The 113,186-nt window shown below is 67.9% G+C and carries 112 protein-coding genes (2 of these 112 running past the window's edge); 47 read left to right on the top strand and 65 right to left on the bottom strand.

What is annotated here, in order from left to right; all coding sequences use genetic code 11:
* The 5 genes from P5G52_RS08545 to P5G52_RS08525 all read right to left on the bottom strand — a co-directional run.
* Positions 1-330, bottom strand: the beginning of a protein-coding gene (locus tag P5G52_RS08545) for an ABC transporter permease (protein WP_301226491.1). 417 nt of this gene lie to the left of the window's left edge; 330 of the gene's 747 nt are visible here — the first part of the coding sequence; the start codon lies at positions 328-330; its stop codon lies off the left edge, out of view.
* Positions 330-1,025 (bottom strand): ABC transporter permease, encoded by a 696-nt coding sequence (locus tag P5G52_RS08540; RefSeq protein ID WP_301226489.1) that lies wholly within the window; start codon positions 1,023-1,025, stop codon positions 330-332. Before P5G52_RS08540 ends, P5G52_RS08545 begins: the two co-directional genes overlap by 1 nt.
* Before the next feature lie 2 nt (positions 1,026-1,027).
* The gene (locus tag P5G52_RS08535; RefSeq protein WP_301228725.1) at positions 1,028-2,146 is read right to left on the bottom strand and encodes an ABC transporter ATP-binding protein; all 1,119 of its coding nucleotides are present in this window, start codon (positions 2,144-2,146) and stop codon (positions 1,028-1,030) included.
* A 320-nt stretch (positions 2,147-2,466) separates the two neighbouring features.
* On the bottom strand, positions 2,467-3,456 hold the full coding sequence (locus P5G52_RS08530; RefSeq protein ID WP_301226487.1) for an N-acetylglucosamine kinase: 990 nt from the start codon (positions 3,454-3,456) through the stop codon (positions 2,467-2,469).
* A 57-nt stretch (positions 3,457-3,513) separates the two neighbouring features.
* Positions 3,514-4,755, bottom strand: coding sequence for an MFS transporter (locus P5G52_RS08525; RefSeq protein ID WP_301226485.1), 1,242 nt, complete (start codon positions 4,753-4,755; stop codon positions 3,514-3,516).
* Between the two features lie 157 nt (positions 4,756-4,912).
* Here P5G52_RS08525 and P5G52_RS08520 point away from each other — a divergent pair, with 157 nt between their 5' ends.
* Entirely contained in the window at positions 4,913-5,395 is a 483-nt protein-coding gene (locus tag P5G52_RS08520) for an Lrp/AsnC family transcriptional regulator (protein ID WP_301228723.1), read from the top strand.
* 84 nt (positions 5,396-5,479) lie between these two features.
* Positions 5,480-6,352, top strand: coding sequence for an alanyl-tRNA editing protein (locus P5G52_RS08515; RefSeq protein WP_301226483.1), 873 nt, complete (start codon positions 5,480-5,482; stop codon positions 6,350-6,352).
* 61 nt (positions 6,353-6,413) lie between these two features.
* Here the strand turns inward: P5G52_RS08515 and P5G52_RS08510 are convergent, their stop codons facing one another.
* From P5G52_RS08510 to galU, 4 genes are all read right to left on the bottom strand, one after another.
* Entirely contained in the window at positions 6,414-7,697 is a 1,284-nt protein-coding gene (locus P5G52_RS08510; protein WP_301226481.1) for an aminoglycoside phosphotransferase family protein, read from the bottom strand.
* A gap of 60 nt (positions 7,698-7,757) precedes the next feature.
* The gene (locus P5G52_RS08505; protein ID WP_301226479.1) at positions 7,758-8,597 is read right to left on the bottom strand and encodes a hypothetical protein; all 840 of its coding nucleotides are present in this window, start codon (positions 8,595-8,597) and stop codon (positions 7,758-7,760) included.
* Between the two features lie 245 nt (positions 8,598-8,842).
* Entirely contained in the window at positions 8,843-9,472 is a 630-nt protein-coding gene (locus P5G52_RS08500) for a GNAT family N-acetyltransferase (protein WP_301226477.1), read from the bottom strand.
* 6 nt (positions 9,473-9,478) lie between these two features.
* Positions 9,479-10,381 carry a UTP--glucose-1-phosphate uridylyltransferase GalU gene (galU, locus tag P5G52_RS08495; protein WP_301226475.1) on the bottom strand — a complete coding sequence of 301 codons (903 nt, stop codon included), beginning with the start codon at positions 10,379-10,381 and terminating at the stop codon, positions 9,479-9,481.
* A 56-nt stretch (positions 10,382-10,437) separates the two neighbouring features.
* On the opposite strand from galU, the gene P5G52_RS08490 reads away from it, so the two are divergent.
* From P5G52_RS08490 to P5G52_RS08480, 3 genes are all read left to right on the top strand, one after another.
* Complete coding sequence (locus P5G52_RS08490) at positions 10,438-11,091, top strand: 5-formyltetrahydrofolate cyclo-ligase (protein ID WP_301226473.1); 654 nt, start codon at positions 10,438-10,440, stop codon at positions 11,089-11,091.
* Positions 11,092-11,176: 85 nt separating this feature from the next.
* A complete protein-coding gene (locus P5G52_RS08485; protein WP_301226471.1) occupies positions 11,177-11,470 on the top strand; it encodes an FmdB family zinc ribbon protein in 294 nt (97 codons plus the stop codon).
* 123 nt (positions 11,471-11,593) lie between these two features.
* Positions 11,594-12,265 (top strand): RcpC/CpaB family pilus assembly protein, encoded by a 672-nt coding sequence (locus tag P5G52_RS08480; protein WP_301226469.1) that lies wholly within the window; start codon positions 11,594-11,596, stop codon positions 12,263-12,265.
* A gap of 37 nt (positions 12,266-12,302) precedes the next feature.
* Here the strand turns inward: P5G52_RS08480 and P5G52_RS08475 are convergent, their stop codons facing one another.
* From P5G52_RS08475 to P5G52_RS08440, 8 genes are all read right to left on the bottom strand, one after another.
* Positions 12,303-16,364 (bottom strand): DUF4011 domain-containing protein, encoded by a 4,062-nt coding sequence (locus tag P5G52_RS08475; RefSeq protein WP_301226467.1) that lies wholly within the window; start codon positions 16,362-16,364, stop codon positions 12,303-12,305.
* A gap of 93 nt (positions 16,365-16,457) precedes the next feature.
* Positions 16,458-18,044, bottom strand: a complete 1,587-nt coding sequence (gene guaA, locus P5G52_RS08470; protein WP_301226465.1) for a glutamine-hydrolyzing GMP synthase — start codon at positions 18,042-18,044, stop codon at positions 16,458-16,460.
* Positions 18,045-18,111: 67 nt separating this feature from the next.
* A complete protein-coding gene (locus P5G52_RS08465; protein ID WP_435868658.1) occupies positions 18,112-18,615 on the bottom strand; it encodes a DUF3817 domain-containing protein in 504 nt (167 codons plus the stop codon).
* On the bottom strand, positions 18,590-19,459 hold the full coding sequence (locus tag P5G52_RS08460; protein WP_301226461.1) for an SURF1 family protein: 870 nt from the start codon (positions 19,457-19,459) through the stop codon (positions 18,590-18,592). The genes P5G52_RS08465 and P5G52_RS08460 overlap by 26 nt, the downstream gene beginning before the upstream one ends.
* Before the next feature lie 114 nt (positions 19,460-19,573).
* Positions 19,574-20,065: a PTS sugar transporter subunit IIA gene (locus tag P5G52_RS08455; RefSeq protein ID WP_301226459.1), complete on the bottom strand. Its 492-nt coding sequence runs from the start codon at positions 20,063-20,065 to the stop codon at positions 19,574-19,576.
* Between the two features lie 95 nt (positions 20,066-20,160).
* Positions 20,161-21,885, bottom strand: a complete 1,725-nt coding sequence (locus tag P5G52_RS08450) for a glycerol-3-phosphate dehydrogenase/oxidase (RefSeq protein ID WP_301226457.1) — start codon at positions 21,883-21,885, stop codon at positions 20,161-20,163.
* A 60-nt stretch (positions 21,886-21,945) separates the two neighbouring features.
* Positions 21,946-23,085: a GuaB3 family IMP dehydrogenase-related protein gene (locus P5G52_RS08445; protein WP_301226455.1), complete on the bottom strand. Its 1,140-nt coding sequence runs from the start codon at positions 23,083-23,085 to the stop codon at positions 21,946-21,948.
* A 70-nt stretch (positions 23,086-23,155) separates the two neighbouring features.
* Positions 23,156-23,605 carry a hypothetical protein gene (locus P5G52_RS08440; protein ID WP_301226453.1) on the bottom strand — a complete coding sequence of 150 codons (450 nt, stop codon included), beginning with the start codon at positions 23,603-23,605 and terminating at the stop codon, positions 23,156-23,158.
* A gap of 292 nt (positions 23,606-23,897) precedes the next feature.
* Here P5G52_RS08440 and P5G52_RS08435 point away from each other — a divergent pair, with 292 nt between their 5' ends.
* On the top strand, positions 23,898-24,269 hold the full coding sequence (locus tag P5G52_RS08435; protein WP_301226451.1) for a VOC family protein: 372 nt from the start codon (positions 23,898-23,900) through the stop codon (positions 24,267-24,269).
* A 374-nt stretch (positions 24,270-24,643) separates the two neighbouring features.
* Positions 24,644-25,063 (top strand): Asd/ArgC dimerization domain-containing protein, encoded by a 420-nt coding sequence (locus P5G52_RS08430; RefSeq protein WP_301226449.1) that lies wholly within the window; start codon positions 24,644-24,646, stop codon positions 25,061-25,063.
* 100 nt (positions 25,064-25,163) lie between these two features.
* Here the strand turns inward: P5G52_RS08430 and P5G52_RS08425 are convergent, their stop codons facing one another.
* Positions 25,164-25,781 (bottom strand): DinB family protein, encoded by a 618-nt coding sequence (locus tag P5G52_RS08425; RefSeq protein ID WP_301226447.1) that lies wholly within the window; start codon positions 25,779-25,781, stop codon positions 25,164-25,166.
* Positions 25,782-26,325: 544 nt separating this feature from the next.
* On the opposite strand from P5G52_RS08425, the gene P5G52_RS08420 reads away from it, so the two are divergent.
* Both P5G52_RS08420 and P5G52_RS08415 read left to right on the top strand, forming a co-directional pair.
* On the top strand, positions 26,326-26,862 hold the full coding sequence (locus P5G52_RS08420) for a GNAT family N-acetyltransferase (protein ID WP_301226445.1): 537 nt from the start codon (positions 26,326-26,328) through the stop codon (positions 26,860-26,862).
* 273 nt (positions 26,863-27,135) lie between these two features.
* Positions 27,136-28,017, top strand: coding sequence for a DUF427 domain-containing protein (locus P5G52_RS08415; protein ID WP_301226443.1), 882 nt, complete (start codon positions 27,136-27,138; stop codon positions 28,015-28,017).
* Positions 28,018-28,159: 142 nt separating this feature from the next.
* Here the strand turns inward: P5G52_RS08415 and P5G52_RS08410 are convergent, their stop codons facing one another.
* Positions 28,160-28,453 (bottom strand): hypothetical protein, encoded by a 294-nt coding sequence (locus tag P5G52_RS08410; RefSeq protein ID WP_301226441.1) that lies wholly within the window; start codon positions 28,451-28,453, stop codon positions 28,160-28,162.
* A gap of 544 nt (positions 28,454-28,997) precedes the next feature.
* Between P5G52_RS08410 and P5G52_RS08405 the strand changes: the two genes are divergently transcribed.
* Complete coding sequence (locus P5G52_RS08405) at positions 28,998-29,183, top strand: hypothetical protein (protein ID WP_301226439.1); 186 nt, start codon at positions 28,998-29,000, stop codon at positions 29,181-29,183.
* Between the two features lie 23 nt (positions 29,184-29,206).
* Here P5G52_RS08405 and P5G52_RS08400 read toward each other — a convergent pair whose 3' ends face one another.
* Positions 29,207-29,701: a DUF4188 domain-containing protein gene (locus P5G52_RS08400; RefSeq protein WP_301226437.1), complete on the bottom strand. Its 495-nt coding sequence runs from the start codon at positions 29,699-29,701 to the stop codon at positions 29,207-29,209.
* 75 nt (positions 29,702-29,776) lie between these two features.
* On the opposite strand from P5G52_RS08400, the gene P5G52_RS08395 reads away from it, so the two are divergent.
* From P5G52_RS08395 to P5G52_RS08385, 3 genes are all read left to right on the top strand, one after another.
* Complete coding sequence (locus P5G52_RS08395; RefSeq protein ID WP_301226435.1) at positions 29,777-30,352, top strand: TetR/AcrR family transcriptional regulator; 576 nt, start codon at positions 29,777-29,779, stop codon at positions 30,350-30,352.
* Positions 30,345-30,689, top strand: a complete 345-nt coding sequence (locus P5G52_RS08390) for a cupin domain-containing protein (protein WP_301228721.1) — start codon at positions 30,345-30,347, stop codon at positions 30,687-30,689. Before P5G52_RS08395 ends, P5G52_RS08390 begins: the two co-directional genes overlap by 8 nt.
* Positions 30,690-30,998: 309 nt before the next feature.
* On the top strand, positions 30,999-31,373 hold the full coding sequence (locus P5G52_RS08385) for a cupin domain-containing protein (protein WP_301226433.1): 375 nt from the start codon (positions 30,999-31,001) through the stop codon (positions 31,371-31,373).
* Positions 31,374-31,433: 60 nt separating this feature from the next.
* On the opposite strand, the gene P5G52_RS08380 is transcribed toward P5G52_RS08385, so the two are convergent.
* The 6 genes from P5G52_RS08380 to P5G52_RS08355 all read right to left on the bottom strand — a co-directional run bounded on the left by P5G52_RS08380 (position 31,434) and on the right by P5G52_RS08355 (position 34,810).
* The gene (locus tag P5G52_RS08380; protein ID WP_301226431.1) at positions 31,434-31,955 is read right to left on the bottom strand and encodes a DUF1697 domain-containing protein; all 522 of its coding nucleotides are present in this window, start codon (positions 31,953-31,955) and stop codon (positions 31,434-31,436) included.
* A gap of 82 nt (positions 31,956-32,037) precedes the next feature.
* Positions 32,038-32,601 (bottom strand): dihydrofolate reductase family protein, encoded by a 564-nt coding sequence (locus P5G52_RS08375; protein ID WP_301226429.1) that lies wholly within the window; start codon positions 32,599-32,601, stop codon positions 32,038-32,040.
* Positions 32,602-32,735: 134 nt separating this feature from the next.
* Entirely contained in the window at positions 32,736-33,275 is a 540-nt protein-coding gene (locus P5G52_RS08370; RefSeq protein WP_301226427.1) for a hypothetical protein, read from the bottom strand.
* Between the two features lie 37 nt (positions 33,276-33,312).
* Entirely contained in the window at positions 33,313-33,663 is a 351-nt protein-coding gene (locus P5G52_RS08365) for a histone-like nucleoid-structuring protein Lsr2 (RefSeq protein WP_301226425.1), read from the bottom strand.
* A 199-nt stretch (positions 33,664-33,862) separates the two neighbouring features.
* On the bottom strand, positions 33,863-34,123 hold the full coding sequence (locus P5G52_RS08360) for a hypothetical protein (RefSeq protein WP_301226423.1): 261 nt from the start codon (positions 34,121-34,123) through the stop codon (positions 33,863-33,865).
* Positions 34,124-34,438: 315 nt separating this feature from the next.
* Positions 34,439-34,810 (bottom strand): hypothetical protein, encoded by a 372-nt coding sequence (locus tag P5G52_RS08355; RefSeq protein ID WP_301226421.1) that lies wholly within the window; start codon positions 34,808-34,810, stop codon positions 34,439-34,441.
* A gap of 557 nt (positions 34,811-35,367) precedes the next feature.
* On the opposite strand from P5G52_RS08355, the gene P5G52_RS08350 reads away from it, so the two are divergent.
* The 3 genes from P5G52_RS08350 to P5G52_RS08340 all read left to right on the top strand — a co-directional run bounded on the left by P5G52_RS08350 (position 35,368) and on the right by P5G52_RS08340 (position 39,231).
* Positions 35,368-35,847 (top strand): hypothetical protein, encoded by a 480-nt coding sequence (locus P5G52_RS08350; RefSeq protein ID WP_301226419.1) that lies wholly within the window; start codon positions 35,368-35,370, stop codon positions 35,845-35,847.
* Between the two features lie 743 nt (positions 35,848-36,590).
* On the top strand, positions 36,591-38,474 hold the full coding sequence (locus P5G52_RS08345; protein ID WP_301226417.1) for a beta strand repeat-containing protein: 1,884 nt from the start codon (positions 36,591-36,593) through the stop codon (positions 38,472-38,474).
* 217 nt (positions 38,475-38,691) lie between these two features.
* Positions 38,692-39,231 (top strand): M23 family metallopeptidase, encoded by a 540-nt coding sequence (locus tag P5G52_RS08340; RefSeq protein ID WP_301226415.1) that lies wholly within the window; start codon positions 38,692-38,694, stop codon positions 39,229-39,231.
* Between the two features lie 131 nt (positions 39,232-39,362).
* Here P5G52_RS08340 and P5G52_RS08335 read toward each other — a convergent pair whose 3' ends face one another.
* Positions 39,363-40,583 (bottom strand): beta-ketoacyl-[acyl-carrier-protein] synthase family protein, encoded by a 1,221-nt coding sequence (locus P5G52_RS08335; protein ID WP_301226413.1) that lies wholly within the window; start codon positions 40,581-40,583, stop codon positions 39,363-39,365.
* Positions 40,584-40,771: 188 nt separating this feature from the next.
* Here P5G52_RS08335 and P5G52_RS08330 point away from each other — a divergent pair, with 188 nt between their 5' ends.
* A complete protein-coding gene (locus P5G52_RS08330; protein WP_301226411.1) occupies positions 40,772-41,554 on the top strand; it encodes an amidohydrolase family protein in 783 nt (260 codons plus the stop codon).
* Positions 41,555-41,680: 126 nt separating this feature from the next.
* Here the strand turns inward: P5G52_RS08330 and P5G52_RS08325 are convergent, their stop codons facing one another.
* From P5G52_RS08325 to P5G52_RS08305, 5 genes are all read right to left on the bottom strand, one after another.
* Positions 41,681-42,589, bottom strand: coding sequence for an ATP-binding cassette domain-containing protein (locus P5G52_RS08325; protein ID WP_301226409.1), 909 nt, complete (start codon positions 42,587-42,589; stop codon positions 41,681-41,683).
* Between the two features lie 16 nt (positions 42,590-42,605).
* A complete protein-coding gene (locus P5G52_RS08320; RefSeq protein ID WP_301226407.1) occupies positions 42,606-43,646 on the bottom strand; it encodes an ABC transporter permease in 1,041 nt (346 codons plus the stop codon).
* Positions 43,647-43,710: 64 nt separating this feature from the next.
* Positions 43,711-44,712 (bottom strand): substrate-binding domain-containing protein, encoded by a 1,002-nt coding sequence (locus P5G52_RS08315; RefSeq protein WP_301226405.1) that lies wholly within the window; start codon positions 44,710-44,712, stop codon positions 43,711-43,713.
* Between the two features lie 555 nt (positions 44,713-45,267).
* Positions 45,268-46,620, bottom strand: coding sequence for a DUF2254 domain-containing protein (locus tag P5G52_RS08310; RefSeq protein WP_301226403.1), 1,353 nt, complete (start codon positions 46,618-46,620; stop codon positions 45,268-45,270).
* 130 nt (positions 46,621-46,750) lie between these two features.
* Complete coding sequence (locus tag P5G52_RS08305; protein WP_301226401.1) at positions 46,751-48,211, bottom strand: aminotransferase class I/II-fold pyridoxal phosphate-dependent enzyme; 1,461 nt, start codon at positions 48,209-48,211, stop codon at positions 46,751-46,753.
* Between the two features lie 180 nt (positions 48,212-48,391).
* Between P5G52_RS08305 and P5G52_RS08300 the strand changes: the two genes are divergently transcribed.
* A complete protein-coding gene (locus P5G52_RS08300; protein ID WP_301226399.1) occupies positions 48,392-49,657 on the top strand; it encodes a cytochrome P450 in 1,266 nt (421 codons plus the stop codon).
* Between the two features lie 14 nt (positions 49,658-49,671).
* Positions 49,672-50,700 (top strand): nitronate monooxygenase, encoded by a 1,029-nt coding sequence (locus P5G52_RS08295; RefSeq protein ID WP_301226397.1) that lies wholly within the window; start codon positions 49,672-49,674, stop codon positions 50,698-50,700.
* 81 nt (positions 50,701-50,781) lie between these two features.
* On the opposite strand, the gene P5G52_RS08290 is transcribed toward P5G52_RS08295, so the two are convergent.
* The 3 genes from P5G52_RS08290 to guaB all read right to left on the bottom strand — a co-directional run bounded on the left by P5G52_RS08290 (position 50,782) and on the right by guaB (position 54,779).
* Positions 50,782-51,246 (bottom strand): hypothetical protein, encoded by a 465-nt coding sequence (locus P5G52_RS08290; RefSeq protein WP_301226395.1) that lies wholly within the window; start codon positions 51,244-51,246, stop codon positions 50,782-50,784.
* A gap of 128 nt (positions 51,247-51,374) precedes the next feature.
* A complete protein-coding gene (locus tag P5G52_RS08285; protein WP_301226393.1) occupies positions 51,375-53,204 on the bottom strand; it encodes an ABC transporter ATP-binding protein in 1,830 nt (609 codons plus the stop codon).
* Positions 53,205-53,252: 48 nt separating this feature from the next.
* The gene (gene guaB / locus P5G52_RS08280; RefSeq protein WP_301226392.1) at positions 53,253-54,779 is read right to left on the bottom strand and encodes an IMP dehydrogenase; all 1,527 of its coding nucleotides are present in this window, start codon (positions 54,777-54,779) and stop codon (positions 53,253-53,255) included.
* 441 nt (positions 54,780-55,220) lie between these two features.
* On the opposite strand from guaB, the gene P5G52_RS08275 reads away from it, so the two are divergent.
* Positions 55,221-56,855 carry a ribonuclease J gene (locus P5G52_RS08275; RefSeq protein WP_301228719.1) on the top strand — a complete coding sequence of 545 codons (1,635 nt, stop codon included), beginning with the start codon at positions 55,221-55,223 and terminating at the stop codon, positions 56,853-56,855.
* A gap of 108 nt (positions 56,856-56,963) precedes the next feature.
* Here the strand turns inward: P5G52_RS08275 and P5G52_RS08270 are convergent, their stop codons facing one another.
* The 3 genes from P5G52_RS08270 to groES all read right to left on the bottom strand — a co-directional run bounded on the left by P5G52_RS08270 (position 56,964) and on the right by groES (position 59,943).
* Complete coding sequence (locus tag P5G52_RS08270; protein ID WP_301226391.1) at positions 56,964-57,821, bottom strand: VanW family protein; 858 nt, start codon at positions 57,819-57,821, stop codon at positions 56,964-56,966.
* 138 nt (positions 57,822-57,959) lie between these two features.
* A complete protein-coding gene (gene groL, locus P5G52_RS08265) occupies positions 57,960-59,573 on the bottom strand; it encodes a chaperonin GroEL (RefSeq protein ID WP_087076692.1) in 1,614 nt (537 codons plus the stop codon).
* 73 nt (positions 59,574-59,646) lie between these two features.
* Positions 59,647-59,943 carry a co-chaperone GroES gene (groES, locus tag P5G52_RS08260; RefSeq protein ID WP_087076694.1) on the bottom strand — a complete coding sequence of 99 codons (297 nt, stop codon included), beginning with the start codon at positions 59,941-59,943 and terminating at the stop codon, positions 59,647-59,649.
* A 324-nt stretch (positions 59,944-60,267) separates the two neighbouring features.
* On the opposite strand from groES, the gene P5G52_RS08255 reads away from it, so the two are divergent.
* The 6 genes from P5G52_RS08255 to P5G52_RS08230 all read left to right on the top strand — a co-directional run bounded on the left by P5G52_RS08255 (position 60,268) and on the right by P5G52_RS08230 (position 66,062).
* Positions 60,268-61,212 carry a siderophore ABC transporter substrate-binding protein gene (locus tag P5G52_RS08255; RefSeq protein WP_301226387.1) on the top strand — a complete coding sequence of 315 codons (945 nt, stop codon included), beginning with the start codon at positions 60,268-60,270 and terminating at the stop codon, positions 61,210-61,212.
* A gap of 32 nt (positions 61,213-61,244) precedes the next feature.
* Entirely contained in the window at positions 61,245-62,255 is a 1,011-nt protein-coding gene (locus tag P5G52_RS08250) for an ABC transporter permease (protein ID WP_301226385.1), read from the top strand.
* Positions 62,245-63,258, top strand: a complete 1,014-nt coding sequence (locus tag P5G52_RS08245; RefSeq protein WP_301226383.1) for an iron chelate uptake ABC transporter family permease subunit — start codon at positions 62,245-62,247, stop codon at positions 63,256-63,258. Before P5G52_RS08250 ends, P5G52_RS08245 begins: the two co-directional genes overlap by 11 nt.
* Complete coding sequence (locus P5G52_RS08240; RefSeq protein ID WP_301226381.1) at positions 63,255-64,013, top strand: iron ABC transporter ATP-binding protein; 759 nt, start codon at positions 63,255-63,257, stop codon at positions 64,011-64,013. Before P5G52_RS08245 ends, P5G52_RS08240 begins: the two co-directional genes overlap by 4 nt.
* A 9-nt stretch (positions 64,014-64,022) precedes the next feature.
* Complete coding sequence (locus tag P5G52_RS08235) at positions 64,023-65,237, top strand: class I SAM-dependent methyltransferase (RefSeq protein ID WP_301226379.1); 1,215 nt, start codon at positions 64,023-64,025, stop codon at positions 65,235-65,237.
* 114 nt (positions 65,238-65,351) lie between these two features.
* Positions 65,352-66,062 carry an HAD family hydrolase gene (locus tag P5G52_RS08230; RefSeq protein WP_301226377.1) on the top strand — a complete coding sequence of 237 codons (711 nt, stop codon included), beginning with the start codon at positions 65,352-65,354 and terminating at the stop codon, positions 66,060-66,062.
* A 19-nt stretch (positions 66,063-66,081) separates the two neighbouring features.
* Here the strand turns inward: P5G52_RS08230 and P5G52_RS08225 are convergent, their stop codons facing one another.
* Positions 66,082-66,375, bottom strand: coding sequence for a DUF503 domain-containing protein (locus P5G52_RS08225; RefSeq protein ID WP_087076704.1), 294 nt, complete (start codon positions 66,373-66,375; stop codon positions 66,082-66,084).
* Positions 66,376-66,977: 602 nt separating this feature from the next.
* On the opposite strand from P5G52_RS08225, the gene P5G52_RS08220 reads away from it, so the two are divergent.
* The 3 genes from P5G52_RS08220 to P5G52_RS08210 all read left to right on the top strand — a co-directional run bounded on the left by P5G52_RS08220 (position 66,978) and on the right by P5G52_RS08210 (position 68,942).
* Complete coding sequence (locus tag P5G52_RS08220; RefSeq protein WP_301226375.1) at positions 66,978-67,355, top strand: hypothetical protein; 378 nt, start codon at positions 66,978-66,980, stop codon at positions 67,353-67,355.
* A gap of 17 nt (positions 67,356-67,372) precedes the next feature.
* On the top strand, positions 67,373-67,867 hold the full coding sequence (gene ybaK, locus P5G52_RS08215; protein WP_301226373.1) for a Cys-tRNA(Pro) deacylase: 495 nt from the start codon (positions 67,373-67,375) through the stop codon (positions 67,865-67,867).
* 115 nt (positions 67,868-67,982) lie between these two features.
* Positions 67,983-68,942 (top strand): IS481 family transposase, encoded by a 960-nt coding sequence (locus tag P5G52_RS08210; RefSeq protein ID WP_301226372.1) that lies wholly within the window; start codon positions 67,983-67,985, stop codon positions 68,940-68,942.
* A 10-nt stretch (positions 68,943-68,952) separates the two neighbouring features.
* Here the strand turns inward: P5G52_RS08210 and P5G52_RS08205 are convergent, their stop codons facing one another.
* The gene (locus P5G52_RS08205; RefSeq protein ID WP_301226370.1) at positions 68,953-69,789 is read right to left on the bottom strand and encodes a PhzF family phenazine biosynthesis protein; all 837 of its coding nucleotides are present in this window, start codon (positions 69,787-69,789) and stop codon (positions 68,953-68,955) included.
* 32 nt (positions 69,790-69,821) lie between these two features.
* Positions 69,822-71,276: an APC family permease gene (locus tag P5G52_RS08200; RefSeq protein ID WP_301226368.1), complete on the bottom strand. Its 1,455-nt coding sequence runs from the start codon at positions 71,274-71,276 to the stop codon at positions 69,822-69,824.
* Between the two features lie 164 nt (positions 71,277-71,440).
* Between P5G52_RS08200 and P5G52_RS08195 the strand changes: the two genes are divergently transcribed.
* Positions 71,441-71,887, top strand: a complete 447-nt coding sequence (locus P5G52_RS08195) for a VOC family protein (RefSeq protein WP_301226366.1) — start codon at positions 71,441-71,443, stop codon at positions 71,885-71,887.
* Between the two features lie 109 nt (positions 71,888-71,996).
* On the top strand, positions 71,997-72,767 hold the full coding sequence (locus P5G52_RS08190; protein ID WP_301226364.1) for a type 1 glutamine amidotransferase domain-containing protein: 771 nt from the start codon (positions 71,997-71,999) through the stop codon (positions 72,765-72,767).
* A 190-nt stretch (positions 72,768-72,957) separates the two neighbouring features.
* On the opposite strand, the gene P5G52_RS08185 is transcribed toward P5G52_RS08190, so the two are convergent.
* The gene (locus tag P5G52_RS08185) at positions 72,958-73,818 is read right to left on the bottom strand and encodes a S1 family peptidase (RefSeq protein ID WP_301226362.1); all 861 of its coding nucleotides are present in this window, start codon (positions 73,816-73,818) and stop codon (positions 72,958-72,960) included.
* A 136-nt stretch (positions 73,819-73,954) separates the two neighbouring features.
* Here P5G52_RS08185 and P5G52_RS08180 point away from each other — a divergent pair, with 136 nt between their 5' ends.
* Entirely contained in the window at positions 73,955-75,853 is a 1,899-nt protein-coding gene (locus P5G52_RS08180) for an amylosucrase (protein WP_301226360.1), read from the top strand.
* A gap of 24 nt (positions 75,854-75,877) precedes the next feature.
* On the opposite strand, the gene P5G52_RS08175 is transcribed toward P5G52_RS08180, so the two are convergent.
* Positions 75,878-76,696, bottom strand: a complete 819-nt coding sequence (locus tag P5G52_RS08175) for a shikimate 5-dehydrogenase (protein WP_301226358.1) — start codon at positions 76,694-76,696, stop codon at positions 75,878-75,880.
* A 145-nt stretch (positions 76,697-76,841) separates the two neighbouring features.
* Between P5G52_RS08175 and P5G52_RS08170 the strand changes: the two genes are divergently transcribed.
* Both P5G52_RS08170 and P5G52_RS08165 read left to right on the top strand, forming a co-directional pair.
* A complete protein-coding gene (locus tag P5G52_RS08170) occupies positions 76,842-77,981 on the top strand; it encodes a glutamate--cysteine ligase (RefSeq protein WP_301226356.1) in 1,140 nt (379 codons plus the stop codon).
* A 157-nt stretch (positions 77,982-78,138) separates the two neighbouring features.
* Positions 78,139-78,408, top strand: a complete 270-nt coding sequence (locus P5G52_RS08165) for a hypothetical protein (RefSeq protein ID WP_301226354.1) — start codon at positions 78,139-78,141, stop codon at positions 78,406-78,408.
* Between the two features lie 46 nt (positions 78,409-78,454).
* Here the strand turns inward: P5G52_RS08165 and P5G52_RS08160 are convergent, their stop codons facing one another.
* The 6 genes from P5G52_RS08160 to P5G52_RS08135 all read right to left on the bottom strand — a co-directional run bounded on the left by P5G52_RS08160 (position 78,455) and on the right by P5G52_RS08135 (position 84,696).
* Complete coding sequence (locus tag P5G52_RS08160; RefSeq protein WP_301226352.1) at positions 78,455-78,700, bottom strand: hypothetical protein; 246 nt, start codon at positions 78,698-78,700, stop codon at positions 78,455-78,457.
* Positions 78,701-78,829: 129 nt separating this feature from the next.
* Positions 78,830-80,806 (bottom strand): beta-galactosidase, encoded by a 1,977-nt coding sequence (locus tag P5G52_RS08155; RefSeq protein ID WP_301226350.1) that lies wholly within the window; start codon positions 80,804-80,806, stop codon positions 78,830-78,832.
* 51 nt (positions 80,807-80,857) lie between these two features.
* Positions 80,858-81,487: a hypothetical protein gene (locus P5G52_RS08150; protein ID WP_301226348.1), complete on the bottom strand. Its 630-nt coding sequence runs from the start codon at positions 81,485-81,487 to the stop codon at positions 80,858-80,860.
* The gene (locus tag P5G52_RS08145) at positions 81,484-82,404 is read right to left on the bottom strand and encodes a carbohydrate ABC transporter permease (RefSeq protein ID WP_435868657.1); all 921 of its coding nucleotides are present in this window, start codon (positions 82,402-82,404) and stop codon (positions 81,484-81,486) included. The genes P5G52_RS08150 and P5G52_RS08145 overlap by 4 nt, the downstream gene beginning before the upstream one ends.
* Positions 82,401-83,267 (bottom strand): carbohydrate ABC transporter permease, encoded by an 867-nt coding sequence (locus P5G52_RS08140; RefSeq protein WP_301228715.1) that lies wholly within the window; start codon positions 83,265-83,267, stop codon positions 82,401-82,403. Before P5G52_RS08140 ends, P5G52_RS08145 begins: the two co-directional genes overlap by 4 nt.
* Before the next feature lie 136 nt (positions 83,268-83,403).
* Positions 83,404-84,696, bottom strand: a complete 1,293-nt coding sequence (locus P5G52_RS08135) for an ABC transporter substrate-binding protein (protein ID WP_301226346.1) — start codon at positions 84,694-84,696, stop codon at positions 83,404-83,406.
* A 162-nt stretch (positions 84,697-84,858) separates the two neighbouring features.
* Between P5G52_RS08135 and P5G52_RS08130 the strand changes: the two genes are divergently transcribed.
* Positions 84,859-85,842 carry an acetylxylan esterase gene (locus tag P5G52_RS08130; RefSeq protein WP_301226344.1) on the top strand — a complete coding sequence of 328 codons (984 nt, stop codon included), beginning with the start codon at positions 84,859-84,861 and terminating at the stop codon, positions 85,840-85,842.
* 90 nt (positions 85,843-85,932) lie between these two features.
* Here P5G52_RS08130 and P5G52_RS08125 read toward each other — a convergent pair whose 3' ends face one another.
* The 5 genes from P5G52_RS08125 to P5G52_RS08105 form a co-directional block, all read right to left on the bottom strand.
* The gene (locus P5G52_RS08125; protein ID WP_301226342.1) at positions 85,933-86,382 is read right to left on the bottom strand and encodes a BLUF domain-containing protein; all 450 of its coding nucleotides are present in this window, start codon (positions 86,380-86,382) and stop codon (positions 85,933-85,935) included.
* Positions 86,383-86,617: 235 nt separating this feature from the next.
* Positions 86,618-89,188, bottom strand: a complete 2,571-nt coding sequence (locus tag P5G52_RS08120) for a rhamnogalacturonan lyase (RefSeq protein WP_301226340.1) — start codon at positions 89,186-89,188, stop codon at positions 86,618-86,620.
* 148 nt (positions 89,189-89,336) lie between these two features.
* Positions 89,337-90,500, bottom strand: coding sequence for a mannitol-1-phosphate 5-dehydrogenase (locus tag P5G52_RS08115; protein ID WP_301226338.1), 1,164 nt, complete (start codon positions 90,498-90,500; stop codon positions 89,337-89,339).
* Positions 90,500-92,473, bottom strand: coding sequence for a PTS mannitol transporter subunit IICBA (locus tag P5G52_RS08110; protein ID WP_301226336.1), 1,974 nt, complete (start codon positions 92,471-92,473; stop codon positions 90,500-90,502). The genes P5G52_RS08115 and P5G52_RS08110 overlap by 1 nt, the downstream gene beginning before the upstream one ends.
* Before the next feature lie 61 nt (positions 92,474-92,534).
* Positions 92,535-93,263: a TetR/AcrR family transcriptional regulator gene (locus tag P5G52_RS08105; protein WP_301226335.1), complete on the bottom strand. Its 729-nt coding sequence runs from the start codon at positions 93,261-93,263 to the stop codon at positions 92,535-92,537.
* A 116-nt stretch (positions 93,264-93,379) separates the two neighbouring features.
* Here P5G52_RS08105 and ptsP point away from each other — a divergent pair, with 116 nt between their 5' ends.
* Entirely contained in the window at positions 93,380-95,062 is a 1,683-nt protein-coding gene (gene ptsP, locus P5G52_RS08100; protein ID WP_301226333.1) for a phosphoenolpyruvate--protein phosphotransferase, read from the top strand.
* 135 nt (positions 95,063-95,197) lie between these two features.
* Here ptsP and P5G52_RS08095 read toward each other — a convergent pair whose 3' ends face one another.
* Both P5G52_RS08095 and P5G52_RS08090 read right to left on the bottom strand, forming a co-directional pair.
* Positions 95,198-96,109, bottom strand: coding sequence for a DUF6807 family protein (locus tag P5G52_RS08095; protein WP_301226331.1), 912 nt, complete (start codon positions 96,107-96,109; stop codon positions 95,198-95,200).
* The gene (locus tag P5G52_RS08090; protein WP_301226329.1) at positions 96,106-97,251 is read right to left on the bottom strand and encodes a Gfo/Idh/MocA family protein; all 1,146 of its coding nucleotides are present in this window, start codon (positions 97,249-97,251) and stop codon (positions 96,106-96,108) included. The genes P5G52_RS08095 and P5G52_RS08090 overlap by 4 nt, the downstream gene beginning before the upstream one ends.
* 170 nt (positions 97,252-97,421) lie before the next feature.
* Here P5G52_RS08090 and P5G52_RS08085 point away from each other — a divergent pair, with 170 nt between their 5' ends.
* Positions 97,422-98,468 (top strand): LacI family DNA-binding transcriptional regulator, encoded by a 1,047-nt coding sequence (locus tag P5G52_RS08085; RefSeq protein ID WP_301226327.1) that lies wholly within the window; start codon positions 97,422-97,424, stop codon positions 98,466-98,468.
* A gap of 8 nt (positions 98,469-98,476) precedes the next feature.
* On the opposite strand, the gene P5G52_RS08080 is transcribed toward P5G52_RS08085, so the two are convergent.
* A complete protein-coding gene (locus P5G52_RS08080) occupies positions 98,477-98,701 on the bottom strand; it encodes a hypothetical protein (protein ID WP_301226325.1) in 225 nt (74 codons plus the stop codon).
* 342 nt (positions 98,702-99,043) lie between these two features.
* Here P5G52_RS08080 and P5G52_RS08075 point away from each other — a divergent pair, with 342 nt between their 5' ends.
* From P5G52_RS08075 to P5G52_RS08035, 9 genes are all read left to right on the top strand, one after another.
* Positions 99,044-99,772, top strand: a complete 729-nt coding sequence (locus tag P5G52_RS08075; protein ID WP_301226323.1) for a GAF and ANTAR domain-containing protein — start codon at positions 99,044-99,046, stop codon at positions 99,770-99,772.
* Positions 99,769-100,059 (top strand): hypothetical protein, encoded by a 291-nt coding sequence (locus tag P5G52_RS08070; protein ID WP_301226321.1) that lies wholly within the window; start codon positions 99,769-99,771, stop codon positions 100,057-100,059. Before P5G52_RS08075 ends, P5G52_RS08070 begins: the two co-directional genes overlap by 4 nt.
* A gap of 76 nt (positions 100,060-100,135) precedes the next feature.
* A complete protein-coding gene (locus P5G52_RS08065) occupies positions 100,136-100,429 on the top strand; it encodes a hypothetical protein (RefSeq protein ID WP_301226319.1) in 294 nt (97 codons plus the stop codon).
* A 167-nt stretch (positions 100,430-100,596) separates the two neighbouring features.
* Positions 100,597-100,893 (top strand): hypothetical protein, encoded by a 297-nt coding sequence (locus P5G52_RS08060; RefSeq protein ID WP_301226317.1) that lies wholly within the window; start codon positions 100,597-100,599, stop codon positions 100,891-100,893.
* Between the two features lie 88 nt (positions 100,894-100,981).
* Complete coding sequence (locus P5G52_RS08055) at positions 100,982-102,169, top strand: Gfo/Idh/MocA family protein (RefSeq protein ID WP_301226315.1); 1,188 nt, start codon at positions 100,982-100,984, stop codon at positions 102,167-102,169.
* The gene (locus P5G52_RS08050) at positions 102,166-103,320 is read left to right on the top strand and encodes a dihydrodipicolinate synthase family protein (RefSeq protein ID WP_301226313.1); all 1,155 of its coding nucleotides are present in this window, start codon (positions 102,166-102,168) and stop codon (positions 103,318-103,320) included. The genes P5G52_RS08055 and P5G52_RS08050 overlap by 4 nt, the downstream gene beginning before the upstream one ends.
* Complete coding sequence (locus P5G52_RS08045) at positions 103,317-104,204, top strand: sugar phosphate isomerase/epimerase family protein (protein WP_301226311.1); 888 nt, start codon at positions 103,317-103,319, stop codon at positions 104,202-104,204. Before P5G52_RS08050 ends, P5G52_RS08045 begins: the two co-directional genes overlap by 4 nt.
* Before the next feature lie 21 nt (positions 104,205-104,225).
* A complete protein-coding gene (locus P5G52_RS08040) occupies positions 104,226-104,615 on the top strand; it encodes a nuclear transport factor 2 family protein (protein WP_301226309.1) in 390 nt (129 codons plus the stop codon).
* A gap of 206 nt (positions 104,616-104,821) precedes the next feature.
* Positions 104,822-105,649 (top strand): SRPBCC family protein, encoded by an 828-nt coding sequence (locus P5G52_RS08035; protein ID WP_301226307.1) that lies wholly within the window; start codon positions 104,822-104,824, stop codon positions 105,647-105,649.
* Between the two features lie 173 nt (positions 105,650-105,822).
* On the opposite strand, the gene P5G52_RS08030 is transcribed toward P5G52_RS08035, so the two are convergent.
* The 7 genes from P5G52_RS08030 to alr all read right to left on the bottom strand — a co-directional run bounded on the left by P5G52_RS08030 (position 105,823) and on the right by alr (position 111,604).
* Entirely contained in the window at positions 105,823-106,119 is a 297-nt protein-coding gene (locus P5G52_RS08030) for an ArsR/SmtB family transcription factor (RefSeq protein WP_363321905.1), read from the bottom strand.
* A gap of 140 nt (positions 106,120-106,259) precedes the next feature.
* A complete protein-coding gene (locus tag P5G52_RS08025) occupies positions 106,260-107,495 on the bottom strand; it encodes an MFS transporter (RefSeq protein WP_301226305.1) in 1,236 nt (411 codons plus the stop codon).
* Between the two features lie 87 nt (positions 107,496-107,582).
* Positions 107,583-108,704, bottom strand: a complete 1,122-nt coding sequence (gene tsaD / locus P5G52_RS08020; RefSeq protein ID WP_301226303.1) for a tRNA (adenosine(37)-N6)-threonylcarbamoyltransferase complex transferase subunit TsaD — start codon at positions 108,702-108,704, stop codon at positions 107,583-107,585.
* Positions 108,701-109,183 (bottom strand): ribosomal protein S18-alanine N-acetyltransferase, encoded by a 483-nt coding sequence (gene rimI, locus P5G52_RS08015; RefSeq protein ID WP_301226301.1) that lies wholly within the window; start codon positions 109,181-109,183, stop codon positions 108,701-108,703. Before rimI ends, tsaD begins: the two co-directional genes overlap by 4 nt.
* On the bottom strand, positions 109,180-109,881 hold the full coding sequence (gene tsaB, locus P5G52_RS08010) for a tRNA (adenosine(37)-N6)-threonylcarbamoyltransferase complex dimerization subunit type 1 TsaB (protein ID WP_301226299.1): 702 nt from the start codon (positions 109,879-109,881) through the stop codon (positions 109,180-109,182). The genes rimI and tsaB overlap by 4 nt, the downstream gene beginning before the upstream one ends.
* 9 nt (positions 109,882-109,890) lie before the next feature.
* Entirely contained in the window at positions 109,891-110,433 is a 543-nt protein-coding gene (tsaE, locus tag P5G52_RS08005) for a tRNA (adenosine(37)-N6)-threonylcarbamoyltransferase complex ATPase subunit type 1 TsaE (protein ID WP_301226297.1), read from the bottom strand.
* Entirely contained in the window at positions 110,417-111,604 is a 1,188-nt protein-coding gene (gene alr, locus P5G52_RS08000; RefSeq protein WP_301226295.1) for an alanine racemase, read from the bottom strand. The genes tsaE and alr overlap by 17 nt, the downstream gene beginning before the upstream one ends.
* Before the next feature lie 107 nt (positions 111,605-111,711).
* On the opposite strand from alr, the gene P5G52_RS07995 reads away from it, so the two are divergent.
* Positions 111,712-112,290, top strand: a complete 579-nt coding sequence (locus tag P5G52_RS07995; protein ID WP_301226293.1) for a GIY-YIG nuclease family protein — start codon at positions 111,712-111,714, stop codon at positions 112,288-112,290.
* Positions 112,291-112,312: 22 nt separating this feature from the next.
* Here the strand turns inward: P5G52_RS07995 and P5G52_RS07990 are convergent, their stop codons facing one another.
* Positions 112,313-113,186, bottom strand: the 3' portion of a protein-coding gene (locus P5G52_RS07990) for a PfkB family carbohydrate kinase (RefSeq protein ID WP_301226291.1). 260 nt of this gene lie beyond the right edge of the window; the window shows 874 of its 1,134 coding nt (coding positions 261-1,134); its start codon lies off the right edge, out of view; the stop codon is at positions 112,313-112,315.

Genomic DNA, 113,186 nt, shown 5'->3' with positions numbered 1-113,186 from the left:
CAGCAGCGGAGGGACGGCGAGGAGCACGAGCGCCCAGATGGGCGGCATGAGCCCGAGGCCCGCGAGGAGCACGAACAGGAACACCATGCCGAGCGTCGGCAGGGCGCGGAGGATCCCCACGCCGGAGACGATCACGATGCGGCCGCGACCGGTGTGCCCCACGTAGAGCCCGATCGGGACCGCGATCGCCAGGGCGATCAGCATGGTCAGCCCGGTGTAGCCCAGGTGCTCGACGACGCGCGTGGGGATGCCGCGGTCGCCCTCCCAGTTGGCAGGAGCGGTCAGCCACTCCGCCATCTGCACCAGGAGGTTGCTGCTCGAGTAGTCCATCAGGCGCCCGCCACCTTCGCCTCGAGTGCGACGATCTCCTCCGCCGGCCTGCCACCGGCGGGGACCCTGCGCGTCCACGGGGTCAGCAGGCGTTCCGTGAGGACGAGGAGGAGGTCCAGGACGAGCGCCAGCAGCAGGATGATGCCGATCCCGACGGCGATCTCGGTCGGGAAGGACCGGAACAGCCCGTCCGTGAACAGCGTCCCGAGGCTGGGGACCCCGATGAGCGCGCCCACGCTGACGAGCGAGATGTTGGTGACCGAGACCACGCGCAGCCCGGCGAACAGCACGGGCAACGACAGCGGGAGGTCCACGGTCAGGAACCGGCGGACGGGCGTGTAGCCCATCGCGACGGCGGCCTGGCGCACGCCGTCGTCGATGGAGTTCAGCGCGTCGAGCGTGGACCGGACGAGGAGGGAGAAGGCGTAGATCGCCAGCGCCACGATGACGTTGACGGGGTCGATCACCTTGGTGCCGAGGACCACGGGGAGGAACACGAACATGGCGAGAGACGGGATCGTGTAGAGGATGGACGAGCCGGTCAGCAGGACGGATCCCACCACGGGATTCCGGCGGGCGAGCTGGGCCATCGGCACGGCGGCGAGGACGCCGAGGAGCAGCGGCACGATCGCCTGGAACAGGTGGAGGCGCGTGTGCAGCCAGACGAAATCAAGATTGGCGAGGAACCAGTCCATGGCTAGACCGCCGTGTTGTGCTCGGCGCGGCCACGGTCCAGCCGCGCGGATTCGATGAGTTCGAAGACCTCGGCGGCGTGGACGACGCCGATCGCCCGTCCGTCGTCGTCGACGGCCACACCCAGGCCCGACGGCGAGGACAGGGCGGCGTCGAGCGCCCGCCGCAGGGTGTCCCCCCGCCGGTACAGGGACCCGCCGGGGACCGCGTCCGCCTGCCGGGTGATACTGCCGCGGGTGGCCTGCGGGACCCATCCATGGGGACGGCCGCCGGCATCCACCAGCAGGGTCCACGGCGAGCGCACCGAGACGGTGGGGTCCGCGAGGCGGTCCACCTCGATCGTCTCGACGGGGTGGATGACCACATTGCCGCCCTCCTGGAAGGAGAGGTGGCGGAAGCCCCGGTCCCGTCCGACGAATCCCGCCACGAAATCGTCCACGGGTGCGCGGAGGATCTCCTCGGGCGCTGCGTACTGAGCGAGGCGGCCGCCGACGGCGAACACGGCCACCTTGTCGCCGAGGATCGTCGCCTCGTCGATGTCGTGGGTCACGAACACGATGGTCTTCGCGAGGTCCCGCTGCAGGCGCAGCAGTTCCTCCTGCAGTTCGGCGCGGACCACGGGGTCCACCGCGCTGAAGGGCTCGTCCATGAGCAGGACGGGCGGATCGGCCGCGAGGGCGCGTGCCACTCCGACGCGCTGCTGCTGCCCGCCGGACAGCTGCCCGGGATAGCGGCCGCCCAGGTCCGAGGACAGGCCGACGACGTCGAGCAGTTCCTGTGCGCGCCTGCGGGCGTCGGCTTTCCCGACCCCGTTGAGACGTGGCACCGTCGCGATGTTGTCGAGCACGGAGCGGTGCGGCAGGAGGCCCGAGGACTGCATGACGTACCCCATGGAGCGCCGCAGTTCCGCGGCCTTCCCCTGCGATACGTCCTGGCCTTCGAGGAGGATCCGGCCGGAGGTGGGCTCGACCATCCTGTTGATCATGCGCAGCGAGGTGGTCTTGCCGCAGCCGGACGGTCCGACGAACACGGTGATCCTGCCGCGGTCGATGTCCATGGTGAGGTCGTCCACGGCCGGGCGTCCGCCGTCGTAGATCTTGGTGACGTTGCGGAACTCGATCATGGGGCGCTGGCCGGAAGCCTGGTCGGAGGATGTCATGGCAGCTGTGCCTTTCGTGGCAGGAGCTTCTCGGCCGGGCTGCACCCGCGGGCCGCACGAGGCGGTTCCGGCTTGCCGTCTGGATTTCTGCTGGCCCGGGGGCGCAGCGGTCAGTTCAAGCTGTCGGAGGTTCTGAGTCTAACCATGAGTTCGCAGCAGGCAAGGGCGTGTATGGGTCCCGGCTGCATTCCGCGGTCGGCTCCAGTGCGCCCGGCCCGCCCGGAACCCCTCGGGCCGGCGCCGGAGCCGGTCCAACTGAACACCCGTCCTACCGAGCACCCGTCCTACCGGGCACCGGTGACGAGGAACCGGACGCCCATCACCGGGTCCTCATCGAGGAACACGACCTCTGTGATGCCCTCCGCAGCGAGACGGGCGCGGAGGCGGTCCTGCAGATCCGGCTGGTGCATCGCGAGGCCCCCACCCAGGACCACCGGTCCCTGCACGCCGATCACGCTCGCGACGTCGAGGACGAGCCGGGTGAGGTCCGTAGCCGCACGGTCGATGATGTCCGCCGCATCGGGGTGGCCGTCGCGCGCCGCATCGAAGACGGCCCTGGACTGCGCGGCCCAGTAGGTCCGTCCGGCCCCGGAATGGAAGAGCCCGATCAGCTCCGTCGGGGTCCCCACAGCGTTGAGGGCGAGGACGGCCTCGTCGAGCGCGTCCGGAAGCATGCCGAGGTCGTTGCGGTGCAGTGTCCGCCGCACGGCTTCGCGCGCCACCCAGTAGCCGCTGCCCTCGTCGCCGAGGAGGTAGCCCCACCCGCCGGAGCGCGCTTCCCTGCCGTCCTCCCCGACGCCCCAGGCGACGGACCCGGTACCGGCGATGACGGCGATGCCCACCTGTGCGCCTCCGGCGGCCAGGATCAGCCGCGTGTCGTGGACGACGTCGATCCCGGCTCCCGGCGCGTGCGGAGCGATCAGGGCTCGGAGGCGCTCGGCGTCCGCAGCCGTGTCCACTCCCCCGGACCCGGCAACGACGCGGTCGATCCCGCCGGCCTGCCCCTCCGGCACGAGCTCGCGGAAGAGCCGGCTGAGGCTTCGGGCTGCTTCATCCTGCGTCACGTTCTGGACGTTCGCGCTTCCTGCCTTGGCCTCCGCGGCGAGCGTTCCGTTGCGCCACAGCACTCCATGGGTCTTGGAACCTCCGATATCGAGGCCGACGACGACGCCGGGCGCGCTACCCGCGGCACCATCGGCGGCACCATCAGCGGGGCTGTCCGGACGGGGACCGGAGGATGGGCTCGGAGGCTGCGGCGCGGCGGTGTTCGACATGCCTACAGCCTACAAACAGGACTGTCCGCCCTGGACCGCAGGCGACCGGGCGGATGCCTACCGCGAGGCGCGGGTCCGGGAGACCAGTGATGCTGCAGCGAGCAGCGCGCACACTCCGCAGATGGCGAGTGCGAAGACCGTGACCGAGGCGTTCAGTCCCCAGATGCCGGCGGCCGCGCCGAGTCCGAGTACGGGTACGGCGCTCCCGAGGTAGGTGAGGACGTACACGGCACTCACCGTCTGGGCGTGGAGGGCCGGATCGACCTTCAACGACACCTCGTTGAAGACGACGCGGAAAGCCATGCCCTGTCCGAAGCCCGCCACGAGGCATGCTCCGACCAGCAGCGGCAGGCTGCCCGTGGCCTCGGCGAGCGGCAGGAGCCCTATTCCCAGCGCCATGCCGCCGAGGCCCACCGGAACCACGAACCGGCCCCGGGGGGACAGCACCTGGCTGACGGCCGACGATCCGAGGACGAGCGCGGCGAGGAGGCCGATCAGTGGTCGGGAGGAGGTGCCCGCGATCCCCGCGAACCAGGTGGGGGCCAGGCTCAACGTGAAGCCGAAGACGGCGAAGCTGAGGAAACCGACGGCCGAGGCGGTCCAGAAGGACCGGCGCGCATCCCGTGACACCGCCGGTCTGCGGGGACGCAGGGCTGCGAGCGGGCGGTCGGCAGCCGCGGGCCGGATCGCGGGCCGGGCGCGGAGCAGCAGGAGCGGTACCAGGAGGCTGGTAAGCACCACGAGGTAGATGACGAACGGCGTGCGGGTCGGGGCCGGGAGGAGCGAGAGGAGACCGCCGATCACGGGACCGGCCGCGACGCCCCCGGCCGAGGCCATCAGCGTGAATCTCGAGGCCCAGTCCGGCCGCGTCGGCAGGAGGTCGCGGAGGGCAGCGGCGCTCGCACCCGTGGCCAGCGCGACCGCGCCTCCCTGCAGCGCGCGTCCCGCCGCCAGCAGCGGCAGCGAGGTCGCGACGGCGAACAGTGCGGCGCCGAGCAGCCCCAGGACGATGGCGAGGACCAGCGCCGCGCGCCGTCCGATGTGGTCCGACCAGTGGCCTGCCAGGACGAGCCCGCCGATCAGCGCCACGACGTAGGACGAGAAGGCGACGGTGACGGCGAAGGGTGTCAGTCCGAGGCCGGCCTGGATGAGCGGATAGATCGGCGTGGCGAGGTTGGCCCCGATCAGGAGGGTGGAGATCACCGTCACGGCGAGCGCGAGGCGGGCGGCCAGGGATGCATCCCAGCTGCGGCGCTCGGTCGCTGCCGGCCTCATCCGGAGTTCGTTGAGAACGCTCATCCCACTTCTTCCTGCTCGTACGTAGGCGCTCACCGGGGCGCGATTCGCCGCGGACCTCTATAGGATGAGCTGGATCGACCGCCCTGCAACGATCCGGGGTGCCCTTTTGAGCGTCCTGCGCAACACAGGCGGAGCCGACTGACGGGAAGTGAGCTTTGTGAGCAAGCTGGACAACCTCGACCTGCGCCTGCTGCTCGAGCTGGTGCGGGATCCCCGGGCCCAGGTGAGTGAGTTGAGCGAGGTCCTCGGTGTCGCCCGCAACACGGCGCAGAGCCGGATCCGCCGGCTCCTGCGCACCGGGGTGCTGCGTCGCAGCGGCCGCGAGCTCGACCTCGAGGCCCTCGGCTACGACGTCGTCGCTTTCGTCACCATCGAGGTCTCACACCGCGAGCTCGACGGCGTCATCGCCGGGCTGCGTACCCTCAACCAGGTGCTGGAAGTGCACGAGATCTCCGGCCGGGGTGATGTCTGGTGCCGCGTCGCCGCAACCGACACGCACCATCTGCAGGCGGCACTGCGGTCGGTCCTGAAGATCAAGGGCGTGATCCGCACCGAGACCGTCCTCGCCCTCCACGAGCACATCCCCTACCGCACCGAGCCCCTGCTCGAGCGGTTGACGCACCTGCCCGACGACACCTGAATCGCGCTGCCCAACCGCCAACACCCTGCCGCACCAGCATCGACCACCAGCAACACCGCCAGCAACGACCACCCGAGGAGCACCATGGCCCTGCCGAGGACCGACACGCGCGTCACCTATCCCCAGGGGGCCGTCGAATCGGCTTCCCGCGTCCTCCACGTCGAGGCCCGCGACGACGGCCGGTGCGCGGTCCTGCTGGACACCACGGCCTTCCATCCGGTGGACTCCGCCTGGCCGGACCAGGGACCGGATCGCGGCGAACTCCAGGCCGGGTCGCGCACGTGGCCCGTGGCCGACTGCGTGGTAGGAGCCACCGACGGGACCACCCTGTACCTGGGCAATGAGGCGCCGGTGCGCAAGGGCGCGGAGGGCTGGGCCTTCGTCGTCGTGCACCTGATCTACGGTGAGGGACCGGCCGAGGGCGACGACGTCGTCGTGCGGGTCGACAGCGCGCATCGCGCGGCCGTGTCCGCCGGGCACACCGGATGCCACCTCGCCTCGCTGGCCCTGAACCGGGCCCTGGTTGGCCGGTGGAAGAAGGACGTGGCTCCGGACGCGCTCGGCGCACCGAACTTCGACGCACTGGCGATCGACACGACGGTCATCGGGGAGCTCGGCTCCTCGGACAGGTACCGCCTGGGCAAGTCCCTGCGGAGGAAGGGCTTCAGCGGAGAGGACCTGGACACGGATGCCACCGCCGCGGCGGTGAACGCGACGCTCGCCGCGTGGACGGCGACTGGAGCACCGATCGGCATCGAGGCGGACGGACCGGGCCTCACCGACCGTCGCCGGTGGATCTGCGGGCTCCCGGATGGACGGGCGGAGATCCCCTGCGGCGGTACGCACCTGACCTCGCTCGCCGGGGTCGACGTCGCGGTGCAGCTCGAACTCTCGGACGCGGACGGCACGCCGGTCCTGCGGATGGACACGCGGGTCCGCCCGCCGGCAACGGCCTGAGGACGGTTCGTCCCGGCGCCGTGCGGGACGGACGGGAGGAGGCCACGCGTCCCTCCTGTTCCTAGCCGCTGCGGCGCTCCCGCTGGGAGCCCAGGGTCCAGGCCTCGGCGAGGAACTGCTCGGCGATCTCCAGCCGGGACAGCGCCTCGCCGGCCCCGTCCGTGTCGGCAGCCCCCCGCCGTGCTCCCGCGATGAGGGTCAGGCTCACCGCCGCGGCGCGGCTCCGGAGGGCAACGGGATCGACATGACGGTCGAAAGCCCGCAGGAATTGCAGCAGCGCGGAGGGTACGTACGCGTAGCCGGCATGCAATCCGGGCAGGACGGCGATATGGCCGAGGAAGCAGGCCAGGTCGTCGACGAGGTGTCCCGGGCCGAGCATATCGACGTCCAGGAGCCCGGACACCGCGCCGTCCGTGATGAGAAGGTTTCCTTCGTAGAAATCACCGTGGGTCGGCACAAGCGGGCCTGCATCGCTTGAACGGACGAGGTCGTCGATCGCTGCGGCCAGCCGCCTGATCCGAAGGGCCTCTGCCGGCAGGGCGGCAACCGCGCCTTCGGCGTAGTCCCGAACCCGGGCCGACCAGGGCTGCCGCGCCGGCAGTCCGAGGATGGCGGGAGGCAGTGAGGTGAGGACCCGCACCAACGCGGAGGGATCGACGTCGGACGCGCCGTCGCGCATGAGGAGCTCGGCGAGCGGTGTCCCCGGGGCGGGATGCATGGCGACGACGTCCTGCACGGGCTCACGGGTCAGCGCGGGCGCAGGAACACCTGCAGCGCGCAGCATGCGGTGCCGTTCCGCGAGCGGCCCCGACTCGTGGCGGCGGAGCACCTTCAGGTAGCGGCGGTCGTCCCCGTTCCGGACCAGGACCACAGCGCGCCGCAGCGGCCGGTAGCTCCTGGTCTCGATCATGGTTTCGGAGGGGTCGTGCTCCGAGCCGAACGCGAAGGGGGTGACGCGCAGGGGGTCGAGTGCCAGCGGGAGGCCCGGCAACAGCGGATCGGCGGGATGCACCCAGACCGAGAGGGGGTCCGCACCCCGGCGGTGGAACACCTCGACGCGGGTGGCGGGATGAGCGATGGAGCAGGACGTGATGCAGGCGTGCGTCGGCACCGGCACCGGCACCGGTTCCTTCCGGCCGTCCCTGTCGGACGACCTGCGCACCTCGAGGGAGAAGATCCCCGTCACTCCGGCACCGGGCCGGTGGTGCAGCGGTCCCGGCTGCCAGGAGACCAGCTCCCATCCGGCGGTGGCGAGCGCGGAGCGCAGGAGCTCCGACGGCGCGTCCGATTCGAGGAGCACGATCGTCTCCTGCTCCCGGATGACGCGTGCCTCCCTCGCCCTCACGCTGCGCCTACGCGGGGACTGCGCACGGCATCGGGGGCCGGCCCTGGCATTGCGGAGGTGTCAGGCGCGACGGCGCTGCAACACGTCGTCCAGGTTGATGCGTCCGGTGGCGGGATCGGAGCCCACCGACGCGTCCGCGGAGTCGGCGCTTTCCGCTGCAGTGTCGGCTGCTGCGGCGACCCGGGCAGCTGCTTCGGATGTCTTGATGGGTGTCCTGGTCGACGGCTTCGGCGCCTCGGGGAGGCCCAGGGGGGCCGGCGCCTGGCGTTCGGCCTTCGCCGCATCGACGTAGGTGGGGCGGGGTACCTCGACCGGAGCCCACGCCGTCGCCCCGGTCGGCTGTGCCGCTTCGGGGACTTCGGTAGTTTCGGTCGGCACGCCCTGGTCGCGGACATCCACGACGGACGAGCCCGCCGCAGCGAGCGCCGCCGTCCGCCGTTCCATGGCGGTGAGTGGCCTTTCAGCGGTCTCTTCGGCGTTGAACAGGGTGGTCGGGCGTTTCGGTGCAGAGTGAACCGCCGGAGCGACGTCGGTGCGTTCCGGGGCGGGTGCCCGCACGGGTGCCATGGCATCGGCGAAGGCACGATTGACGCGCGCCTCCCGGCTACGGACGGCGAGCAGCCTCAGGACCGCGACGGCCACCGCGGCGACGCCAACGCAGGCGAGGGGAACGAGGAGGGAGACGACGCCTACGGCTCCGAGGACGAGCGTCACGAGGGCGGCGCAGAGCGCGAGAAGTCCTACCAGCGCTACGGCGATGCGTCCCCACCGCGGCGTGAAGGGCCTGGGCGCGGGACCCGCCTGCGCAGCGGATGGCGACGGGGACGCCGTCGCGGAGGGCGGATCCAGGGTCTCCCCCGGTTGTGCGGCATCGTCCTGCGGCGCGGTCATTGTCATCATGCTCCCTCCAGGACTGCCCGTCCTGGTCTTCGGCGATCGGCGTCTGTTGCCGGCGGCTGCCGGCACGGTCTTTCGAAGGACGAACGGCGCTACCCACACCAGCCACAATCCGACGATTGCGGCGAGCACCAACGAGCTATCCAGGGAGAAGACCACACCTAGAACCGTAGGAGCAGTTGCTCCCCTGTTCCCGCATTGATTCCGGTGTGTCGGCTCGTCGTATTCCCCGAGGGGCATTCGAGCGATCAGTCGGAGCGCGCCTGCCGGCCCTCGAGCCACGGCGTCAGCAGGCCGCGCGGAACCTCCTCGGCGGTCAGGGCGAAGCTCCTGTGGTCGGCCCACTGTCCCGCGATGTGGAGGTAGCGCGGTCGGAGCCCCTCGTCGCGGAAGGAGAGTTTCTCCACCACCCGGAGGCTCGCGCGGTTCTCGGGGCGGATGTTGATCTCCATCCGGTGCAGCCCGAGATCCCCGAAGCAGTAGTCCGTGGCAAGGGCTACCGCGGTGGGCGCGATTCCGTGCCCGGCCCGATCGGAGTCCACCCAGTAGCCGAGCGTCGCCGTCATGGCGGATCCCCAGGTGATGCCGGAGACCGTCAGTTGGCCCACCAGCCGATCCTCCCGCGAGCCGGGCTCCTGCTCCGTGATCAGGAACGGCAAGGCCGATCCTGCCCGGGCCTGTGCCGACAGGGAGCGCACCATCTGGTGGTAGGTGGGCAGGAACCCTTCTGGATCCGGGTTGGAGGCCTCCCAGGGCGCGAGCCACTGGGCGTTGCGGTGACGCAACGCGGTCCAGGCCGCCTTGTCCCTGTGGCGGATCGGCCTCAGGGACAAGGCGCCTGTCCTCAGGGTCACGGGCCAGCTGCTCGCCGACCACATGGCGTGCTAGACCGAGATGTCTTTGCTGAAGTCCTTGATCCAGGCGCGGAGGTCCGGACCGAGGTCCTCGCGCTCCGACGCCAGCGTCACAACGGCCTTCAGGTAGCTCAGCTTGTCACCGGTGTCGTAGCGGCGGCCGCGGAAGACGACGCCGTACACGCCGGATCCCTCGCCATCGGCAGCGGCAAGGGTCTGCAGCGCGTCCGTCAGCTGGATCTCGTCACCGCGGCCCGGCTTCGTGGTCTCGAGGACCTCGAACACGCGGGGGTGGAGCACGTAACGCCCGATCACGGCGAGGTTCGACGGCGCGTCCGCGACGGAGGGCTTCTCCACGAGCTGGTTGACGCGGACGTGGTTCTCGCCGTCGATCTCGGTGATGTCGGCGCAGCCGTAGGCACTGATCTGTTCGGGATCCACCTCGATGAGGGCGATCACGGAGCCGCCCGTCTTGGCCTGGACGTCGATCATGGTCTCGAGCAGGGCATCCCGCTCGTCGATCAGGTCGTCACCGAGCAGGACGGCGAACGGCTCGTTGCCGACGTGCAGCTTGGCACGGAGGACGGCGTGCCCCAGCCCCTTCGGATCGCCCTGGCGCAGGTAGTGGATGTCCCCGAGCTCGGACGGACGGCGTACCGCGGCGAGCTTGTCGTGGTCGCCCTTGGCTTCGAGGGTCTGCTCGATGAAGGGGACGCGGTCGAAGTGGTCCTCGAGCGCGCGCTTGTTCCGCCCCGTGATCATCAGGACGTCGGACAGGCCCGCATCGACGGCCTCCTGGACGACGTACTGGATGGCCGGCTTGTCGACGACGGGCAGCATTTCCTTCGGCATCGCCTTGGTGGCGGGAAGGAAACGGGTCCCGAGGCCGGCCGCTGGGATAACGGCCTTCGTCACACGTGATTGCAAAGTCATGATGACCACACTACATAACGGCCGCAGGATTCCCGGGTCGTTGCCACAATGGTGACATGACTCCTTCCACTCGTGATACAGAGAAGGCCCACTTGCGCGCCTCGCTCCGCACTGCCCGTGCAGCCCTGGACCCTGCGGACCGGCAGGACCAGTCACGGGCACTGGCCGGAGCCGTGGTGGAGCACCTCCGCAGTCTCCCCTCCGCCCCGAGCGGCACCCCGCGGCACGGGCCGACCGTCGCCGTCTACCTCGGCGTCGACCCGGAGCCGGATACCGCGCCGCTGCTCCAGGAACTGCACGATCTCGGCTTCGGCGTCGTCGTTCCCATCTGCGAGCCGGAGTACCAGTTGTCCTGGGCCTCCTGGTTCCCCGGGGTTCCCCTGCAGCGGTCGGTGCGCGCGCCCGTCCTGGAACCGACAGGCAAGCGTTTCTCCTTCGACGAGGTGCCCGATGTGGCCGTAATCCTCGTACCGGCGCTGGGCGTGGACGGATCGGGCCACCGCGTCGGCCAGGGCGGGGGCTACTACGACCGCTTCCTGGCACGCTATCCGCTCGGCGCACCGGGAGCGGTCCCACGGATGGGCGTGGTGTACCGGTCCGAGGTCCTCCCGGCAGGCACCATCCCGTCCGAGCCCTACGACCAGCCGCTGGGCGGGGTCTTCACCCCGGACGGACTGCTCCGCTTCGGGACGGCCGGCTCGTCGGTGTAGACTGGCACTCGACCCCGGAGAGTGCCAACAGCAGTCGTCCGAAAGAGCCATCCGGGGACCGTGAAGTTCGTCCAGGAGGATTTCCATGCCCATGTACGCCTATGCCTGCAAGGACTGCGGCCACGCCTTCGACATCCAGCAGTCGTTTTCCGACGACTCCCTGACCCTGTGCCCCGAATGCGGCGGATCGCTCCGCAAGAAGTTCAACAGCGTCGGAGTCGTCTTCAAGGGCTCGGGCTTCTACCGCACCGACTCGCGCGACACGAAGTCGAGCACCGATGCCGGGTCGTCCTCGAGCACCAAGGCTCCGAGCACGACGACATCCTCCCCGTCCCCCGCCGCGGCGTCCCCGTCGGGCAAGGCTGTCGCGTCGTCCTGAGGCGCCCGCGCCGTCCTGCACCACCCGGCGCAAGCTGAGCTCGTACGCAGGTTCCATGGGTCCGTTGTCCACATAGCCCGGCCACCGGAGCAGCCTGCGGGTCCTGCCGCCTAGGGTCGGTCCATGACGCCGTCCAGCCGCCTGCTGAGGGCCCCGTTCCGGTACCGGCTCCGCAGACTTGTTCATCGCCACAAGCGGCTCCTCGCCTGCCTGCTCCTGAGCGCGGCGGCCGGGGTCGCCGTCGAGGCTGCGGTAGGCGATGACTACCCGACGACGGCGGTGGTCAGCGCGTCGCACGACCTCGCGGTCGGGACGGTCCTGACGGAGGCCGACATCGCCATCGTCCAGCTCCCCGAAGAGGCCCTCACCAGGGACACCTTCAGCCTGCCCGAGCAGGTGCTGGGCCAGCAGCTGGCCGCTCCCCTGTCACGGGGGTCACCCCTGGCTTCGACCGCCCTCGTAGGGGACGGACTGCTGACCGGCACCGCACCCGGCACCGTCGCGGTCCCTCTCCGGCCGGCCGATCCCGCCACCGTCCAGCTGCTCGCCCCGGGCCAGCTCGTCGACGTGATCCTCAGCACGGGCAACGGCTACGACGTCGCTGCGGAGTCCACCGTCCTGGCCCGCTCCGTCGCCGTGCTCTGGACGTCCCCGGGCGGTACCGGCAGCACCTGGCCCGGCGCCGGGGACGCGGGCGGGCTGGTGGTCGTCGCCGCGCGCGCGGCGGACGCCGAGGCCCTCGCCGGGTCCTCCAGTTCGGGCGACGTCCACCTCGTCCTGACCACCGGACCCTGAAGGGCGCCTAGGGACATGCATGGACACCGACAGACGATCAGCCCCAGTGCGGCGGACGCTGCTCCTTGAGCCACTCGTCGTGGTTGCTCTCGGCGTCTCCCCAGGACCGGGGATCGTCCTCGCCCGCGGTCCTCGGGATGATGGGCGACGAATCGCCGGCCCTGTCGGTCCCGCCGGCGGCCGTCCCGGCCTCGGGGTGCTGCTCGTCCTTCCGCATGCCAGCGGGGTCCTTTCGTGTCCGTGGCTGGTCCGGGGTCTCGCGCGGCGGCAGCCCGATGAGGGCAGACGCACGCTCCGCGCAACCCTCCGGATCCGTGAAGACCTCGATGGTCCAGAGCGGCATGTACCGCCAGCCCATGCGCTCGAGGACCTGGGGGCGCAGGCGGCTGCGCTCCCGCACCGACATCGACCCGTAGCGGCCGGTGCCGTCCGATTCGATGGCCAATGGAGCAGGGCGCTCGTCCTGCACTGCGGCGGCGCTCCCGTCCGCGCGGAGGTCCGCCGGCCGTACCGCGACGATGTCCAGGACACCGGCGTAGTGGTCCCACACCTCGGCGCCGCGGTGCCGCAGCCGGTCCACGAGGTCCGCCACCAGCGGATCCTCGTTCCCGCCGGATGCGGCAGGGCTTCGCCCTGCGTCACTGCCGAGTTCCCGCTGGAGCAGCTCGAAGAAGTCCAGGGCGCCCGTGGTCAGCCGGTCCGGATCCAGGTCGGACGGCTCGAAGCACGTCAGCACATGCTGCAGGCGCCGGGCCCGCGTCATCGCCATGACGAAGTTGCGACGGCCGTCCGGGCCCGACAGCGGACCGAACGTGTGCAGTGCCCGTCCGTGCGGAGTCCGGCCGTACCCGAGCGAGAAGATGATGTCGTCGCGGACGAGGCCGCCCGCGCGCTCGACGGGGACGACGCGGAAAGCCTCCCTGCCCGGGGTGAAGAAGCCGGCGGCCCACGGGAATTCCGCCATCTGCATGCGGATGGCTTCCCCCACCCGGGCCGCGTGCCGGGCACTGGCCGTCACGACGGCCAGTGAGAGGTTCGGGCGGCGGCGGATGTGCTCGAAGACGAGTTCGACGACCCGGTTCACCTCGACGGCGACGCTCTCCACGCCGTCGTGCTCGGAGCTGGGCATCCCGGTGCCGTTCGGCAGGTATTCGACCACCAGGCCGCGTCCCTCCCCCGTCACCTCGGAGGCCTGCGGAAGCCGGGAGAGCTTCCCGCCGTAGAACGATTCGCTGAGATAGGTGTCCAGGGCCCGGTCGACACCGCGGTAGATCTCGGTGAGTCCGCGGACGGGCAGGACTTCGCGCAGGGAGTCGAAGGCACTGGGCAGGGGCTCGAGCGTGGACGCGCGGTCGGCGGACTGCACCTCGATGCTGAAGCGGGTGGGGCCGGCGAGGCGGTCGTCGCCGAACACCAGGACCTGGGAGGCCCGCGCCACGCAGGGCACCGCACTCTGCAGCGACATCGACTCCCCATCGAGGATGACGGCGGTGTCGAAGGTGTACCCCTCCGGCACGGCGCCCCTGATAGTGAGCGGGCTGACCGCCCAGACGGGCAGCAGCGCAGCCACGAGGTCCCGGTGCAGGGCCGCGAAGACCTCGAGGGTGAGCGTGCCTTCCTTGAGTTCCTGCCGCAGGCGTGCGGCGTCCTCCGGGTGGGCCTCCACCGCGGCGCGCCAGCGCTCGGCGAGCGTCCACCGGATGCGGGCCGGCCCGGAAGCGACATGGGCGTTGTCCGCGAGGCGGTATTCGGCTTCCAGCCTACGGAGGCTGTCACCGTCCGACATGGCGAGGTAGTCGTCACCGCTGATCATCGCCTCGAGGGCGGACTGCCACCAGGCGAGTTCGAGTTCGGGCCCCACGCGCTCGGCGGGGACCTCCCGCGCGGCGAGGTCGGCGAGCAGTTCGCCGAGCCCCTGCTCGCGCATCTCGTCGAGCAGCAGAGTGCGCTCCGGCAGCGTCTCCAGGGTGTCCTTGTCCAGCGCGAGGTCACGCAGGAGGGCTTCGAGGCCGTCCAGGTCGAGCGCGGCGAGGTCAGGGCTGCCCGCGGTGGGACGCAGGATCGTGGTCAGCTCCGCGAGGAGGACCTCGACGGAGCGGTAGGACGCATGGATCTCCGCCAGGCCCGTCGGAACCGACGGGTGCCGTTCGGTGAGGGCGTAGCGGGTCCACAGCGTGCGCTGCTGCTGCACCTCCAGCAGGGAGGTGTGCAGGTCGGAGATGTGCACGCCCGGACGGATGTACTCCTTGGCCACGCGCCGCAGCCTCGACCTCGTCATCGAGCTCATCTCGATGTCGCGTTCCTTGCGCCACGACGACGGCGCCGTGGCGGAGATCAGGTCGGTGACGGGACGGTCGAAGATGTCCGACGTGAACTTGTCGAGGCTCTCCCGCACCGCGACGAGGAGCTCGAGCTGCTCGCCCCACTCCTTGAACGTTCCGCCGAGCGTGATGTGCGAATGCTCGGCGACGCGCTGCACCTTGCCCCGGAGCTCGGGGATCTCGGTGGACAGCTGCTCCGCGAGGCCGTGCGCGTGCTCGGTCTCCTTGCGGTTGAGCAGTTGCGCGCCGTACCAGGGGCTCTCGGTCGAGGCCTTGCTGAAGCTGCCCAGCTCGGCGGCCCGCTGGAGCCGCTCGGTCAGGTCCCTGCGGTCGGCGATGGAGTCGAGCACGCTGCGCTTGAGCCGCACCGTCGTGGACGGCGAGGGGTCGAGTGCGGTGAGTCCGGCGAGGGACTGCATGGCCTGGTAGGGCGAGCACCCCCAGCGGCTGCGGACGTTGTGGAGGCTCCGGACGTGCTCCATGAGTTGGTGGCGGTGTCCGGTCAGCGTGGCGTGCAGCGTTTCGAGCTGCGGCTCGGCAGCCTTCTCGTTGCGGACGAGGGCACGGATGACGGCCTCGCGCAGCTGAACCGGACCTGTCTGGCTGCCGACCTGGAGCACGAGGGACCCGAGGTTCAGACCGTCGAGGTCCTGCACGAATTCGTTGAGGCTGCCACGGCGCTCCGCCGCGACGACGACGCGGCTGCCGGCTGCCGCCGACCTGGCGGCCACGTTCAGGGCGGTCTGGGTCTGCCCCGTGCCCGGAGGTGTGGCGACGGCGACGCTGACGCCGGCGGAGGCGAGGTCGAGCACATCCTGCTGCGCCCGGTCCGCGTCGAGGATCAGGAGTTCCTCGGCCGGGTCCCGCTCGTCGGCGGGAGGGAAGGACAGTTCGTCCGCGCTCCCCGACAGGGCCGAGGCGGCTGCGGCGTCGCCTCTGGCCGAGGCCATGAGGGCGGCGAGGACCGGGTGGTCGGGGCGCAGGGCCGGATCTCCCTTGACGCCGGCGAGGTCGGCGAAGGTCGACACCAGGATCCGGTGTTCGACGGACATCCCGCGGACGTCGGCGCTCAGCGCCCGCATGCGCTCCAGGACCGGGTGCGGATCGAAGCGTGCGGTGCCGTAGGCCAGCCGGGCGATGGCGGGAGGGTCCACCTGGAGGCCCTGGTGGTGGCGCAGGTGGCGCACGAGCGCCGGATTCATCCGGGCCTGCTCAGTGATTTGCAGCTCGTAGTCGTCCTGCGACGGGTGCACCGTCAGTGAGACCGCCGTGAGGAGGATCGGTGCGTTCAGGGTCTCGGAGCGTCCGGAGTCGTCCACCGATCGCCACGACGCCGTGCCAGCCGCGAGGTACCCGACGTCGATGCCGCGCTCGGTGCCGAGTTCGAAGATCTTCGCGCGCAGGGCACGGGCAGCGGCTTTCGCGGCGCTGTACTGGACGGGATCGCGCAGGAGCGTCGACAGGCGCGTGCGGCGCCCGGCGAGGAGCTGCGCGAGTCCCGAGGGGTGCGCGTGGGTCAGGTCGATGCTCGTCCCGGCCGAGGGCCGGAAATGCAGCAGCGTATCCCCCGTCGCCTGCGGTCCGAGGCCCTCGAGCCACGGCAGGAGGAAGTCCTGGGCGGCATCATCGGACGGTGCCGGACGCTGCTCCGACCGGGCGCCCTGGCGGTCCGCGTGCGGCTGATCCGCCGGCGTCCTTCCCGCATCCCGCTGGTCCTGCTCCGGCACGACCGCCTTCTTTCCTGCATTGTCACGTGCTGATCTCGACCAGATGGGCATGTCTTCCAAGCTATCCGAAAAGCGATCGGACCCCGCGGATAGCAACGCGGCCCGTGCGGACCGGAGTGGGTTCGATCCCGCTCCGGAGTCCGCCTACTCCCATTCGATGGTTCCCGGCGGCTTGCTCGTCACGTCGAGCACCACGCGGTTGACGCCGTCCACCTCGTTAGTGATCCGGTTGGAGATCCGGGCCAGGAGGTCGTACGGCAGGCGCGACCAGTCGGCCGTCATGGCATCCTCGCTCGACACCGGACGCAGCACGATCGGGTGGCCGTACGTGCGTCCGTCACCCTGGACACCGACGCTGCGCACGTCGGCGAGCAGGACGACCGGCATCTGCCACACCTCGTTGTCGAGCCCTGCCGCCGTGAGCTCGGCGCGGGCGATCGCGTCAGCCTTGCGCAGGAGTTCGAGGCGCTCCTCGGTCACGTCGCCGACGATGCGGATGCCGAGCCCGGGGCCGGGGAACGGCTGGCGTCCCACGATCTCCGCGGGCAGGCCGAGCTGGGCCCCGACGGCACGCACCTCGTCCTTGAAGAGCGTCCGGAGCGGTTCCACGAGCTCGAACTGCAGGTCCTCGGGCAGGCCTCCCACATTGTGGTGGCTCTTGATGTTGGCGGCGCCTTCACCTCCGCCCGATTCGACGACGTCGGGGTAGAGGGTGCCCTGCACCAGGAAGCGGATGGGCTCGCCCTCGGCTTCCGCCTCGCGCATGATGGCGCGTTCGGCTTCCTCGAACGCACGGATGAACTCGCGCCCGATGATCTTGCGCTTGGTCTCCGGGTCCGAGACGCCGGCGAGCGCGTCGAGGAAGCGCTTCTGCTCGTTGGCGACATAGAGCTTCACGCCCGTCGCTGCGACGAAGTCGCGCTCCACCTGCTCGGCCTCGCCCTCGCGGAGGAGTCCGTGGTCCACGAAGACGCAGGTGAGCTGGTCGCCGACCGCACGCTGCACGAGCGCGGCGGCGACGGCGGAGTCGACGCCTCCGGACAGTCCGCAGATCACGCGGGAGTCGCCGATCTGCTCGCGGATGCGCTCCACCTGTTCCTCGAGGATGTTCCGCGTGGTCCAGTTCGGGTCGAGCCGCGCACCCCGGAACAGGAAGTTCTCGATCACGGCCTGGCCGTGCTGGGAATGCTTGACCTCCGGGTGCCACTGCACGCCGTAGAGGCTCTTCTCCTCGTTCGCGAACGCGGCCACCGGGGCGCCTGCGGTGCTGGCGAGGACGTCGAAGCCCTCCGGAGCTGACTGGACGCTGTCGCCGTGGCTCATCCAGGCGTTCTGGTGTTCGGGGGTGCCGCTGAGGATGGACCGGGCTTCGCCGTCGGACTGGACGTCCGTGGAGCCGTATTCCCGCAGGCCCGTCTTCGCAACGGTGCCCCCGAGGGCGTTGGCCATGGCCTGGAAGCCGTAGCAGATCCCGAGGACGGGCACGCCGGCGTCGAACAGGTCGGCGTCTACCCGGGGCGCACCTTCGGCGTACACGCTGGAAGGACCACCCGAGAGGATGATGGCCGCGGGGTTCTTCGCGAGGATCTGCTCCGTGCTGAGCGTGTGCGGCACGATCTCGGAATACACGTCGGCCTCGCGGACGCGGCGTGCGATCAGCTGGGCGTACTGTGCGCCGTAGTCCACGACGAGGACAGGGCGGTGTTCAGAGCCGTTCTCGGGGGTAGTCACCCATCAACAATAGTCCGCGGGAACCGGCGCCGCACATTGATGAAGGGGCGGCGGAGCAGGTGCGGCCTCAGTAACGGGGCGCGGCCTCGGGGTGCGCCGCGAGGTCGTCCTCGGCCTGGCGGTGGATCCGCTTCTCGACGATGAACGACAGCAGCGGCACCACGCCGCCGAGCGCGATGAGGACGAAGCGGCTGAACGGCCAGCGCATGAACTGCCAGAGCCGGAAATCGGCGATGAGGTAGACCACGTACAGCCACCCGTGCACGATCAGCACCGCCGTCGACAGGTTGAGGCCGCCGGCCGTCTCCGCAACCACCTCGGGCAGGAACTGGAGGGGGGCACCGCCGCCCGCGACGATCTCCGAGTCAAAGCCGTACTTCGCGACCATCTCGACGACGACGAGCAGCAGCATGATGCCGGTGGCGTACGCGAGCACCTTGTAGAACGTCAGTGCCGACCGGATCTGCGCATGGGTGCCGCCGAACCGCCGCTTCGGCTTCCCCTTCGACGGCGTGCGGCCGGTTCCGGCAGGGTCAAGGGCTGGCTCAGTCACGGTGGGCACCGCTTTCATGGTCGGATACGGGGGGAGAGAGAACGACGGCGGGCTCGACGGCTCCGGGAGGGGAGGGGCGAGCCTCCTCGGCCGCGTCGGCCTCGTCCTCGAGCGTGCGGCGGTAGTCGTCGGCGACGAGGCGCCACCAGAGGAAGAACGCGAAGCCGGCGAAGACCACCCACTCCACGGCGTAGAAGATGTTCAGCCAGTTGACGGGCGTCTCCTGCGGCTGGGGTCCGACGACGACCGGTTCCAGTCCGGCCGCGAACGGGACCTCCACGCCGTCGACCGCCACGTCGGACGCCACGACGAAGGCCGCGTACGAGGACCGGTCCCACAGGTTGGACAGCTCGGCCGTCGACAGGGTGGGGACCTGTCCTGCCACGGGACGCTGCACCTCGGGAGCCTCGGGCGGCAGCAGGCGTCCGACGACGGTGGCCGCACCCTGCCGCTCCGGCACCGACGCGGCATCGCCGGCATCGGGCACCCAGCCGAGGACCACGGGGATGACCGATGCTCCGTCCGTGCCCGCCGGGACTCCGGACCCGCCGACCTCGAAGGCCTGGAGGACCCAGAGACCCTCCTCGTCACCGAGCAGCCGGTCCTGTACCAGGACGCGGGTATCGGCCAGGAAGACGCCCTCGAACGAGACCATCTGGTCGGCGTTCGCAGCGGACAGCGGCGTCCCTGGCTGGAGGACACCGGTCAGGGGGCGGACGTTCTCCGTGGCACTCGGGGCGGGCGGCGGCGCCTCCCTCGAGGAGTTGAACTGCCACTGGCTGAGGAGCACGAAGACCGCGGCGATCGTCATCGCGAGGATCAGCGTGAGGATCCATCGAGGCTTGAGGGCGGTCTTCAACACCCCTTAAAGGTACTTCGTGCCGCTGTAGAACAACGAATGCTCTCGGCGCCCGACCCTGCGGTCAGGCGGCCATCCAGAGGCCGAAACCCACGGGCAGCGCGGAACGCCCGAGACCTAGTGGTCGAAGAACACCAGCGACGAGTTGATCAGCTCGGCGATGACCTCGGCGTCGTGCGCGCGGCGCAGGGACTCGCGGAAGTTCTCCTTGAAGAGGCTCCGCGCGATCGTGGCGAGGACCTCGAGGTGCTCGGAGAAGGACTGGGCCGGCGTCGCCATCAGGAGCACGAGCGTTGCCGGGCCGTCCACCGCGCCGAAGTCGAGGCTGTACCCGAACCGCGTGACGCCCACGGCGATCGAGGTCTGGTTGACGTATTCGCTGCGGGCGTGCGGGAGTCCGACCCCTCCCGGGAGCCCTGTGGCCATCTGGTGCTCGCGCGAGTTGACCTGGTCGAGAAACGCCTGGAGGTCGGAGATGCGTCCTGCCGCGTGCATCCGACCGGCGAGCTGCGCCGCGGCGTCCTCCTTCGAGGCAGCCTCCATCTCCAGGATCACGAGGTCGGGGGTGGTGAGTACGGCGTCGTGCAGCTCAAGGGACAGGTCGCTCACTGGATGCCTTTCGAAGTTCCCGCCAGCATCGGAGGTCCGGGAACCGGCCGCCGCGCACCGGGTGCGGCTGCCGATTGCGGCTTCCCCCGACCCTTCTAGCTTAGCGGGACGATGTCGTGCACACCCATGCGGGCGCTGTCGGCGGAGATGTCGTCGGGCTGTTCCTGGCTGAGCCGCTCGGCAGCCACACGGGCCTGGTAGTGCTTCACCTCGCGGTCCACCTGCTGGTCGCTCCAGCCGAGGAACGGCGCCATAAGGTCGGCCACCACCGGCGCGGCGGAGACCCCCCGGTCCCAGGACTCGATGGAGATCCGCGTGCGGCGCGTGAGGATGTCGTCCACGTGCCGGGCGCCCTCGTGCGTGACGGCGAACACGACTTCGGCGCGCAGGTAGTCGTCCGCCCCCGGTAGCGGCTGCCCCAGTCCGGGATCCTGGCGGATGAGGTCGAGCACATCGGTGGCCTGGGTGCCGAACCGCTGCAGGAGGTGCTCGACGCGCGCGACGTGCACGCCGGCGTCGTCGGCGAGCCGGGCCCGCATGTTCCACGCAGCCCGGTACCCCTCGGCGCCCAGCAGCGGCACGGTCTCCGTGCAGCTCTCGGGCACCTTCTCGTCGAGCGCGCGGGTGGCTTCGTCGACGGCGTCCTTGGCCATGACGCGGTAGGTGGTCCACTTTCCGCCGGCGACGACCACCAGCCCGGGGACGGGGTGCGCGACGACGTGCTCACGGGACAACTTGGCCGTCGAATCGTTCTCGCCGGCGAGCAGCGGACGCAGGCCCGCGTACACGCCCTCGACGTCCTCACGCGTCAGGGGGCGTTTCAGCACCCGGTTCACGTGTTCCAGCACGTAGTCGATGTCCTTCGAGGACGCTGCGGGGTGGGCCTTGTCGAGGTTCCAGTCCGTGTCGGTGGTGCCGATGATCCAGTGGCGGCCCCACGGGATGACGAACAGCACGGACTTCTCGGTGCGGAGGATCAGCCCCACCGTGGACTGGAAGCGGTCGCGCGGCACCACGAGGTGGATGCCCTTGGAGGCCCGCACCTTCAGCTGCCCGCGGTCGGTCACCATGGCCTGGGTCTCGTCGGTCCAGACACCCGTGGCGTTGACCACCTGCTTGGCACGGATGGCGAACTCGTCGCCACTCTCCTGGTCCCGGACCCGCGCGCCGACGACGCGCTCGCCCTCGCGGAGGAAGTCCACCACGCTGACGCGGTTCGCCGCCCGCGCACCGTAGTGCTGGGCGGTGCGGACCATGTTGACCACGTACCGCGCGTCGTCGACCTGCGCGTCGTAGTAGCGGATGGAGCCCACCATCGCGTCGTCCTTGAGGCTCGGCGCCGCGCGCAGCGTGGCCTTCCGGCTCAGGTGCTTGTGGAACGGGACCCCGCGCGAGTTGCCGCCGCTCATGCTCATCGCGTCGTAGAGGGCGATCCCGGCGCCGACGTAGGGACGCTCCACGAACCGTCTGGTCAGCGGGTACAGGAACGGGACCGGCTTCACGAGGTGCGGCGCGATGCGCTGGATCAGCAGCCCGCGTTCCTTGAGCGCTTCCTGGACCAGGGCGAAGTCCAGCATCTCCAGGTAGCGCAGGCCGCCGTGAATCAGCTTGGAGGAGCGCGACGACGTCCCGGACGCCCAATCGCGGGCCTCGACGATGCCGATGGAAAGACCGCGCGTGACGGCGTCGAGCGCGGCTCCGACGCCCACCACGCCTCCCCCGACGATCAGCAGGTCGAGTTCCTGCCCTGGCTCGGAGGTCGCCCTCAGCGCCCGGAGCGCGTCGTCACGGTTCTGCGGACTGAGTGCGCCGGATGCCATGGCCAGACCCTTCATTGGGAGGTTGAGCGCCCCTGGGGAGCTAGGCCAACTCTAATCCCATCAGTCGTTGGAGATATAGGGCGAGAGCACCACTTCGACCCGCTGGAACTCCTTGAGGTCCGAGTAGCCGGTGGTCGCCATGGCCCGGCGCAGCGCTCCGATCAGGTTCGACGTCCCGTCCGTGTGGTGGGACGGCCCCCACAGCACTTCCTGGAGGGGGCCGACGGTCCCGATGTTGACCCTGTCGCCGCGTGGGAGTTCGTGGTGGTGCGCTTCCTGGCCCCAGTGCCAGCCCTTGCCCGGAGCCTCCTCCGCGCGGGCGAGCGCGGAACCGAGCATGACGGCGTCAGCACCCATGGCGATGGCCTTCACGATGTCGCCGCTCGCGCCCATCCCGCCGTCGGCGATGACGTGCACGTACCGGCCGCCGGACTCGTCCATGTAGTCGCGGCGGGCACCGGCGACGTCGGCGATGGCCGAGGCAAGCGGCGAATGGATGCCGAGGGCCCTGCGCGTCGTCGTCGTCGCTCCTCCGCCGAAGCCCACGAGCACCCCGGCGGCACCCGTACGCATGAGGTGGAGGGCAGGCGTGTAGCCGGCGGCGCCGCCGACGATGACCGGGACGTCGAGTTCGTAGATGAACTTCTTGAGGTCGAGTGGCTGCTCGTTCTTGGACACGTGCTCGGCGGACACCGTGGTGCCGCGGATGACGAAGATGTCGACGCCGGCCGCGAGGACCGTCTTGTAGAACTGCTGCGTCCGCTGCGGCGTGAGCGACCCGGCGACCGTCACGCCGGCCTCACGGATCTCGGCCAGGCGGCTGGTGATGAGTTCGGCCTGGATGGGCGCGTCGTACAGCTCCTGCATGCGCCGGGTGGCGGCGGGGCTGAAGCTCTCGGTACTGAGCCCGGCGATCTCGTCGAGGACCGGCTGGGGGTCCTCGTACCGGGTCCAGAGCCCTTCGAGGTTGAGGACGCCAAGGCCGCCGAGCCGGCCCATCGCGATAGCCGTGGCCGGCGACATGGCCGAGTCCATCGGCGCCGCGACAACGGGCATCTCGAACTGGTAGGCGTCGATCTGCCAGCTCACGGAGACGTCGAGCGGATCACGGGTCCGCCGGGACGGCACCACCGCCACATCGTCCAGCGAATATGCCCTGCGTCCGCGCTTGCCTCGGCCAATCTCGATCTCGTAAGTCACTGCTCTAGGTTAGCTGAGCGTCCCGGGGGTATCGCCGTCACTTCCTGATCCGGCCGGTCGCACGTCGTGGCTAGGTGCCAACGACGGAGTAGTCGCCCTTCAACTCGCCGGCTAAGCGTTCGATGTCCCAGGTGGTTGGCTGCCCAGTCGCCACACCAGTCACGTCTACGACCATCCAGTTACTGCCGCGGACGAGTTGCACCTCCCCCTGATGAGAACCGCTCCAAATCTCAAAGCCCTTCGCGAGAGCGGCCTCATCCGGGTACAGGTCGATCTGGACGTTCTCTGCGCACAGTCTCTGCTCGGACGTCAGGGCAGCTCCATCCGCAGGAACGATCGGTTCCCCACCAGGTTCGGCTTCGCACGCGAGCACCCCATCGACCGCAGCGTAAGCCTCCTCTATCGAGCTGAAAGCGGATAGGGCATCGTTGTTCGACGGCTCTGGCGCGCTGCAGCCGGCGAGCAGGCCGGCGGCGAGAAGTGCTGCACCTGCCGCACCGAGAGAACTTCTTCGTTCCATAACTTCTACCCCCACGTAGCTATGAGTGGCACTCTTCCAGACACGCGCCGCTAAAAGAAGGCTCGGGACTAATCGCGGGAGTCATCGCGACGACGCGGTGAATGATCCCTGCACCGCGCATCTGAGAGGAGTCCTTCCGGCTTTGTATCTTCAAAGATGGGGACGAAGACTGTCAGGGTGAAGCTGGTGATCACGGCGACGCCGAGAACAACTGCTAGAAGCAGCCCTACGTGAGGTGGCCGACCCGCCTGTGGGGCTGGTAGTGGTTGAGGTGTCGTGGAACACTGGGCGCATGATCGATGCAGCGAAGGCATTCAGCAGTTTCTCCGTGCGGCAGATCCCGGAAGCGAAGGCGTTCTACGAGGGCGTACTGGGGCTGCCTGTCACGGAAGAGCACGGAATGCTGTGGATCGATCTGGGCGGCGATCACCGCGTCCTCGTCTATGCCAAGGACGCCACACATGAACCGGCGTCGTTCACGGTCTTGAACTTCCCGGTGGCGGATGTCGACACCGCGGTCGATGAACTCAGTGCGAAGGGCGTGGAGTTCCTCCACTACGACGGTGTGACAGACAGTAAGGGCGTGAACCGGAACGGTGGGCCGCTCATTGCCTGGTTCACCGACCCAGCAGGCAATATCCTGAGCGTCCTGGCCGCGACCTGACACCGAAGACAGGCGCGCGGGGACTTGCACCCGCTGAACGTATGCAAGGCAGGTCGGCAAATTGATTTCATGCAACTGCCGGACGGGCGCGTTCGCTGCATATCCCCTTCGATGGCGTGGGCTACAGATTCGTCGGCTACCCCTTCGAGAAGCGTCCGCAAGCCGGTCGCCGCTGGATCCGCGGCTCTCCAGGAGTGGTTCCACCGCTCAGCCGACTGAGCGGTGGTTAATCGCTCAGGGGACATTCGGGACCTCGAGAATGGACAGCTGACAGCAACTCCGGTCAGCCTCCTGCCACAGAAGGTTGGATGAGGGCCCTGACCCTGCCGGACCGGTTATGGTGGGGACGGCATGCATTCCAAGAGGGTTGAAGCGTGTCCTTCCAGCTTCCTGTCGAGTCGCGTGGATCCCAAGCGACGGTGGACGAAAGCCGGAAAATCCTCGAGCTTCCCGATCTGCTCGTCAGCGGCACCTGCACCCGCGTGCCTGTCTTCACCGGGCACTCGCTTTCCGTCAGCGCCGAATCCGCCAGACCACTCGCCGTTGCACGGGCCATCGAACTCCTCAGCGATGCTCCCGGCGTCGTCCTCACCGACATCCCGACACCACCGTTGAAAGCTACCGGGATCGACGTATCGCTCGTCGGCCGGATGCGCGCTGACGAGGGAGCACCAGAAGGGAAGGGACTGGCGATGTTCATCAGCGGCGACACCCTCCGTGAAGGCGCGGCCCTCAATGCCCTTCAGATCGCGGAACTAGTCGCCATGTCGACGCTGACCGCGCAGACCGCCTAGAGAAGGCGGAACGAAGACCTTCACCGCGGGACACATCCACGGCATCTGCCGACTTCGTAGACACTCCGCCACCTGCGCTGTGCGCTGGGTGCGCTCGTCGCTACTGAGGGTGGTGGACGTAGAGGTCACGGAGCAGCGCGATCTCGGCTCCGTGGTGCAGTATCTCCTGGTTCTCCCACCACACGATCGTCGGAAACGTCTCCTCGGCATCGCTTCCGTACGGGTAGCTGCTCAACCCGGTCCGGTCGTAGTCGGACTCGTCGACACTGAGGAGTACCCGGCGCCAGTCGGCGGCGGCCTGGCGAAACCTCTCGATGGCGCCGGCTGCGTCTGGTCGTGATTCGTAGGTCGCCCGATCGAACGTCCGGTCGCCCCCGAGGTGGTTGGCGCGGCCTAACAGCGTCTCCGAGATGTGGTCCAACCGCCAGGCGATCGTCGTGAACGGCGGAGGCCACGGACTTTCGGGGGCGCCGTCCCGCCCCCACTCCCCCGCGCCGATGAGCTTGATGGCACCCGGTCCGGGCCCATCGGCTCGCCTGCGTACCGACCAGCACGCGTGAACTGGTTCCCACAGGTACTCGGCGTCCGTCAGTGCCGGTACGTCGACGTCGCTGCCATCACCCGAGTTGCTGGTGGGCCCAGCGAGGCGAGTGAGGAGTCGTCCCGTCGCCCAGTCGTACTGCTCGAGCAGCGGCTCGAGGCGCTGATTGGTCATCATGGCAAGAGCCTAGACTCCACGACGGGCGGTCAGGCGCCCAGGCGCGACCAACGCGTTCGTCCGAGGGGCATCTGCTGGATGCCCGAGACCAAGCACGCGCTCAAGGATTGTTCTTCACCCTGTTGACTTGGATCACACGCGGGGTCTTACCGGTCCTTCTCGGAGCGGCGACGTATATTCAGCAAGGTCGCCACACCTATGACCAATCCAATGACGGATCCGGATACCCCGGAGCGGACAACGCCGGCGGAAGCGCGGAGTGCCGATAGGTCGAGGACGAAAGCCATTCCAGCGAACGCCGCTCCCATGAGCAGCGGGAGCGCGATCAGGAGTAGAGCGAGAACCACAGGCGACCTGTAGGAAGTATCAGTTTGCTCCTACTTCCGAGATGCGCAGGCCAGTTATCCGCCACCATAAACCTTCACGCTGATTGAATGCCCACCGCAGCCTTAACCACCTCGCAGGACACCCCTGAGCGAACCCCACAGATCCTCTATTGATGCGCCGTCCGAGACACACCGTTCGATCTGCGAAAGTTGAGGATATGGCTTCCCGGATTCGTGTCGTTGTACCTAGTGACGATGAAGAGCTGACGGAGTTGCAGGTACGCAATCGAGACTTCTTGGCACCGTGGGATCCGCTTCGAGAAGATGACTACTTCACGGTGGCGGGCCAGCGGGCCGACATTGAAGGAGCACTTGCCCGTCATGTCCGTGGCGAGGCAATGCCATGGGTTGTTATGGACGATGACGGTGCGATTGCTGGCCGATTGACGCTCACCGGCATCGTCCGTGGTCCGTTCCAGTCATGCAGCATGGGGTACTGGCTCGCAGAGGATCAGACACGTAAGGGTTTAGCCACCGACGCTGTCCGGGCAGCGGTCGGGTTCGCTTTCAATCAGCTGAAGCTTCACCGGGTGCAGGCAGAAACCTTGGTCGATAACGTTGCTTCTCAAAGGGTCCTGACCAAGACCGACTTTGAACAGTACGGACGCGCGCCGAGATATTTGAGAATTGCGGGCCGCTGGCAGGATCACCTGATGTTCCAGCGCTTGAATGACAGCGTCCAGTCTCCCTCTTGATGACGGCTTAGACGGCCTCATTCGCTTCGTGCAGAGCGATCTTCAAGATTTCATTGCCGAAAGCCGATTTGGCTGGGGACAGCTTCCTGGCAGCCCAGACCTTCCGTAGCCCGCCACGATCTGCCCGATAGTCGATCTTCGGGAGGCCAGCAGACCCGTGAGTAAACACTTCCTGGGACGCTGTACGGGGAAGGGCAGTTCGCGCGTCGCGGCGACGACTGCACGGCATCCACCCTCTATCCCGTCGTGGCGGCGCGGGTCTACCGTGAGTGCATGTCAAGCCCTTCAGAAGACCCACTCGACTTCGATGCCGATACGACCGGGGTGCGCATGCGGGATGTGATGGGGCAGTTGCTCCAGAAGCTGAGATACGAGCCGACGGTAAAGCGCATCCGCGCCACGCTCGGCGGGCAGACCGTCGTTGACACAACGCGCGCAATGCTCGTGTGGGAGCCGCGCCGGGTTGTGCCCGGGTACGCCGTCCCAATTGAAGACATTCGCGCCGAAATCTCGACTCGCACGTCAGCGCCACTCCAGAAGGGTGCGGTCGGATTCATGCTTCCCGACCTGTCGAAGGTCCCCGTGTTCGACCCGCGCATCCCGTTCGATGTGCGCATGACGCCGGGAGAGCCGGTCGAGGTGCGTGTTGGGGGAACGGAGACTGCAGCAGCTGGATTCCGCGCTCGCGACCCCGGTCTCGCCAATTACGTGATCCTCGCTTTCGCCGACTTCGACAGCTGGTTCGAGGAAGACGACGAAATCATCAGCCATCCACATGACCCGTACGGTCGCATCGATATTCGAGGCACCTCCCGGCATGTACAGCTGATGCTCGACGGCCACATCCTCGCCGACACCACCCGAGCGCGGATGCTGTTCGAGACGACCCTGCCTGCGCGGTACTACCTTCCAATCGAGGACGTCGTAGCACCGCTCGAGCCCAGCTCGACAAGGTCCATGTGCTCATACAAAGGTCATGCAACCTGGTACTCCGCGATCGTCGGAGACAGGAAAGTTGATGACATCGCATGGCAGTATGAACACCCGCTGAGCGACGCAGCCGACGTGCAGGACTACGTCGCGTTCCTCGACGAGCGACTCGACCTCGTCATCGACGGCGAGCAGCAGAAGCGCTCGGTCACTCCGTGGTCGTGACCTCCGTGTCCTCGTAACACGGCGCCGCCCTGACATCGGCCTGATCCCGCACCGCCGGTGTCAGCGATACGGGATCCGCTCCATCGCTCGTCAGGACTCTTCTGGCCGCACCTCTCGTCCGTATCGACTTTCCCCGAGCCAGTCAGGCACTCCAGCCAAGGACGGTGCCACCGACCACCATCGCGCCGAACCACGTGGCCACCGCCACGACAGGCACGAGTAGCAGCCAATAGGACCTTCGTGTCGCCAACTTCACGCCGACATAGCTCAGCGCCAACCACCACAGAAGGAACAATGTCAGAGCCCAGAGCGGGGCGACGAGACCGCTGGTCAAATAGAGATATCCCGCCACGAGCTGTGCAGCTGCGGCAAGAACAGCAGCCACCACGTACAGCGCGAGGCCCCCATGGTTGAGCGCGGGCTCGGGAGAGTGCACACCCGCAGTCTAGTCGGGCCCTTGGCGGTACGACCGTTGCGTGGAGCCCATACATCGCCACCTAGAACCCCATCAAGAGCAGCACTTGAACCCGTCGGCTTACGGACCACCACTCGGCGTGAGTTCGGATAGTGGAGCGCGCCAAACTGGCAACCGAGCGGCGCCTTGCCACCTCGTCCAGGCAACCAGTCGTCGTTCGTTCGGACGCGTTCCAGGACGTTCAGTTCAGCCCAATGGCTCGGTTCGACCTTCGTGCAGGGAAAGTAACGACCATCGGTGAAAGCAATACCAAAAGGCCGTGGGTGGCCATGGCGGATGCCGCCGCCCTCGTTGCGACAGGCGCACGAGAAACCGACCCACCGCGAATGGTCGAGTTCGACGGCGCGATCACATTGTGGCCCAGTCGAGACACATCCTCGCCCGTCCTGTGATCGGCGGGTCGGACACTGGGAGCATGGCACTCAGGGGGAATCAAGCAGGACGGAAAGTGCGACGGTTCAGGGACAATATGGGGGCCCTACCGTCGATTGCGGCGCTACTTGCCGTGGCTGTGTTGTGGGTCGTCGGAGTAGTGAACGGTATCGGTTTTCTGGTCGACGCGGGCTCGCCGATGGTGATGCTGACCGGGCTCTACGTCATGCTCGCGGGCGTCGCCGTATCGATCATCGTCACCACGCTGGCGCTCAACGATCTCCTGAGCCGCCACTCCCGGTCGCGCACTCGTCACTAGATCGGGGCGTCGCCCTCTCGGCATCAAGGCAGTCTTCCGGCGAGCCGGCCCATTCGCTGCCTGGCAGTATGGGTCCCCGCTCCTACCTGCATGTGGGAAGTAGCCTTTGCCAAACCGAAAAGCGGCATCCCGTTGTAGATGGTTTCGATCCCGGTGGATGGCACCTGGTAGGTCTCATGCCAGACACCCACGTCCCCCTTTCCGGCGGTCTCCTTCATGAATCGGCGCCAGGGCTGAAGATGAGGAGACTCCCGGTCAGCGGCGAACTTGCGGAGGTGTTCCGGGCTCTTCCAGTAGCTGAGGAGCAGGGTAGTGCGGCCGAACCACTGCTCACACCCGAGCATTCCCGACGCAGGGTCCTCGGCCAGGTACTGAAGCATCCGAGGCATGGCGCTTGCCACCTTGCCAACCGCCCGCACCTTCCACCACCGGTTTGCACGCATGCCGATCAGGAAGACCGTCACTGATTCCAGCCCGGGATCGGCGGTATATCGACCCGGAAAGACAACCTGCACCATGGGATCTCCTTGCTAGCGATGGACAGAGAATCTCGTAACATTGTTACAAAACAAGGTTATGGAACAATGGACCCTATGGCAAGACCTGTGATTCACAACGATTCCCTGCGGCAGGAGCTGCTGGCGGTCACGGCCGAGCTCGTTGATCGCGAGGGGCCCGCGCGGGTGACCGTGCGAGACGTGGCCTCGGCCGCCCATACCTCCACCACCGCCGTCTACTCACTGTTCGGTGGGAAGTCGCAGCTGCTGACCGCCGTAGTGGACGACGGGTTCCGGTCCTTCCGGGAATCACAGGTAGCCGCTGCCCCGGCGGGGCTGCAGGGGTTGGGTGTGGCCTACCGGGCCTGGGCGCTGGAGCACCGCGCACTGTATCGGCTGATGTTCGGCGGCGCCATGGCTGCTTTTGTGGACTGCCAGCCCAGTCCGGAGGCGGCCGGCGGTGCCATAAAACCTCTCGAAGAAGCGGTCGCGGCTGCGCAGGCGTCCGGGGCCCTGCTTTCGGCACCCGTCGAGATGGTGGCCGTGGCAATCTGGGGCCAGGTGCACGGATTGGTGAGCCTCGAGCTGGCACAGATGGGCCCGCCGGGCGCCGACTGGGGTGCGGCCTTCAACTCCGCGCTGGACGCAATAGCCCGCGGTTGGGCTGCCTGAACCGCCGGGGTTCGGGCCACCCCTGCACATACACCACGATGCGGCGGAGGTGTTCTATGTCCTGGCCGGTGAGTATCGGATCTTCGTCAACGGCGAGGAACGGGTCTGCCCGGAAGGTTCCTTCGTCTATATCCCAGCTGGAGTAGTTCACGGGTTCCGGGTGGGGGACAAGCCCAGCCGGAAGCTGAACATTTATAGCCCCGCTGCCATGGTGGGCTACTTCGACGAGTTGAGCGCAGCCCTTGCCCAGGGGAACGACGACCCAGACCGGGTTACGAACATCGCGGCAAAATACTCGATGGAAGTCGTCGGCCCCGTTCCCGAGAACTACGTCTAGCGAGGGCGTCAGCACTTGCGCCCCGAGCACTCGCGGACCAAACCCGCTCCTCGTCGGACTCGTGAAGCGGCCCGGCAAATCAGCCCACTCATCGTCCAGCGACGGTCCCTTCCTGGACCGAACGGCGGTCATTGCAGGGCGGTTTACCTCCGTTGACATACGCCGGGGCTGGGAGCACGCTGTTAGCCTCACTCTCAAGTGTTCGGGCCTGACCGGGTGCCTCCACCGGCGCCCGCCGAACCTCATTCCCGGAGCGCGTGGTCTCTTCTCCGGTTCAACGGTTACAAGCAACCCACCGAGGAGGACAAGATGCCCGCCATAACTGTCAATGCGCTTGAAACTAAATCGTTCAACGAACCCGATGAGAAGCGTCGTCCACCCAAGACCGAAGTAGACGTCGTCAACCTCGGGAACGCCACACTGGGCAGATTCACTTTTGAGCCCGGCTGGCGATGGTCCGAGACCGTCAAGACCGTGGTCCACACCGAGAGCTGCCAAAACAACCATCTAGGGGTCTGCGCCGCTGGAACTCTTGCAGTGGAGATGGAAGACGGAACCCGCACCACGATCCACGCCGGTGACGCTTATTCGATCCCCGCGGGCCATGATGCCTGGGTCGAGAATGATGAGACGTTCGTGGCGTACGAGATCATGAGCGCGGCGGAGTATGCCAAACCTGCCTAGTTCTCGCCGATGAGGGCGTGAGGCGGAATCACTTCGGTGGCCGATCCGGTACCCGTCGTGTCAGGCGGTGAGCAGAATGAGCTTCGCGACGGTATTGGCGTTGCGGGCGGTGCCGACAACACCGAGTCGTTTCTCGAACCACGTGGACTGGAGCTTTGAACCCGCCACGCCAGAGGCATAGCGGATGAAGACCTCGGAACCGTCCACAGCGAAAATGTTCGGTGCTCCTGCGGCAGGATCCAAGCTGGTCTCTGAATGCGGTGCTTGATCAAGGAACACCGTCATGACCCAGCGACCTTCCTGCGATCCGATGAACGGGTTGCGCAGCTCGGCATCGACCAGTTGTTCGTGTGAGCGGATGATGACGGGGAGATCATGGCTGAACCGCTCGCGCACGGTGTGCCTGATGAGGGTGGTGCAGGCCGCCGTAGAGCGTTCGCCCGGGTCAAAGATGATGTTGCCCGCTACCTGCAAGGTCGCTACACCTTCGAGTCCCCTGTCCTTCAGGGCTGAACGCAGCTCCGCCATTCTCATGGCAGTGGGCCCTCCCACGCCTCGGATCAAAGCGGCCGACCTTGGCATGATGAAAGCCTAACCAGCGCAGCCCGCAAGTTGAACGCAGCGCCATGGATCCCTGGGTGCGCGTTGATCCAACGTCGGTCGCTCAGCGCCTTGTCTCGTACCTGGTCAGGACGATACCGCCGGGAAACGTCCGCGTCTCCAGCAGGCTCAGGTCCACCCCGTTGTCCAGGGCGGTGAAGAACGGCGTGCCGCCGCCCACCAGGACGGGATGGCTGACGATCGCGTACTCGTCGATCAGCCCGGCCCGCATGGCCGCCGCTGCAAGTGTGGCACCGCCGATGTCCATGGAGCCGCCGTCACCGGCCTTGAGCCGGGTGATCTCGCTGACGGCGTCGCCGGAGGCGAGGCGGGTGTTCCAGTCGACCGTTCTGGTCGTCGAGGAGAACACCACCTTCGGCATGTTCCGCCAGCGGCGAGCGTAGTCGATCTGGGCCGGCGTGGCGCCCGGCTGCTGGTCGGCGGTCGGCCAGTGGGAGCTCATCGTCTCCCACAGTTTGCGCCCGTACAGAGCCAGGCCCGTCGCCGCCACCCGGTCGGACCACCATTGGAACAGTTCGTCGCTCGGTACGCTCCAGCCGAGGTCGTCGCCGGGCGCGGCGATGTAGCCGTCCACGCTCAGGTTCATGGCGAAGGTCAAATTGCGCACGGCGTCAGTCTCCCGTGAGTCGGTATTCGTTGTACAGGCCAGCAGGGCCGGAAGAGCCATCGATCAGATCCCACCGAGGGCCAGCCGACCACCACGCCAAGCAGTCGCTCTGTGCGGAAAGGATCCAGGCCGAGCTAACGCACCTGATCGAGTTCGCGGAGCATGGCGTCCGGGTCGGCGACGTCGAAAAAGCTGATGCCTTGTTCCTGCCCCACGTTGAAGAAGTCCATGCCGGTGTTTTGATAGGCGGTACGGCGACCGCCACCGAAGATGACGCTGGCATGCCGGCCGTCGCGAGAACGATCGGTTCGAACGGCGACGTCACGGACCCTGGTGTCATGAAAGGATCGTTCGCTCGTCGAGACGATCGCTCGGGTGTCGGTGAGCCCGTAAACGGTGCGGGAATTCCGTCGTGCCTTATAAATGAAGCGGCCGAAGATGAAGTACAAGCCGATAAGGACGAAGGGAATCCCCCAGAGCGCAAAGAACCCGGCGTGATCGCTGGTGAGTACCTGGACTTCCCAGAAAGTGGCGAACCCTCCCCACATGAGGCTTATGGGAATAAGGTATGCGTCTGCGGGTGTGAAGCGTACCTTCGGGTCAGGCCTCCCTGCCCAGCGGAGCTGTTCTCCCGGTCGCAGGGCAGGCTGGAGCCTGTTCCTTTCATCATTCATGGGCCCACGCTTTTCCGGACCTGCATGTATCAGCGCCTCAGCGGGCTTTGTTGTAGGCGTCGACGATGGACTGGGAAATGCGCCCGCGCGAGCTGGGGTTGTATCCGTTGTCCTGCGCCCACTTACGGATTTGCTGGGCTTGCTCGCGCTGGATCCCACTCGTCGGAGCCGAACTCGACGAGGACCGCCGGCCGCCCTGACCCCGCTTGCCACCGGTGGATTTCCGGCCCTTCTCCACGTACTCCGACAGGATCGAACGCAGCTTGTCCGCGTTACCCGTTGTCAGATCGATCTCGTATCCGGCTCCATCGACTCCGAAACGCACTGTCTCCTGAGCTTCCTCACCGTTGAGGTCGTCGACCAATTCCACCCGTACGCGCTGCGCCATTCTTCTACTCCTGAAGTATTCGTCACGAATCAATGAACCCAACCATCGACCCTACTGCGCACGGCAAGTGCTTTCGGGGGCCATGGAGGGCTTCCACCCATGTTCTGAAGGAATCGGGGTGGGACGCCATTGCAGGTGTCCCACCCCCCATACCGCGTTCTCCCGCTCGCTGGATGCGGCGGTGCGCTGTGCTGGTGAGCTAGCCGATGAACCTGAGGACGGTGAAGATCAGCGCGATGACGCCGAAGATAGTGCAGATGTAGCCGAGCACTTTTCCTGCTGTCGCCCGTTCTCCCAGCCGTTCCGCTTTGTTGGCCTGCATGATGGCCAGCGGTCCGAGGATGATGCCCAGAATGAACAAGCCGACGATGCCGAGTACCAGGCTGGTTGTCTTGGCCTTGCTGGCTTCGGGTGAGATGCCCCTGATGCCCTGCGTGTTCTGATATGGCTGCTGAGTCAAAATAGTCCCCTTGGTCGCAAACGTGAAGTAGAGCAAAGAAAGAGGACGGAATACGAGCCGCTGCACGTATCCGGAATAAGTCCCCTGTCGTGACTGTACCGACGCATCGCCCGGAAACCGCACAAGCGCGCGACGATCTAAGTAAGCAATGTGAGGACATGAGTACGCTTCACGGAGATCTAGGTAAGCAACGCGGTTCTGGCGACCGCATTTTCGACCACTCCCCGTACATGTTTGCACCCAACGCGCCCCAGAGAGCGCTCAATGAAGAATCCCCCCGTCGGGTGCTCGGGCGGGAGGAATATCAGCTGGCACTCACGTTTCAACCCAAAGTGACTCGACGACTCCGGCGATGCCGATCAGAACCAGACTGCCGAACACGATTAGCGAGAATATGCTCGCAACCTTTGAGGTTCTTCCCAGCCTGCGAAGATCATCGTCCTTTCGGAAGGCAAACCACACGGAGGAAGCAGCCATCATTGCCAGCACCGGCATTGAGAAGATGAGTGCGAGAAAGAATCCCAGTCCGTCCCATCCGCCGGCGTTCTCCGACAGGAACCACAGAGAAATGCCGACAACGAACGGCAACACAGCCAGGATGAACGCACGGTACCTGATCCACTCCCACATGACCGTCCCCCTTGAGGAGTGGTGGGAAGCCGGAACCAGCCTCCCAAGATGCCCCATAACTCCTACTGCCATGCCGCTGGCACAAAGATTCCCGCCATCGCAGTAGTGACGAGCAACGCCGTATAGCCAAGGCGCGGACCCACGTCCCTCTGCGCACCCACCCCCATTGTCTCCAGGTAGAAAGCGAGCAGGCAGCCGAGCGTAACAAGGACGCCGGTGGTGCTGAGGACAATACAACCCCGACGCCCGGACCTCAGTACTGCACGGCCAAGCCTCCTTCGGTCCTTCTTCGGGCTTACTTCGCTCTTTCCTCCAAATTCCCTTAGGGAGAGGTGCCAAGGTGGGTTCAATCAGTCATGCGGCAGGGGAAGCAGGACCGATTGACGGCACGCGCGGCGCAGCTTTCTGCTCGCTCGGACAGGACGTCCGACGATGCCGAGGCTGCATCCTCGAAGCCCAGTACCAGCGACTGATTCATCCGCACCATCGTCATAGCCTGTTGTGCTCTCATCAGGTGTTCATCCCGGCAGTCCCGCTCAGGGGGCGAGCTCCTTCTGTTGTCTCATCGATACAGGTCTCGCATAAGCTTCCGGTCTCATTCAAGGAGCTTCATCATGACCACCTCACGGACACGCACTCACCGCAAGAAGAAAATCACCGCTGTCACCGCTCTTCTCGTCGTGGGAGGTAGCGGTGCGTTCGCGTTCTGGTCCTCGATGGGCGCCGGTACCGGAAGTGTCAGTACCGGCACGAGCACTCCCTTCACGGTCACCTCAGGCACTGCGACCGGGGGCGCACTGACTCCCGGGGGGCCGGCTCAGACCGTGCCGTTCACCGTCACGAACCCTGGCACAGGATCACAGAACCTCGCGGCGGTCACGGTTACGGTCGCCGGGCCTGGCGGCACGACCTGGACGGAGGTTTCAGGGTGCTCGGCGTCGGATTACACGGTGGGCACGCCGACTATCACTGCCGGTCAGATCGCCTCCGGCGCCAGCGTGTCGGGAACAGTCACCGTCACCATGATCAACCTCACCACCAATCAGGACGCCTGCAAGAACGCGACCGTCCCGCTGTACTTCAGCGCCCGCTGATCACGTCGGGTGGGGCGCATGCCGACGGCCCACCCGATGAGGCAGGTCAGTGAGCCAAACAGCACCATCGGTGCGCCTCCACCTGAACCAGTGAGTGTGCGATGGTGACACCAAGTCAGCAACCTCCTACAGCGTGAAAACGACGAGCCCCCATGAATGCCAGGACTGATTTATCCGCCGCTCCGAACAGGTGGTGGTCGCGTCGGGAGTCCTCACGCCCGCTATTCGCCCCACCGGTCGCCGTCGTACTGGCATTCATCATCAGCGCCGCAGCTTTCCTCCCCTTCATGGTCGCCGCTCCCCCGGCAGCCCACGCGGCCTACACCAGTGCCGGAACCGGAACAGGAAGCGCCACGACCGGATTACTGGCCGCACCGACCAGCGTCACCGTCCCGTCGACCACCACCGGAGCTGTCCCTGTCTCCTGGACCGCGCCCGCCGGCGCCCTGACACCGGTCGCGTATTACGTGGTCCGCACTACCAATGGCGTCCGATCCCCTGCATGCGGAACGACGCCGGGCAGCACCATCACGGCCACCAGCTGCACAGATTCTCCCTCGACTGCGGGGCCCCATACCTACACAGTGACGGCAGTCCACAAATCCTGGACGTCTACGAGCAGTCCCAGCGGCAGCATCACGCTCACGGCCGGAAAACTGGCATTCACCGTTCAGCCCAGTGATGTCCCGGCGAACGGAACGATCGCTCCTTCTGTGCAGGTGTCATTGCAATCCACGCAAGGCGTGCCCGTCCGGACAGGGAATCAGCCCATCACCCTGGCGATCGGCGCGAACCCCGGCGGAAGCAACCTCACCGGCACCCTCACGGCCATGACCAACACCGATGGCGCCGCGACTTTCAGCGATCTACGCCTCGACAAGCTGGGCACCGGATACACGCTCGCCGCCACCAGCAGCGGGATCCCCGCAGCTACCAGTACGGGCTTCAGCGTGACCTCGTCGGTGTTCGTGTTCACCACCGCCGCGACGAACGGCATCGCATCAGCAACCGCAGGGCAGGGCCCCATCACGGTTCAGCGCGTCAACTCCGCGGGCACACCCGTTACCAATACGACAGGTGGACTGAGCCTCACCCTCGCGTCAAGCACCGCCGGAAGTGCGTCCTTCGCTGCCGGCCCCAACGGGCAACCCACCACGACCATCACCACTCCCGCCGGAGCCTCGAGCGCTACGTTCTACTACGGCGACACCCGGACGGGTTCCCCCGTAATCCGGGTGAGCGCCAACGGTGTGACCGCAGGGTCCCAGACACAAACCGTCACCGCCGCTCCAGCCTCGAAACTGGCCTACACCACACAGCCCATCTCCGGGACGACCTCCACCAGGGCGGATCTGGGGCCCCTCACCGTCCAGCTCCTGGATCCTTTCAACAACGCGGTGGTGGCGCCGGCTGCGGGAGTCCCTGTCGGCCTCGCCTCCACCACCACCGGAACCGCAGTGTTCTCCCCCACGCAGGGAGCGGCAGCTACCGCACCCACTGCCACCATCCCGTCAGGGTCCTCCACCCTCACCTTCTACTACGGTGATACACGAGCCGGTACCGCCACCATCAGCGCAACAGCCGGCGGTCTCCTGGCCGCGTCCCAGGCAATCACCCTGACCAGCCCGGTTGCCACACAACTGGCGATCACCAGTCCGACTGCCACAGGTACCGCGACGGCAACCACAACCCTGGGCCCCATCACCGTCCAGCTACGGGACGCTGCAGGGCTGCCCGTCACGGCACTCGGCCAAGGTACGACGCTGACCGTCGCTTCCACCTCTACAGGCGCCACCAGGGTTTCCTCCACCCAGGGCGCGACGACCGCGGGCACCATCACCGTTCCTCCCGGCGCCAACAGCACCACGTTCTACTACAGCGACACACTGGCCGGCACACCGACGGTCACCGTCGCCGCGCCGGGTCTGACAAGTGCAAGTCAGCAGGTCACCGTTCGCGCAGCCGCCCCGGCACGTCTGATGTACCTCACCGCACCCGCCAGAGGACAAGCATCGAGCACCACGAATGTAGGACCGATGACGGTGCAACTCGAGGACATCTTCGGCAACCCTTCCCCTGCCCCCGCCGGTGGAACACTGCTCAACCTCACCTCGAACTCCAACGGCACGAGGATCTTCTCCACCACGCGCGGAACAACCACCAACACCCCGACCATCACCATCCCGGGAGCAGCAACGAACACCACCGTGTACTACGCCGATACGCTCGCAGGAACACCCACCCTCACCGTCACGGGCGCGAACCTCACCTCCGCCGCACAGCAGCAGTCCATCACCGCCGCCGCACCAGCCCAGGTTCAGTTCCTGCAGAACCCCACCAACGTGCGCAAGGGTGCCTTCTTCTCCCCCACCATCACCGCAACCATCGTGGACCAGTACGGCAACAGGACGACAAGTACCGCTGCCACGACCCTCGAGCTCAGGACCAGCACAGGCGCAACGGGAGCTCGAGGCAACCTCAGCGGAAGCACCACTGTGAACGCCGTCAACGGCATCGCCACCTTCAGTGGACTCACCATCGGGGGCCCGGCATCCGGCCCCTACACGCTGCTGGTCACCAGCAGTCTCCTCACCAGTGGACTCAGTTCCGTCTTCACTGTGGGCTGACCAGCTACTGCTACGTGTTCACCAGCCAGGAAATCAGTTCCTGAGCCGCGGGAGTTCATGAGCGGTCTGGCTTTCAAGAGGTGAGCGCAGAACAATGAAGCGCATGGTTTCCCCTCCGCCACACCGCGGGACGGTCCTGTTGAAGTACCCGCTCAAGGGTAGGTTCCGGGCACGGAACAGCCCCGCGCGAAGAGTGCCGAGTCACGGGACGGACCTGATGGGAACGGCCTTCGCCATCGACTTCATCCCCGTGGATTCCTACGGGCGGTCAGCGCCCTGGAATTGGCGGGTGGTTGTGGCGACGGAACGACCGGAAGGATTTTTCGGGTTCGGCGCGACCGTCGTGGCTCCCGGCGGGGGCGCCGTCGTCATCGTCCATGACGGCGAAGACGACCACGAGGCCCGACGCTCACAACTCACGCTCATCTCCTACATGGCGGGACAGGCACAGCGTATCCAGCGGGGTGCGAGCGCGATAGCCGGCAATCACGTGGTGATCGCCCTGGGTGATGGCGGGCCCTTCGTGCTGATCGCTCACCTGCGGAAGGATTCGGTCCGCGTCGGTGTCGGCGACGTGGTCGAAGCCGGTCAGGTGCTTGGCCAGGTAGGAAACTCAGGGAACAGCACACAACCGCATGTGCATGTGCAGGTCACCGACAGCACTCAGTGGTCCGGGGCGCAGGCCGTGCCCATCGCCTTCGAGACACCGGATGGCATCGAGTTACCCGGCGAGTCACAGATCATCTACGTGTCCTGAGGAAGGCATCTGCACACTGGGGAATTCCATTCCGAAATCTATGGCGAGCAACAGGGCCTCTCCGAAGCCCGCCCGGGTGCTCCTGCACCGCAGGGCGTTACGAAACCGCGGGGCTGTTCCGGCAGTGGTTTTCACGCTGCAGCGATGACGAGGGCGGTGCTGTGACCGCCGAAGCCGAAGGCGTTGGTGATGGCGGTTTTCGAGCCGGCGCATTCGGTCGTGGTCTTGATGACGTTGAGGTTGATCTCCGGGTCCTGGTTCTCGAGATTGAGTGTGCCTGGCAGTAGTCCCGTCCGGAGGGCCTGGATGGTCACGATGGCACCGAGCGTCCCGGCTCCGCCCAGCAAGTGTCCTGTCATGGACTTGGTGGAGGTGACAGGAACGTCCTTCCCCACGACAGCAGCGATGGCTCCTGCCTCCAGGAGGTCACCGACAGGAGTCGATGTAGCGTGCGCATGGACGAAGCCGACGTCGGATCCGGAAAGTCCTGCCGCTGTAAGGGCTTTCTGCATGACGCGGTGCTGTATCGCCTGGTCGGCTGCAACGATGTCGCCGGCGTCGGACGTGACCGCGGCCCCGGCGATCCGCCCGAGAATCTCGGCTCCACGCGCCCGGGCGAAATCCTCCCGCTCGAGGACGATGATGCCGGCGCCCTCGGCCATCACGAACCCGTTCCGGTCCCGGTCGAAAGGCCGAGAAGCCCCCGTCGGATCATCATTGCTCGTGGAGAGCGCCCGGAGCTGAGCAAAACCGCTGATCGCCAGCTCGTTCACACAAGCATCGACTCCCCCAGCGACGACGACATCCACGGCACCCGAGGAGATCATTTCGACACCCTGAGCGATCGCTTCAGCTCCGGAGGCGCAGGCACTCACTGGAGTGCGGGCCCCTCCCTGGGCGCCGATATCGATGGACACCCACGCAGAAGGACCATTGACCATCATGTGCGTCAACGTATGGGGGGAGACCCGGCGTGGACCGCCGGTATCCAGGTTCCGGACCTGTGACACCACCGTGCCCAGACCTCCGTAGCCGGATCCGATCACCACCGCGAGGCGGTCGGGATCAACGCCCGGCCGCCCGGCCTGGGCCCATGCCTCACGGGATGCCACGAGTGCCAGATGCCCGCAGCGATCCATCCGCCGGTATTCCTTGGTGGACAGAGAAGTAGCGGGATCCGCAGCGACGAGCCCGGCTACGCGCACCGGCAGCTCCTGCGCCCATGGTTGGTCCAGGACCGTGATGCCCGACCGGCCCTCCACAAGCTCGTTCCACGTCTGGGCGACCGTACCCCCGACAGGAGTCATGGCACCCATACCGGTCACCACCACCCCAACCGCCTTCGCAACCACAGGAACCCGTCCTCCTACTGTTCAGAAAAAAGACCGCCCGTTGCCGAAACGATCTCCGTCGTCCCCCATCATCGCAGGGTGGGCCCGCGGCGGCACCCGCCGAGGGTGGGGGCAACCGTGAGCGCGAACGGCACAGCGCGGACGGGTTCGAACAGACAGGTGAACCAGTGAAGGAGTAGCAATAAGGCATGACGCACGCCATATTCGACAGCCACTTCCACATCATCGACCCCAGGTTTCCGCTGATACCCAATGATGGATACCTCCCTCCTGAGTTCACCCTGGATCACTACCGCTCCCACATGAAGACTCTCGGGATATCCGGCGGCGTCGTCGTATCGGGGTCCTTCCAGGGCTTCGACCAGATGTACCTGATGAATGCCCTCAGGGAGCTCGGGCCGGAATTTGTGGGTGTGGCGAATCTTCCTGCGGATATTCCTGATTCCGGGATAGAGGAACTGGCTTCTGCCGGTGTTCGAGCTGTGCGCTTCAACCTCTACCGTGGCGGGTCCGAGGGCATCGGCAAACTCCTACGGTTGAGCACCCGGGTTGCGGCGGTCGCTGGAATGCATACCGAGCTCTATGTCGATGCAACCGATCTGGACGCACTCGAACCGACGCTGGCGCAGCTGCCCCGGGTCAGCATCGATCACCTGGGAATGAGTGCAGCGAACCGACAGGTTCTGCTCCGACTGGTGGAGAGAGGCATGCGTGTGAAGGCGACGGGTTTCGGGCGGGTCACCCTGGACGTCGTCGAGGCCCTGCGCGCGATTCACACTGCCAACCCGACCGCTCTCATGTTCGGTTCCGACCTGCCTTCCACCCGGGCCAGGCGACCCTTCGCCGCCACCGATATCTCCCTCATAGCCGAGGCTCTCGGCGAGGCGGCTCTGCCGGCGGTGCTTCACGAGAACGGTCGATCCTTCTACCGCATGGGATCAGACGCGACCCCGGCACTCGGGTCGTGGTGACAGGACTCGGACGCTATCTCGAGTACCTCAGCGAGGAGGGCCGGGTGGTGCAATCGAGGTACGGCGGAGTGGGCCGACCGGAACGCCGCTATCACCGGAGAATCCCGAGCGAGTAGGACACGACCGCTATTCGGGCCGCCGGCTGCCCGTTCCCGCTACGTCGGCCTGGACTTCCCGGACGACGTCGCTGTGGCCGCCCAATTCCGCCAGCTCGTGGGCCAACTCCTGCAGCTCTGCGCCACCGGCCATCAAACGTGTGAGTTCATCGAGTTCGATGTCCTTCTTGTCGTAGCACCCGATGCTTCTTCCGCGTTTGAGGAGCAGGAACCTGTCTCCGACCGGGTAGGCGTGGTGCGGGTTGTGGGTGATGAAGATGACGCCGAGGCCCCGGTCACGCGCCTGCAGGATATAGCGGAGGACGACGCCGGACTGTTTCACACCCAGTGCCGCCGTCGGCTCGTCCAGGATCAGTGCCTTGGCACCGAAGTAGACCGCACGCGCAATGGCCACGCACTGCCGCTCGCCACCGGAGAGCTGACCGATGGGCTGGTTGACGTCGCGAAGGTCGATGCCCATGTCCGCCAGTTCCTTCTTGGTGACCGTCTTCATCCGCTTGACGTCCAGCCGCTTGAACGGACCTTTGCCGACGGTCAGTTCCGAACCCAGGAAGAAGTTGCGCCAGATGGGCATGAGCGGCACAACAGCAAGGTCCTGGTAGACCGAGGCGATGCCGGCATCGAGGGCCTCACGGGGGCTGGTGAGCCTGCGCTCCTGGCCCAGAATCCTGAACGTCCCCTCGTCGTGCTGGTGCAGCCCGGCGATGATCTTGATCAACGTGGACTTACCGGCGCCATTGTCACCGAGCACGCAAGTCACCCGCCCTTGATCGACGGTCATCGTGACATCGCTCAGGGCGATGATGTTGCCGTAGTGCTTGCCCACGCCGTCCAGTTCCAGAAGGTGGACCGGGGCGGGAGCCGGCGGATTCTGTTCATTCTGCAGCAGGGGTTGCTGATTGATCTGCCCGGTGCTCATAGCGGCCGCGCCCTTCCTATTTCAGTTCCGCACGGCGTTTGACGATCAGGTTCACGATGGTGGCCAGCAGCAGCATCAGGCCCAGGAAGAACTTGAACCAGTCGGGGTTCCATTCTGCGTAGACGATTCCTTTGTTGGCCATGCCGAAGATGAATGCTCCGATGGCCCCTCCGATCGCCGAACCGTAGCCGCCTGTGAGCAGGCAACCGCCGATGACCGCCGCGATGATGTAGAGGAATTCATTGCCGATACCCTCGCCGGACTGGACGGCGTCGAAAGCGAAGAGGTTGTGCATGCCGAGCAGCCAGCCGCAGAAGCCGACGCCCATGAAAAGCCCGATCTTGGTAGCCCTGACGGGTACGCCCACGGCGCGAGCCGCGTTCTCGTCTCCGCCCACGGCGAAGATCCAGTTGCCTATTTTCGTGCGCAGCAGCAACCAGGACGCAATCGCCACGAGGACGATCCAGATGAGGATCGGACTTTTCAGGTCCATGCCGCCGACGGTGAAGCTGTTCGCGAAGACGGCCCGGGCGGATTGGAAACCATCCATCGAGGCGATCGACGGCGTAGCCACGCTGCCGCCGATCAGCCTGGTCAGCGCCAGATTCAGCCCTGTCAGCATGAGGAATGTTGCGAGGGTGACGATGAAGCTCGGCAGCTTCGTCTTCATCAGGATCCAGCCGTTGACGAAACCGATCAGCAGGGAGACGATCAGAGCCAGGCCGACGCCCACCCAGAGGTTCATGGAGAAATACCAGCTGAACAAGGATGCAGTCAGGGCCGAACTGATCACGGCGACACCGGCGGAAAGATCGAACTCCCCACCGATCATCAGCAGTGACACGGCCACTGCCATGATGCCGAAGGTCGAGGAGCCGTAGAGCACCGTGGCGAAGGAGTTCGGCTGCAGGAAGACAGGAGCTGCGGCCGAGAAGAAGATGAAGAGGACGATGGCGCCCACCAGGGCGCCGACTTCCGGACGGCCCAGCAGATTCTGGACTACGCCGCGCCTGCCGACCCGTTCATCCATCGTGGGAACGTCTACCAGTGTTGCCATGTGATTCTCCTCATCGGGCTGCTGCCGGGGACGGCCAGAGCTACCCGGGCGTCCTTACGCGTGCTCAGCGGATGCCGTCCTTCGCGAACTGGAGCACCGATTCGGCGTTGGACTTGTCGACGATCGCCGGCCCGGTCAGGACCGGCTGCCCGCCACCGATCTGGAAGCCGCCGCGGCTGGCCTCCCAAAGAGCATCTACAGAACCATAGCCCTGCAGCCACGGCTGCTGGTCGACAGTGAACAGGACCTTGCCGTCGATGATGTTCTGGGCCAGCTCCCCATTCAGGTCGAAGGAAGCGACCTTCACCTCGTCCTGCAGGTCGAGTGATTCCACGGCCTGAAGGATGGTCTGGGTGAAGGGTGCCCCCAGCCCGATGATGGCATCGACATCAGAGGAAGCCTGCAGCTTTGCGGTCACCGTCGAGGAGACCTGGGTCATGTCCGTTCCCGTGACATAGACGATCTCACTCCCGGCAACCTTCGATTTCACGCCCGCGCAGCGGGCCTCCTGTGCGACGTTGCCCTGCTCATGGATCACACAGATCGGGTGGGTGCTACCCTCTGCAGCCAGTTCGGCGCCCACTGTCGCGCCGGCCAGGGCTTCGTCCGAACCGAAGTGGGTGAAGGCTCCCATCTCGGCGGACACGTCTGCTCCCGAGTTGATGCTGACGATCGGAATGCCGGCGTCGGAGGCCCTCTTCAGCGCATCCCTGAGCGCATCGGGCTTGGCCAGGGTGACGACGATTCCGTCGACGCCCTGATCGACGGCCTGCTGGACCAGCTGTGCCTGCCGTCCGCCTTCGGGATCCGAGGTGTACAGCAGATCGACGTTGTCCTTTGCGGCAGCCTCCTCGGCCCCCTTACGCACGATGTCCCAGAAAGTATCGCCGGGACCGGCGTGGGTGATCATGGCAACCTTGATCTCCGGGGTGTCCGCGACCTGCCCGCCGCCATCCGCCTTACCGGGGTCCGGATCCCGTCCGCCCTGCGACGAGCAGGCGCTCAGAGCCAGCACAGGGACGACCATCGCGGTCAGAACGCGTGCCCGCCAGGAAAACTTCTTCACTACCGATCTCCTTCTGATGTACATGCCAGGTCGAAGCGTGATGCTCCGATCCGTGACCCGAAACCTCGCCCCACTCGCGGTCTCCGACGGGACACCGTTGCCGCCCTCTGCCCACTGTCAGGCTTGGTGCCGCTGCCCACAAGCCCGCGAGGCCTGATCGCATCGGCGTGGTTGGACCTCAACGCTTCGTGGTCTGTGCGGACACCTCGTTTCCCGCGTCGCTGGAGCCTCACCTGGAAGACCGAAGACTGCGTCAGATGCGCTGTCGGGAAGGGGTTGCGATGGTGCCCGGAACCGCACCCGCGACGACACCAACTGCCCAATGCCATCTGAAATAAACGCTAACAACGGCGACCGACGCGACGCAGGCCCAAAGAATCGCCCGTAGCACTAGCGGCACGCGGACCAGGTGCGCTACAGGGCAAGGGTGAAGACACCGCTACCGGGAATGATCTCACGGGAGGACCGGTGCCAGGTCCGCCATGGGATCTTTCCCGGCAGTGCCTGTAGAAGCTCCGCCACGATGGCTTCACGGTTCAAGTGTTCGAGCAGGTCCTAGACCGATCTGGTTTCACCGGCCCGGTCCCGGTAGGCGCCATCAGTGTTCCCGTGCAACACCAGCTCGACGCGGGCAGCGAGGTCGTGGACCGCGTCGGCGTCGTAGGGAAGCATCCCTGGGTCCATCGACTCGAGGATCAGGCCCACCTGAGCGCGGATGGCCTCGCGTTGGGTGTTGTCACGGGCACTGACTGCGCAGTCCCGAAGCAGGCGCAGCAATGCGGAGAGCACCAAAGGCTCCGAGCCCCCGAACCGGCGCACCGGCCCGCAGACAAGATTCAGGTAGTAGCGGTGGTCCCGGTCCGGAGTGACCACCCGTGGCGTACCGTGATCGTCGTTGTGCTGCTGGGAGCCGAGTCTGCAGCCCTGCAACTGCACGAGCAGGTCCGCGCAGTGGCCCACCGCGTGAACCGCCGTGATCGGATCGTTGATCGCCGGTGAAATGGCCTTCACCGCGATGTCGGTCAGCTGCCGCAGACCCAGCGCGGGGTCCTGCTCCAACGTGCGTTCGAAGCCCATCTCGACCGCCCCCGCCACAGCCTCGGACATCTGGTCCGCCACCGAACCGATCACGTCACCACCACCGTCCGTCCACATACTTCCGAGAGGCGTGCCAACCGTCACCCGGTCCCCCGGCCTGACCCCTACCTGGACGAACACACCGAAAGTCGTGGCCGCCTGCACCAGACCCTCGGGCCGGACCGCCTTGACGAAGCCGCTGCGCGGCGCCGCCACCAAAGTCCCGCCCGCGGGCCCCGGAAGATCCGGGTCGAGGTCACTGGAGTGGTCCTCGTACTCCGGGTACGCCTGCCGAGCGGCCCTGGAGGCTTCCCGATGAACGGCGAGCATCATCGTGTCCACTCGCAAGGATCTGACGATGTGGCCGACATAGAACAGCAGCGCCCCGGCGGATCCGAGCCCCATCACGAACACCAGGGCGGGCACCAGCACCGGGAGCGGACGATCCGCGTCCATCCCCCGCAGCCCGGTCACCGATACCACGAACGTCGACATGAGAATGCCCAGAACCGCCTGGGTCACCCGGTCCCGGGCGAACTCTCGCAGCAACCGCGGCGAGAACTGCTGGGACGCGAGCTGCAACGCGAGCACCGTCAGCGAGAAGATCAGAGTCGTGGCCGTCATGATCGAACCCGCCACCACCTGCAGCAGCGCCATTGCCGCGTCCACGCCGCTCGGCCACAACCACATGGCCCATGCGGGCGCCGGATCCGGACGGACCATCAGCAGGAGAACTGTCAGCACCAGGGAAACGACAGCGGCAACGAACGGCCAGAACCACAACGTCGCACGCAGAACCCCAGCGAAACGTGACCTCGTTCCCGAACTCATATCCTCCTCTGATCCAACGAGTCATCAGCCAGGCTCCCCCGGTGCCTCCGGCCGCATCGGTCAGCGATGCGACCGGAGGGCACACGGGCCGGACACGGGACGGGCGAACCGTCCGCTCCCGTTGGTGCCGCTATTCCTTGACGACGCGGACGGTCTTCAGCGAAGCGTCGCCGGGATCGGGGAGGACCATCCCCGCCTCGACCCCGCTGCGCAGGTACTTCACGGCCGCTTCGTTGATGCGCTCCCCCGGCAGGAGGACCGGGACGCCCGGAGGGTACGGTGTGGCCAATTCCGCCGCGATCCTGCCGACCGACTCCTCGACGGGGATGTCCTCCACGGGCCCGAAGAAGGCGTCCCGGGGGAGCATCACAGTCTCCAGGTCGAGTTCTCCCTCGTCGGGAATGAGGACGGGTGGCGATTCAGGGAAGTCCGGTGCCGCGTCGATGAGCAGGCGCAGGCCGTCCATCAGCCGCTGCACGGTTGATTCGTCGTCGGCGATGGACATCGTGATCTCGAAGCGGCGGTGATCCGTGGTGCCGAAGTCGAGCAGGCAGTTCTCGCGCAGCCAGTCGTGGGCCTGGTAGCCCGTGATGCCCAGGCCGGAGACGTCGACGAGGATGTGCATGATGTCCAGGTCCTTCGAGGCCTCGTGCGAGGTGAGTTCCTCCTCGAGCACGTGCAGGCCGGGCAGTTCCTCGATCTGTTCCCGGACCCGGCGTGTCAGGGCCAGGGTGCGCTCGATCATGTCGTGCCCGTTCTGGACCATCTGGCGCCGCCACCCGTCCATCGCCGCGTAGATCAGCGTGCTGGAGCTGGTGGTCGCGAGGAAGTCCGCGCAGTGCGCGAGCCGGATCGGGTCCACGAGGTCGCCCTGGAGGTGGAAGACGGAGCCCTGCTCGAAACCGATGCCCATCTTGTGGACACTCACGACGCAGACATCGGCGCCCGCGGACATCGCCCAGGTAGGAGTGTCGGAATGGAAGGGAAGCTGTGCTCCCCACGCCTCGTCGATGATCAGCGGCTTGCCGCGGTCATGGCAGATCCTCGCGATCGCCTCGATGTCCGCGCAGGTTCCGTACGGCGTCGGGCTCACGATGAGCGCGGCGGACGCGTCGGGGTACTTCTCCCACATCGCCTCCACCTCCCGCGGTGTCGGCGGGTGGGCGAGCTTGAGCTCGTTGTCCCAGCTGGGACGGATCCACCGCGGCTGCAGGCCACCCAGGACCAGGGCCGACACCACGGATTTGTGGGCATCCCGGCCGATCAGGATCTCACCCTCGCCGTGGGTGACGGCGAGGATGGCCGCCTTCACGGACAGCGAGCTGCCGCAGGTGGAGAAGAAGGTCTGGTCCGCCCCGACAGCGTCCGCCATGAGGTCCTGCGCCCGCTGCAGGTAGCCGTTGGACGTCTTCCTGTCGTCCAGTCCCGAACTGGCCAGCACATCGGACCGGAAGCTCTGCTCACCCAGGACCTCGAGCACGCGCGGGTCCACGCCGCGGCCCTGGCGGTGCGCCGGCGGGGTGAAGCCGTAGCGGTCCAGCTTCTGGTGTTCGGCCAGGGCCGTCAGGACGGGGGTCTCGTTCTGGTCCATCAGTTCCTTCCCTCCGTGATTGATCAGTCTGCTTACTAAACAAACCTGCCAAGCATGCGGCGGGTGGGTCAAGGAGCAACAAAAGCCTCCGGCTCGCCTCAGATGTGCAACGGCGCAAAGGGGACAAGCGGTGGTAGCCTGCCGACCACGTGAACTGACACTGCGTTGGTCGGAGGGCCCGTGAACCGTGTTCCGTTTGACAGTACGATTCCGTTCCTGCGCGAGGGCTACCCGTTCATCTCCTCCCGCTGCGATGCATTGGGCACGGACCTGTTCACCAGCCGGATGGCATTGCGCCCGATTACCTTCGTCCGTGGCGCGGAGGCCGCGGAGATGTTCTACGGCCGAGACCGGTTCACTCGCGTCGGGGCGCTGCCACCGTCGGCGCAGCATCTGCTGCAGGACCGGGGCTCGGTCCAACTTCTCGACGATGAGGCGCATCGGCACCGCCACCACGCGTTCCTCTCACTGATGACGCCCACTACAATGGCACGGCTCGGGGAGCTGTTCGAATCCGAATGGAACGACGCCCAGACGCGCTGGCGGGCGCAGCGGAAGATCGTGCTGCACGATGCGGTCCGGGAAATGCTCACCCGCACCGTCTGCGCCTGGGCCGGCATCCCGCTGCCGGAGCACCAGGTGCGCCGGCGCGCGCGGGAGTTCGGGCTCATGATCGACAATGCGCCACGGTTCGGCCCGCCCAACTGGTACGCCCGGCTCCGGCGGATGGGCACGGAACGCTGGGCCACCTCCATCATCGAACGGATCCGATCGGGTGCTCTGGTCGTAGCCGGCGGCACGGCCGCCGACGTGTTCGCCCGTCACCGCGACCCGGAGGGGAATCTGTTGCCTGCTCCGACCGCTGCGATCGAGCTGATCAACGTCCTGCGTCCGACAGTGGCGGTGGCCCGGTTCATCGTCTTCGCGGCGGTCGCCCTGGAGGAGCACCCGACGTGGAAAGCCGCCTTCGCCGCGGGGCAGGAAGCGGACCTTGAGCCGTTCGTGCAGGAAGTACGCCGCTACTACCCGTTCTTCCCCTCGGTGGCCGGCCATGCCCGTGAGCCATTCACCTGGCACGGCCACCCGTTCGCGAAAGGCGACTGGGTGATGCTGGACCTCTACGGCACCTGCCATGACCGCCGGTTGTGGAAGAACCCGGGAAGCTTCCAACCGGAGCGTTTCCGGGGCTGGACCTGGGAGGAACAGCCTCACACCCTGATCGCCCAGGGTGCCGGCCCCCACGGCCACGGGCACCGCTACCCAGGAGAATGGAGCACGGTGGAACTGCTCAAGCGGGCAACCCGGCTGCTGGCCACCACGGACTTCCTGATCCCGGCCCAGGATCTGTCCATCCCGCTGAACCGGCTTCCCGCACTCCCTCGAAGCCGCTTCGTCCTCACCCCGCGGGTAAGTGCTGAACCCCATGCCCGCCGGAGCAGCTCCTAGCCGGAGGCAGTGCCGTGAACATATTCGATCCCGTACCGCTGCCGTTTCCGATCGGTCGACCCATCATTGGAGCGCCCATGGCAGGAGGACCTTCCACACCGGAGCTGGTTGCTGCCGTCACCAACACGGGCGGCATGGGTTTCCTCGCCGGCGGATACAAGACCCCTCAGCAGCTCTCGGCTCAGATCACCGCCACGAGGTCGCTCACCACGGGCCCGATCGGGGTGAACCTCTTCGTCGTCTCGGCCAACGACGTCGATGAGGATGAGCTCGAGGCATACCGGCAGGAATTGCAGCATGACGCCGACCGGTACGGCACCCGGGTGGGCTCTCCCAGACGGGACGACGACTTCTGGAGCGGCAAGCTCGAAGTCATCCGCGATCTGAGGCCCGATGTGGTGTCGTTCACTTTCGGCTGCCCGGACGCGGGGGTACTGCACGAACTCGCCCGGATGGGCATCCATACCGCCGCCACGGTCACCTCCCCGGCTGAAGCGCGCACGGCGGCTGAACGGGGCGCCGGCATCCTCATCGTGCAGGGACCCGACGCCGGCGGCCACCGGGCTACCTTCGATCCAGCCGAGGAACCCGGCACCGACCCCCTTCCTGAGGTGATCGCAGCTATCAGGAAGGCAGTCGAACTGCCGCTCATCGCAGGAGGCGGCATCAGCACCCGAGAGCAGGTCCGGGCGGTCCTCGACACCGGAGTGGCCGCCGTCCAGCTCGGCACCGCACTGCTCCTGGCGGACGAAGCCGGCACGAACCCTGCCCACCGGTCGGCGCTCCAGGACCCGGCGTTCACCGAAACGAAGGTCACCCGGGCCTTCACGGGCAGGCCCGCCCGCGGACTGCGGAACCGGTTCATGGATGACCATCCCGGAAGCGGCCACGCCTACCCGCAGATCCACTACATGACCGCGCCACTCCGCGCCGCGGCAGCGGCTTCCAACGATCTGCAGGGACTGCACCTCTGGGCCGGCACCGGCTACCGCAACACCCGCACCGGAGCAGCAGCGGGCATCGTCGAAGCCCTCACCCCTTGACCCCGGAAGCCTCCCCACGAGCACTGTGCCGCTCGTGGGGACTGCAGGAAGATCGACCCATGAACGGTGCCGGCGCCCGCATCACCTCGAGGCGTCCTCCGCTTCCTGCGCCGACAGATACCGGCGCGCGACGCGAGCCACGACGGTCATGACGAGCGGGACGGCGACGAGGATGACGGAGCCGGTGGACGCGAGGGCGAGGGATGCGAATCCCACCCAGGTGAGGATGGCCGCGTAGGCGAGGGGCACGACGACGAGCGCCTCAGGTCCCGTCCTGGTCCGACCGGACACCTCGCTCTCCTCTCCGCGACCCGGAGGCGGAGCGGGACGGTGTTGCCGGGAGGCGCGCGACGCCCAGACAGCGACGGCCGTGATGAGGAGGGGAAGTACCAGCAGCACGAGCACCGTGCCACTGGAGAGCAGGCTCACCACTGCGAGCACTCCGAGCCAGGACACGACTGCCAGGAACCGGGCTCCGGTGACCAGGAGCCGGGCACGCTGCAGGCGGTCCGGGAGGGCGACGACGAGACCATCCGTGTCGGTCATGACAGCTCCTCGAGATGCGCGCAATCGATGATCACGCTGTGGAGCCATGAGAGCAGGTTTCGGAGCGGGACGCCAGAGGTTGCACGCGGTCGTCGGCGGGACGGCGACGAGGATGACAGAGCCGGAGGTCAGGCGTCCGGCAGCTGGCTCTCGAACATGCGGTAGTACCTGCCCCGCAGGGCCACGAGTTCGCGGTGCGTGCCCGATTCCACCACACGGCCGTCCTCGAGCATGTACACGATGTCCGCCTTCTCGATCGTGGCGAGGCGGTGGCTGATCGCGATGATCGTCCGTGAGCGGTCGGCGAACAGTCGCGTGAAGATCCGGTGCTCGGCAAGCGCGTCGATGGCCGACGTCGGCTCGTCCATCACGATGAAGGGCGCGTCCCGGTAGAAGTTCCGCGCCATGGCAAGGCGCTGCCACTGCCCGCCCGACAGTCCGCTGCCTTTCCGTCCGCGGGGGTCCTCCATCCAGTTGCTGACGTAGCTGTCGAAGCCGCTCGGCATCTTCCCGACGAACTCCGCCGCCTCGGCATCCTCCGCCGCCCGGAGCACGCGGTCGTCGTCGCGCGGCCGGTGGACATCGCCGAAGTAGATGTTGTTCGCCGCCGTCGCGAACTCGTACCGCAGGAAGTCCTGGGACATGACGGCCAGGTGCTGGTGCCAGTCGTCGATACCGACTTCCCGCAGGTTCCGCCCGTCGAGCAGCACCTCTCCCCTGCTCGGCTGGTACAGCCCGGCCAGCACCCGGATGAGCGTGGACTTCCCCGCACCGTTCTCCCCCACGATCGCGATGTGCGTGCCGCGCTCGAAGGACATGGAGATGCCCTTCAACACCTCGGCCTCGCCGCCCGCGTAGGTGAAGTGGATGTCGCGGAGTTCGACGGCGGACGGCGGTGCTTCCAACCGGCCGGGAGCCGCCGTGGACAGCGGGAAGTCCATGAACTGCTCGTAGTCCTTGAGGTTCGCCAGGTCCTCGTCGATCGAGCTGAGCGAGGACACGAGGTTGTTCGCGGTGGTCAGCGCACGGCTGACGATCTGCTGCACGTATAGGAACTGGCCCACGGGCTGGGCGCGCGCGATGATCTGCCCGACGATCCAGACGAGTGCCAGCAGCTCGGCGCCGTACTGCACCGCGTCCGCGAGGAGCTGCTTCGGGATGTACCGCTTCTGGAAGTCCAGCCGCCGCTTCTCGTCGGCGTCCCGCAGCGTGGAGCGCAGGTCCATCAGGTAGCGGACGATCCCGTAGAGGCGCATCTCGGCGATGTGCTGCGGCTTCATCAGGTTCGTCTCGATCATGCGCCGCTGCCGCCGGGAGTCCACCTGGGTGTTCCAGTGCGCCATCTGCTCCCGCGACAGCCGGAACTGCAGGTAGACGCTGGGGATGATCGCGACCAGGACGATGAGGGCGATCCACCAACTGACGAGGAGCAGCGCGCCGATCGCCAGGACCACCGAGACGAGCTGCGTGAAGATCGCCGCGATGCGGTCGAGGACCCTCGCGTAGGAGTCGGAGAAGCGGCGGGCCCGGTCGTAGAGGTCCACCGTCTCCTTGTCGTCGTACCGCCAGAACTCCAGCGCCAGGAAGCGCTCGTACATGCGGTCGCCCACGATGGCGCCGACCCGGAAGCTCAGGACCTGCTGGATGTAGCGGTCGACGCTGGTGAAGGAACCCCAGAGCAGTCCGAGGACGGCCGTGACGACCACGTATGTGATGGCGGAGCGGCCGGCGTCGGGATCGCCCGCGTAGGCGGCGGCGAGCGCCGTCGTCGTCAGGGAGGCGAAATAGGTGGTGACCAGCGGGAGGACAGCCGAGATGAGCGAACCGGCCACCTTCATCGCGACCGCACCGGGTGAGGCCTTCGCGCTGACCACCAGCACCTGGCCGACGGCGCGGGCGTAGGGGCCGAGCCGGAGCTTGCGGCGGGCGGTGACCTCAGGCTGCGACAGCCCGCTCATACGGCATCAGCCCCTCCCGGAAGGAGGGGCTGAGTGAACGCGGTCGCGTTACTTGGAGCCGTAGTTGGGTGCCTCGACCGTCATCTGGATGTCGTGCGGGTGGGATTCCTTGAGGCCCGCAGCGGTGATGCGGACGAACTTGCCCTTGGCCTTGAGCTCGGGGATGGTCCGTGCGCCGGTGTAGAACATGGTCTGCCGCAGGCCTCCCACGAGCTGGTACGCCACGGACGCGAGGGGTCCGCGGTAGGCGACGCGGCCCTCGATGCCCTCGGGGATCAGCTTGTCGTCACCGGAGACATCCGCCTGGAAGTAGCGGTCCTTGGAGTAGGAGGTGTTCTTGCCGCGCGTCTGCATCGCGCCGAGCGAGCCCATGCCCCGGTAGGTCTTGAACTGCTTGCCGTTGACGAAGATCAGCTCGCCGGGTGCCTCGGCGGAACCCGCCAGGAGCGAGCCGAGCATCACGGTGTCGGCGCCGGCCACGAGGGCCTTGCCGATGTCGCCGGAGTACTGCAGGCCGCCGTCGGCGATGACGGGGACGCCTGCGGGGATGGCTGCCTTCGCGGACTCGTAGATCGCGGTGACCTGCGGGACGCCGACGCCTGCGACCACGCGGGTGGTGCAGATGGATCCCGGGCCCACGCCGACCTTGATGCCGTCGGCGCCGGCGTCGATCAGGGCCTGCGCACCCTCGCGGGTAGCGGCCTGGCCGCCGATGATGTCGACGTGCGCAACGGACTTCTCGGCCTTCAGGCGGGCGATCATCTCGAGCACGCCCGCGCTGTGCCCGTTGGCGGTGTCGACGAAGAGGGCGTCCACGCCCGCGTCGACGAGTGCCATGGCGCGCTCCCAGCCGTCGCCGAAGAAGCCGATGGCCGCGCCGACGCGGAGGCGTCCGTCGTCGTCCTTCGTGGACAGCGGGTACTGCTCCGCCTTCGTGAAGTCCTTGACGGTGATGAGACCGCGCAGCACGCCCTCGTCGTCGACGAGGGGAAGCTTCTCGATCTTGTTCGTGGCGAGGAGGTTGATGGCGTCGTCGCCGCTGATGCCCACGCGCCCGGTGACGAGGGGCATCTTCGTCATGACGTCCTTGACCAGGATGCGAGGGAAGTCCCGCTCGAGGACGAAGCGCGTGTCGCGGTTGGTCACGATGCCGAGGAGGTGCCCGGTGGCGTCGACGACGGGCAGGCCGGAGACGCGGTAGTGGCCGCAGAGCTCGTCGAGTTCCTGCAGGGTCGCATCCGGACCGATGGTCAGCGGGTTGGTGATCATGCCCGACTCGCTGCGCTTCACCCGGTCCACCTGGTCCGCCTGGTCGGAGATGGACAGGTTGCGGTGGATGACACCCAGGCCGCCCTGGCGCGCCATCGCCACGGCCATGCGGGACTCGGTCACGGTATCCATGGCCGAGGAGAGCAGCGGTGTCTTCACCGTGATGCGCTTGGAGATGCGCGACGACGTGTCGGCCTCCGAGGGGATGACGTCGGTGTGGCCGGGGAGCAGGAGGACATCGTCGTACGTCAGGCCGATGAATCCGAAGGGGTCGTGGGTTTCGTTCTGGCCGGACTGCTGGCTCACTGCTGCGCCTCTTTCGGTATCACCGGGTGGGGGTAGGGGCCTTCGGCTGGAAGCGCCGGCGGGCTCTGTCAGTCTAGAACGGATCATGGGGGCGCCCTATTCCGGTGACAGTGCTCACGTCACCCGGGCCGGAAGCATTCCCCGAAGGCCGGGCAGTGGACCCGCAGGGGGACGCGAACCTGTCAGTTTACCTCCCGGGAATCACCCCGGCGGCTGGCCCGCGCGGCGGCCGATCCGCCGGGGCGCCTGCGAAGCACGTACTCTTGGAGGAGCATCTCCCGGAATGCCGGGACCACTTGAATGGAGCCGCCGGTCTGCCGGCCGCGACGACGAACGTCTGACGGCCTCTGCCCCGTCTCCCCTCACCCAACGAGAGAAACCTAATCTGTGAATAAAAGACCTGCCGCACTGAAAGCACCACGGGAACTGGCCAAGGGAGCCATGCGCATCGTCGCTCTCGGTGGCATCGGTGAGATTGGCAGAAACATGACCGTCTTCGAGTTCGAGGGCAAGCTGCTGATCGTCGACTGTGGTGTCCTGTTCCCCGAGGAACACCAGCCGGGTGTGAACGTCATCCTCCCCGATTTCTCGTACATCCGCGACCGGCTCCACGACGTCGTCGCCGTGGTGCTCACGCACGGGCACGAGGACCACATCGGCGGCGTCCCCTACCTCCTCAAGGAACGCGCGGACATCCCCCTGGTCGGTTCGAAGCTGACGCTCGCCTTCATCGAGGCCAAGCTCCAGGAACACCGCATCACGCCGAAGACCATCCAGGTCAAGGAGGGCGACCGCCGCACCATGGGCGGATTCGACCTCGAGTTCGTCGCCGTGAACCACTCCATCCCGGACAGCCTCGCCGTCGCCATCCGCACTGCCGCAGGGATGGTGCTCCACACCGGCGACTTCAAGATGGACCAGTTCCCCCTGGACCGCCGCATCACGGACCTCGGCGCCTTCGCGCGCCTCGGCGCCGAGGGCGTGGACCTGTTCCTCACGGACTCCACGAACGCCGACGTCCCCGGTTTCACGACCTCCGAGAAGGACCTGGCTCCGGCGATCGAGGCGGCGTTCCGCTCGGCGCCGCGCAGGATCATCGTCTCCAGCTTCGCGAGCCACATCCACCGCATCCAGCAGATCATCGACACCGCCGAGCGTCACCGCCGCAAGGTGGCCTTCGTGGGCCGCTCGATGGTGCGGAATATGACGATCGCCGCGGACCTCGGCTACCTCAAGATCCCGCAGGGCCTGCTCGTGGACTTCAAGAAGCTCGAGCGCAGCGACGACCACAAGGTGGTCCTGATCTGCACCGGCTCGCAGGGTGAGCCCATGGCCGCCCTGTCGCGCATGGCCAACAACGACCACGCCATCCGCATCAGCGAGGGTGACACCGTGCTGCTGGCCAGCTCGCTCATCCCGGGCAACGAGAACGCCATCTACAGCATCATCAACGCCCTGACGGAGATCGGCGCCAACGTGGTCCACAAGGGCAACGCCAAGGTGCACGTCTCCGGCCATGCCAGCGCCGGTGAGCTCGCGTACTGCTACAACATCGTCAAGCCGCGCAACGTCATGCCGGTGCACGGCGAGTGGCGCCACCTGCGGGCCAACTCGGCGATCGCTGTCGCGACCGGCGTCGATCCCCGCAATGTCGTCATCGCGCAGGACGGCGTGACCGTCGACCTAGTGCGTGGCCGCGCCACGATCTCGGGCAAGGTGGAGGCCGGGCTCGTGTTCGTCGACGGCGACAGCGTCGGCGGCATCACCGAGGAGGACCTCGTGGAGCGCCGCCGTCTGGCCGAGGAGGGCGTCGTCACCGTCCTCGCGATCATCGACCCGGACAACGGTGACATCGTCGAGGCCCCCGAGTTCTTCACCAAGGGCTTCTCCTGCTCCGACGGGGACCTCGACAAGGCCGGGGCCGCCGTGGAGAAGGCACTCCGCGATTCCGCGTCGAACCGTCAGGGCGGACGCCGCCAGGACCCGGAGGACATCATCGAGCGGGCCACGGCCAACTGGATGCGCCGGTACTACAACCGCCAGCCGGTCGTCACGGCGATCGTCGTCGACGCCTGACCGAGCACCAACCCGACGCCCCGGCACTCGCGAGAGTGCCGGGGCGTCGTCGTTAATGACAGCAGGCAGTCGACAAGACGCGGAGTGAGCTCGTGCGACATCCCGTGCTCAGGATGCCGGAAGCTCCTGAGCAGCCGGGCGCGAGGAGAGGATCTCGGCGAGGATCAGCGACCGATCGTAGGCGACCCTGCCCTCGTTCTCCAGGAGAAGTTCCTCGGAGAGCACCCGACCCGTTCCTTTGTCGCGTTCCAGTCGGTATACCCGGTTGTGCCTGAACACCTCACCGTGGTCCTCGAAGAAGTAGGCGTCCCGTTCGCGGATGTGGAACTTCGTCGGCAGGTCCCGGTCCGCGCGGAGCTCGCCGTGAAGGTATTCCTCCGTGGTCCAGGTGCGGAACTGGAAGGTGAATGAGGTTCGGTTCTCCACCTGGTAATCGAGATAGTTGAAAGCGATCGAGGTCCCCGTGCCCCAGGGGATCTGGCGATTGTAGTCAGGGAAGAGGTCGAGCTCGTTGTGGTGGTGATGCTCGACCACCGTGAGCGGACTGTGCAGCACCATCCAGTGCAGCAGATTGGTGAACTGGCACATCCCGCCTCCCATGCCCCGGGTCGGCTTCCCGTTGCTGATGGTGAGCCCCTCCTTGTACCCCTCCTTCGCGGAGCAGCGGCCGGCCAGGCTCCAGAAGGAGAACCGCTCCCCCGGCGCGATGACGATTCCGTCGATCTTCGGGGCCGTGAGGCCAAGGCTGACTGCCTTGTTGTCCTGGAGTTCCGTCTCCACGTTGCCCAGGCGACGGCGGATCAGCGAAGCGTGCCTGTACACGGTGACGGGAAGCGGGTCTGCCGTCCGTGTGGAGGAGAGGGTTGCTCCCCGCAGGACGTCGCGGAGGTGCCGGAGGAGGATCATGCGCTCCACGGCGATGCGGTAGGTCAACGGCGATATCTCGCAGAAAAGTCTCCTGGTCATACGCCCACCTCGCATCGTCGCGTTGCCTACAGGAACGTACCCAGTATGTCTCCCTGCGCCTCCACGCAACAGCACCCCGGCTCCGAGGAACCGGGGTGCTGCTGGTGCTGCTGTTTCACGGGCCGGGGCCCGGGCGTCCTAGTGCGAGTGGCCGTGGCCCTCGTCGTCGGACTCCTCGGGCTTCTCGACCACGAGGGTTTCCGTGGTGAGCACCAGCGCCGCGATGGAGGCAGCGTTGCGCAGGGCGGAACGCGTCACCTTCACGGGGTCGATGATGCCGGCATCCACGAGGTTCTCGTACTCGCCGGACGCAGCGTTGAAGCCGTGGCCGTCCTCGAGGTCGGAGACCTTCGCGACGACGACATAGCCTTCGTGGCCGGCGTTCTCCGCGATCCAGCGCAGCGGCTGTGCCAGTGCGCGGCGCACGAGGCCGACAGCGGTTGCTGCGTCGCCCTCGAGTGCCAGGACGTCGGGGTCCGTGTCCAGCGCCTTGCCGGCGTGGACCAGGGCCGAACCGCCACCGGCGACGATGCCCTCTTCGAGGGCTGCGCGCGTCGACGACACGGCGTCCTCGATGCGGTGCTTCTTCTCCTTGAGCTCGACCTCGGTGGCTGCGCCGACCTTGATGACGCCGATGCCGCCCGCGAGCTTCGCGAGGCGCTCCTGGAGCTTCTCACGGTCCCAGTCGGAGTCGGTGCGCTCGACCTCGGCGCGGATCTGCGACACGCGGTCGGCGACGTCGGACTCGCTGCCGGCGCCGTCGACGATCGTGGTGGCATCCTTGGTGACGGTGATCCGGCGAGCGGAACCGAGCACCTCGAGGCCGACCTGGTCCAGCTTCAGGCCGAGGTCGGGTGAGACGACCTGCGCACCGGTGAGGGTGGCGATGTCCTGCATCATGGCCTTGCGGCGGTCGCCGAAGCCCGGAGCCTTGACGGCGACGACGTTGAGGGTGCCGCGGATCTTGTTGACCACGAGCGTGGAGAGCGCTTCGCCCTCGATGTCCTCGGCGATGATGAACAGCGGCTTGCCGGCCTGCAGAGCCTTCTCGAGCAGCGGGAGGAATTCCTGCAGCGAGGAGATCTTGCCGGAGTTGATCAGGATGAGCGCGTCCTCGAGGACGGCTTCCTGGCGCTCCGCGTCGGTGACGAAGTACGGCGAGAGGTAGCCCTTGTCGAACTGCATGCCCTCGGTGAGGACCAGTTCGGTCTGCGTCGAGGAGGACTCCTCGATGGTGATCACACCGTCCTTGCCGACCTTGTCGAAGGCCTCCGCGAGGAGGTCACCGACCTCGGTGCTCTGGGCGGAGATGGAGGCGACGTTCGCGGTCTGCTGACCGACGACCTCGCGGGCGTTCTCGAGCAGGCGCTTGGCGACGGCCTCGACCGCGACCTCGATACCGTGCTTGAGCTGTCCGGGAGCAGCGCCGGCCGCCACGTTGCGGAGGCCTTCCTTGACCAGTGCCTGCGCCAGGACGGTCGCGGTGGTGGTTCCGTCACCGGCGACGTCGTTGGTCTTGGTGGCGACCTCCTTGGCGAGCTGGGCGCCGAGGTTCTCGTAGGGGTCGTCCAGTTCGACCTCACGGGCGATCGTGACGCCGTCGTTCGTGATGGTGGGGGCGCCCCACTTCTTGTCGAGCACGACGTTGCGTCCGCGGGGGCCCAGCGTCACCTTGACGGTGTTCGCGAGCTTGTCCACGCCGGCCTCGAGGGCACGGCGGGCGGCGTCGTTGAATTCCAACTGCTTTGCCATTGTTGGTTCCTTTCAGGCTTGTGCAGCGAGAAAAACCCCGGCCACAGCGGGCCGGGGCTCTTCCAATCGGGTACTACTTGACGACGACTGCGAGGACGTCGCGGGCGGAGAGCACCAGGTACTCCTGGCCACCGTGCTTGACTTCGGTTCCGCCGTACTTCGAGTAGATGACGACGTCGCCCTCGGCGACGTCGACGGGGACGCGGTTGCCGTTGTCGTCGACGCGACCCGGTCCAACTGCTACGACTTCACCCTCCTGGGGCTTCTCCTTGGCCGTGTCCGGGATGACGAGGCCGGAAGCAGTGGTCTGCTCGGCTTCGAGGGGGCGGACAACAATGCGATCCTCAAGGGGCTTAATAGAGACCGACACTCGGGCTCTCCTTTGCGTTCGTTACCAATGGAATGAAGGCCCTCGGGCTGGGCGTGAACCGTCGTCGCGGTGCCGGCGAACGCTTCCCTCGGGATTAGCACCCACATGGAGTGAGTGCCAACTCCGACTGTATGCAACGGCTAGCACTCGGTCAAGGCGAGTGCCAGCCGTTGCGCTTCCCGCTCCCTCCTGTGAGCGACGCCACAGGTAATAGGTGATGCTTCGTTTGCGTAATTCCCGAGCCACGCTCTAGATTCGAGAAGGTAAGGCATTCCTTACTTCCGATCCCGGCCTGCCGGCCCTTCCCCTCCCGGAGTTCACCCCATGGCACACCTGCGCTTCGCCGTCCTTTCCGCAGCCGCTGCGGCCACCCTGGCCCTGACCGCCTGCGGTGGTTCCTCCGAAGCAGCGGATGCGCCCGCGACGACGTCGACCGTCGCGATCGACCACGCGCAGGGCACCACGGAGGTGCCGGTCAACCCCCAGACCGTCTTCACCTTCGACCTCGGCGCACTCGACACCCTGGACGCCCTGGGCGTCGACGTCGATGGCGTACCGCAGGGAACCCTGCCCGCGCAGCTCTCGGCCTACGAGGGCGGCGACATCACCAACATCGGGTCCATGAAGGAACCCGACTTCGAGGCCATCGCCGCGGCCGACCCGGACCTGATCATCATCTCGAGCCGCGTCGCCGATTCCTACGACGAACTCTCGGACATCGCGCCGACCATCGACCTGACCGTCGACGCCGCCGACCCGATCGCGAGCTTCACCGAGCACACCGAATCCCTCGGCCGGATCTTCGGCGCCGAGGACGAGGTGGCGGAACGCCTCGCGGCCCTCGACACCGAGATCGCCGAGACGAAGGAAGCCGCGGCGTCCGCCGGGAACGGCCTGATCCTCATGACCAGCGCGGGCGAGGTCACGGCGTACGGCGCCGGGTCCCGCTTCGGCCTGATCCACGACGTCCTCGGCGTCGAACCCGCTGCCGAGGTGAAGTCCGAGGGCACGCACGGCGAGGCCGTCTCCTTCGAGTACATCGCCGAGATCAACCCCGCCCACCTGTTCGTCATCGACCGTGACGCCGCCGTCGGCGAGGCCGGAGCCGCCGCCTCCGCCGTCCTGGACAACGAACTCGTCAACGGGACGGACGCCGCGAAGAACGACGCCGTCACCTACCTCGACTCCGCCAGCTGGTACCTCATCGGCTACGGCCTGAACAACCTCGACTCGATGGTGTCGGCCGTCAACGAGGCCGTCGCGGCCTGATCCGCTGCGCCGCACCTGCGGCGGGCGCCCCCATGGCAGCACTCTCCCTCCGGCCCCGGCGGCCGGCACAGCAGCGCGGTTCCCGATCGCCGGCCCTCTGGCCGGCGGGTGGAGCCGTGCTGCTGCTTGCCCTCATCAGTCTCTTCACCGGCGTCTCCGACGTCTCCCCCGCCGACCTGCTCGCGGGCGACACCGGTGTCTGGCAGACCTTCCTCGTGAGCCGGGTCCCGCGCACGCTCGCCGTCGTGCTCGCCGGCGTCGCGCTCAGCATCGCGGGCTTCATCCTGCAGCTGATGGCACGCAACAGGTTCGTGGAGCCCTCGACCGTCGGCACCGTGGAATCCGCGACCGCCGGGATCCTCGTGGCGACACTGCTCCTGCCCGGTGCCCCGATCGTGGCCAAGATGGGCATCGCCGCGGTCTTCGCCGTGGCCGGGACCGCACTGTTCCTGTCCGTCCTGCGGCGGATACCCCTGCGGAACACCCTGATCGTGCCCCTCGTCGGCATCATGCTCGGCGGCGTCATCTCGGCGGTGACCACGTTCTTCGCCTACCGCTTCGACCTGCTGCAGACGCTCAACACGTGGATGATCGGGGACTTCTCCGGACTCATCCGCGGCCGCTACGAGCTCCTGTGGATCGTCGCCGCCCTCGCCGTCGTGGGTTACGTGTGCGCCGACCGCTTCACCGTGGCGGGCATGGGCGAGGAGTTCACCACCAACCTGGGCCTGAACTACCGGCGCACCATGAACCTCGGCCTGGTGCTGGTCAGCCTCATCAGCGCCGTCGTCGTCGTGGTGGTCGGCTCCATCCCGTTCCTCGGGCTGATCGTCCCCAATCTCGTCTCCCTGCTGATCGGCGACAACGTGCGCCGGGCGGTCCCCTGGATCGCCGTGTTCGGCGCGGGCTTCGTCCTCCTCTGCGACATCCTCGGCCGCGTCATCCGCTTCCCCTACGAGGTGCCGGTGGGCGTGATCGTCTCGGTGGTCGGCAGTGCGCTGTTCATCGCCCTACTCGTTCGGAGGAACACCGGTGCGCGCTAGGACGAACGCCCTTCCCAGCGCCGTCGTGCAATCCGGCAGGACGCCGGTCCGGTCGCTCCCGCCCGCCTTCTGGCTGGTGGCGCTCGGGGTCACGGCGGTCGCGCTCATCGCGGCGTTCCTCCTCGTCGGACTCGAGGGCAACATCGCGTACGTGCTTCCGCGCCGGCTCAACCGCGTCGGGGCGATGGTGCTCGTCGCCGTCGCGGTCGGGGTCTCCACCGTCCTGTTCCAGACCGTGACCGGCAACCGGATCCTGACGCCGTCCATCATGGGCCTGGACGCGCTCTACATCCTCATCCAGACCGCCCTGGCCTTCGCCCTCGGCGCCTCGGCGCTCCTGACACTCGCCGCTCCGATCCGCTTCGCCGTCGAGGTCACCCTGATGGTCGCGTTCTCCTGGCTGCTCTACCGCTGGCTCTTCACGGGCGGAGGGCGCAGCCTGCACCTCCTGCTGCTCGTCGGCATCGTCTTCGGCGTCTTCTTCCGGGGCGCCTCGACACTGCTCCAGCGCCTGATGGACCCGAGCGAGTACATCATCCTGCAGGACCTGTTCTTCGCAAGTTTCAACCGCGTCGACCCGATCCTGCTGCTCCTCTCCGCGATCGCCGTCGGAGGGCTGTGCGTCCCGGCCTGGCGCCTTCGGCACCGCCTCGATGTCCTGGCACTCGGCCGGGACACCGCCGTCGGTCTCGGCGTCGACTACCGGCGCACCGTGACGCTCGTCCTCGTCATCTGCTCGGTGCTCGTCGCCGTCTCCACCGCCCTGGTGGGTCCGGCCACGTTCTTCGGCCTGCTGGTCTCGGCGCTCGCCTACCAGCTGTGCAGCTCCTTCCGGCACGCCGTCGTGCTGCCCCTCGCCGTCCTGCTCGGCGTGATCGCCCTCGTCGGCGGCCAGCTCGTCCTCGAGCAGGTCTTCGAGTTCGACACGGCACTCAGCATCGTCATCGAGTTCACGGGCGGCCTCGTCTTCCTCGCCCTCCTCCTGAAAGGTCGCGTCCGGTGATCACTCTGACCTCCGCCACCAAGCGCTACGGCACCGCGACGGTGGTCGACGACGTCAGCTGCACCCTCCCCCGCGGCGGCGTCACCTCGATCATCGGACCCAACGGCGCCGGCAAGTCCACCCTGCTGTCCCTGATGAGCCGCCTGCTCCCGCTCGACGCCGGAACCGTGGAGGTGGACGGGCTGGACGTCAGCACGACGCCGGGACCCGCGCTCGCGAGGACGCTGTCCATCCTGCGCCAGGAGAACCAGCTCGCGGTCCGCCTCTCGGTGCGGGACCTCGTGGGATTCGGCCGGTTCCCGCACAACAACGGCCGGCCTACCGTGGTCGACCGGGAGCACATCGAGCGGGCCCTCGACTATCTCGACCTCGCCGGCCTGGCGGACCGCTTCGTCGACGAGCTCTCGGGCGGCCAGCGCCAGAGGGCGTTCATCGCCATGGTGCTCGCTCAGGACACGGACTACATCCTGCTCGACGAGCCGCTCAACAACCTGGACATGAAGCACTCCGTGGACATGATGCGCCTGCTCCGCCGGCTCGTGGACGACCTCGGGAAGACCGTCGTGCTCGTCATCCACGACATCAACTTCGCGTCCTGCTACTCCGACACCATCGTTGCGATGCGTGACGGCGCGATCATCCACCAGGGGACGCCCGAGGAGATCATGACGTCGCAGGTGCTGCACGACGTGTACGACGTGGACATCCAAGTGGAGCACATCCGGGGCAACAGGATCGGCGTCTACTTCGCCTAGGCTGGCTGCATGGCTTCGGACAACATCGCGGACATCCTGACCCCCGAAGGCTGGGAACTGGTGAACTCCCTCGGCCCCTACGCCGAAGCCGACAGCCTGCGGCTCACCGAGCGGCTGCGGAAGGCGGGCCACTCCCCCGACGCCGTCGCCGCCGCCCTCACCCAGTCGCGACTGCGGGCGAAGGCTGCCGCCAAGTTCGGGCCCTTCGCCGAGCACATGGTCTTCACTTCGGCAGGGCTCGAGCAGGCCACGCGCCTGTCCGTCGCCGCGCGCCACGCGCAGCGCTTCGTCGACGCCGGACTGGTCACGGTGGCCGACCTCGGGTGCGGTCTCGGCGCCGACAGCATGGCGCTGGCCACCCTCGACCGCCAGGTCACCGCCGTCGAACTCGACGAGACGACCGCCGCCGCGGCGACCATGAACCTGCTGCCCTTCCCCAACGCCCGCGTCGTCAACGCCGACGCCTCGTCCGTGGACACTGCGGAGTACGACGGCGTCTGGCTCGACCCCGCGCGCAGGACGACGACGTCGTCGGGCACGTCCCGCCTCTTCGACCCGGAGGCGTTCTCGCCCCCGCTGTCCTTCGTCCAGGAACTCGCCGACAGCGGGAAGCCGGTGGGCGTGAAGATGGGCCCGGGCATGCCGCACGAGTCCATCCCGTCGGCCTGCGAGGCGCAGTGGGTCTCCGTGGACGGCGACGTCACCGAGGTGGCGCTGTGGTTCAACGCGCTCCGTCGCGAGGGCGTCCGGCGCGCCGCCCTCGTCCTCGGCCCGAGGGGGGCCGCGGAGATGGTGTCGGACGCGGAGTTCGGCAACGGCCCGACCGCCCCCGTCGGGGAACCCGGCGGCTACCTGTACGAGCCGGACGGCGCCGTCATCCGCGCCGAACTCGTCGCGGACCTCGCCGCGGACCTGGGCGGGCACCTGCTGGATCCGATGATCGCCTACATCTGCGCGCCGTCGTTCACGGACACCCCGTTCGCCCGGGCGTACCGGGTGCTCGCGGTACGGCCCTACAACGTCAAGGCACTCAAGGCCTGGGTCCGCTCCGAGGGCATCGGCGTCCTCGACATCAAGAAGCGCGGCATCTCGGCCACGCCGGAGGAAGTGCGCAAGCAGCTGCTGACCGGCTCCGGCAAGGGACGGAACAAGGCGACCCTTGTGCTGACGCGCATCGGGGACGAGCGCGTGGCCATCGTCGTCGAGCCCGTTCCGGCCCCCTAGCGGCACCGAGCCACACATTCCGCGCGGCTGCAACCGGGCCGCAAAGGCCCCGCTCGCGCGCCTGCCTTCCTAGACTCGGGAGGACAGAGATCCGGGACGAGCGGGAGGCAGCGCATGGCGAACGGTACAGCGGGATCATCGGAGGCACGGCACGGCGTGCTGTTCGACGTGGACGGCACCCTCGTGGACTCCAACTACCAGCACACCATCGCCTGGTGGCAGGCGTTCCGCCGCTTCGGCCACAACGTACCCCTGGCGGAGATCCACCGGGCCATCGGGATGGGCGGCGACAAGCTCGTGGCGCACCTCCTCGGCGACGACCGGGACACCGGGCAGGACGAGGAGCTCGACTCCACGCACGGCGCCGTCTTCTCCACCTACTGGCCGGCCCTGCGGGCCTTCGAAGGAGCAGGGGAACTGGTACGCCGATGCGCGGACAGCGGCCTCACGGTTGTCCTCGCGTCCTCCGCCTCGGAGCAGGAACTGGGCGTGCTCCGCGAAATCATCGACGCGGACGAGGCGATCAGTGCGGCGACGAGCTCCTCGGATGCGGAGAACAGCAAGCCCTCCCCGGACATCCTGGAGGCGGCGCTGGAGGCCGGCGGACTCGAGGCAGCGAACGCCGTATTCGTCGGCGACTCCGTGTGGGACGTCCTCGCGGCGTCGGAGCTGAAGATCCCCACGATCGGCCTCGCCTCCGGCGGCACGAGCGAGGCGGAACTGCGCGAGGCAGGGGCCGTCGAGGTCTACAAGGACATCCGGGCGCTGCTCGACGCGTTCGACGACGGGCCACTGCACCAGCTGGCGACGTCCTCAGGAGCCTGAGCCGGGCCCGCCGGCCCTGCTAGTCCTCGCTGCTGAGGAGCCGTCGTCGGGCGCTCAGAAGCTCGACTTCGGGCCTTGCTGCAACGTATCGCTCCACCCGGTCCAGCACGTCCACCACATGCTGCCGGTCGCCTCCGACCACCCCCGCCCCCACCACGGCCCGGCGGTGCAGGTCCTGGTGCCCGACTTCGGCGACGGACAGCTCGAACTTCCGTCGGAGGTCCGACACCAGTGGACGCACCACCGACCGCTTTCCCTTCAGTGAGTGCACATCGCCGAGCAGGACATCGAACTCGATGAACCCGATCCACATGGCGGTCCTCCTTGTCGTCGGGCGCCCTGAGCCCGCTCTTGTCCTGCGCGCACGAGGCGCCGGGGAATGTCCAGCGCTGCAACCGCAGTGTCGCTCGCGACGCACCGCCGTGCCCTGCCGGAGCCGGGTCTTTCCGGGGTTCCGACCCGGGCTTGGATGTACTGTAGCGGAGCGTTCCCATGCCATCCGAGGGAAAGAAGCGTAGGGTGGGGGGAGTTGTCTAGAAGAAGGCGGCTGTTCTCGGTTCTTCTCTTCGTTGCCCTGGTGATTGCACCGGCACCCAATAGCAGAGCTCCATCCCCGATAGGGGCGTGCAGCATGAACGACCAGGAAGCCCTTCTTCCACAGCCATCCGCAGCTGGTCCCTCGACCCGTGCGGCCTACGTCTCCAGTCCCAGCGCCGGTCCCGGCCGTGCCCTGACGACTTCACCTCTCCCTACCGGCGCCTCCGCGACCTGATTTGCTGCGCGCCGCATATCTCCGCGGCGGGCGCTCCCAGCCCAGCCCTCCCCTGCCGGCCCTCCTTCCCGGCACTTCTCGAACGTGCTTCCAGCATCGCCTTCAGCACTTTTCACTACTGCTTGACACTGCAAAGGACCACCATGACGCAGCACACCGACGATTTCCTGCACGACTGCACCACCGTCACCGCCGACGGTTCGCTCGTATCCGTCGACGAGGTCGAGGGGCTCTACCTGTACTGGCGCTCCCTCCGCGCCGCGGACTCCTCCGGGGACCGCGTGGATGACTCCACGCGCGACTCCACGGACGATTCCGTCGAGACCGCAGCCGTCCTCGACGCCCTGTACGCCCGAGGGGTGGAGCCGATCCAGCGAAACGGCGTAGATTACGTCGAGGGACTCGTCCTGACGGGGCCGGTCGTGGCCGACTTCATCGTGGTCTGCGACTTCGCCGGAGTCTGGGGCCAGCCCGAGCTCTGGGAGCTGGCCGCCGTGCAGGAAGTCGTCACAGCGTCGTAGAACCAGAAGGAGGTGCCGTGGGCAGGAAGCCGACCGGTTCCCGCAGCACCCCCGCCCTGGCCGCCCTCTCGGCGGCCGGCATCGCCTTCACCGCCCGCCCCTACCAGCACGACGACGGCGTCTCCTCCTACGGGCTGGAAGCCGCCTCCGCGCTGGGCGTCGACCCGGGTCGGGTCTTCAAGACGCTGATGACGAGCGTCGACGGATCCCTCGTGGCCGCCGTCGTCCCGGTCAGCGGGACGCTGAACCTCAAGGCCCTCGCCTCCGCGCTCGGCAGGCGGAAGGCGGCGATGGCCGATCCGGCCCTCGCCCAGCGCCGGACCGGCTACGTCCTGGGCGGGATCTCCCCTCTCGGACAGCGGCACCCGTCACCCGTGGTCATCGACGCGTCCGTCCTCGACCATCCCACGGTCTTCGTGTCCGGAGGCCAGCGGGGGCTGGACATCGAACTGTCACCTGCAGATCTCATCGTCGCCGCGCAGGCGCTCACAGCCCCCATCGCCGGGCCCTGACCCGACCGCCTAGGTGTACTGGGCCGGGACGTTGGTGACAGGTAGGGCTTGAAAATGAGGAGGACCTCCGGGCTTAGTGGAGCTGTCTAGTTCCCGCACCCTCCCGGAGGTCCTCGTGTCCAACGTTATCCCTCGTTTGAGCCCGTTTGGTCGATCAATCATCATTGAACGCGTTTTAGCAGGCCGGCCCGTCGCGCACGTGGCCAAGGAACTCGGCGTGTCCCGGCAGACCGCCTACCGGTGGGTGCGCCGCTACCGGGCCGAAGGAATCGACGGGCTGCAGGACCGCTCCAGCCGCCCGAGGACCTTCCCGACCAGGACCAGCCGTGAGACCGAGCACGTGGTTCTTGCCGCCCGCACGCAGTTACGGGCCGGACCGTTACGCATCGCGGCCGCCACCGGGGTACCGGCCCGGACGGTCTCCCGGATCCTGTCCCGGCACCAGGTTCCCCGGCTTGCCTGGTGCGACCCGGTCACCGGGCAGCTGATCCGCGCCTCGAGGGCGACCAAGGCCCGGTACGAACGAGCCCGCCCGGGCGAGCTCGTGCACCTGGATGTGAAGAAACTCGGCCGGATCCCCGACGGCGGCGGCTGGCGTGCCCACGGCCGCTCCGAAGAGGTTCGGGGTTACGGCATCGGTTACGACTACGTCCACGCGGCTATTGATGACCACTCCCGGCTCGCGTACGCCGAAGTCCATCCCGACGAACGCTCCGACACCGCCGCAGGGTTCCTGCTGCGCGCCCGGGACTTCTTCGCCACGAACGGGATTCCCCGCATCGAACGGATCATCACCGACAACGCCCTGGCCTACCGGCGCGGACACGCGTTCAAAGCAGCCGTAACAGCCATCGGCGCCGAGCAGCGTTTCATCAAACCCCACTGCCCCTGGACCAACGGGAAAGTCGAGCGCTTCAACCGGACCCTGCAAACCGAATGGGCCTACCGCCGGCCCTACACCTCGAACACAGCCCGCACCGAAGCCCTTGACCGGTTCCTCACCCACTACAACACTGAACGCATCCACACAGGCATCGGAACCACACCCATCAACCGACTGTCACCCACCTCATGACCCAGTACACCTAGGCGCTGATCGGGACGGCCCCACCCGACACCGTCATGCCGCCGGTCGGCGGTATGTCGACCGTGATGACGGACGGGCGCCCGACGTCGGACCCCTGGTACACGGTGAGCGTGGCAGGGGGTGCGACGTCTCCCCGCGCGCGGAGGTAGGCGCCGAGTGAGGCGGCGGCTGAACCCGTGGCAGGATCCTCCCGGACGCCCCCGGGCGGGAACGGGTTCCGGGCCTCGAAGACGTCCGGGCCGAGCCGGTGCACGACGGCGATCGTCGCACCCCATCCCTGCGCCATCATGAGTCCTTTGAGACCGTCGTAGTCGTAGTCGAGCCCCCGCAGGACGGCTCCGTCACGGACCGGCACGATCGGGTGGATGTTGCCGGCGAAGGACAGCTGAACGGGCAGGTCGGCCGACAGTTCCTCCACGGTGAGGCGGAGGTGCTGCAGGAGTTCGTTCCGGACGTCGTCGTCGATCCCCTCCACGCGCGGCTCCACCGTCACGAGGGAGGCGACGAAGCGATTGCCCACCTGCCTGGTCCTCAGGTCGAGCGGGCCCACCGGCGTCGACAGGAGAATGTCCCCGGCGCCCTCGCGGTCGGCGAGCGCGACCCCGGTCGCGATCGTCGCATGGCCGCAGAAGGGGATCTCGGCTTCGGGGGCGAAGTAGCGGACCGTGGCCCTGCCCGGCGAGCGACGCGAGAGAAAGGCGCTCTCCGCGTAGCCGAGCTCGGCCGCGATCACCTGCATCTGTCCGGCCGAGAGGCCATCCGCGTCGAGCACCACTCCGGCGGGATTGCCGCCGTCGGGCCGGTCGGTGAAGGCTGCGTAGCGGAGGATCTCCATGAAGCGATGCTAGCGCCCGTCGGCCGGCGTACTCAGCTCTCGACCGCCGTGGGATCACCGGCGGAGGTGTTGGTCTTCCGGTTGATGAGCCACGTGATGAGCCAGAGGACGACGCCGATCGCCATGAGGCTGCCGGCGATCTGGTACTGGACGACGTCACGTCCCACCCACGGGCCGGCGAGGAACGCGCACAGGAGTGCCGCCACGACGGGAAGCGGGCCTGGGGACGTGAAGAACACCCTGCGGTTGACGTCCCTCTTGCGTCGCAGCACCACGCAGGCCACATTGACCACGGTGAAGACGCACAGGAGCAGGAAGGCCGTGGTGCCGGACAGGTTGGCGACGATATTGCTGTCGGGATCACTGGTCACGTACAGGATCAGGCCCAGTGCGAGGATGGTCGAGAACGCGATACCGGCCCAGGGAGTACGGCGGCCCGGCAGCACCTTGGCGAGCGGGCGGGGCAGGACGTCCTGGCGCGCCATGCCGTAGATCAGGCGGCTGGCCATCAGCATGTTGATGAGGGCGGTGTTGGCGACGGCGAAGACGGCGAGGAACGGGAAGATCTTGTCGATCGGGAAGTCGGGCGACCCCTTGTGCACGACCTCGAGCAGGGCCGCGCCCTCGGCTTCCCGGATGCCCTCCAGTTCGGTGGGGCTCAGGACCGTGACGACGGAGACCGCGACCAGCATGTAGAGGATGACGGCGATCCCGAGCCCGGTCAGCATGGTGCGGGGGAAGATGCGCTCGGGGTTCTGGACCTCCTCGACCATGTTCACCGAGTCCTCGAAGCCCACCATCGCGAAGAAGGCGATGGAGGTCGCGGCGGTCACCGCGAGGAACATGCCCTTGTCCTGGTAGTCGGTGAACACGAAGATCTCGCCCACGTTGCCGGTGCCCTGCGCCATGGCGAGGAAGCCGACGCCGATCACGATGCACAGCGCCGTCATCTCGACGAGCGTCAGCACCACGTTGAACTTGACGCTCTCCCCCACACCTCGCAGGTTGATGACGGCCAGCAGCAGCATGAAGCCCAGGGCGACGGCGGTGATCACGCCCTGCCCGGGCATGCCCATCCAGCCGTTGACCTCGAGGCCGCCGAAGAAGTTCTGCGCGAGCACGTTCGCGGAGGTGGACGCGCTGGTGATCCCCGAGCAGACGACGGCGAACGCGACCAGGAAGGTGACGAAGTGGATGCCGAAAGCCTTGTGGGTATAGAGGGCGGCACCGGCGGCCTGCGGATACTGCGTGACGAGCTCCAGGTAGGAGAACGCGGTCAGCGTCGCCACGATGAAGGCGAGCAGGAAGGGCAGCCAGACCAGACCCCCGACGGTACCCGCCATGGTTCCGGTGACGGCGTAGACGCCCGCTCCGAGGATGTCGCCGACGATGAACAGGAGGAGCAGTTTCGGCCCGAGGACCCGTTTCAGCTCCGGCTCCCCGCTTTGGGTGGTTGAGTCGGACACGTGCTCGGCAGAAGTACTCATGCTCGGCCTTCCCTCGGGTTTTCCACCTCACTCTGGTACTGATCAGCCTACTTAGCAAGGGGTGCGCAGGAGAGGATCCCTACTCACCGATGATTTTCGGCGCTAGCATCCGTCCAAGAAGTATCAAGGGCCCACCGGGGCCATTCCAGAACAGGAGAACCACCATGGCTACCAGCGTCTTCATCAACCTTCCCGTCAGCGACCTCGCCAGGTCCAAGGACTTCTACACCAGCTTCGGCTGGACCCTCAACCCGAACTTCTCGAACGACGACGCCGGCGCCATCGTCATCAGCGACACGATCTACGTGATGATCCTGACCCACAGCCACTGGGCGCAGTTCACGGACAAGCCGGTCGCCGACGCCACGGCGACCTCCGCCGTTATCAACGCCATCAGTGTCGAGGAATCCGCCGAGATCGACTCCCTCGTCGATCAGGCCGTGGCCGCCGGGGCGATCGAGGGGAAGGCGCAGGACCTCGGTTTCATGCGCTCCCGCTCCTTCGCCGACCCGGACGGTCACAGCTGGGAGATCATGTGGATGGACCCCATCGCGCAGACCGGCGACTGGGAAGCAGTCCAGGCCAAGTACGGGGAACAGCAGCCGGTCTGATTCCGTACCAAATGGCGCCCGGGCATCGTCCTGACCCCGTCTCGGCGGCCCTGGAGAGGGCCGACGGGAGGCCGGGCGTAGGGTGGACGGTGGACGAAAGGAACACTTCATGAAGAAAATCCTCATGGTACTGACCAGCGTTTCCGAGATCGGCGATACCGGAGAGAAGACCGGCTACAACGTTGCCGAAGCCGCGCATCCATGGAAGGTCTTCAAGGATTCCGGGCACTTCGTCGACTTCGCATCCATCCAGGGCGGTCAGCCCCCGCGGGACGAAGTGGACTCGAAGGACCCCGTTCAGGTCGCGTTCACGGAGGACGAAACCACGCGCGCCGGTCTGTACAACACGGCCCGCGTCGACGTCATTGATCCCGGCCAGTACGACGCCGTCTACCTCGTAGGTGGCCACGGCACCATGTGGGACTTCCCGGACAGCGAAGGCCTGCAGAAACTGGTGGCCAGCGTGTACGACGCCGGTGGCCTCGTGGGCGCCGTCTGCCACGGACCGGCCGGCCTGGTGAACGTGGAGTTGGCGAACGGGTTCCGCCTCGTCGAGGGCCGAAGGGTCGCCGCCTTCACCAACGACGAGGAGGTTGCCGCCGGCAAGGACAAGATCATCCCCTTCTTCTTGGCGGACCGTCTCGAGCAACAGGGCGCAACCCACGTCTCCGCCCCGGTCTTCGAGGAGATCGTGGTCGTCGACGACAGGTTGGTGACCGGCCAGAACCCCGCATCGGCGGCGGGCGTGGCCAAGGAGATGGAGAAACTCTTCGCAGAACTCATCCATCACGAGAAAGCCGAAGTACAGCACGAGTCCGAGGCCCTGCGCGCCGAGAAGGACGCCGAGAAAGCTGCTGCTGCGGCAGACGCCGAACACTGAGCACCGGCCGTCGCGTGGCCGGACGGCTCGACGGTCTCGAGCGCTGGTCACCTGCCGCGCCTGGGGATGCTGCAGCAGGAATCACGGGTGCTGCGGCCGGTATGGACGCTGCAGGGAACGTCGCTGACCAGGGCCCGACACGAACAGGAGCCGATTCCACGGGGGAACCGGCTCCTGTTCGGAACTCGTCCTACTCGACTGCAGTGGGATCCATGAGCCAGCCCTGCACGACGTCAATGTCCACGCGCTGGTACCCGCCCAGGTACCGGCAGTTCGACGTGTACGTGTAACTCGTCACGGCGACGAGGTTCCCGTTGAGGAAGACGGGCCCGCCCGAGTCACCGAAGCAGGTTCCGCCACCGCCCCTGGTGTCGTTCGGGTTCCCCTGGAGCTGCAGGATCTGCGGCGTCAGCTTCTGTCCTGGGGAGGTGGTGTAGCGACGGATGAGCGGGAAGGACATGGGCTCAGGCTTCTGCGGCCCGGTCGCCGGCTTGCGGACCTCCGTTCCGTATCCCACAACCTCGAAGATGGTGCTGTTGAGTTTCGGAGACTTGAACTGGTCGAGGTATCCGACCGGTGCGACGGTTGCCGGCTCGATGGTCGTGACGGGCTCGTCCAGGATGATGACGCCGACGTCGTTCCAGTTGGCGAGGTCCGTGAAGTTCGAATAATCGGGGTGGGTGTAGGCGGTGCCTGACAGGTAGCCGGCGGCCTCGATCTCCTCGTCCGTGTAGCCGACGGAGGGATCAGCGGCGACCGGGAACGGCGTCGGCGGCGCTTCGGCCACCACGGAGTCGAAGGTGACCAGCGTGCTCCCGGCGGTCCCGTCGGTGCAGTGCGCGGCAGTGAGGAGAACCGTCGGCGCGATGAGGGTGGCGGAGCAACGGAACCTGCCCCCGTCGGAGTCGTAGAAGAGGATCAACCCCACGTTGGGGTGATCCTCGCCGTCCGGCTCGCCTCCGGTGATGGCGGAGGCGGGGGCTGCTCCGACGGCTGTGAGGGCGATGGCCATCGATGCCAGCAGGGCGGAACTGCGGAGAAAACGTCTCATCATTGCGACCTTTCCAGGGGGTGTGGTGGGTCGACAGTACAACCACAACTTCACCAAGGCCACCATTCCGCCGGAACCCGCGAAGGGCAATTTCCACGGGCCGCCGCGCTCCCGTGGACTGGAATAGGCTTGCGGGATGGATTCCGCTCACGGCCTGACCGAAAACCGCATTCGGGCGGAGCTCCGGTCCGCTCGCCGGACGGGGACGTCGGACGCCGAGTGGGAGTCCTTCGAGGCGCGCTTCGACGCCGAATTCCCCAGGCTGCAGTCGCTGTTCCACCGCATCTACGGCCCCCACGCGGACTCCGAGTTGCTGCAGGTCGTCCTCGACGCCGCCGCGTCCTGGCAGGACCGGCCCGCGGACCTCAAAACCCTCGACGCATCCCGGGCGATGGCCCCCGACTGGTTCTCCTCGAACAAGATGCTCGGCGGCGTCTGCTACGTGGACCTGTACGCGGGGAACCTGGCAGGCCTGCGGGAGCGCATCCCCTACTTCCGCGACCTCGGCCTGACCTACCTGCACCTGATGCCCCTGTTCCTGGCACCGGAGGAGAACTCCGACGGCGGGTACGCCGTCTCGAGCTACCGCGACGTCGACCCCTCACTCGGCACCATGGACGAGCTCGCGGACCTCGCCCGGGAGCTACGCGGCAACGGCATCGCCCTCGTGGTCGACTTCATCTTCAACCACACCTCGAACGAGCACGAATGGGCCCGCAGGGCCGTCGCCGATGACCCGGAGTACCGGGACTTCTACTGGATCTACCCCGACCGGGACATGCCCGACGCCTACGAGCGGACCGTCCGGGAGATCTTCCCCGACGACCACCCGGGCTCCTTCGTGCAGCTCGAGGACGGGCGGTGGATCTGGGCGACGTTCCACTCGTTCCAGTGGGACCTCAACTACCGGAACCCGCGCGTCTTCCGGGCCATGGCCGGGGAGATGCTCTACCTCGCGAACCAGGGCGTCGACGTCGTGCGGATGGACGCCGTCGCCTTCATCTGGAAGCAGCTGGGCACTACCTGCGAGAGCCTCCCCGAAGCGCATCTCCTGCTGCAGGCCTTCAACGCCGTGTGCCGGCTCGCGGCTCCGTCGCTGCTGTTCAAGTCCGAGGCGATCGTGCACCCGGACGAAGTGGTACAGTACATCGACCCGGGCGAGTGCCAGCTCAGCTACAACCCGCTGCAGATGGCGCTGATCTGGAACTCGCTCGCCACCCGGGAGGTCTCCCTGCTCGCCCAGGCCCTCGAACGCCGGCACGACATCCCGGACGGCACCGCCTGGGTCAACTACGTGCGCAGCCACGACGACATCGGCTGGACGTTCTCCGACGAGGACGCCGCCGAACTCGGCATCAACGGGCACGACCACCGCCGCTTCCTCAATGCCTTCTTCGTCAACCGGTTCCCCGACAGCTTCGCCCGCGGTGTGCCCTTCCAGGACAACCCCCGCACCGGGGACTGCCGCATCTCGGGCACCACGGCGTCCCTCGCCGGACTGGAGGCGGGCGACGGAGCCGCCGTCGCCCGGATCCTGCTCGCCCACTCGATCGTCCTCAGCACCGGCGGCATCCCGCTGCTCTACCTCGGCGACGAGGTGGGACAGCTCAACGACTACGGTTACCTCGACGATCCGGCCAAGGCCGGGGACAGCCGATGGGTCGGCCGGCCCACCTACCCCGCGGACCGCTACGCGACCCGGCAGGACGCCGCGACGGACGCCGGAGCCATCTTCACGCGGCTTCGCCACCTCATCGACATCCGGAAGACCACGCCGGAACTCGCCGGCGGACGACTCGTGCCGTTCGACACCAACAACGCCCACGTCCTCGGCTACCAGCGCCCCGGCCTGCTCGACGGCGAGGAGTCCACCGTCGTCGTCCTGGCGAACTTCGCCGACAGCCCGCAGCACATCAGCGCCGAGACCCTCTCCGGCCTGCCGGAGACCGCCCTCGAACTTCTCTCCGGAGAGCCTACGCGCCTGCGCACGGGCCTGACCCTCGAGCCGCACGGCCTGCGGTGGTTGAGGGTGTGAGGCCCGACTGAAGCAGCGCGGGCTCTACGCCTGCCGGCGCGAGAACTCCCCGGCGGCCCGGACCTGCTCCGGTGTGGGCCGGACCCCGGTGTAGAGGACGAACTGCTCCTCCGCCTGCAGCGCGACCACCTCGGCACCGGTGATGACCGGCGTGCCCGCCTCCCGGGCAGCGAGGATCAGCGGCGTCTCGGACGGGGAGGCGACGACGTCGAACACCACCTGCGCGGCGTCGATGGCGGACTGCGGGAACGCGAGGGCGTCCGCGTCCGCTCCTGTCATGCCGAGGGGGGTGACGTTGAGGATCAGGTCCGCCGTCGATTCCCCCACCTCCCGCTGCCAGTCGAAGCCGTAGAGCTCGGCGAGCGCCCGGCCGGTGCGCTCGTTGCGGGCCACGACCGTCACCCGGGTGAAGCCGGAGTCGCGCAGTGCGGCGACGACGGCCTTGGCCATGCCCCCGGATCCCTGCACGAGGACCGAGTGCGTCGTCGGCACGGCGTGCTCGCGCAGGAGCCGCTCCACCGCGAGGTAGTCGGTGTTGTAGGCGGTGAGGACGCCGTCGTCGTTCACGATCGTGTTGACGGAGTCGATGGCCTTCGCCGACGGGTCCAGGGCGTCCACCAGGGGGATGACGTCCTCCTTGAACGGCATCGAGACGGCGCAGCCCCGGATCCCGAGCCCGCGCAGACCGGCGATGGCGGCCGGCAGGTCCGTGGTGGTGAAGGCCTTGTAGATGTAGTTCAGCCCCAGCTCCTCGTAGAGGTAGTTGTGGAAGCGCGTCCCGATGTTGCTGGGCCGCGCGGCCAGGGAGATGCAGAGGGTCATGTCTTTGTTCAGGATGGGCACCCGCCCATTCTTCCAGCCGGACGCTTCACCCGGCCACCACGCCCGTCCTGCACCTGCCCGTCAGGCACTAATATTGGGACGAGTCTCTTCCGCGACGGCGCGATGCCGAGGCGCCCCCATCCCGCACCGTTCCAGGAGCAAGCCCTTGAAGATCGACTTTGCGCAATCAGCCCAATCAACGCTCGGCGTCGAGTGGGAGCTGGCGCTCGTGGACCGCTACAACGGCGAACTCGCCTCCGTGGCCAACGAGGTCCTGCGCGGCGTCAGTGCGAACCACCCGGAACTGCAGGACGACGACGAGCACCCGCACATCAAGCAGGAACTCCTGCTCAACACCGTCGAGCTCGTGACGGGGATCTGCACCACCGTCGAGGAAGCGAAGGAGGACCTGTCGCGCTCCCTCGCCGCCGTCCGCGAAGTCACCGACCCGATGGGCGTGGAGCTCTTCTGCGCCGGCTCGCACCCCTTCAGTGCTCCCCGTGCCCAGCAGGTCACCGACAAGGAGCGGTACGCGAAGCTCATCGACCGCACGCAGTGGTGGGGCCGCCAGATGGTCATCTACGGGGTGCACGTGCACGTGGGACTCGATTCCCGGGACAAGGCCCTGCCCGTGGTGGACGGCCTCACCAACTACTTCCCGCACTTCCAGGCGCTCTCGGCATCGTCGCCGTTCTGGGGCGGCGAGGACACGGGCTATGCCTCGCAGCGGGCGCTGATGTTCCAGCAGTTGCCCACGGCCGGCCTGCCGTTCCACTTCGACGACTGGAACGGCTACGAGTCCTACGTCCAGGACATGTTCACCACGGGAGTGATCGACGCGGTCAGCGAGATCCGGTGGGACATCCGCCCCGTCGGCAACCTCGGCACTGTCGAGATGCGGGTGTGCGACGGACTCTCGACCCTCCGGGACGTCGGCGCCGTTGCGGCCCTGACCCAGTGCCTCGTCCACGAGTTCTCGGAGACCTTGGACACCGGAGGCAGCATCCCGACCATGCAGCCGTGGCACATCCAGGAGAACAAGTGGAGGGCTGCGCGCTACGGGCTCGACGCCATCATCATCCTGGACGCCGAGGGCAAGGAGAAGCTCGTCACCGAGCACCTCGTCGAGGTGCTCGACCGGCTCGAACCCATTGCCGCGAAGCTCGGCTGCAGCAGCGAACTCGCTGACGTGGAAGGCATCCTGCAGCGTGGAGCCGGGTACCAGCGCCAGCGGCGGGTCGCGGAGGAGAACGACGGCGACCTCCGTGCCGTCGTGCTCGACATGGTGCAGCAGCTGCGCGACTAGCAGTACCGTGTCCGGTGCCGGAAGGTTCGCAGGAGATCCAGCGGACCCGGGAGGGCCGACCGATCCACCCTCCCCTGGGTCGTCGCGTCAGGAGGAACATCGGATTCGACCCTGGACTCGGGGAGGATGCATCAACGCGCTCGTGAGGAGTTGGACAGTGGCAGACAGCAGCAGACTGGATCCGGCGAAGGATTTCCCGGAGGACCTGACAACCGTGGACAGGGACGACCTGGACATCCTGAACAGCAGGAACCACCGGTCACGGGACCGGCAGTTCATCCAGCATCACGAAGCCGATGCCGAGACCGAGGGGCAGCACCACGAGCTGCGGGAGGAGCTTGATCGGCGCCAGGCCATCCGGGACGCACCGGCCGTCGAGGAGGCGGACGAGAGGTCGGTCCGGGAATCCCGACCCGCCTCGAGCTGATGGCCGCCCTCCTGCAGTCGGCCGCCTGCGACGAGCAGGGTCTCCGCTAGCGCGATCCGCCGGTGAAGCGGTCGTCCGTCGTCGGGTTGTCGGCCGGTGAGTCCTCGAGGCCGAGGTTAGCGGCGAGCGTCTTCGGGGACGGATTGTCCGCCGGGACGACCTGGTTGGAGATGAGGTCGACCTCGTCCGCAGCGGTCAGCGGCCCGTCCTGGATCTGGCCGACGTCGGTCGGATCGATCCCCTCCGTGCTGCCGAGGTCCTTCATGTGGTGTTCTTCAGTCGGCTGGTCCATGCACCGAGCGTAGGCTCCGCCACCCCTCCCCTGCAGCGGAGGCCCCGACAGCAGCAGCCTGTTGCGGCTCCCGTCCGCGCGGTGTACCGCAGGAACCCCGACGGCGGAGCGTCTCGGAGGGAGCCGGGCTCAGCGGTCCGGACGTACCAGCGCGTACCCGAAGGGCTCCAGCGTGACCTCGCGGACCACGGACTCCGCGAGCACGTCCCGCCCCTGCACGGCGACGCGGACAGGCTCGGCAGCGTGGTTGATGACGGTCAGCAGCGGCCCGCGCCGGATGGCTTCGACCATCGGCGGGAGTCCCTCGAGAACCGGCCGCACCTTCGCCGCCGCGAACAGGTGCTCGAGCACCTGTCGCGCTCCGTCGTCGTCGGGCACCGTGGCGAGGTAGTAGGCGGTGCCCGCCCCGTGGCGGCGCGAGGTCAACGCGGGCCCGCCGTGCTGACGGCCTCCGTCGAAGGACGCCAGGACCACGGCGTCCACGACGTGTGCCTCTTCGGCGAGGAAGGACCCCGCGAAGCCGAACCCGTCGCCGGCCACCTGCGCGTGCTGCTGGCCCGGGCCCGCCGAGCCCGGCGCGACGAGGGCACCGAAATCCTCGACGACGACCCCCAGCAGGTCCCGCACCTGCGTGCCGAAGCCGCCCGACCGGAAGCGGTCGTTCCCGTCCACGACGTCGCTGAAGGCCGTGACGAGCAAGTGCCCGCCCTGCTCGACGAACGCCGTGAGGTTCCCGGCGGACTCCCCCGTCATCAGGTAGAGGTGGGGGGCGAGGACGACGTCGTACTGCGCGAGGCCGGCGGTGGGCGGCAGGATGTCCACCTGGACGTGGAGACGGTGTGCGGCGTCGTACCAGCCGCGGACGAGGGACAGGTAGTCGAGCGAGGTGGGGTGGTCCGGGTTCTCGATGGCCCACCAGTTCTCCCAGTCGAGCAGGAGAGCGACCCGAGCGGAGCCGTCGTCGGCCGGAAGATCCTGCAGGCGGCCGAGCTCGCCGCCGAGTGCCACCACCTCACGCCACGTGCGTGTCTGCGTCCCGGCGTGCGGCAGCATCCCCGAGTGGAACTTCTCGGCCCCCGCCCGGGACTGCCGCCACTGGAAGAACAGGACGCCGTCGGCTCCGCGCGCCACGGCCTGCATGCTCTGCGCCGCGAGCTGCCCGGGCGCCTTCGGGGCGTTGGAGGGGCGCCAGTTGACCGCGTTGGAGGCCTGCTCCATGAGCAGCCAGGGCGTCCCCGGCTTGAGGGACCGCATCAGGTCGCCGTGGAAGGCGCCCTCACGGAACCCCTCCGGATCATTGGGGTCGGGGTAGAGGTCGTCGCTGATGACGTCCAGTTCCGGCGCCCACTGGGAGTAGTTCACGGGCTTGAAGGCTCCCATGAAATTCGTGGTGACCGGCTGTGTGGCGCCGGCCGCGCGGATGATGTCCCGCTCCATCCGGTAGCACTCGAGGAGCATGTCGGAGGTGAACCGGCGGTAGTCGAGCAGCTGTCCCGGATTGTGGCTGTAGGGGGCGTGGCGGGGCGGGAAGACCTCGGCGAAGGATCCGTACCGCTGGGACCAGAACATGGTGCCCCACGCCTCGTTGAGCGCGTCGACCGAGCCGTACCGCTTCTCCAGCCAGCCGCGGAAGGCATCCCGGGCGGCATCCGAATAGTCCACGTTCAGGTGGCAGCCGTACTCGTTGTTCACATGCCAGAGGACGACGGCGGGGTGGTCGGCGTAGCGCCCGGCGATCCTCGTGACGAGTTCGGTGGCGAGTCTGCGGTAGGCGGGGGAGGACGGCGCGTAGTGCTGGCGGCTGCCGTGCCAGTAGGGCGTCCCGTTCTCGTCCGCGGCCAGCATCTCCGGGTAGGCGACGGTCGCCCACGGCGGGGGCGACGCCGTCGCGGTCGCCAGGTCCACCGCGATCCCGCCGTCGTGCAGGAGGTCGATGATGCGGTCCAGCCAGTCGAAGTCGAACTCGTGCTCCGACGGCTGGATGCGCGCCCAGGAGAAGATGCCGAGGCTCACCATGGTGACCCCGGCCTCCTGCATGCGTGCTATGTCCTCGGGCCAGACCTCTTCGGGCCATTGCTCGGGGTTGTAGTCGCCGCCGTAGTGCACTCGTACTCCAGGGGTGGTCGGTTCGTCGGACAAGGTTTCAGGTGCGGCGTTTCAGGTGCGGCGCTCGCGCACCGAGGTCGCGAGTGCCGCGAACACCAGGCACCCGACGGCCGGGACCACGAGCGGTGGCAGTTGCCAGGCGACGATCGCCGCGAGGGCGACCGCCGCGACGAGCCAGAGGACCCCGGCCGGATCACGGCGGACGTCGCGGGCCCACTCCAGCCCGGCGGCACGCCACGACCCCGCGGCGTGCCAGCGCGCCGTCGTTCCGGCGAGGCCCACCAGCACGGACACGAGCAGGACGACACCCAGCCCGAGGACGCCCTGCCAGCCCGGCAGGAGCCGGGAATTGGCGACGGTGATGTCCAGCAAGAGGAGGGACACGGCGACGGCGACACCCAGTCCCACCAGCCACCCGGTCCTCAGCGCCGCCGTGAAGTCCGCGGCGAACTGCCGGAGCGGAGAGTCCTCGGCCCGCAGGAAGCGGTGGAGATGGGCGGATCCTGCCGCGAACGCCGCAGGGATCGTGATGATCCCGAGGCCGGCGATGCAGCACAGCACCCCCACCCAGAGGACTTCCCCGAACAGGGCGAACTTCGCGGTCGCCCCGGGCCAGCGCAGGCTGCTGCCATCGGCGGCGGCTTCGCGCCGCCGAACCGCCTCGCGCTGGCGCCGGCTCATCCCTTGAGGCCCTGGGTCGCGACGCCGTCGACGAGGAAGCGCTGGAAGAGGATGAAGAACAGCATGACGGGCAGGAGTGCGAGCACGGAGATCGCGATCGTCGCACCGTAGTCCGAGGTGCTCGTCTGGTCGTTGAAGATGCGCAGGGCGAGCGGTAGCGGGTACTTCTCCGGCGAGTTCAGGTACAGCAGCGGGCCGAGGAAGTCGTTCCAGCTCCAGATGAACGCGAAGATCGACGACGTGATGAGCGCGGGCTTGATCAACGGCAGCGTGATGGAGAAGAAGATCCGGCCGTGGCCGCAGCCGTCGATCCGGGCGGCCTCGTCCAGCTCGCGCGGCAGGTTGCGGATGAACTGCACCATGAGGAACACGAAGAATGCTTCCGTGGCGAGGAACTTGCCGGCCAGCAGCGGCCAGAAGGTGTCGATCAGCCCCAGGTTCCGGAAGATGATGTACTGCGGGATGATCAGCACGTGGAACGGCAGGAGCAGGGTGCCGATCATGGCGGCGAACAGGATCTTGCTGCCGCGGAAAGTGATCCGCGAGAAGGCGTACGCGGCCATCGACGACGAGATGACGGTGCCGATGACCGCCCCGACACCGAGCAGCAGGGAGTTGAGGAAGAACTTCCAGGTCGGGATGCCGGCGATGCCCTGCATCACCTTGACGAAGTTGTCGAAGGTCGGGTTCTCGGGGAAGAAGCCCTGGTTGCTGCCGAACTCGGAGTTGGGCTTCAGCGAGGCCGAGACCATCCACAGCAGCGGGTACAGCACGATCGCGGTGAGGGCGACGATGCCGATGATCCAGATGGCGGTCGGGATGTGGCGCCGCAGCGGGCGGCGCCGGGGCGCGTTCAGCGAGGGACCGTCGGGGTTCACGGGCACCGGGACGGCAGGGTTCGATTCGATGGTGGTCACTTGGAGTCTCCTGCGTAGTGGACCCAGCTCCTGGAGGTGCGGAACAGGATGAAGGCGAGGACGCCGACGGCGAGCAGCAGGACCCAGGCCATGGCGGACGCGTAGCCCATCTGGTTGTTGGCGAAGGCCCGTGTGTAGAGGTAGACCGTGTAGAAGTTCGTCGCCCCGCCGGGGCCACCGGTTCCCGAGCCGATGATGTACGCCGAGGCGAACACCTGGAAGGCGTTGATCATCTCGAGCAGCAGGTTGAAGAAGATCACCGGCGAGAGCATCGGCACGGTCACGCTGAGGAACTTGCGCCAGGCGCGGGCCCCATCTACCGACGCCGCCTCGTACAGTTCCGCGGGAACCCCTTTGAGCCCGGCCAGGAAGATGACCATGGGGGCGCCGAACTGCCAGATGGCGAGGAGAATCATCATCGGCATGATGAGCGACGGGTTGCCGATCCACCCTCCGAGGTTGATGCCGAAGAGGTTGAGCGTGCCGTCGACGGGACCGTCGGTGGAGAACATGGCCCGCCACACGATGGCGATGCTGACGCTCGCTCCGATGAGGCTGGGGGCGTAGAACGCCGAGCGGAAGAAGCCGGTGCCGCGCGCCTTGTAGTTCAGGAGCATCGCGACGCCGAGTGCGGCTGCGAGCTTGATGGGCGTGCCGACGAGGACGTAGATCAGGGTGATCCTCACCGAGCTCCAGAACTTCTCGTCCCCGGCCATCCGGGTGAGGTTCTCGAGCCCGGTCCACTCAGGAGCGGTGAAGAGGTTGTAGTCGGTGAACGCCAGGTAGAGCGACGCCACCATGGGGCCGAGGGTGAGGCCGATGAAGCCGAGCAGCCACGGGGAGAGGAAGACGTAGCCCGCCACGGTGTCGCGGCTGCGGGAACGGCGGGGCCGGGGCGCACCCGTCCGGCGGCGGGCCGCCGGACGGGCACCGGATTCGGCGGTGCGGGCTGTTGCTGGCGCGTGCGCCGAGTCCGTTGTCACGATGGAACTCCTTTGCCTAGCTACCGAGTGTGACGGAAGCTTCGTCGAAGAACTGCTTCGCCGCGTCCTCCGGGGTCACGGCGCCCAGGCCGATGGACTTGCCGAGGTCCCAGAAGGTCTGCTCGATGGCGCCGAAGCCGGCGACCGGTGCGGCCGGAGCGTCACCCATGCGGTCCGAGATGGAATCGAGGTAGTCCTTGACGGCCTTGTCGGGTCCTTCGAGGTTCGCACCCTCGAGCTGCGTCTCCGAGGCGGGGATGCCCAGTGTCGCACCGAAGGTCTCGCCGACCTCCGGGCTGTTGATGAGGAAGTCGACGAAGGCCGCCGCTGCCTCGGGGTGCTCGGTCGAGGAGGATGCAGCCTGCATCAGGCCGACCTTGCGGTAGAGGTCCTTCTCATCCGGGTTGTCGGTGGGAGGAGCGACGATGGTGATCTCCTCGGCACCGGAGTCACCCAGGTAGCCGCCGAGGAAGTTGCTCCAGCTCATCTCGCTGGTGGTCAGGTTCCCACCGAAGCCGGAGACCGGGTTGATCTCCTCGAGCTTGCTCTGCGGGACCGTGACCTTGTCGCGGTTCTCCTGGCCCTCGGTCCAGTGCGCGGCGAGCTCCTCCTGCGTGAAGTTGAGCTCCCCGTCCTCGGTGAACAGCTCGCGGCCCTCCTGGCGCAGCTTCAGCTCGAGGTCCTGGATGCGCTGGGTGGTGTCGGTTCCTCCGTACACCTTGCCGCCCGTGGCGTCGGTCACGGATGCCATGTACGCGTCGTAGTCGTCCCAGCTCGTGCCGCCCTCGTAGGGCTCGACGCCGGCTTCGGCGAGCAGCGCCGGGTTCTGGAACACGGACCACGCACTGTAACCGGTGGGGATGGCGAACGTGCCGTCCTCGAGCTTGCCGGTGGACAGCAGGCTCTCATCGATGGCGTCGGTGGTGATGCCGTTGCCGAAGTAGTCCTCGAGGTTCAGCAGCAGGCCGTTGTCGCCGTACTGGCGGAGGTAGGTGTAGTCGAACTGCATGACGTCCGGCAGCCCACCGCCTGCAGCTTCGGTCTGGCGCTTCTCCCAGTACGAGGGGTAGTCGGTGAACGTGTCGTTGATCGTGATGTTCGGGAACTTCTCCTCGAACGCCGCGATGGCCTTGTCATAGCGGGCGGCGCGATCGTCGTTGCCCCAGAACGTGTAGTTGAGGGTGATCTCTTCCTCGGTGTCCAGCGCTGCGGGTTCGCCACCGCCGCCGCCGCAACCGGTCAGGGCCAGGCCGGTAACGGCCAGGGCTGCAACGCCCGTCAGGGTGCGCCGTGAGAGTGTGCGGAACATCTTTGTCCTCCTGGAAAACTTCTTCGTCAGCCATCGTGGGACGCCTTGGGAAAGCGTTATCCCACAGCGTAGGTTGAATCGTATCAATGGTCAACAGTCCGAGCCCGGCGACCTTCTCCGCGCTCTATCTTCGCTTATCGAAGCCGTGAAAGGATGCACCCTATGCCTCACTTCGATCTCCCCCTGTCCGAGCTGCGCAGCTACCTGCCGGAGCGGAACGAACCCGCCGACTACGACGCGTTCTGGGACAAGACCCTCACCGAGCAGCGCAGCCACGCAGCACCCCCGGCCTTCACGGAGGTCGATGCCGGCTATACGCAGCTGGTCACGGAGGACGTCACGTTCGCAGGCTACGACGGCCAGCCGGTCAAGGGCTGGCTGCTCACGCCCCGCCACCTTTCCGGTCCCCTGCCGACCGTCGTCACCTTCATCGGCTACGGCGGCGGGCGCGGCCTGCTCGGGGAATGGACGGGTCTGCCCAGTGCCGGCTTCGCGCACTTCGTGATGGACCTCCGCGGCCAGGGCTCGGGACACCGGACGGGCGACACGGCCGACGGACCGCTGGCGGGTCCGCACCTGGGCGGCTTCATGACGCTCGGCGTCGAGAATCCCGAGACCTACTACTACCGCCGGCTCTTCGTCGATGCCGTCCATGCCGTCGAAGCCGCCCAGTCGCACCCCGCCGTCGATCCGTCCCGCGTGGTGATCTCCGGGGGCAGCCAGGGCGGCGGCATCACCCTGGCCGCGGCAGCCCTCACGCAGCGCGTGAACGACACACCGCCCGTCGGCGCCATCGTGGACGTCCCGTTCCTCTCGCACATGCGGCGTGCCACCGAGATCGTCGACACCGCTCCCTACTCCGAGATCGCGAAGTACCTCGGGACGCGGCGGCACGACGTCGACAATGTCTTCCGCACCCTCAGCTACTTCGACGGCGTCAACTTCGCGACGCGCAGCACGATCCCCGCGATGTTCTCGGTGGGTCTGCTCGACGACGTCTGCCCGCCGTCGTGCGTGTTCGCGGCGCACAACCACTACGCCGGGCCCAAGCGCATGAAGGTGTACCCGTACAACGGGCACGAGCAGGGAGGCGCCTTCCAGGACGTCGAGCACCTCGCCTTCATCCGGGAGCTCACCGGCTCCTGAGGTGCAACGGTCGCGTGCGGAGTCCCTCGCACGCGACCGCCGGCCGGCGGACGGTCCGGTCCGAATCAGCATGGGAAGGTCCGGTCCGGATCAGCGCGGCCGGACGGTGCGGTCCTGGAACCAGCGGATCAGCTCGCGCAGGGCGGCGAGGGACTCCTGCGGGTCGTCTCCGGCCTCGATGTCCGAGAAGGTGCTGCGGTACCCGGGGATGTCCTCCGCGGCGACGTCGGAGGCCGGCTCGTACGCCATGGTCCAGTCCGGGAACTGCCGTTCGTCGATGGTCTCCTGGAGGAGGATATGGACATCCAGGTGGCGGGGATCGGCGGCGATGATCGACATGCGCTCACGCAGGCTGTCAGCAGGGCCCTCGATGACCTGGAGGAATCGTCCGCTGCGGTAGAGCAGCATCCCCGTCAGGCGGGCACGGGCATTGTTCTCCCGGCTGAGGGCCAGCAGGGCGTTGAGCTCCTCGTCCTTGAACGGGTGGGCCGAGGTGCTCGAGTAGACGATCGACAGCAGGTCATGGGGGGTTCGGCTCACGGGCCCCAATCTACCGAACGGGAGCCGGACCCCTGAGCACTTCCGAGACACTTCCGGGGCACTCGGGAGACCGTGGCACTCCCCCGCGAACCGGCGCTGGATTCCCGTACCGCCCGCAGGCAGCTCACGCTCCCACCCGACGCCGGCTGCAGCAGGCACAGGAGCGCTGAACAGGTCCGGCAGGACCGCGTGTTCGTACCGCACGCGATCCTGCCGGAGTTTCTGGCCGGCGCCGCTACTGCAGCGTCGGGAGGATCACCGACCCCTGATACCCGAGCTCGGTGCGGGCCTCCTCGGAGACCGTGCCGGGCTTCGTCCGCTGCAGCTGGTCGAGGAATGTCCCGAGGGCCCTGGCCGCGTTGCCCGCCTGGTCCCGTTCGACGGCGCGCTGCGCCTGGTTCAGGGACGCGCGCAGCTGCTGCGCCGCAGGTCCGGAGACGTCACCCGTCGAGATGAGCTGCTCGAGCTGCCGCTGCAGGGCCGGCAGTGCGCCGGGCAGGAAGGCGTCGGGCACCGGCACGGCCGTGAACTCAGTGTCGGAGGCGAGGTAGAAGCTCGTGTACGCCGGCTGGTTGTAGGCCGTGTTCTGGCGGGCGATCTCGGCACGGTACTGGGGATCGTGCATCAGGGTGTACAGCTTCCGGTCCGTGACCTCGGTGCTCGTGAAGATCCGGATGGCGGAGCTGTCCGTGGTCCGCACCAGCAGCTCCTCGCGCCAGTCGCCGACCACGTCGGCCACGAGCGAGGGATTGCCTTTTGTGCCGTTGTTCGTGCGGGTGCCGGTCGCCGTCAGCAGGCGTCCGCGCCTGGCATCGTCGATGGTGGGAGTCTGGTCGCCGGCGCCGTTGACGAGCTGCGTGGTGCCGTCGGCCGCCCAGCGAATGCTCATGTTGGTGCCCTGGCCATTGCCGGGCAGGAGCCGGCCGGAGGCCGAGCGAAGGCCCACGGCCCAGTTCTCGATGCCTCGCACGGAGGGATCGATGTCGCCGATCATGCCGCGCCCGGTGTCCTTGCCGGTATAACCGCCGAACAGGACCTCCCCGTTGGCCGCGTCACGCATCGCCCAGCCGTACGGTGCGCCCGTCGCTCCCTCGTGGACGGAGAAGATCTCCTGGCCGGGGCGGTCCGGATCGATGTCCGTCACGTGCATGGCGTCTCCGTGCCCCAGCTTCGCCTCCGTGCCGGGAGCGGCGCTGGCCGCGGGAAGCGTGTCGAAGGAGCTGTAGAGCAGGGAGCCGTCGTCGTCGATGGTGGCGCTGCCGTAGACGATCTCCTGCCGTCCGTCACCGTCGACGTCTGCGGCGCTGAGGGAGTGGAAGCCCTGGCCGGCCAGGGCGCCGAACTCCTCGCTGCTGCCCGTTCCGCTGTGCGGGCTGTCGTTGAAGGGATTGGACATGGGCACGTGGCCGGAGTCCACCTGCCAGTCCTGCGTCAACCGCTCGCCGTCCCAGCTGTAGGCGACGATGTCGGCGCGCGTGTAGTAGCCGCGCGCGAAGACGGCGGAGGGATGCTCTCCGTCGAGGTACGCGACGCCGGCGAGGAAGCGGTCCACCCGGTTGCCCGGCTCGATGCGCGCCATGGCGTAGTCGCCCCACAGCAGGCCATCGTCCCCGCGGCCGGGCTCATAGGGAACGGTCTCCAGCTCGGCACCGGTGGCGCCCTCGAACACGCTCAGGTACTCGGGGCCGTCGACGATGAATCCCTCGAAGGCGCGGAGGGTGTTCCTCGCGCTCCGGGACGGTGCATAGACGTCCACGAAGTAGTCCGCCATCGCGCGGGCGTCGGCGTCGGACAGCGGGTAGTCGTACCGCTTCCCGATACCGAAGGCCTCCTCCAGCGTTGCCGGCCAGTTCCCGGCGACCACCTCGGGGTGGTCCTGCCAGCCCTTGAACATCGTGACGACGTGTTCGTAGTAGTCCGCGGCGCTCAGCCGGTAATCGTCCCCGTTGGTGACTCCTGCGGCCAGGTCCGCCTCCGGCAGCGTCACGTAGCTCTCGGAGGTGACCTCGCCCGTGGGCCCGTAGGTGGTGGTCTTCGTACCGGGGGCGGTCTTGAGCATCATCTCGGACCGGCCGTCGCCGTCGAAGTCCGACACCGTGAACTGCGTGTAGTGGGCTCCGGAGCGGATATTTACGCCGAGATCGACCCGGCTCAGCAGCCGACCCTCGGCCGTGTAGGTGTCGATGTAGGTGTTGCCCGTGTACCCCAGCTGGGACACGTCCTTCGCGTTGGAGGGGTACCACTTGACGAAGTACTCGTACGAGCCGTCGCCGTCCACGTCCCCCACACTCATGTCGTTCGCCGAATAGGTGTACGCCTCACCGGTCGGCGTCACGCCGTCCGCCGGCTTGGATAGTGCGAGGTCGGTGTAGGCCTGCGTCCAGGGGGCGACGTCGGCACTCACCTCGACCTCCACGCCGTCGACGACGGCGCCGATGCTGTACCGCGCGTTCGCGGCGGCACCTGCATCGGTCACTGCCGTGTCGAGGTAGTTGGTGCTGTCCGTGACCGTGGCGATCGCTTCACCGTTCCGGTACACCGTGAAGTCCGTCCCGGTGAGGCCATCCGCCGTCGCGCCCGTCGCCTCCGTGGCCATCAGCCGCCAGGAGAGGAAGACACCCTGCGGGGTGGCGGCGCCGACGAGGCCCCGGTCCAGGTATTCGAGCTGCACCCCTCCGATGGGAGCCGCGTTGCCGGGGCCGGGCCCCTGCGCCAGGGCGGGGACCGAGAGCCCGCTGAGGGTCAGGAGAGTCCCTGTGGCGAGCGCCAGGCATGCCGAGACCGTTGTTTTCTGTGCCGAACTCATCATTGAATCCCTTGTTTGGAAAACGCTTTCCTCGCCACGCTATGATCAGCCTGCTGCTTTCGTCAAGGGAGGGCGAAGAAAAAGGGAGCAGCCGCAGCTGCTCCCTTTCCCTGTGCTCGTGGTTGTGCTCGTGCTGGTGTTTCTGCGATCAGCCGTGCTCCGCGTGGTGGCCGGGCGCATGCTGTGCGATCAGGTCGCGGACCGGACCGTACAGCGGGTGGTCAGCAGGCAGGCCCGTGATCGACGTCGTCGCCTCGCCGGGCTCCTGGGTGGCCAGGATCTCGGCGAGCGCGGCGACCTCGGGATCGTCGGGAGCCGAGAAGGCCAGTGCGGCCCGCATCGCCTCGAGCAGTGCCGCGGGGTGCACACCGGTCTCGGCCAGCTCGGCGGCCGGACCGACGAAACGCTCCTTGCGGCTCAGCTTCCGCAGCGGCGCCCTGCCGACGCGCACCACCGTGTCCGGGAGGTGCTGGTTCATGAAGCGCCGCAGGATCTTCTGCACGTAGGCTTCCTGCTCCGCGTCGTCGAACCCGTGCTTGGCGACGAGCAGCTGCTTCGTCTCGTCCAGCACGGCCCGCACCTTCGCTGCGATGGCGTCGTCCGCCATGGCGTCCGCGATCTTCTCGACCCCGGCCGCGTAGCCGAAGTAGGCCGCCGACGCATGGCCGGTGTTCACCGTGAACAGCTTCCGTTCGATGTACGGCTCGAGGTCGTCGACGTACGTCGCCCCGGGGATCCCGGGTGCGTTCCCGTTGAAGGGGGTGCGGTCGATGACCCACTCGAAAAAGGTCTCCACCGTGACGTCGAGGCCCTGGCCCGCCGCCTGGTTGGGGACGATGCGATCCACCGCGGTGTTCGCGAAGATCGCCCTGGACGCGAGGTCCAGTGCGGCGCCGTCGTACGTCTGCTCGACTTCGCGGCGCAGGATGTCCGTCGCGTTGATGGCGTTCTCGCACGCCATCACCTGCAGTGGCGGCAGGTCCTCGCTCCGGCGGGCGATCGCCCGGGCGATCACCGGCGCGACGAACTTCAGGACGTTCGGGCCCACCGCCGTGGTGACCATGTCGGCCGTCGCGATCTCACCGACGACGTCGTCCTCCTGGGACCGCGAATTCAGGGCACGGTAGTTGTCGACCGTCTTGACCGCCGGGTCCTCGCCGACCTCGTGGACGTCGTAGCTCGGCGTCGAGGCGAGCTGGTCGATCAGGGCGTCCGCGACGTCGGCGAAGACCACCTCGTACCCGGCTTCGTGGAGCAGGAGCCCCACGAAGCCGCGCCCGATGTTGCCGGCACCGAAATGTACTGCCTTCACTAGGCATTGACCTTTCCGAAGAGGGCCAGGACCTCGTCCACCGTCGTGGCCTCGTCGAGCTTGGCCACCTGGTCCTTGTCCGAGAAGACGCGGGCGATCGCGGACAGGATGGACAGGTGCTCGTTGTTGACGCCTGCGACGCCGACCACGAACTTCACCTGCTTGCCGTTCCAGTCGATGCCCTCGGGGTAGCGCACGATCGACACTGCGGAGCGGCGGATCAGGTCCTTCGCCGCGTTGGTACCGTGCGGGATGGCGAGGAAGTTGCCCATGTAGGTGGGGACGGACTTCTCGCGCTCGTGCATCGCCGCGACGTAGCTGGAGTCCACGGCACCCCGGTCGACCAGCAGGCGGCCGGCCTCGTTGATGGCGTCCTCCTGCGTCGTGGCCCGGCCGCGCAGGACCACGCTCTCCTCGGCGAGGACGTCATGGGAGGCGGTCCCCCCGGCATCGGCGTCGGCTGCCACGTCGGCGGGCATCGGGGCCTTCGGGTCGACCCCGCCCTCAGCGGCAGCACTGGCACGCACCAGCTCGACGATCTCGTCGTAGCGGGGGCTGTTCATGAAGTTGTCGACGGAGACGTGCGTCGCGCTCTGCGTCAGGGGCTCTGCGCGGGCGGCGAGGTCCTGGTGCGTCACGACGACGTCGTAGTCGTCCTTCAGGTTGGCAATCGCCAGGTTCGAGACCTTGACGTCGGGGAAGCCGGCCGCCTTGATCTTGTTGCGCAGCACCGATGCACCCATCGCCGAGGAGCCCATGCCGGCGTCGCAGGCGAACACGATGTTGCGGATGGGCCCGTCCGTAGCGGCCGAGGAGCGGAAGTTGCCCGCGACGGAGCTCTTCTTGCCCTTGAGGCCCTCCATCTTCGTGGCGGCGGCAGCGATGTCGTCGTCGTCCTGGTTCTTGCCGGTCTTGAGGATGACCGAGGCGACGAGGAAGGACACAGCCGTGGCGAGCAGGACGGCGAGGGCGACGCCGACGTAGCTGTCACGGGAGGTCTGGGCGAAGACCGCGATGATGGATCCCGGGGCGGCAGGTGCCACCAGGCCGGAGTTCGTGATGCTCAGTGTCGCGATACCCGTCATGCCGCCGGCGATGGCGGCCAGGATCAGCAGCGGGCGCATCAGCACGTACGGGAAGTAGATCTCGTGGATACCGCCCACGAAGTGGATGATGGCAGCACCGGACGCGGAGGCCTTGGCTGCGCCGCGACCGAAGAACATGTAGGCGAGCAGGATGCCGAGGCCCGGACCCGGGTTGGCCTCGAGCAGGAACAGGATGGACTTGCCCTGCTCCAGCGACTGCTGGACGCCCAGCGGGGTGAGCACGCCGTGGTTGATGGCGTTGTTGAGGAACAGTACCTTCGCAGGCTCGATGAAGATGCTGGTGAGCGGCAGCAGGCCGTTGTCGACCAGGAACTGGACGACCTTGCCTGCGCCGGTGCTGAACCCCTGGACCAGCGGCGAGACGCCGTAGAACCCGAGGAGCGCCAGGAGGGCTCCCCAGATGCCCGCGGAGAAGTTGTTGACCAGCATCTCGAAGCCGGGACGGATCTTGCCGTCCCACAGGGCGTCGATCTTCTTCATGGTCCAGCCACCCAGCGGGCCCATGATCATGGCGCCGATGAACATCGGGATGCCGGCACCGACGATCACGCCCATGGTGGCGATCGAACCCACGACGCCGCCGCGCACGTCGTAGACCATCCGGCCGCCGGTGTAGGCGATCAGGAGGGGCAGCAGGTAGGTGATCATCGGTCCTACGAGCCCGACGTTCGCCACGCCGTCGGTCTCGCCGTATCCGCCCAGTTGCGGAACGGGCAGCCAGCCCTTCTCGATGAAGAGGGCCGTGACGATACCCCAGGCGATGAAGGCGCCGATGTTGGGCATGATCATCCCGGACAGGAACGTCCCGAATTTCTGCACGCGGACCCGGGCGCTGGTGCCGGACCTCGCTTCTAGTTGTGTTGCCACTTTTTTCCTTACCGTTGTCCCCGCAGCTCTGCGGGAAGGGATGGATTGTGAGGGAGAAGCGTCAGCTTGCCGACCGGCTGGAGATGCGCTGGAGCCATTCGAGGAAGAGCTTCAGTTCCGAACTGGAGAGCTGGTCGGGATGCGAGGACTGCAGCGCGGCGTTGAGCGCTATGGCCGCCACGACCACCGAGGGCGTTCCCTCCGTGTCCGTGGTGGGATCGGCCTCGGAATCCGTGGCCACGGCCGAGATCACCGCCTCCCGGGTCATGGCGGACAACTCGAGGTTGCGCTTCGCCGCCGGTTCCGCGATCAGCATGAGCGTGACGCCGATGTTGGCGGCGAGCATGCTGCGCGCGGCTTCGTGCGGTGACACCACGAGGCGGGCTGCAGCGGCCGCCCGCCCCAGCACCTCCTCGAGGAACGCCTCCGCGCTGGCCACCATCGACGGCCGGCGCTCGGGCTGGATGTTGCCGAACATCACCAGGTAGAGGTGCGGGTGGTCGAGGCCGAACTGCACGTGGTTGTCCCAGTGCATCCGGAGGTCCTCGATGGGCTGTCCCGACGTCGGGAGGCTTCTCTCGGCGTCGAGGTACTCGGAGAAACCCTCGGCGACGACGGCGTCGAACAGGCCCTCCTTGTCACCGAAGTGGTGGTACAGGGTTGGAGCAGTGACCCGGGCAGCCTGGGTGATCTGCCGGGTCGATACGGTCTCGCCGTTGGACTCGGCGAGCAGTGCCGCTGCCGCCCTGAGGAGCCGAACCTTAGGCGCTGGTTCGCCTACTTTTTTCATGCCTGCTACCGTAGCACCTATAGCAGCGTTATATGAACTGGGTCACAAAAGTTTTTGCCTCAGGCGGCACAATGGTGCTAGACCGAGACCACACGGCAAGGAAACGAGGACGTTCGATGGAGAATTTCGCAGGGGTCGGAGTGAGCCCCGGACGCGTGATCGGCCCTATCCGCCATATGCCGAAATCGGTCAGCGAACCTCCCCCGGGTGAACGCCACGCCCCCGATGCTCCTGAGGAGGCCGTCGCCGCCCTGAAGGCCGCGTCGAAGGCCGTCCAGGAGGAGCTCAAGCGCAGGGCGGGGATCGCCAAGGGCGACGCGCAGGCCGTCCTGCAGGCGACGTCGCTCATGGCGGCGGACCCCATGCTGCTGAAGTCCGCGACCAAGCTGATCAACAACGGCAGCTCCCCCGCCCGCGCGGTCTGGGAGGCGGGAGCGTCCGTCGCCGAGATGCTCCACAACCTGGGCGGCTACATGGCCGAGCGCACCGCCGACGTCCTCGATGTGCGGTCCCGGATCGTCGCCGAACTCCGGGGGCTGCCCGCGCCGGGCATCCCGTCGTCGGACACGCCCTTCATCCTCGTCGCCGAGGACCTCGCCCCTGCCGACACGGCCACCCTGGACCCCGCGCAGGTCCTCGCCCTCGTCACCTCGGGCGGCGGTCCGCAGTCGCACACGGCCATCATCGCCCGCTCGCTCGGGCTTCCCGCCGTCGTGGCCGCGTCCGGCGTCGACGACATCGCCGACGGGACGGTCGTCTTCGTGGACGGAGCGGCCGGGAGCATCTCGCTCGACCCCGGGGCGGAGGAGGAGGCCGCAGCCGAGGCCTATCGGACCGCCGCGGCGGCACTCACGGTGTTCGACGGCGTGGGCGTGACCGCGGACGGGCACGAGGTTCCCCTGCTGGCCAACGTCGGTGGAGCGAAGGACGCCGTGAAGGCTGCCGAAGCGAAGGCGCAGGGTGTGGGACTGCTCCGCACCGAGTTCTGCTTCCTCGAGCGGGACACGGAGCCGACGGCGGAGGAGCAGATCGAGGCGTACAAGGGCGTCTTCGACGCCTTCCCCGGCAAGAAGGTCGTGGTCCGCACACTGGATGCCGGCGCCGACAAGCCCCTCCCCTTCCTCACGGACTCCACGGAGCCGAATCCGGCACTGGGTGTCCGCGGCTACCGCACCGACCTCACGTCCCCAGGGGTCCTGGAGCGTCAGCTCAGCGCCATCGCCGAAGCCGCCTCCCAGGCCACCGCGGACGTGTGGGTCATGGCACCCATGATCTCCACGGCCGAGGAGGCCGCGGACTTCGCCAAGCTGTGCAGCAACGCCGGCCTGCAGACCCCCGGCGTCATGGTCGAGGTTCCGTCGGCTGCCCTGATGGCCGAGGCCATCCTCGGCGCGGTGTCCTTCGCGAGCCTCGGCACGAACGACCTCACGCAGTACACGATGGCCGCGGACCGCCAGCTCGGCTCCCTCGCCGCCCTCAACAACTCCTGGCAGCCCGCGGTCCTCCGCATGGTCAAACTGACCGTCGAAGGCAGCACCGCCGAAGGGCACGCGAAGCCCGTGGGTGTGTGCGGCGAGGCTGCAGCGGATCCCGCCCTCGCCGTCGTCCTCGTGGGACTCGGCGTCTCGACCCTGTCCATGACCCCGAGGGCCCTCGCCGGTGTCGGCGCGGTCCTGAACAGCGTGACCCTCGCCGAGGCGCAGCGGATCGCCGGTATTGCGGTAGCCGCACCGACGGCGGCGGAGGCTCGCTCGCGAGCCCGGGCCGAGCTTCCCGCCCTGGAACCGCTCGGGCTGTAGCGCACCGGATCCGGGCCGGCGGATCGGGGCGCTCCTAGCCCCCGGCCGCGAGCTGCACCCTGCCCGGCAGCCCGTCGAGCAGTTCGAGCTTACGGGGGCGATGGGTTCCGTCGTAGGTCAGGGCCATGGCCCGGCCTAGGGCCGGACCACCCCTGCAGCTCCTCCGGCCGCCCGGGCCTGCTGGGCCGCCGTGGCGAACCCGTCATCCGGCACCGGTCCGTCCGCTGCGAGGAGGGACCAGCTCCAGTCCAGCACCTCGCCGGCCGCCAGGTGCACCTCGTGATGGAAGAACGGCGCCGCGCACAGCATGGGGGTGCCTGTGCTGCGGACGAACCACGGGGTGGGGCCTCCCGGATTGCCGGTCCCAGGGACCATGAGGACCGATGCGGTCTCCGACCGGAGCCCCAGCCAGGGGCGCCTGCCCCCCATGGCCTCGACTTCGGGAATGGAACCGGCGCCGTCGGCCGATCCCGCGATGATCGCCGCTCCGTCGAATGATGCCGGGAGGCGCAGGAAGAAACCACCGTAGCCCGCGTCCGGGCGGCCCGCCGTCGTCGGGCTCCCGAAGGCGAGCCTCCCCCCGCTGGTGTTGGCCCACCTGCTCCGCACGGAGGTGAGGATCCACTCCGAGCCGGCGGCGGTCAGGTTCTCCGCGTGCCAGGTCCGCTCCTCCGCCAGGAAGCTGCTCCCGTCCGCCGCGCGCCAGTCGATGTGCTGGACCACCCCGTCCCGCTCGCGCACGGTCCTGCGCACCCGCTGCGAGCCGTTGTTCGGCAGCTGTACGTAGCCCTGCCCGTCGCTGTAGGTCGGGCCGCCCCACAGGTTGACCGGGTGGGCCTGCCCGGCGACGGCGATGTTCGAGACGGCGATGCCGAGGCCCCAGTGCCAGGGGTGGTCGGCGGGTCGGTAATCGCTGACGGAAAGCCCGCCGGGTGTCGGTACCGGATGCAGGAAGGGCCGGGGCGAATGCTGGTCCGGTTCTCCCGCGCCGTCGTGCAGGATGCCGGCATCCCGCCCTCCCGCCGTGAGGGTCACCGGGTCGGTCATGACGGACCGGCGGACAGGACCCCGGGCCGGCCCTCGATCACGTGCGCGGACAGGCTTCCGCGCAGCGCGGGGTCCGCCAGGTCCTCCCTCATGACCCAGCGGCCCTCCCGCGCGGAGGCATACATGCCGGTGACGATCTCCAGGGCGCGGGCGGGATGCGCCACGATGCCCGGCATGCCGCGCCCGGCGGTGAGCGACGCGTAGATCCCGGCGAAGAGGGCGTCGTGCCCGCTCGGCACCTCCTGTCCGGGCAGCGCCCAGGATCCCGCCGTCTCGTCATCGACGTGGGGCGCCGGGGTGATGGTCCAGTGGGCGTGGCCGTGGCCGTACAGGTGCTCGAGCTCGATCGTCGCGTTCTCCGTGTCGATGCGGAGGAGGCTGGATTGCCGCGGCGCGAGGACCGTGGACACCACCGACGCGACGGCACCCGATGCGAAGACGAGGGACGCGTGCGAGAGGTCCTCGGTCTCGACGTCGCGGTCGAGGCGCCACATCGTCGCGTGCACTGCGGACCACTCCCCCAGCAGGTACGCGAGCAGGTCCACCTGGTGACTGCCATGGCTGAGCGTGGTGCCCCCACCCTCCGTGGCCCAGGTGCCCCTCCACGGGACGGCGAAGTACTCGGCCGTCCGGTACCACTGCGTCTGGCAGAGCGCTGAGAGCGGGCGCCCCAGGACGCCCGAGTCCAGCAGCGCCTTCACATGGGCGGCGGCGGTTCCCGAGCGCTGCTGGAACACGACGGCGAGGCCCCGGTCCGCTGCGCGACCGGCGTCGACCATGGCATCGAGCTGGGCGAGGCTGAGTGCTGCGGGCTTCTCGACGACCACATGGGCACCTGCCGCGAAGGCGGCTGCCGCCTGCTCGGCATGGCCTCCCGGAGGTGTGCAGACGTGCAGGACGTCGATGCTCTCCCCTTCGAGGAGATCTTCCAGGGACGGGTAGCGGGACGGCAGTCCGTACGTCTCGGCGAAGGCCGCGAGGTGGCTCCGGGACGGATCAGCGGCGGCGACCAGCTCCACGCCCGGCAGGAGGTGCAGGGCTTCGGCATGGAGGTGCGCGACAGCGCCGGTGCCCAGGATCGCGGCCCGCAGGGGCATCCGGACGGCAGCGGCGGGTTCAGTTGCCGGACTGGACGGGGGCACGGATCCTCCAACGGGAACAGGAATACGGTTCCGGAAACACTAACAGAGAAAGCGCTTACCGAACGGGGCGCGGCGACCCGGGCCCGGTTTCCCGCCGTGCGAGAATGGCCCTTTCCGGAATTCCCCTGGGTATCGGCAGAGCGGCCGATGCCCACACCGTCAGGAGAGCAATGTCGGCACCGGCAAGCAAGAGTCCCGCGACGCTGCACGACGTCGCCAGGGAAGCGGGGGTCTCCCTGGCGACGGCGTCTCGGTCCCTGAACGGCAGTGCGCGCAAGGTGAACGAGGACTACCGCCAGCGCGTCCTCGAGGCGGCCCAGCGGCTCGGATACACGACCAACCTGTTCGCGCAGGCCGTGGCCAAGGGCAGCACCACCACCGTGGCCCTGCTCGTGGCCGACATCGCGGACCCCTACTTCTCCAGCATCGCGGCCGGAGTCATCGATGCGGCGAGCGAGGAACGGCTCGTGGTGACCATCGCCGTCACGGGCCGCGACGCGCAGCGCGAACTGGACACGGTGCGGGCACTGCGCGGACAGCGTCCCCGCGTGATGATCCTCGCCGGCTCCAGGACCACAGGGGCGGCGTTCGAGGTCCAGCTGCGGAGCGAGCTGTCCTCCTTCGAGGACACCGGCGGGAAAGTCGCCTTCATCAGCCAGGACGCTGCCCCCTTCGCGACGGTGCTGCTCGACAACCGGGGCGGGGCCCGGAACCTCGCGGTCGCACTGGCCGAGCTCGGGTACCGCGACTTCGCCGTCATCGCCGGGCCGGCCGAGATCCGGACGGCCCAGGAACGTCTTGAGGGTTTCTCGGAGGGACTGGCCGAGCACGGGATCTCCCTGCCTGCCGAGCGCATCATCCACTCGGACTTCACACGCGACGGCGGCTATCGCGGCGCCCAGGACCTCCTGGCGTCAGGAGCCCGGGTGGACCTGGTGTTCGCGGTGAACGACGTCATGGCCGTCGGCGTCGTGTCGGCCTTGCGCGATGCCGGGATCGCGCCGGGAGAGGGAATCGGCGTCGCAGGCTTCGACGACATCCCGACGGTGCGGGACATCACGCCCGCCCTCACCACCGTGCGCATCCCCCTCGAAGACGTGGGCCGTCGCGCACTCCAGCTGGCCACCGGATCGGCGCACGGCGCTTCGGATGCCGGCGGCGGTCCGGAGCCCATCCCCACCGAGACGATCATCCGGGGCAGCACGCCCCGGCGGTAGGCCTGGGCTCAGAGGGGCCGGATCGGGTCGGGCTCGACGTCCGGGGCCGCCAGCTTCACGACGTCGTCGAGGGGCAGTTCGGCCACCTCCGCGACGGCCCGGATGTCCTCACCGTGGCTGATGGCCTCCGCGACGGCCTCCTTCAACACCAGCTCAGCGCGGTCGAGCTCGAACTCGACGTCCTCCTTGTCCGCTGCGGCAACACGGATCTTCTGCAAATCGTTCTTCGTCATGGCGCTGCGGGTACCTTCCACATCGTGGATCAACGGCGGAACGGTGCCACCCCTCCGGACCGGACTGTCCGCGGATGCGGCGACGGTGACATCGTCGCGCCAATCCTATCCAGAGACCCGGCTACAGGATACGAAATCATGGTTTGGGCACCTCGCCGCGCCAGGAACCGCCTAGTTCCGCCCCGGCGAGACGGCTACCGCAACAATCATTCCCGCACCGGCATCCGGTGCGCTCCCACACGGCTAGGATGGGACCAGCGGATCGTCGGCAACGCACGATCGTGGTCTAGCAGAAGGCCCGCGGCGCCAGGATCAAGCCTGGCCTAAAGTTCGAGGCTACTGATGGATCCATACCCTCCCTCCAATGAGTTGGGTGCGACGCTCGGTCGCATCCGCGGACTGGTACTGACGCAGGAGACGGCGCAGCATGCCGTGGACCTCCTTGCCCAGGTCGCGCAGGAGACGACGCCGAACGCGTCGGGCGCCGGCGTCTCGCTCATCCACGAAGCGCAGCGGACGAGTGTCGGCGCGACGGACGCCCTCGTGCGCACTGCCGATGACCTGCAGTACGGACTGGGCGAGGGACCGTGCCTGACGGCATGGTCCACCCGGTCGCCCGTGACCATCGAGGACACGTCCATCGACCAGCGGTTTCCGCGGTGGAGCGCCGCGGCGGCCGAAGCGGGGGTGAGGTCGTGCTTCAGTGTCCCGCTGCTGCGGGGCCGCGACTCCCTCGGCGCGATGAAGGTGTACTCGACCGTGCCCGCCGCATTCGACGACGCCGACCGTGCCCGCCTCACGAGCCTGTCGGTTGCGGCCTCGGCCCTGCTCGGCCACGTGCAGACGTCGGAGACGTCGACGCGGATCAGCAGTGAACTGCGCGGGTCCCTCCGGTCGCGGGACCTCGTCGGCATCGCGAAGGGAATCCTCATGCAGCGCGAGGGGCTCACCGAGGCCGAGGCGCTGGCCGCTCTCACCGCCCGTGCGCGCAGCACGGGCATTCCGTTCGGCCAGCTGACCGCGGACATCGTGAACGGGCATGGTTCCCCAGGTGGAAGGGGCGCTCTGTGATCAGCTTCCCGCACGCGGAGGAACAGCGGGCGCTCATCAACGCGGCCGTCGTCGAATCCGGCTTCACGACCGGCGAGGTGTGGCTGCACTACTTCTCCCTGAGCGGTGAGGTCGACGAATACGAGATCGAGGCCTACCTGGCGGGCCTCATGCCCCTGCCCTCCCTCGAGTGCGATCTGCTCGCCCTTGCGGTGAACGAGCTCATCGACGACCTCCCGCCGAGGCGACGGGCTCCCTTCAGCGACGAACTCATCCGTGCCCATTCGGGATCCGGGGACGCGGAGTAGCCCCGACCCCGACCGCAACTCCCGGGTCGCCCCAGCCCCTTCCCATCGTGTCGGAGCTGCGGCGTACCCTCGTCGCATGGCAGAACGACCGGGATGGCACGGCATCCCACCCAGCGCCGACAGGTACAGCCCACCGCTCCAGCTCGAAGCACCGGAGAGCGGCATCACCGAGCCCGTCAGGTCACCGGCGCTCTGGGTCGACCTCGACTACCCCGATGGCTCCACGCGGACACAGAAGGGCTTCGCCATGGCCTGGACGGCGACGGCGGTCCTCGCGCAGTGGATCGAATACTCCCGGGCCCGCGAGGCGTGGGTGGACGCGGCGCGCTGCCGCCGCCGCGAGCTGAAGCCGCCGTCGCGCGCCGCCTGACGGCTTCCTGCCGGCAGGCCTTCCTCCTGGCGCCACTCCCCGCGCCACACTCGGCGCTGCCCCCTCTCCAGATCTGCGCACCCGGCCGACACCCGGCGGACCGGCTCCCTCGTAGAGTGGTCGCATGGACAAGCCGCCGTCGCACTCCCCCGTCCGGGCAGCCCCGCGTGGCTAGTGCGGCCGGCTGGCACGGACTTCCACCGACGACGCACGTGTTCGTACCCCCGCTCCAGCTGGAAGCGCCCACCGGCCCCATCACCGAGTCCGCCTCCCCCGCCCCTGCGCTCTGGGTGGACCTCGAGTACCCGAACGGCTCACGGCAGACCGTGCGCGGATTCGCGATGGCATGGACCGGCTCCGCCGTGCTCGCCCAGTGGGTCGAATTCTCGATCGCCCGGGAAGCGTGGGTCCGCCCGGACCAGTGCACCCGCCGCGACATCCCCCGCCGGGCCGACGGCACCTGACCTCCTCCTCGCATATTGCCCCTCCCTGCTTCTTCCCCTACACTCTCGGTAAGCGCTTTCCGCGCTGCCGGAGCCAAGAGGAGCATCAATGTCGACGAGGACAATCGGAATCATCATGAACGGCGTCTCAGGACGGATGGGATACAGGCAGCACCTGGTCCGCTCCATCCTCGCCATCCGGGACCAGGGAGGAGTCCTCCTCTCCGACGGCAGCCGGGTCCAGGTGGAACCGATCCTGGTGGGCCGCAACGAGGCGAAGCTCGCCGAACTCGCCGCGAAGCACGGCATCGAGCACTACTCGACCGACCTCGACAGCGTCCTGGCGGACCCGACCTGGGAGATCTACGCGGACTTCCTCGTGACCAAGGCCCGGTCCGCGGCCATCCGGAAGGCCATCGCCGCCGGCAAGGCGATCTACACCGAGAAGCCCACGGCCGAGACGGCCGCCGATGCCCTCGAGCTCGCGAACCTGGCCGAAGCGGCCGGCATCAAGAACGGCGTGGTGCACGACAAGCTGTACCTGCCGGGCATGCAGAAGCTCAAGCGCCTCGTGGACTCCGGATTCTTCGGCCGCATCCTCTCGGTGCGCGGCGAGTTCGGCTACTGGGTCTTCGAGGGCGGCTGGCAGGACGCCCAGCGCCCCAGCTGGAACTACCGCACGGAGGACGGCGGCGGCATCGTCGTCGACATGTTCCCGCACTGGAGCTACGTCCTGGAGAACCTCTTCGGCAAGGTCGAGTCCGTCTACGCCCGCGCGGTCACGCACATCGACGAGCGCGTCGACGAGCAGGGCCACCCCTACCGGGCCACCGCCGACGACGCCGCCTACGCCGTCTTCGAGCTGGAGGGCGGCATCGTCGCTCAGCTCAACTCGAGCTGGACCGTCCGGGTGAACCGCGACGAGCTCGTGCAGTTCCAGGTGGACGGCACGCACGGCTCGGCCGTCGTCGGGCTGTTCGGCTGCAAGATCCAGCCGCGCAACGCCACGCCGAAGCCGGTCTGGAACCCGGACCTCGAGGACACGCACGACTACGACGCCGACTGGATCGACGTCCCCACCAACGAGGTGTTCGAGAACGGCTTCAAGACCCAGTGGGAGGAGTTCCTGCGCCACGTCCTGGAGGACGGGCCGCACCCGTACGACTTCCTCGCCGGTGCCCGCGGAATGTACCTCGCGGAGCAGGGACTCGAGAGCTCCCGCTCCGGGCGCCGCCTGGAACTGCAGGACGTGCGCACGGCCGTGCTCCCCCTCGAGGAAGCGGTCACGCTGGCATGATCACCCTCGTCGATGCGGCGGGGACCGTCTCCGCCGTCGAACTCCGTCCCGCGCCGTCGTTCTCGAAGCCGACCGCGCCCCTGTCCAGCCGGACCGTGTATGCGGCGGCCCACGTGGTCCCCCGCACGACGGCGGAGAACGTGCCCGGCGCCGCCGCGGACCTCGACTGGGATGCGACCCTCGCGTTCCGGCACCATCTGTGGTCCTGGGGGCTCGGCGTCGCGGACGCGATGGACACCGCCCAGCGCAACATGGGGCTCGACCCCGCCGCGACCCGCGAACTCATAGCGCGCAGTGCTGCCGAGGCCCGTTCCGTCGGCGGCGCCCTCGTCGCCGGCGTGAACACGGACCACGTCGAGGACCCGGTGATCTCCCTCGACGCCGTGATCGACGCCTACAAGGACCAGCTCCACTTCACCGAGGACGCAGGCGCATCCGTGGTCCTGATGGCGAGCCGGCACCTCGCCCGCGCCGCACGGACCGCCGAGGACTACCAGCGGGTGTACTCCGAGGTGCTGGCTGCGGCCGGCGCCCCCGTGATCCTGCACTGGCTCGGCAGCGCCTTCGACCCCGAGCTCGGCACCTACTTCGGCTCGGCGGACACCGACACGGCGTCCTCGACCCTGCTCAAGATCATCGCCAACTCTCCCGACAAGGTGGCGGGCGTCAAGATGAGCCTGCTCGATGCAGACTCGGAACGGGCGGTGCGCGCACAGCTCAACGCGCCCGCACGCATGTTCACCGGGGACGACTTCAACTACGTCTCACTCATCGGCGGGGATGCGTCGGGCTACTCCGACGCGCTCCTCGGCGCCTTCGCCGCGCTCGGTCCGCACGCTTCGGCGGCCGTCCAGGCGCTCGACGCCGGTGACCCGGACGCGTACGCACGGATCCTCGGCCCCACCGAAGCACTCTCACGGCAGATCTTCGCGGCGCCGACGTTCTACTACAAGACGGGTGTGGCCTTCCTCAGCTGGCTCAACGGGCACCAGCCCGGCGTCGGGATGGTCGGCGGTCTGCACGCGGCCCGCAGCCTGCCGCACCTGTCGGAGATCGTCCGCCTCGCGAACCAGTGCGGGGCGCTCGAACAACCGGAGCTGGCCCGTGATCGCTGGCACGCACTGCTGCGCGTGAGCGGGGTGGCGGCATGACACCGAACGAGCGCCTGTCGATCAACCAGGCCACCATCAAGTACGCCCCCCTTCGCGAAGCGCTCCGGGTGACCGCCGATGCCGGCATCACCAGCATCGGCCTGTGGCGCGATTCCGTGGAGGCAGCCTCCCTGCCCGAGGCCGCACGGCTGCTCGCCGATTCGGGACTGCGGTTCTCCAGCCTCTGCCGCGGCGGCTTCTTCACCGTGCCGGAGGGCCGTGCACGCCGCGCCGCGATGGATGACAACCGCAGGGCGATCGAGGAGACCGCCCAGCTCGCGGCTGCCGGTGCCGCCGGTTCCGCCGCGGTCCTCGTGATGGTCGCCGGCGGTATCCCGCAGGGATCGAAGGACCTCGCAGGAGCCCGTGCGATGGTGCAGGACGCCCTCGGGGAGCTGGCGGCCGACGCCCAGGCCGCAGGGGTGACGCTCGCCCTCGAACCGCTCCATCCGATGTACGCCTCCGACCGGGCCGTCATCTCCACGCTGAAGCAGGCCCTCGATCTCGCCTCGCCCTTCTCCTCCTCGGTGGTCGGAGTGGTTGTCGACACCTTCCACGTCTGGTGGGATCCGGAGCTGTTCGAGCAGGTCGCGCGGGCAGGTGCGGAAGGTCGGATCGCGAGTTACCAGGTCTGCGACTGGAAGACCCCCCTCGCCGCGGACGTCCTGCTGTCCCGCCACTACCCGGGCGACGGCGTCATCGACTTCGCTGCGATCACCCATGCCGTGAAGGCGGCCGGCTATGCCGGTGACATCGAGGTGGAGCTCTTCAACCAGGACATCTGGGACACCCCGTCGGCGGACGCCATCGCACGGACCATCGAAGGCTTCGAGGCGAACGTCGCGCTGCACCTGGGCTCCCTGAGCGGCGACGCCCGGCCGTAGCATCGGCGGTAGCATCGGCCCATGGAATGTACCGAGGTGATCCGGCGGTACTGGTCGTCGGTGTGGAGCAGGGACTGGAAGGCCGTCGGTCAGGTACTGGCCGAGGACGTGGAGGTGTTCTGGCCCGTCACGCGCGAGGTCATCCGAGGCCGGGACAACATGGTGGCCGTGAATTCCGAGCGTCCGAACGGCTGGAGCATCGACGTCCTGAACGTCTACTCCGCCGGCGAGGTGGTGGTGTCCGAGGTCCAGGTGCCGCAGGAGGACGTCGGCATCTTCCGCGTCGTGTCGATCTGGACCGTGGCCGACGGCGTCATCAGCTCGGGCCGCGAGTACTGGACCCTGTACGGCGGGGAGGAGGGCAGGGACTGGCGCCGCAGGTATGCGGACGTCGGCGACCTGCCCTCCTGAGGACCCGGAGGCAGCAGGCGTCCGATCCGCCTGCGGGCCGACCTCGGCCGGGGCCCGGAATCGTCGCGCGGCTCGTCGGGCATCGTCGTCCGGCTCGTCCGGCAACACGCCGGGCGTGCCCGGTACTGGCCATATCCCCGGCGCACACCATATGCTAAGCATGCTGATGAATCAGCGCACGTATCCCACCAGCCAAGGAGGGCAAGATGACCACGAAGGTCGAAGAAACCGTTGTAGTGAATCTTCCAGTGACGACCGTGTACAACCAGTGGACGCAGTTCGAGGAATTCCCGCACTTCATGGGCGGCATCAAGCAGATCACCCAGCTCAGCGACGACCGCCTCGAGTGGGTCGCGGAGATCGGCGGGATCCGCCGCCAGTGGGAAGCACGTATCCTCGAGCAGGTACCGGACCGGAAGGTCTCGTGGGCGGCTACGGAGGGTGCGACCAATGCAGGCACCGTCTCCTTCGAGGACCTCGGCGGGACGACCCGCGTCAACCTGGTGCTGGAATACGAGCCCGAGGGACTCGTCGAGAAGGTCGGCGACAAGCTGAACGTCGTCGAGAACCAGGCGAAGGCCGACCTCCAGAAGTTCAAGACATTCATCGAGTCGGAGAGCTACTCCACCGGCGCCTGGCGCGGCACCGTGGCCGGACAGCCCGGAACTCCCACCGTCGAGGACGCCGAGCAGTCGCGGGGCGACAGCGGCAAGGCCGGTGTGTCCGGCAAGGTCGCTGCAGGGGTCGGGCTCGCCGCGGCAGCAACGGTGGCAGGGGTAGCTGCAGCAGCAGCGAACAAGGGGAAGGAAGAGGAGACCGAGACCGAGGTCTCCACGGTTCCGGTCACCGAAACCGCCCCCGTCGCGCCCGAGACGTCGATCCCGGCGACCACTCCCGTCGTCAGTGACACAGACATCGACGCCGTTCCCGCAGTGGACGGGATCCCGGGCACCGGTGTCCCCTCGGACAGCCAGGGCCTCCAGGACGACACGCTGACCGACGGCGATCCGATCAACCGCCGGGGCACGCTCTAGTCCCAGAAGTTCCGTGGATGGGCCGGACTCCTTCGGGGGTCCGGCCCTTGCGCGTTCCGGGCCCCGACCACCCCGGTGGAACGGGGCGCGGGTTCCCGGTACGCGGCGCGGGAGGGGCGTCGCGTCTGGCCCCCAGCGAGAACGTCCAATTTAGGGCGAGCCAACCGGCACGGTCATTCCGCGTGGACGGGCTCCCCGGTGACACGGTGGTCCGCGTGGTTCATTCCTTCGAGGATGAGCCGGGCGAGGTGCCCGTCGATGATGCTGTAGACCACGTTCCGCGCCTCCTTGCGGGTGGACACGAGGCCCGAGAGCCGCAGTTTGGCCAGGTGCTGGCTCACGGCCGTCCGGTTGGCTCCGGTGGACGCGACGAGGGTTCCGACGTCGGCCGGCCCCTGCGTGAGGAGCCACAGGATGTGCAGCCGTGTCGGGTCCGCGAGCATGCGGAAGGTGGCTGCGCCCGCCTCCAGTCGCTGGTGGTCCGGCGCGACCTGATGGACGAGGCTCGGACCGGCCGGGTGGCCGTCGGGCCCCGCGGCAGCCTGCTGCCGCGGATCACTCTCGCTGATGCCGCCCTCCCCCGCTCGATACCGCCTCCGGTCCCCCTACGCTACCGGCTCAGCGCGGCCCCGGCGGCGGCAGGCGACTCGGCCGCCGTCGGCCAGGACACCAGGGCCGCGATGGTCCCGACGACCGCGATGGCGGCGAGCACCGAGGCCGCCGCCGGCAGGCCCGCGGCAGCACCGACCCACCCGGCCACCGGGTAGGTCAGCATGAAGCAGGCGTGGGACAGGGAGAACTGCGCGGTGAAGACGTAGCTCCTCGTGGCGTCGGTGGCGACGCGGCGCAGCAGGCGCGAGGACGGCATGCTGATCATCGACGTGCCGACGCCGAGGAGGACCCACAGGCCGAGGAAGCTCCACCACGGTGCTCCATATCCCGCGACCAGGGCGGCCCCGAGGAGTCCGAGAGGAAGGAGCGCGGCACCCACCAGCATGAAGGTGCGGTCCGGTACCCGCTCGAGGATCCGTGGTGCGAGGAACGCGACGAGCATCGATCCCGCGCCGTACACGGCCAGGGCGAGCGCGACGTCGGTGTTGGTGCCGGCGAAGAGGTCCCGGGCGTAGACGACGGTATTGACCAGGACCATCGCGGTCGCTGCGGCGACCACCAGGTTCAGGGCCATCAGTCCGCGCAGGCTCGGGGTCCGGAGGAAGATGCGGGAGCCGAGCGTGGTGCGGTGCAGCAGGGACCCCTGGTGTCGTCCGGCCGCCGGTATCCGGGGCAGGCGGGTGATGAGGACCAGGACCGCGGAGGCGAGGAACCCGAGCATCGTGCCCAGGAAGAGGTTCGAGAAGGACAGCACGGTCAGCAGGGCCGCTGCGAGCAGCGGGCTGACGAGGGATTCGACGTCGTACGCCAGGCGGGACAGCGACAGGGCCTTCGTGTAGTCCTTCTCCTCGGGCAGCACGACCGGGATCAAGGCCTGGAACGCGGGCGTGAAGGTCGCGGAGGCCGACTGCAGGAGGAACACGAGCACGTAGACCTGCCACACCTGGTCGACGAAGGGAAGGCCCAGGGCGATGACGGCGCGTACCAGGTCCGCTCCGACCAGCACGCCCTTGCGGGGCAGGCGTTCCACGAGCGCCGCCATCACGGGGGCGACGAAGACGTAGGCGATCATCTTGATCGTCAGCGCGGTGCCGAGCACCGCTCCGGCGCGGTCTCCCGCCAGGTCGAAGGCCAGGAGGCCGAGCGCCACGGTGAGCAGTCCCGTGCCGAGGAGTGCCACCACCTGCGCGGTGAAGAGGTTGCGGTACGCCGTGTGGCGGAAGACGGAGAACATGGCCGGCCGTTTCAGTAGGGAGCAGTCTCCCCAGTATAAGTGCATGTCTGCGCACCTATGAACCGGAAGGGCCGACGCCGTCAGGCCTCAGGCCTCCGGGAGGACGATGCTCGTGACCGGCAGGGACGGGTTCGTCCCGAAGGCGATGCCGCTCGGACGGCCACCGTCCAGCACGATCTGCGCCCCGAGGGCGGCCACCATCGCCCCGTTGTCGGTGCAGAGCGACGGCGCCGGGACGGTCAGGGTGATCCCTGCGGCAGCGCACCGCTCCGCCGTGAGCTCGCGGAGTCTCCGATTGGCTGCGACTCCACCGCCCAGGAGGAGGTTGGTGATGCCGTGCTCCCGGCAGGCGAGGACGGCCTTGGACGTGATGATGTCCACGACGGCCTCCTGGAAGGACGCGGCGATGTCCGCGACGGGGAGCTGCAGCCCCGCCGCCTCGTACTGTTCCACGGAGCGGGCGACGGCGGTCTTGAGACCGCTGAAGGACCAGTCGTAGCGGTGCGGGCCCGGCTCCTCGGCCGTCCCCATGTACTTCGGCTGCGACAGGCCGCGCGGGAAGCGGATGGCCTTCGGGTTGCCCTCCCGTGCCAGCCGGTCGATCGCGGGGCCACCGGGATAGCCGAGGCCCAGGATGCGCGCCGTCTTGTCGTACGCCTCGCCTGCGGCGTCGTCGATCGTGGATCCCAGCAGTTCGACGTCGCTCGCGATGTTCCCCACGCGCAGGATCTCGGTGTGTCCGCCGGAGACCAGGAGCGCGCCGAGGTTGGGCGGCAGGCCCCCGGCGAAGGTGCCGCCGACCATCCCGACGCCCACGTGGGCCACGAGGTGGTTGATCGCGTACAGCGGTTTGCCGGTGGCGACGGCGAGCGCCTTCGCCGCGGACACGCCGACCATGAGGGCGCCCGAGAGGCCCGGCCCGGCCGTAACGGCAATGGCGTCGATCTCGTCGAGGGTGACACCGGCGTCGTCGAGCGCGGCCCGGAGCGTCGGCACGAACGCCTCGAGGTGGGCGCGGGAGGCGATCTCCGGGATGACGCCGCCGAACCGCACGTGCTCGTCCATCGAGGACGACACCGTGTTGGTCAGCAGCTGCGTACCCCGGACGATGCCGACACCGGTCTCGTCGCAGGAGGACTCGATGCCCAGGACCAGGGGACCGGGGGCACCCCCCGTGGTTGCAGGGCCCTCTGCGGGGACGGTGTTCACTGCGTTTCTCCTTCGGCGGCCGGCAGGACGAGCCTCATGATCCAGGCGTCGATGCCGTCCCGGTAGTAGTTCCGCCGGGTGTGGATCTTCTGGAAACCGAACCGCGTGTACAGCTGCTGGGCGCGGGGATTGTCGGCACGCACCTCCAGCATCACGTTGTCGGCGCCGCGCCGCCGGGCCTCGGCGAGCAGTTCGGTGAGCATGGTCCGCCCGATGCCCCGGCCCTCGAAGCGCGGCAGCACGCCGATGGTCTGGATGTCGGCCGTCGTGTCGATGACCATCATGCCCGCGTACCCCACCGGGTCGCCGTCCACCTCGGCCACGATGTAGCGGCGTGTGTCCGGCTGGAAGAACTCGGTGTAGAACATCTCGAGCGGCCAGGCGTCGGTCGGGAACAGCTCGTTCTCCAGCCGCCCGATGGTCTCGATGTCCTCGAACGCCATGTCCCGCACCGTGAAGCCCATACCCTCGGAGCTCATGCCGTAGCCCGCTTCCGTGGTCCCGGGACCTGGGCATCGGATTCGCGCAGGTACAGCGGGGAGGTGTCCGGCAGGGCCGTCCCGGCGAGGAGGCGCAGCCGGGCCACGCGGCCGAGCGAGGCGGCATCGGGATCCGCGAGGGCCCCGACCCCTTCGACGTCGTCGGGGTACAGGGCCGCCGCCCTGCCCACGAGCGGCAGGCCCTTCGGCAGTCCCGCCGCCGGACCGACGTGGGGGCCGTCGAGGAGTTTCGGCAGCTCCGGGTGGACGTCCTGTCCGGGCTGCACGCCGTTGCTGGACGGCGCGCGGTACGCGGCCCAGTAGACCTCGCCCCGGCGCGCGTCCGTTCCCACGAGGAACTCGCTCCCCGGAGGGAGGGTGCCGCTCGCTGTGGCATCGAAGGCCAGGGCGTCGAGGCTCATGACTCCGTGGAGTGGTACCCCCCAGACGAAGGCGAGGGTGCGCGCAGTCACGAGTCCGGCACGCAGTCCCGTGAAGGGTCCGGGTCCGACGCCCGCGACCACGGCGTCGAGGTCCGGGCCGGCCACTCCGGCATCGGTCAGGATTCTGTGCACTGCCGGGGCGAGGACCTCCGCGTGGGAGCGCGTGTCGGCGCTGCCGAACCGGGCGACGACGTCGTCGTCGCGCAGGAGCGCGACCGTGGCGGCGGCGGAGGTGTCGAGGGCGAGGAGAAGCACCCATCCAGCCTAGTCGAGCGGGAGTGCCGGCTGCCGTCCGCTCCAGCGCGGGCCGAAGCCCGAGAGGGTGACGGTGCGCACTTCGTCCTCGCCGTCGTCGTCGAAGTCGATCACCGGACCGCCGGACGCCGCTTCGGTGCTTCCCAGCGGCCGCACGATATCGACCCGCAGCCAGCTGTCGCTCAGGTGCTCCACCCGGCCGGCTCCCCATTCGACGACGGTGACATTGGAATCCATGGTGGCTTCGAGGTCGAGATCGTCGACAGCGGCGGCGTTGCCCAGCCGGTACGCATCGACGTGGACGAGGCCCGGTCCGCCGTCCGCCGCCGGATGCTGGCGGACGAGCACGAAGGTGGGCGAGATGATGCGGTCCTCGACGGACAGTCCCCGCCCCAGACCCTGCGTGAAGGTCGTCTTGCCCGCGCCGAGCTCCCCCGACAGGACCAGGAGATCCGCCGGACGGAGGTGCGGGGCGAGCGCGGCGGCGAGCCCCTGCAGCTCAGCGGCGGAGCCGACGGCGTACGTCCGGGCCCACTCAGGCGTCGCCGTCACGGCCCGCCTCCTGGGCGCGGTTCTGGACACTGTCCTGGGTGCGGTCGATGTAGACGCGCTCGACGCGGCCGCTGATGCGGGTGACCACCTCGTAGTTGATGGTCTGCGCGGCGGCAGCCCAGTCCTCCACAGGAGGAGAGCCCGTTCCGCCGAACAGGACGGCCCGCTTGCCCAGCGGGCTGTCCGGCGTGTCGACCAGGCCCGTGGTGCCGAAGTCGATGACGAGCTGGTCCATGGCGATGCGCCCGACCACGGGGTAGATCCTGGTGCCGACCAGGACGGGCGCGCCGGTCGCGATGCGCGGGACACCGTCCGCATATCCGACGGGGATGAGCCCGAGCGTCGTCGGCTTCTGCGTGCGGTACGCGTACCCGTAGGAGACGCCCTGGCCGGCGGGCACCTCCTTGCAGTTGGAGACGGTGGTGCTGAGCGTCATGACGGGCTGCAGCCCGAGGTCGGCGGACCCCTGGTCGGAGAAGGGCGAGAGGCCGTAGATGCCGAGGCCCACGCGGACGAGGTCGAAGTGGCAGTCGGGCCGCGAGAACGTCGCAGGGGTGTTGGCCAGGTGGCGGATCTCGACGTCGATCCCCGCGTTCTCCGCGGCGGCGACGGCCTCGCGGAACGCCTGCACCTGCAGGTCGGTCTCCGGCCGCGCGGGTTCGTCGGCCATGGCGAGGTGGGAGAAGATCCCGACGACGCGGATCAGCCCTTCCTCCTGGTACTGCGCCGCCCTGCTGAGCAGGGCGTCCCACTTGTCCGGCGGACAGCCGTTGCGGCCCAGCCCGGTGTCGATCTTCAGATGCACGATCGCGGGCCGCTCCAGTTCCCGGGCCGCAGCGGTGACGTGCTCCAGCTCCCACCCGGAGATCCCCAGGTCCAGCCCGTGCTCGACGCCGGCGACGAAGTCGGTCCCCGAGGTGTGCAGCCACGCGAGGATCGGGGCCTCGATGCCCGCCTTGCGCAGCCGGACACCCTCGCTGACATGGGCGACCCCGAGCCAGGCCGCACCCGCCTCCAGAGCGGCCCGCGCCACCGGGACAGCGCCGTGGCCGTACGCATCGGCCTTGACGACGGCCATGACGCGGGCCGGATGGGCGATGTCCCGGAGGTGGCGGATGTTGTGCCGCAGGGCGTCGAGGTCGATTTCTGCGGCACGTTCGGTGGAAGTCACTCAGCCCATTCTGCCAGTTTTCGCAGGGCCGTCCCGGCGGAAGCAGCCGTTCCGGAACGGCTGGATCCGGGTTGCGCGGGGGATGCCGGGCATGGAAGATCGACTCCGTGTCCGATTCCCGGCCGAGCGGCCACCCGTGCGTCCTCCCGGGCGATGACGGACGGCCGTGCGGGCGCCCCTCCGGCGGTACGCCCTTCGCGCTCTGCCCCGCCCACGTGGAGCTGGTCGTCGAGTGGGCCGGGACGGAGTGGGGCACCACCGACCTGCTGCCGGTGCCCTGCCGCGCCTGCGGGTCGCGGCTCGGAGTGCGGTATCCGTCCGGGTGGGCGTGCGCGGCCTGCGAGTGGCGCGTCGGTGATGTCCTCGACGACGGACTGCCGCCCCCGCGCGTCGACGTCGTCTACTACATCCGCTTCCAGGACCGCGTCAAGATCGAGACGACGGCGAACCCGCGCCGGCGGCTGGCCCGGATCTGGCATGACGAGGTGCTCGCGTTCGAGCGCGGCGACCGGCTCGTCGAACACCGCCGCCACGAGCAGTTCGCGGCCTGGCGCCTCGACCGCTCCGAGTGGTTCAAACTCGCGCCCGAGGTGGAGGACCATATCGGCCGCCTCGCGGCAGGGGTCGACGATCCCTGGGCGCGGTACGCGCGCTGGCTCGGGGAGGCGGCCGCCCTGCACGGGTAACCGGCATCTCGGCGGGCCCCGGTCACAGGGTGCCGGGCATCTCCCCACGCCATTTGGGCGTACGCGACGGCGACGCGTCGGAGTGCCGCGCGATGGTCGCCGTCGCCCGGCGGACCGCCTCGACCGGCACGTCGGAGACCAGGTCCTCCAGAAAGGCGTAGCGGCGCAGCCACTGCTTCCGGACGCCGTCGCGCCCCGCGCTGACCCGCCGCCACCAGTCGGCGATGTCACCCCAGCCGGGCGCGGCCAGTGAACCACCCACGTGCTGCACGGACAGCGATGCGCAGAGGTTCGCGAAGCTGAGGCGGTCGGCGAGCCGGAAACCCGCCAGGTCGCCCATGACGAACGCCGCGCCGAAGCAGTCGCCCGCCCCGGTCGGATCGTAGGCGGACACGGGCAGGGCGGGTACCCATTCCTCCTCACCGGTCAGCGAGTCGATGGCCATCGCACCCTGCTGGCCGACCGTCACGACGGCCACGGGCACACGGTCGGCGAGGGAGTAGAGGGCCGCCCAGGGGTCCTCCGTCCGGGTGTACGCCATCGCCTCACCGGCATTGGGCATGAACGCGTAGAAGTGCTCGAGCGAGGAGAGCGTCTCCGGCGCCCACTCCCCCGCCGGGTCCCAGCCGACATCACCGAACAGCTTCGTGCCGCCGGCCGCGGCCGTCAGCGCCCACGGTTCCATCTCCTGCTCCAGTCCGACGATGGCGGCCCGGCACGACGGCGGTGTTCCGATCAGTTCGGTGGCGCGCAGCGGTGACGGATGTCCGTGCGTGATCATCGAGCGGTCATGGTGCACCGACAGGGACACCGTGACCGGGGAATGCCACTGCCCGAAGACCCGGGACCGTGAGAGGTCCACGTGCTCCTGGTCCTGCAGCACGTCCCAGTTGAAC

Origin of the sequence: Arthrobacter burdickii, from assembly GCF_030433645.1 — a bacterium.
Lineage (GTDB): Bacteria > Actinomycetota > Actinomycetes > Actinomycetales > Micrococcaceae > Arthrobacter_D > Arthrobacter_D burdickii.
Note: the sequence above shows the minus strand (reverse complement) of the source record. Positions and strands in the feature narration are given on the sequence as shown.

Excerpts from the sequence above, each read along its gene's own strand:
- P5G52_RS08230 (WP_301226377.1), top strand. The coding sequence starts at position 65,352 with ATGGCGAACGGTACAGCGGGATCATCGGAGGCACGGCACGGCGTGCTG.
- P5G52_RS08250 (WP_301226385.1), top strand. The coding sequence starts at position 61,245 with ATGGCAGCACTCTCCCTCCGGCCCCGGCGGCCGGCACAGCAGCGCGGT.
- P5G52_RS08220 (WP_301226375.1), top strand. The coding sequence starts at position 66,978 with ATGACGCAGCACACCGACGATTTCCTGCACGACTGCACCACCGTCACC.
- P5G52_RS08130 (WP_301226344.1), top strand. The coding sequence starts at position 84,859 with ATGCCTCACTTCGATCTCCCCCTGTCCGAGCTGCGCAGCTACCTGCCG.
- P5G52_RS08425 (WP_301226447.1), bottom strand. The coding sequence starts at position 25,781 with ATGATGACCAATCAGCGCCTCGAGCCGCTGCTCGAGCAGTACGACTGG.
- P5G52_RS08525 (WP_301226485.1), bottom strand. The coding sequence starts at position 4,755 with ATGAGCGTTCTCAACGAACTCCGGATGAGGCCGGCAGCGACCGAGCGC.
- P5G52_RS08290 (WP_301226395.1), bottom strand. The coding sequence starts at position 51,246 with ATGACCGACACGGATGGTCTCGTCGTCGCCCTCCCGGACCGCCTGCAG.
- P5G52_RS08085 (WP_301226327.1), top strand. The coding sequence starts at position 97,422 with ATGTCGGCACCGGCAAGCAAGAGTCCCGCGACGCTGCACGACGTCGCC.
- P5G52_RS08340 (WP_301226415.1), top strand. The coding sequence starts at position 38,692 with ATGGGAACGGCCTTCGCCATCGACTTCATCCCCGTGGATTCCTACGGG.
- P5G52_RS08415 (WP_301226443.1), top strand. The coding sequence starts at position 27,136 with ATGTCAAGCCCTTCAGAAGACCCACTCGACTTCGATGCCGATACGACC.
- P5G52_RS08480 (WP_301226469.1), top strand. The coding sequence starts at position 11,594 with ATGACGCCGTCCAGCCGCCTGCTGAGGGCCCCGTTCCGGTACCGGCTC.
- P5G52_RS08180 (WP_301226360.1), top strand. The coding sequence starts at position 73,955 with ATGGATTCCGCTCACGGCCTGACCGAAAACCGCATTCGGGCGGAGCTC.
- P5G52_RS08205 (WP_301226370.1), bottom strand. The coding sequence starts at position 69,789 with ATGGAGATCCTCCGCTACGCAGCCTTCACCGACCGGCCCGACGGCGGC.
- P5G52_RS08355 (WP_301226421.1), bottom strand. The coding sequence starts at position 34,810 with ATGGGGCATCTTGGGAGGCTGGTTCCGGCTTCCCACCACTCCTCAAGG.
- P5G52_RS08440 (WP_301226453.1), bottom strand. The coding sequence starts at position 23,605 with ATGGAACGAAGAAGTTCTCTCGGTGCGGCAGGTGCAGCACTTCTCGCC.
- P5G52_RS08450 (WP_301226457.1), bottom strand. The coding sequence starts at position 21,885 with ATGGCATCCGGCGCACTCAGTCCGCAGAACCGTGACGACGCGCTCCGG.
- P5G52_RS08195 (WP_301226366.1), top strand. The coding sequence starts at position 71,441 with ATGGCTACCAGCGTCTTCATCAACCTTCCCGTCAGCGACCTCGCCAGG.
- P5G52_RS08500 (WP_301226477.1), bottom strand. The coding sequence starts at position 9,472 with ATGTGGTCGGCGAGCAGCTGGCCCGTGACCCTGAGGACAGGCGCCTTG.
- P5G52_RS08350 (WP_301226419.1), top strand. The coding sequence starts at position 35,368 with ATGACCACCTCACGGACACGCACTCACCGCAAGAAGAAAATCACCGCT.
- P5G52_RS08270 (WP_301226391.1), bottom strand. The coding sequence starts at position 57,821 with ATGACCAGGAGACTTTTCTGCGAGATATCGCCGTTGACCTACCGCATC.
- P5G52_RS08475 (WP_301226467.1), bottom strand. The coding sequence starts at position 16,364 with ATGCCCATCTGGTCGAGATCAGCACGTGACAATGCAGGAAAGAAGGCG.
- P5G52_RS08040 (WP_301226309.1), top strand. The coding sequence starts at position 104,226 with ATGGAATGTACCGAGGTGATCCGGCGGTACTGGTCGTCGGTGTGGAGC.
- P5G52_RS08395 (WP_301226435.1), top strand. The coding sequence starts at position 29,777 with ATGGCAAGACCTGTGATTCACAACGATTCCCTGCGGCAGGAGCTGCTG.
- rimI (WP_301226301.1), bottom strand. The coding sequence starts at position 109,183 with ATGAGCTCCGAGGGTATGGGCTTCACGGTGCGGGACATGGCGTTCGAG.
- P5G52_RS08435 (WP_301226451.1), top strand. The coding sequence starts at position 23,898 with ATGATCGATGCAGCGAAGGCATTCAGCAGTTTCTCCGTGCGGCAGATC.
- P5G52_RS08515 (WP_301226483.1), top strand. The coding sequence starts at position 5,480 with ATGGCCCTGCCGAGGACCGACACGCGCGTCACCTATCCCCAGGGGGCC.
- P5G52_RS08160 (WP_301226352.1), bottom strand. The coding sequence starts at position 78,700 with ATGGACCAGCCGACTGAAGAACACCACATGAAGGACCTCGGCAGCACG.
- P5G52_RS08305 (WP_301226401.1), bottom strand. The coding sequence starts at position 48,211 with ATGGACCAGAACGAGACCCCCGTCCTGACGGCCCTGGCCGAACACCAG.
- P5G52_RS08200 (WP_301226368.1), bottom strand. The coding sequence starts at position 71,276 with ATGAGTACTTCTGCCGAGCACGTGTCCGACTCAACCACCCAAAGCGGG.
- P5G52_RS08400 (WP_301226437.1), bottom strand. The coding sequence starts at position 29,701 with ATGGTGCAGGTTGTCTTTCCGGGTCGATATACCGCCGATCCCGGGCTG.
- P5G52_RS08530 (WP_301226487.1), bottom strand. The coding sequence starts at position 3,456 with ATGTCGAACACCGCCGCGCCGCAGCCTCCGAGCCCATCCTCCGGTCCC.
- P5G52_RS08135 (WP_301226346.1), bottom strand. The coding sequence starts at position 84,696 with ATGTTCCGCACACTCTCACGGCGCACCCTGACGGGCGTTGCAGCCCTG.
- P5G52_RS08320 (WP_301226407.1), bottom strand. The coding sequence starts at position 43,646 with ATGGCAACACTGGTAGACGTTCCCACGATGGATGAACGGGTCGGCAGG.
- groL (WP_087076692.1), bottom strand. The coding sequence starts at position 59,573 with ATGGCAAAGCAGTTGGAATTCAACGACGCCGCCCGCCGTGCCCTCGAG.
- P5G52_RS08045 (WP_301226311.1), top strand. The coding sequence starts at position 103,317 with ATGACACCGAACGAGCGCCTGTCGATCAACCAGGCCACCATCAAGTAC.
- P5G52_RS08185 (WP_301226362.1), bottom strand. The coding sequence starts at position 73,818 with ATGAGACGTTTTCTCCGCAGTTCCGCCCTGCTGGCATCGATGGCCATC.
- P5G52_RS08505 (WP_301226479.1), bottom strand. The coding sequence starts at position 8,597 with ATGATGACAATGACCGCGCCGCAGGACGATGCCGCACAACCGGGGGAG.
- P5G52_RS08035 (WP_301226307.1), top strand. The coding sequence starts at position 104,822 with ATGACCACGAAGGTCGAAGAAACCGTTGTAGTGAATCTTCCAGTGACG.
- P5G52_RS08540 (WP_301226489.1), bottom strand. The coding sequence starts at position 1,025 with ATGGACTGGTTCCTCGCCAATCTTGATTTCGTCTGGCTGCACACGCGC.
- P5G52_RS08385 (WP_301226433.1), top strand. The coding sequence starts at position 30,999 with ATGCCCGCCATAACTGTCAATGCGCTTGAAACTAAATCGTTCAACGAA.
- P5G52_RS08255 (WP_301226387.1), top strand. The coding sequence starts at position 60,268 with ATGGCACACCTGCGCTTCGCCGTCCTTTCCGCAGCCGCTGCGGCCACC.
- P5G52_RS08465 (WP_435868658.1), bottom strand. The coding sequence starts at position 18,615 with ATGAAAGCGGTGCCCACCGTGACTGAGCCAGCCCTTGACCCTGCCGGA.
- P5G52_RS08225 (WP_087076704.1), bottom strand. The coding sequence starts at position 66,375 with ATGTGGATCGGGTTCATCGAGTTCGATGTCCTGCTCGGCGATGTGCAC.
- P5G52_RS08150 (WP_301226348.1), bottom strand. The coding sequence starts at position 81,487 with ATGAGCCGGCGCCAGCGCGAGGCGGTTCGGCGGCGCGAAGCCGCCGCC.
- P5G52_RS08235 (WP_301226379.1), top strand. The coding sequence starts at position 64,023 with ATGGCTTCGGACAACATCGCGGACATCCTGACCCCCGAAGGCTGGGAA.
- P5G52_RS08325 (WP_301226409.1), bottom strand. The coding sequence starts at position 42,589 with ATGAGCACCGGGCAGATCAATCAGCAACCCCTGCTGCAGAATGAACAG.
- P5G52_RS08275 (WP_301228719.1), top strand. The coding sequence starts at position 55,221 with ATGCGCATCGTCGCTCTCGGTGGCATCGGTGAGATTGGCAGAAACATG.
- P5G52_RS08055 (WP_301226315.1), top strand. The coding sequence starts at position 100,982 with ATGTCGACGAGGACAATCGGAATCATCATGAACGGCGTCTCAGGACGG.
- P5G52_RS08330 (WP_301226411.1), top strand. The coding sequence starts at position 40,772 with ATGACGCACGCCATATTCGACAGCCACTTCCACATCATCGACCCCAGG.
- P5G52_RS08120 (WP_301226340.1), bottom strand. The coding sequence starts at position 89,188 with ATGAGTTCGGCACAGAAAACAACGGTCTCGGCATGCCTGGCGCTCGCC.
- P5G52_RS08065 (WP_301226319.1), top strand. The coding sequence starts at position 100,136 with ATGGCAGAACGACCGGGATGGCACGGCATCCCACCCAGCGCCGACAGG.
- P5G52_RS08105 (WP_301226335.1), bottom strand. The coding sequence starts at position 93,263 with ATGAAAAAAGTAGGCGAACCAGCGCCTAAGGTTCGGCTCCTCAGGGCG.
- P5G52_RS08380 (WP_301226431.1), bottom strand. The coding sequence starts at position 31,955 with ATGCCAAGGTCGGCCGCTTTGATCCGAGGCGTGGGAGGGCCCACTGCC.
- P5G52_RS08080 (WP_301226325.1), bottom strand. The coding sequence starts at position 98,701 with ATGACGAAGAACGATTTGCAGAAGATCCGTGTTGCCGCAGCGGACAAG.
- P5G52_RS08075 (WP_301226323.1), top strand. The coding sequence starts at position 99,044 with ATGGATCCATACCCTCCCTCCAATGAGTTGGGTGCGACGCTCGGTCGC.
- P5G52_RS08095 (WP_301226331.1), bottom strand. The coding sequence starts at position 96,109 with ATGACCGACCCGGTGACCCTCACGGCGGGAGGGCGGGATGCCGGCATC.
- P5G52_RS08050 (WP_301226313.1), top strand. The coding sequence starts at position 102,166 with ATGATCACCCTCGTCGATGCGGCGGGGACCGTCTCCGCCGTCGAACTC.
- P5G52_RS08370 (WP_301226427.1), bottom strand. The coding sequence starts at position 33,275 with ATGAATGATGAAAGGAACAGGCTCCAGCCTGCCCTGCGACCGGGAGAA.
- galU (WP_301226475.1), bottom strand. The coding sequence starts at position 10,381 with ATGACTTTGCAATCACGTGTGACGAAGGCCGTTATCCCAGCGGCCGGC.
- P5G52_RS08285 (WP_301226393.1), bottom strand. The coding sequence starts at position 53,204 with ATGAGCGGGCTGTCGCAGCCTGAGGTCACCGCCCGCCGCAAGCTCCGG.
- P5G52_RS08310 (WP_301226403.1), bottom strand. The coding sequence starts at position 46,620 with ATGAGTTCGGGAACGAGGTCACGTTTCGCTGGGGTTCTGCGTGCGACG.
- P5G52_RS08025 (WP_301226305.1), bottom strand. The coding sequence starts at position 107,495 with ATGTTCTCCGTCTTCCGCCACACGGCGTACCGCAACCTCTTCACCGCG.
- P5G52_RS08485 (WP_301226471.1), top strand. The coding sequence starts at position 11,177 with ATGCCCATGTACGCCTATGCCTGCAAGGACTGCGGCCACGCCTTCGAC.
- P5G52_RS08490 (WP_301226473.1), top strand. The coding sequence starts at position 10,438 with ATGACTCCTTCCACTCGTGATACAGAGAAGGCCCACTTGCGCGCCTCG.
- P5G52_RS08420 (WP_301226445.1), top strand. The coding sequence starts at position 26,326 with ATGGCTTCCCGGATTCGTGTCGTTGTACCTAGTGACGATGAAGAGCTG.
- P5G52_RS08535 (WP_301228725.1), bottom strand. The coding sequence starts at position 2,146 with ATGATCGAGTTCCGCAACGTCACCAAGATCTACGACGGCGGACGCCCG.
- P5G52_RS08190 (WP_301226364.1), top strand. The coding sequence starts at position 71,997 with ATGAAGAAAATCCTCATGGTACTGACCAGCGTTTCCGAGATCGGCGAT.
- P5G52_RS08365 (WP_301226425.1), bottom strand. The coding sequence starts at position 33,663 with ATGGCGCAGCGCGTACGGGTGGAATTGGTCGACGACCTCAACGGTGAG.
- ptsP (WP_301226333.1), top strand. The coding sequence starts at position 93,380 with ATGGAGAATTTCGCAGGGGTCGGAGTGAGCCCCGGACGCGTGATCGGC.